Origin of the sequence: Frondihabitans peucedani (genome assembly GCF_039537585.1) — a bacterium.
Classification (GTDB): domain Bacteria; phylum Actinomycetota; class Actinomycetes; order Actinomycetales; family Microbacteriaceae; genus Frondihabitans; species Frondihabitans peucedani.
In genome coordinates, this window is the sequence record NZ_BAABAU010000004.1 from 225,594 (window position 1) to 338,765 (window position 113,172).

The 113,172-nt window shown below is 69.0% G+C and carries 111 protein-coding genes and 1 tRNA gene (2 of these 112 running past the window's edge); 50 read left to right on the forward strand and 62 right to left on the reverse strand.

Annotated elements, in window-relative coordinates; all coding sequences use genetic code 11:
• Positions 1-1,427: the 3' portion of an aldehyde dehydrogenase family protein gene (locus ABD733_RS14455; protein WP_344797440.1), read on the forward strand. It extends 16 nt beyond the left edge of the window; only the last 1,427 of its 1,443 coding nucleotides appear in the window; the start codon falls outside the window, past its left edge; the stop codon is at positions 1,425-1,427.
• Between the two features lie 22 nt (positions 1,428-1,449).
• Here ABD733_RS14455 and ABD733_RS14460 read toward each other — a convergent pair whose 3' ends face one another.
• Positions 1,450-3,819: an alpha/beta fold hydrolase gene (locus ABD733_RS14460; RefSeq protein WP_344797442.1), complete on the reverse strand. Its 2,370-nt coding sequence runs from the start codon at positions 3,817-3,819 to the stop codon at positions 1,450-1,452.
• Between the two features lie 70 nt (positions 3,820-3,889).
• Between ABD733_RS14460 and ABD733_RS14465 the strand changes: the two genes are divergently transcribed.
• From ABD733_RS14465 to ABD733_RS14485, 5 genes are all read left to right on the forward strand, one after another.
• A complete protein-coding gene (locus tag ABD733_RS14465; RefSeq protein WP_344797444.1) occupies positions 3,890-4,522 on the forward strand; it encodes a TetR/AcrR family transcriptional regulator in 633 nt (210 codons plus the stop codon).
• A 32-nt stretch (positions 4,523-4,554) separates the two neighbouring features.
• Positions 4,555-5,412 carry a 3-hydroxyacyl-CoA dehydrogenase gene (locus ABD733_RS14470; RefSeq protein WP_344797446.1) on the forward strand — a complete coding sequence of 286 codons (858 nt, stop codon included), beginning with the start codon at positions 4,555-4,557 and terminating at the stop codon, positions 5,410-5,412.
• A gap of 107 nt (positions 5,413-5,519) precedes the next feature.
• Positions 5,520-5,825, forward strand: coding sequence for an EthD family reductase (locus ABD733_RS14475; RefSeq protein WP_344797448.1), 306 nt, complete (start codon positions 5,520-5,522; stop codon positions 5,823-5,825).
• 101 nt (positions 5,826-5,926) lie between these two features.
• A complete protein-coding gene (locus ABD733_RS14480; protein ID WP_344797450.1) occupies positions 5,927-6,703 on the forward strand; it encodes a phosphatase PAP2 family protein in 777 nt (258 codons plus the stop codon).
• Positions 6,700-7,857: an MFS transporter gene (locus tag ABD733_RS14485; RefSeq protein WP_344797452.1), complete on the forward strand. Its 1,158-nt coding sequence runs from the start codon at positions 6,700-6,702 to the stop codon at positions 7,855-7,857. The genes ABD733_RS14480 and ABD733_RS14485 overlap by 4 nt, the downstream gene beginning before the upstream one ends.
• Positions 7,858-7,880: 23 nt before the next feature.
• Here ABD733_RS14485 and ABD733_RS14490 read toward each other — a convergent pair whose 3' ends face one another.
• On the reverse strand, positions 7,881-8,498 hold the full coding sequence (locus ABD733_RS14490) for a DinB family protein (protein ID WP_344797454.1): 618 nt from the start codon (positions 8,496-8,498) through the stop codon (positions 7,881-7,883).
• A gap of 36 nt (positions 8,499-8,534) precedes the next feature.
• On the opposite strand from ABD733_RS14490, the gene ABD733_RS14495 reads away from it, so the two are divergent.
• The 10 genes from ABD733_RS14495 to ABD733_RS14540 all read left to right on the forward strand — a co-directional run bounded on the left by ABD733_RS14495 (position 8,535) and on the right by ABD733_RS14540 (position 19,012).
• Positions 8,535-9,134, forward strand: a complete 600-nt coding sequence (locus ABD733_RS14495) for a hypothetical protein (protein ID WP_344797456.1) — start codon at positions 8,535-8,537, stop codon at positions 9,132-9,134.
• 173 nt (positions 9,135-9,307) lie between these two features.
• Positions 9,308-10,060, forward strand: coding sequence for a hypothetical protein (locus ABD733_RS14500; RefSeq protein WP_344797458.1), 753 nt, complete (start codon positions 9,308-9,310; stop codon positions 10,058-10,060).
• A 219-nt stretch (positions 10,061-10,279) separates the two neighbouring features.
• Positions 10,280-10,642: an ArsR/SmtB family transcription factor gene (locus tag ABD733_RS14505; RefSeq protein WP_344797460.1), complete on the forward strand. Its 363-nt coding sequence runs from the start codon at positions 10,280-10,282 to the stop codon at positions 10,640-10,642.
• A complete protein-coding gene (locus tag ABD733_RS14510) occupies positions 10,639-11,664 on the forward strand; it encodes a cation diffusion facilitator family transporter (RefSeq protein ID WP_344797462.1) in 1,026 nt (341 codons plus the stop codon). The genes ABD733_RS14505 and ABD733_RS14510 overlap by 4 nt, the downstream gene beginning before the upstream one ends.
• Positions 11,665-11,754: 90 nt before the next feature.
• A complete protein-coding gene (locus ABD733_RS14515; RefSeq protein WP_344797464.1) occupies positions 11,755-12,429 on the forward strand; it encodes a TetR/AcrR family transcriptional regulator in 675 nt (224 codons plus the stop codon).
• Positions 12,426-13,145: a P-loop NTPase family protein gene (locus ABD733_RS14520; RefSeq protein WP_344797466.1), complete on the forward strand. Its 720-nt coding sequence runs from the start codon at positions 12,426-12,428 to the stop codon at positions 13,143-13,145. Before ABD733_RS14515 ends, ABD733_RS14520 begins: the two co-directional genes overlap by 4 nt.
• Positions 13,142-15,256, forward strand: a complete 2,115-nt coding sequence (locus ABD733_RS14525; protein ID WP_344797468.1) for a YhgE/Pip domain-containing protein — start codon at positions 13,142-13,144, stop codon at positions 15,254-15,256. The genes ABD733_RS14520 and ABD733_RS14525 overlap by 4 nt, the downstream gene beginning before the upstream one ends.
• A gap of 59 nt (positions 15,257-15,315) precedes the next feature.
• Positions 15,316-16,854 (forward strand): hypothetical protein, encoded by a 1,539-nt coding sequence (locus tag ABD733_RS14530; protein WP_344797470.1) that lies wholly within the window; start codon positions 15,316-15,318, stop codon positions 16,852-16,854.
• A 47-nt stretch (positions 16,855-16,901) separates the two neighbouring features.
• Positions 16,902-18,356, forward strand: coding sequence for a tyrosine-protein kinase domain-containing protein (locus ABD733_RS14535; protein ID WP_344797472.1), 1,455 nt, complete (start codon positions 16,902-16,904; stop codon positions 18,354-18,356).
• Positions 18,353-19,012, forward strand: a complete 660-nt coding sequence (locus ABD733_RS14540; protein ID WP_344797474.1) for an arsenate reductase/protein-tyrosine-phosphatase family protein — start codon at positions 18,353-18,355, stop codon at positions 19,010-19,012. Before ABD733_RS14535 ends, ABD733_RS14540 begins: the two co-directional genes overlap by 4 nt.
• Before the next feature lie 374 nt (positions 19,013-19,386).
• Here ABD733_RS14540 and ABD733_RS14545 read toward each other — a convergent pair whose 3' ends face one another.
• Both ABD733_RS14545 and ABD733_RS14550 read right to left on the reverse strand, forming a co-directional pair.
• Positions 19,387-20,736: an oligosaccharide flippase family protein gene (locus tag ABD733_RS14545; RefSeq protein WP_344797476.1), complete on the reverse strand. Its 1,350-nt coding sequence runs from the start codon at positions 20,734-20,736 to the stop codon at positions 19,387-19,389.
• Complete coding sequence (locus ABD733_RS14550) at positions 20,733-22,865, reverse strand: glycosyltransferase (protein WP_344797478.1); 2,133 nt, start codon at positions 22,863-22,865, stop codon at positions 20,733-20,735. The genes ABD733_RS14545 and ABD733_RS14550 overlap by 4 nt, the downstream gene beginning before the upstream one ends.
• Before the next feature lie 104 nt (positions 22,866-22,969).
• On the opposite strand from ABD733_RS14550, the gene ABD733_RS14555 reads away from it, so the two are divergent.
• The gene (locus ABD733_RS14555) at positions 22,970-25,156 is read left to right on the forward strand and encodes an acyltransferase family protein (RefSeq protein WP_344797480.1); all 2,187 of its coding nucleotides are present in this window, start codon (positions 22,970-22,972) and stop codon (positions 25,154-25,156) included.
• Here the strand turns inward: ABD733_RS14555 and ABD733_RS14560 are convergent.
• The 4 genes from ABD733_RS14560 to ABD733_RS14575 all read right to left on the reverse strand — a co-directional run bounded on the left by ABD733_RS14560 (position 25,153) and on the right by ABD733_RS14575 (position 28,441).
• Positions 25,153-26,292 carry a glycosyltransferase gene (locus tag ABD733_RS14560; protein ID WP_344797482.1) on the reverse strand — a complete coding sequence of 380 codons (1,140 nt, stop codon included), beginning with the start codon at positions 26,290-26,292 and terminating at the stop codon, positions 25,153-25,155. The two genes, ABD733_RS14555 and ABD733_RS14560, sit on opposite strands and share 4 nt — an antisense overlap.
• 41 nt (positions 26,293-26,333) lie before the next feature.
• Positions 26,334-26,750 carry a DUF3151 domain-containing protein gene (locus ABD733_RS14565; RefSeq protein ID WP_344797484.1) on the reverse strand — a complete coding sequence of 139 codons (417 nt, stop codon included), beginning with the start codon at positions 26,748-26,750 and terminating at the stop codon, positions 26,334-26,336.
• 51 nt (positions 26,751-26,801) lie between these two features.
• Positions 26,802-27,467, reverse strand: a complete 666-nt coding sequence (locus tag ABD733_RS14570; RefSeq protein ID WP_344797486.1) for a TrmH family RNA methyltransferase — start codon at positions 27,465-27,467, stop codon at positions 26,802-26,804.
• A 65-nt stretch (positions 27,468-27,532) separates the two neighbouring features.
• Positions 27,533-28,441, reverse strand: coding sequence for a hypothetical protein (locus tag ABD733_RS14575; protein WP_344797488.1), 909 nt, complete (start codon positions 28,439-28,441; stop codon positions 27,533-27,535).
• Between the two features lie 110 nt (positions 28,442-28,551).
• Between ABD733_RS14575 and ABD733_RS14580 the strand changes: the two genes are divergently transcribed.
• Positions 28,552-29,370, forward strand: a complete 819-nt coding sequence (locus ABD733_RS14580; RefSeq protein WP_344797490.1) for an HAD-IIA family hydrolase — start codon at positions 28,552-28,554, stop codon at positions 29,368-29,370.
• Between the two features lie 10 nt (positions 29,371-29,380).
• Here the strand turns inward: ABD733_RS14580 and ABD733_RS14585 are convergent, their stop codons facing one another.
• Both ABD733_RS14585 and pyrE read right to left on the reverse strand, forming a co-directional pair.
• Positions 29,381-31,462, reverse strand: a complete 2,082-nt coding sequence (locus ABD733_RS14585; protein WP_344797492.1) for a septum formation family protein — start codon at positions 31,460-31,462, stop codon at positions 29,381-29,383.
• On the reverse strand, positions 31,459-32,019 hold the full coding sequence (pyrE, locus tag ABD733_RS14590) for an orotate phosphoribosyltransferase (protein WP_344797494.1): 561 nt from the start codon (positions 32,017-32,019) through the stop codon (positions 31,459-31,461). Before pyrE ends, ABD733_RS14585 begins: the two co-directional genes overlap by 4 nt.
• Positions 32,020-32,096: 77 nt before the next feature.
• Here pyrE and ABD733_RS14595 point away from each other — a divergent pair, with 77 nt between their 5' ends.
• Complete coding sequence (locus ABD733_RS14595; RefSeq protein WP_344797496.1) at positions 32,097-32,936, forward strand: exodeoxyribonuclease III; 840 nt, start codon at positions 32,097-32,099, stop codon at positions 32,934-32,936.
• Positions 32,937-32,963: 27 nt separating this feature from the next.
• Here the strand turns inward: ABD733_RS14595 and ABD733_RS14600 are convergent, their stop codons facing one another.
• Positions 32,964-33,890, reverse strand: a complete 927-nt coding sequence (locus ABD733_RS14600) for an AEC family transporter (RefSeq protein WP_344797498.1) — start codon at positions 33,888-33,890, stop codon at positions 32,964-32,966.
• Between the two features lie 64 nt (positions 33,891-33,954).
• Between ABD733_RS14600 and ABD733_RS14605 the strand changes: the two genes are divergently transcribed.
• The 5 genes from ABD733_RS14605 (at position 33,955) to ABD733_RS14625 (ending at position 38,276) form a co-directional block, all read left to right on the forward strand.
• Positions 33,955-34,770, forward strand: a complete 816-nt coding sequence (locus ABD733_RS14605) for an alpha/beta fold hydrolase (protein WP_344797500.1) — start codon at positions 33,955-33,957, stop codon at positions 34,768-34,770.
• Positions 34,771-34,784: 14 nt separating this feature from the next.
• Positions 34,785-35,840 (forward strand): threonine aldolase family protein, encoded by a 1,056-nt coding sequence (locus tag ABD733_RS14610; RefSeq protein ID WP_344797502.1) that lies wholly within the window; start codon positions 34,785-34,787, stop codon positions 35,838-35,840.
• Positions 35,837-36,271 (forward strand): hypothetical protein, encoded by a 435-nt coding sequence (locus tag ABD733_RS14615; protein WP_344797504.1) that lies wholly within the window; start codon positions 35,837-35,839, stop codon positions 36,269-36,271. Before ABD733_RS14610 ends, ABD733_RS14615 begins: the two co-directional genes overlap by 4 nt.
• Positions 36,272-36,406: 135 nt before the next feature.
• Positions 36,407-37,000 (forward strand): nitroreductase family protein, encoded by a 594-nt coding sequence (locus ABD733_RS14620; RefSeq protein ID WP_344797506.1) that lies wholly within the window; start codon positions 36,407-36,409, stop codon positions 36,998-37,000.
• Positions 37,001-37,145: 145 nt separating this feature from the next.
• Complete coding sequence (locus tag ABD733_RS14625) at positions 37,146-38,276, forward strand: hypothetical protein (protein WP_344797508.1); 1,131 nt, start codon at positions 37,146-37,148, stop codon at positions 38,274-38,276.
• Between the two features lie 18 nt (positions 38,277-38,294).
• Here the strand turns inward: ABD733_RS14625 and ABD733_RS14630 are convergent, their stop codons facing one another.
• Positions 38,295-38,933, reverse strand: a complete 639-nt coding sequence (locus tag ABD733_RS14630) for a phosphoribosylanthranilate isomerase (protein ID WP_344797510.1) — start codon at positions 38,931-38,933, stop codon at positions 38,295-38,297.
• Positions 38,934-38,946: 13 nt separating this feature from the next.
• Positions 38,947-41,139 carry an ATP-dependent Clp protease ATP-binding subunit gene (locus ABD733_RS14635; protein ID WP_344797512.1) on the reverse strand — a complete coding sequence of 731 codons (2,193 nt, stop codon included), beginning with the start codon at positions 41,137-41,139 and terminating at the stop codon, positions 38,947-38,949.
• Positions 41,140-41,331: 192 nt separating this feature from the next.
• Here ABD733_RS14635 and ABD733_RS14640 point away from each other — a divergent pair, with 192 nt between their 5' ends.
• The 4 genes from ABD733_RS14640 (at position 41,332) to ABD733_RS14655 (ending at position 45,216) form a co-directional block, all read left to right on the forward strand.
• Entirely contained in the window at positions 41,332-43,755 is a 2,424-nt protein-coding gene (locus tag ABD733_RS14640; RefSeq protein ID WP_344797514.1) for an Ig-like domain-containing protein, read from the forward strand.
• Positions 43,756-43,905: 150 nt separating this feature from the next.
• A complete protein-coding gene (locus ABD733_RS14645) occupies positions 43,906-44,328 on the forward strand; it encodes a DUF3060 domain-containing protein (protein ID WP_344797516.1) in 423 nt (140 codons plus the stop codon).
• Positions 44,329-44,442: 114 nt separating this feature from the next.
• Positions 44,443-44,886, forward strand: coding sequence for a pilus assembly protein CpaE (locus ABD733_RS14650; RefSeq protein ID WP_344797518.1), 444 nt, complete (start codon positions 44,443-44,445; stop codon positions 44,884-44,886).
• A gap of 165 nt (positions 44,887-45,051) precedes the next feature.
• Positions 45,052-45,216: a hypothetical protein gene (locus ABD733_RS14655; protein ID WP_344797520.1), complete on the forward strand. Its 165-nt coding sequence runs from the start codon at positions 45,052-45,054 to the stop codon at positions 45,214-45,216.
• A gap of 48 nt (positions 45,217-45,264) precedes the next feature.
• Here the strand turns inward: ABD733_RS14655 and ABD733_RS14660 are convergent, their stop codons facing one another.
• From ABD733_RS14660 to dnaK, 8 genes are all read right to left on the reverse strand, one after another.
• Entirely contained in the window at positions 45,265-46,389 is a 1,125-nt protein-coding gene (locus tag ABD733_RS14660) for a methyltransferase (protein ID WP_344797522.1), read from the reverse strand.
• 60 nt (positions 46,390-46,449) lie between these two features.
• Positions 46,450-46,863: a hypothetical protein gene (locus tag ABD733_RS14665; protein ID WP_344797524.1), complete on the reverse strand. Its 414-nt coding sequence runs from the start codon at positions 46,861-46,863 to the stop codon at positions 46,450-46,452.
• 85 nt (positions 46,864-46,948) lie between these two features.
• A complete protein-coding gene (locus tag ABD733_RS14670; protein WP_344797526.1) occupies positions 46,949-47,770 on the reverse strand; it encodes a DUF1206 domain-containing protein in 822 nt (273 codons plus the stop codon).
• Positions 47,771-47,815: 45 nt separating this feature from the next.
• Positions 47,816-48,568 carry a phosphotransferase gene (locus ABD733_RS14675; RefSeq protein ID WP_344797528.1) on the reverse strand — a complete coding sequence of 251 codons (753 nt, stop codon included), beginning with the start codon at positions 48,566-48,568 and terminating at the stop codon, positions 47,816-47,818.
• A gap of 92 nt (positions 48,569-48,660) precedes the next feature.
• A complete protein-coding gene (locus tag ABD733_RS14680; RefSeq protein ID WP_344797530.1) occupies positions 48,661-49,071 on the reverse strand; it encodes a heat shock protein transcriptional repressor HspR in 411 nt (136 codons plus the stop codon).
• Positions 49,072-49,117: 46 nt separating this feature from the next.
• Positions 49,118-50,116 (reverse strand): DnaJ C-terminal domain-containing protein, encoded by a 999-nt coding sequence (locus ABD733_RS14685; protein ID WP_344797532.1) that lies wholly within the window; start codon positions 50,114-50,116, stop codon positions 49,118-49,120.
• A 126-nt stretch (positions 50,117-50,242) separates the two neighbouring features.
• A complete protein-coding gene (locus tag ABD733_RS14690; RefSeq protein ID WP_344797534.1) occupies positions 50,243-50,833 on the reverse strand; it encodes a nucleotide exchange factor GrpE in 591 nt (196 codons plus the stop codon).
• A gap of 3 nt (positions 50,834-50,836) precedes the next feature.
• Positions 50,837-52,696, reverse strand: coding sequence for a molecular chaperone DnaK (gene dnaK, locus ABD733_RS14695; RefSeq protein WP_344797536.1), 1,860 nt, complete (start codon positions 52,694-52,696; stop codon positions 50,837-50,839).
• Between the two features lie 476 nt (positions 52,697-53,172).
• Here dnaK and ABD733_RS14700 point away from each other — a divergent pair, with 476 nt between their 5' ends.
• The 7 genes from ABD733_RS14700 to ABD733_RS14730 all read left to right on the forward strand — a co-directional run bounded on the left by ABD733_RS14700 (position 53,173) and on the right by ABD733_RS14730 (position 60,665).
• Entirely contained in the window at positions 53,173-53,838 is a 666-nt protein-coding gene (locus ABD733_RS14700; RefSeq protein ID WP_344797538.1) for a response regulator transcription factor, read from the forward strand.
• Positions 53,835-55,022 (forward strand): sensor histidine kinase, encoded by a 1,188-nt coding sequence (locus ABD733_RS14705; RefSeq protein WP_344797540.1) that lies wholly within the window; start codon positions 53,835-53,837, stop codon positions 55,020-55,022. The genes ABD733_RS14700 and ABD733_RS14705 overlap by 4 nt, the downstream gene beginning before the upstream one ends.
• On the forward strand, positions 55,019-56,095 hold the full coding sequence (locus tag ABD733_RS14710) for a hypothetical protein (RefSeq protein WP_344797542.1): 1,077 nt from the start codon (positions 55,019-55,021) through the stop codon (positions 56,093-56,095). The genes ABD733_RS14705 and ABD733_RS14710 overlap by 4 nt, the downstream gene beginning before the upstream one ends.
• The gene (locus ABD733_RS14715) at positions 56,092-57,474 is read left to right on the forward strand and encodes an MFS transporter (RefSeq protein WP_344797544.1); all 1,383 of its coding nucleotides are present in this window, start codon (positions 56,092-56,094) and stop codon (positions 57,472-57,474) included. Before ABD733_RS14710 ends, ABD733_RS14715 begins: the two co-directional genes overlap by 4 nt.
• A gap of 81 nt (positions 57,475-57,555) precedes the next feature.
• Positions 57,556-58,848, forward strand: a complete 1,293-nt coding sequence (locus ABD733_RS14720) for a GNAT family N-acetyltransferase (RefSeq protein WP_344797546.1) — start codon at positions 57,556-57,558, stop codon at positions 58,846-58,848.
• Between the two features lie 178 nt (positions 58,849-59,026).
• Positions 59,027-59,824, forward strand: coding sequence for an isocitrate lyase/PEP mutase family protein (locus ABD733_RS14725; RefSeq protein WP_344797548.1), 798 nt, complete (start codon positions 59,027-59,029; stop codon positions 59,822-59,824).
• Between the two features lie 79 nt (positions 59,825-59,903).
• A complete protein-coding gene (locus tag ABD733_RS14730; protein WP_344797550.1) occupies positions 59,904-60,665 on the forward strand; it encodes a VOC family protein in 762 nt (253 codons plus the stop codon).
• A gap of 45 nt (positions 60,666-60,710) precedes the next feature.
• Here the strand turns inward: ABD733_RS14730 and ABD733_RS14735 are convergent, their stop codons facing one another.
• The 10 genes from ABD733_RS14735 to ABD733_RS14780 all read right to left on the reverse strand — a co-directional run bounded on the left by ABD733_RS14735 (position 60,711) and on the right by ABD733_RS14780 (position 68,491).
• The gene (locus ABD733_RS14735; protein WP_344797552.1) at positions 60,711-61,868 is read right to left on the reverse strand and encodes a YihY/virulence factor BrkB family protein; all 1,158 of its coding nucleotides are present in this window, start codon (positions 61,866-61,868) and stop codon (positions 60,711-60,713) included.
• 106 nt (positions 61,869-61,974) lie between these two features.
• Positions 61,975-62,274, reverse strand: a complete 300-nt coding sequence (locus ABD733_RS14740) for a DUF3618 domain-containing protein (RefSeq protein WP_344797554.1) — start codon at positions 62,272-62,274, stop codon at positions 61,975-61,977.
• Positions 62,249-62,686, reverse strand: coding sequence for a phage holin family protein (locus tag ABD733_RS14745; RefSeq protein ID WP_344797556.1), 438 nt, complete (start codon positions 62,684-62,686; stop codon positions 62,249-62,251). The genes ABD733_RS14740 and ABD733_RS14745 overlap by 26 nt, the downstream gene beginning before the upstream one ends.
• Before the next feature lie 19 nt (positions 62,687-62,705).
• The gene (locus ABD733_RS14750) at positions 62,706-62,981 is read right to left on the reverse strand and encodes a hypothetical protein (RefSeq protein WP_344797558.1); all 276 of its coding nucleotides are present in this window, start codon (positions 62,979-62,981) and stop codon (positions 62,706-62,708) included.
• A 126-nt stretch (positions 62,982-63,107) separates the two neighbouring features.
• Entirely contained in the window at positions 63,108-64,094 is a 987-nt protein-coding gene (locus ABD733_RS14755; RefSeq protein WP_344797560.1) for a prenyltransferase, read from the reverse strand.
• On the reverse strand, positions 64,091-64,486 hold the full coding sequence (locus ABD733_RS14760) for a lycopene cyclase domain-containing protein (RefSeq protein WP_344797562.1): 396 nt from the start codon (positions 64,484-64,486) through the stop codon (positions 64,091-64,093). Before ABD733_RS14760 ends, ABD733_RS14755 begins: the two co-directional genes overlap by 4 nt.
• Positions 64,483-64,848 (reverse strand): lycopene cyclase domain-containing protein, encoded by a 366-nt coding sequence (locus ABD733_RS14765; RefSeq protein ID WP_344797564.1) that lies wholly within the window; start codon positions 64,846-64,848, stop codon positions 64,483-64,485. The genes ABD733_RS14760 and ABD733_RS14765 overlap by 4 nt, the downstream gene beginning before the upstream one ends.
• Before the next feature lie 9 nt (positions 64,849-64,857).
• Positions 64,858-66,516, reverse strand: a complete 1,659-nt coding sequence (gene crtI, locus ABD733_RS14770; protein WP_344797566.1) for a phytoene desaturase family protein — start codon at positions 66,514-66,516, stop codon at positions 64,858-64,860.
• Positions 66,513-67,391, reverse strand: a complete 879-nt coding sequence (locus tag ABD733_RS14775; protein ID WP_344797568.1) for a phytoene/squalene synthase family protein — start codon at positions 67,389-67,391, stop codon at positions 66,513-66,515. Before ABD733_RS14775 ends, crtI begins: the two co-directional genes overlap by 4 nt.
• A complete protein-coding gene (locus ABD733_RS14780) occupies positions 67,388-68,491 on the reverse strand; it encodes a polyprenyl synthetase family protein (protein WP_344797570.1) in 1,104 nt (367 codons plus the stop codon). Before ABD733_RS14780 ends, ABD733_RS14775 begins: the two co-directional genes overlap by 4 nt.
• A 19-nt stretch (positions 68,492-68,510) precedes the next feature.
• Here ABD733_RS14780 and idi point away from each other — a divergent pair, with 19 nt between their 5' ends.
• A complete protein-coding gene (gene idi / locus ABD733_RS14785) occupies positions 68,511-69,086 on the forward strand; it encodes an isopentenyl-diphosphate Delta-isomerase (RefSeq protein ID WP_344797572.1) in 576 nt (191 codons plus the stop codon).
• Between the two features lie 37 nt (positions 69,087-69,123).
• Here idi and dcd read toward each other — a convergent pair whose 3' ends face one another.
• Positions 69,124-69,726: a dCTP deaminase gene (dcd, locus tag ABD733_RS14790; RefSeq protein ID WP_344797574.1), complete on the reverse strand. Its 603-nt coding sequence runs from the start codon at positions 69,724-69,726 to the stop codon at positions 69,124-69,126.
• 144 nt (positions 69,727-69,870) lie between these two features.
• On the opposite strand from dcd, the gene ABD733_RS14795 reads away from it, so the two are divergent.
• Entirely contained in the window at positions 69,871-70,845 is a 975-nt protein-coding gene (locus ABD733_RS14795; protein WP_344797576.1) for an NAD(P)H-quinone oxidoreductase, read from the forward strand.
• Between the two features lie 27 nt (positions 70,846-70,872).
• On the opposite strand, the gene ABD733_RS14800 is transcribed toward ABD733_RS14795, so the two are convergent.
• The 5 genes from ABD733_RS14800 to ABD733_RS14820 are packed head-to-tail and all read right to left on the reverse strand — an operon-like array spanning position 70,873 to position 73,343.
• The gene (locus tag ABD733_RS14800) at positions 70,873-71,487 is read right to left on the reverse strand and encodes a hypothetical protein (RefSeq protein ID WP_344797578.1); all 615 of its coding nucleotides are present in this window, start codon (positions 71,485-71,487) and stop codon (positions 70,873-70,875) included.
• Positions 71,484-72,113, reverse strand: a complete 630-nt coding sequence (locus ABD733_RS14805) for a hypothetical protein (RefSeq protein ID WP_344797580.1) — start codon at positions 72,111-72,113, stop codon at positions 71,484-71,486. Before ABD733_RS14805 ends, ABD733_RS14800 begins: the two co-directional genes overlap by 4 nt.
• On the reverse strand, positions 72,110-72,658 hold the full coding sequence (locus ABD733_RS14810) for an Asp23/Gls24 family envelope stress response protein (protein ID WP_344797582.1): 549 nt from the start codon (positions 72,656-72,658) through the stop codon (positions 72,110-72,112). The genes ABD733_RS14805 and ABD733_RS14810 overlap by 4 nt, the downstream gene beginning before the upstream one ends.
• The gene (locus ABD733_RS14815; protein ID WP_344797584.1) at positions 72,655-72,846 is read right to left on the reverse strand and encodes a DUF2273 domain-containing protein; all 192 of its coding nucleotides are present in this window, start codon (positions 72,844-72,846) and stop codon (positions 72,655-72,657) included. Before ABD733_RS14815 ends, ABD733_RS14810 begins: the two co-directional genes overlap by 4 nt.
• A complete protein-coding gene (locus ABD733_RS14820; protein ID WP_344797586.1) occupies positions 72,843-73,343 on the reverse strand; it encodes an Asp23/Gls24 family envelope stress response protein in 501 nt (166 codons plus the stop codon). Before ABD733_RS14820 ends, ABD733_RS14815 begins: the two co-directional genes overlap by 4 nt.
• Positions 73,344-73,523: 180 nt before the next feature.
• On the opposite strand from ABD733_RS14820, the gene ABD733_RS14825 reads away from it, so the two are divergent.
• The 4 genes from ABD733_RS14825 to ABD733_RS14840 all read left to right on the forward strand — a co-directional run bounded on the left by ABD733_RS14825 (position 73,524) and on the right by ABD733_RS14840 (position 75,478).
• Positions 73,524-74,126 (forward strand): RNA polymerase sigma factor, encoded by a 603-nt coding sequence (locus ABD733_RS14825; RefSeq protein ID WP_344797588.1) that lies wholly within the window; start codon positions 73,524-73,526, stop codon positions 74,124-74,126.
• Positions 74,123-74,686 (forward strand): Asp23/Gls24 family envelope stress response protein, encoded by a 564-nt coding sequence (locus ABD733_RS14830; RefSeq protein WP_344797590.1) that lies wholly within the window; start codon positions 74,123-74,125, stop codon positions 74,684-74,686. Before ABD733_RS14825 ends, ABD733_RS14830 begins: the two co-directional genes overlap by 4 nt.
• Positions 74,683-75,066 (forward strand): hypothetical protein, encoded by a 384-nt coding sequence (locus tag ABD733_RS14835; protein ID WP_344797592.1) that lies wholly within the window; start codon positions 74,683-74,685, stop codon positions 75,064-75,066. Before ABD733_RS14830 ends, ABD733_RS14835 begins: the two co-directional genes overlap by 4 nt.
• 341 nt (positions 75,067-75,407) lie before the next feature.
• Positions 75,408-75,478: transfer RNA gene (locus tag ABD733_RS14840), tRNA-Gly, on the forward strand.
• A gap of 435 nt (positions 75,479-75,913) precedes the next feature.
• Here the strand turns inward: ABD733_RS14840 and ABD733_RS14845 are convergent.
• From ABD733_RS14845 to ABD733_RS14860, 4 genes are all read right to left on the reverse strand, one after another.
• On the reverse strand, positions 75,914-76,495 hold the full coding sequence (locus ABD733_RS14845; protein ID WP_344797594.1) for a 3'-5' exonuclease: 582 nt from the start codon (positions 76,493-76,495) through the stop codon (positions 75,914-75,916).
• Between the two features lie 146 nt (positions 76,496-76,641).
• Positions 76,642-76,767, reverse strand: a complete 126-nt coding sequence (locus ABD733_RS14850) for a hypothetical protein (RefSeq protein WP_344797596.1) — start codon at positions 76,765-76,767, stop codon at positions 76,642-76,644.
• 640 nt (positions 76,768-77,407) lie between these two features.
• On the reverse strand, positions 77,408-78,223 hold the full coding sequence (locus tag ABD733_RS14855; protein WP_344797598.1) for an NAD(P)H-binding protein: 816 nt from the start codon (positions 78,221-78,223) through the stop codon (positions 77,408-77,410).
• A 41-nt stretch (positions 78,224-78,264) separates the two neighbouring features.
• Positions 78,265-78,480 (reverse strand): hypothetical protein, encoded by a 216-nt coding sequence (locus tag ABD733_RS14860; protein WP_344797600.1) that lies wholly within the window; start codon positions 78,478-78,480, stop codon positions 78,265-78,267.
• Between the two features lie 193 nt (positions 78,481-78,673).
• Here ABD733_RS14860 and atpB point away from each other — a divergent pair, with 193 nt between their 5' ends.
• Complete coding sequence (atpB, locus tag ABD733_RS14865; protein ID WP_344797602.1) at positions 78,674-79,486, forward strand: F0F1 ATP synthase subunit A; 813 nt, start codon at positions 78,674-78,676, stop codon at positions 79,484-79,486.
• A 354-nt stretch (positions 79,487-79,840) separates the two neighbouring features.
• On the opposite strand, the gene ABD733_RS14870 is transcribed toward atpB, so the two are convergent.
• The 3 genes from ABD733_RS14870 to ABD733_RS14880 form a co-directional block, all read right to left on the reverse strand.
• Positions 79,841-80,608 (reverse strand): glucose 1-dehydrogenase, encoded by a 768-nt coding sequence (locus ABD733_RS14870; protein ID WP_344797604.1) that lies wholly within the window; start codon positions 80,606-80,608, stop codon positions 79,841-79,843.
• A 32-nt stretch (positions 80,609-80,640) separates the two neighbouring features.
• Entirely contained in the window at positions 80,641-82,398 is a 1,758-nt protein-coding gene (gene ctaD / locus ABD733_RS14875) for an aa3-type cytochrome oxidase subunit I (protein WP_344797606.1), read from the reverse strand.
• Between the two features lie 94 nt (positions 82,399-82,492).
• Positions 82,493-82,942, reverse strand: coding sequence for a MarR family winged helix-turn-helix transcriptional regulator (locus tag ABD733_RS14880; RefSeq protein ID WP_344797608.1), 450 nt, complete (start codon positions 82,940-82,942; stop codon positions 82,493-82,495).
• Positions 82,943-83,528: 586 nt separating this feature from the next.
• Here ABD733_RS14880 and ABD733_RS14885 point away from each other — a divergent pair.
• Positions 83,529-85,355, forward strand: coding sequence for a glycoside hydrolase family 15 protein (locus ABD733_RS14885; protein WP_344798018.1), 1,827 nt, complete (start codon positions 83,529-83,531; stop codon positions 85,353-85,355).
• A 6-nt stretch (positions 85,356-85,361) separates the two neighbouring features.
• Positions 85,362-86,024 (forward strand): carbonic anhydrase, encoded by a 663-nt coding sequence (locus tag ABD733_RS14890; protein ID WP_344797610.1) that lies wholly within the window; start codon positions 85,362-85,364, stop codon positions 86,022-86,024.
• Positions 86,025-86,062: 38 nt separating this feature from the next.
• On the opposite strand, the gene ABD733_RS14895 is transcribed toward ABD733_RS14890, so the two are convergent.
• From ABD733_RS14895 to ABD733_RS14925, 7 genes are all read right to left on the reverse strand, one after another.
• Positions 86,063-87,103: a sodium:calcium antiporter gene (locus ABD733_RS14895; RefSeq protein WP_344797612.1), complete on the reverse strand. Its 1,041-nt coding sequence runs from the start codon at positions 87,101-87,103 to the stop codon at positions 86,063-86,065.
• A gap of 722 nt (positions 87,104-87,825) precedes the next feature.
• Entirely contained in the window at positions 87,826-88,614 is a 789-nt protein-coding gene (locus tag ABD733_RS14900; RefSeq protein WP_344797614.1) for a COG4705 family protein, read from the reverse strand.
• Positions 88,615-88,712: 98 nt separating this feature from the next.
• Complete coding sequence (locus ABD733_RS14905) at positions 88,713-89,288, reverse strand: sensor histidine kinase family protein (RefSeq protein WP_344797616.1); 576 nt, start codon at positions 89,286-89,288, stop codon at positions 88,713-88,715.
• A gap of 65 nt (positions 89,289-89,353) precedes the next feature.
• A complete protein-coding gene (locus ABD733_RS14910; protein WP_344797618.1) occupies positions 89,354-89,977 on the reverse strand; it encodes a DedA family protein in 624 nt (207 codons plus the stop codon).
• The gene (locus ABD733_RS14915; protein WP_344797620.1) at positions 89,974-90,702 is read right to left on the reverse strand and encodes a phosphatase PAP2 family protein; all 729 of its coding nucleotides are present in this window, start codon (positions 90,700-90,702) and stop codon (positions 89,974-89,976) included. The genes ABD733_RS14910 and ABD733_RS14915 overlap by 4 nt, the downstream gene beginning before the upstream one ends.
• Positions 90,703-90,748: 46 nt before the next feature.
• The gene (locus ABD733_RS14920; RefSeq protein ID WP_344797622.1) at positions 90,749-92,209 is read right to left on the reverse strand and encodes a glycosyltransferase family 39 protein; all 1,461 of its coding nucleotides are present in this window, start codon (positions 92,207-92,209) and stop codon (positions 90,749-90,751) included.
• A 127-nt stretch (positions 92,210-92,336) separates the two neighbouring features.
• On the reverse strand, positions 92,337-94,847 hold the full coding sequence (locus ABD733_RS14925) for a CDP-glycerol glycerophosphotransferase family protein (RefSeq protein WP_344797624.1): 2,511 nt from the start codon (positions 94,845-94,847) through the stop codon (positions 92,337-92,339).
• A 163-nt stretch (positions 94,848-95,010) separates the two neighbouring features.
• Here ABD733_RS14925 and ABD733_RS14930 point away from each other — a divergent pair, with 163 nt between their 5' ends.
• The 5 genes from ABD733_RS14930 (at position 95,011) to ABD733_RS14950 (ending at position 99,464) form a co-directional block, all read left to right on the forward strand.
• On the forward strand, positions 95,011-95,838 hold the full coding sequence (locus ABD733_RS14930; protein ID WP_344797626.1) for a ZIP family metal transporter: 828 nt from the start codon (positions 95,011-95,013) through the stop codon (positions 95,836-95,838).
• A gap of 64 nt (positions 95,839-95,902) precedes the next feature.
• Positions 95,903-96,349: a DUF3566 domain-containing protein gene (locus ABD733_RS14935; protein WP_344797628.1), complete on the forward strand. Its 447-nt coding sequence runs from the start codon at positions 95,903-95,905 to the stop codon at positions 96,347-96,349.
• Positions 96,333-96,905 carry a DUF2127 domain-containing protein gene (locus ABD733_RS14940; protein WP_344797630.1) on the forward strand — a complete coding sequence of 191 codons (573 nt, stop codon included), beginning with the start codon at positions 96,333-96,335 and terminating at the stop codon, positions 96,903-96,905. Before ABD733_RS14935 ends, ABD733_RS14940 begins: the two co-directional genes overlap by 17 nt.
• Before the next feature lie 63 nt (positions 96,906-96,968).
• Positions 96,969-97,790, forward strand: coding sequence for a COG4705 family protein (locus ABD733_RS14945; RefSeq protein ID WP_344797632.1), 822 nt, complete (start codon positions 96,969-96,971; stop codon positions 97,788-97,790).
• Positions 97,791-98,093: 303 nt separating this feature from the next.
• Positions 98,094-99,464, forward strand: a complete 1,371-nt coding sequence (locus ABD733_RS14950) for a hypothetical protein (RefSeq protein ID WP_344797634.1) — start codon at positions 98,094-98,096, stop codon at positions 99,462-99,464.
• Positions 99,465-99,479: 15 nt separating this feature from the next.
• Here ABD733_RS14950 and ABD733_RS14955 read toward each other — a convergent pair whose 3' ends face one another.
• The gene (locus ABD733_RS14955; RefSeq protein ID WP_344797636.1) at positions 99,480-101,135 is read right to left on the reverse strand and encodes an alkaline phosphatase family protein; all 1,656 of its coding nucleotides are present in this window, start codon (positions 101,133-101,135) and stop codon (positions 99,480-99,482) included.
• Between the two features lie 297 nt (positions 101,136-101,432).
• Between ABD733_RS14955 and ABD733_RS14960 the strand changes: the two genes are divergently transcribed.
• Positions 101,433-103,061, forward strand: coding sequence for a CDP-glycerol glycerophosphotransferase family protein (locus ABD733_RS14960; RefSeq protein ID WP_344797638.1), 1,629 nt, complete (start codon positions 101,433-101,435; stop codon positions 103,059-103,061).
• Between the two features lie 487 nt (positions 103,062-103,548).
• Here ABD733_RS14960 and glpX read toward each other — a convergent pair whose 3' ends face one another.
• From glpX to ABD733_RS15010, 10 genes are all read right to left on the reverse strand, one after another.
• Positions 103,549-104,547 carry a class II fructose-bisphosphatase gene (gene glpX, locus ABD733_RS14965; RefSeq protein WP_344797640.1) on the reverse strand — a complete coding sequence of 333 codons (999 nt, stop codon included), beginning with the start codon at positions 104,545-104,547 and terminating at the stop codon, positions 103,549-103,551.
• Between the two features lie 330 nt (positions 104,548-104,877).
• Complete coding sequence (locus tag ABD733_RS14970; protein ID WP_344797642.1) at positions 104,878-105,552, reverse strand: SDR family NAD(P)-dependent oxidoreductase; 675 nt, start codon at positions 105,550-105,552, stop codon at positions 104,878-104,880.
• 225 nt (positions 105,553-105,777) lie between these two features.
• On the reverse strand, positions 105,778-106,182 hold the full coding sequence (gene rbsD, locus ABD733_RS14975; RefSeq protein WP_344797644.1) for a D-ribose pyranase: 405 nt from the start codon (positions 106,180-106,182) through the stop codon (positions 105,778-105,780).
• On the reverse strand, positions 106,179-107,057 hold the full coding sequence (locus tag ABD733_RS14980) for an NAD-dependent epimerase/dehydratase family protein (RefSeq protein WP_344797646.1): 879 nt from the start codon (positions 107,055-107,057) through the stop codon (positions 106,179-106,181). Before ABD733_RS14980 ends, rbsD begins: the two co-directional genes overlap by 4 nt.
• Positions 107,058-107,143: 86 nt before the next feature.
• On the reverse strand, positions 107,144-108,187 hold the full coding sequence (locus tag ABD733_RS14985) for an ABC transporter permease (RefSeq protein WP_344797648.1): 1,044 nt from the start codon (positions 108,185-108,187) through the stop codon (positions 107,144-107,146).
• Entirely contained in the window at positions 108,184-109,698 is a 1,515-nt protein-coding gene (locus ABD733_RS14990) for a sugar ABC transporter ATP-binding protein (protein WP_344797650.1), read from the reverse strand. The genes ABD733_RS14985 and ABD733_RS14990 overlap by 4 nt, the downstream gene beginning before the upstream one ends.
• A 65-nt stretch (positions 109,699-109,763) precedes the next feature.
• Entirely contained in the window at positions 109,764-110,729 is a 966-nt protein-coding gene (locus ABD733_RS14995) for a sugar-binding protein (protein WP_344797652.1), read from the reverse strand.
• 79 nt (positions 110,730-110,808) lie between these two features.
• Entirely contained in the window at positions 110,809-112,272 is a 1,464-nt protein-coding gene (locus tag ABD733_RS15000; protein WP_344797654.1) for a four-carbon acid sugar kinase family protein, read from the reverse strand.
• Between the two features lie 7 nt (positions 112,273-112,279).
• On the reverse strand, positions 112,280-113,014 hold the full coding sequence (locus ABD733_RS15005) for an aspartate/glutamate racemase family protein (protein ID WP_344797656.1): 735 nt from the start codon (positions 113,012-113,014) through the stop codon (positions 112,280-112,282).
• Between the two features lie 45 nt (positions 113,015-113,059).
• Positions 113,060-113,172: the 3' portion of an NAD(P)-dependent oxidoreductase gene (locus ABD733_RS15010; protein WP_344797658.1), read on the reverse strand. Its footprint extends 799 nt past the window's final position; 113 of the gene's 912 nt are visible here — the last part of the coding sequence; the start codon falls outside the window, past its right edge — the gene reads right to left on this strand; it ends in the stop codon at positions 113,060-113,062.

The following is a 113,172-nucleotide window of genomic DNA, read 5'->3' on the forward strand; positions in this document are numbered from 1 at the left end:
CTCTCCTCGCCCGATCCCGCGCAGCCGCAGCCGTGGCTGCCGCGACCCCCGACGCCGACCGGGCCCGGTGGCTCGATGCCGCAGCCGACGCCCTCGACGATCACGCCGCCGAGCTGGTCCCGCTCGCCGACGACGAGACCCGGCTCGGCACCGCCCGGCTCACCGGCGAGCTGGCTCGCACCACCGCGCAGCTCCGGCTCTTCGGTGGCGCGCTCCGCGAAGGGTCCCTCCTCGAGGCGACCGTCGACCACGCCGATCCCGCGGCGATCCCGCCGCACGGCGATCTCCGCCGCCTGCTGGTGCCCCTCGGGGTCGTCGCCGTGTTCGCCGCGTCGAACTTCCCGTTCGCGTTCTCCGTCGCCGGCGGCGACACGGCATCCGCTCTGGCGGTCGGCTGCTCGGTCGTCGTGAAGGTGCACGAGGGTCACCCGATCCTGTCGCGCCGGGTGGCCGCCCTCCTCCGCGAGGCGCTCGACGCGGCAGGCGCCCCGGCCGACCTCGTCACGACGGTCGAGACGCAGGACGACGGGATCGCTCTCGTCGAGCACCCCGTCACCGCCGCGGTCGGGTTCACCGGGTCGGTCCGCGGCGGCCGTGCGCTCTTCGACCGCGCCGTCCGGCGGCCTGTGCCGATCCCGTTCTACGGCGAGCTCGGCAGCCTGAACCCGGTCGTCGTCACCGAGGCCGCCGCCGGAGCTCGCGGGGCCGAGCTGGCCCAGGGCCTCGCCGCGTCGTTCACCCTCGGCGCCGGCCAGTTCTGCACGAAGCCGGGCGTCGTGTTCATCCCGGCCGGCGCATTCGACGGATTCACGGCGGCGGTGAGCGCGGCGATCCCGGGCACCGCGGCGACGCTCCTCACGGACTCGATCCGGGCGGGCTTCCCGCGCGGGGTGGCCGAGCTCGCCGGTGCCCGGGGTGTCGACGTGGTGTCCGGTGATCCTGCGCAGGATCCCGCCTCGGGCGGCGCGACCCCCGTGCTCCTCGCGACCGACGTCGCAGCCGTCCTCGCCCGGCCGGAGCTCCTCCTCGAGGAGTGCTTCGGCCCGGTCACGCTGCTCGTGCGGTACCGGGGTCACAGCGATCTCCTGGCGGGGATCGCGGCCGTTCCCGGGAGCCTCACGGCGACGCTCCACTCGGAGGCCGGCGACGACGTCGGCGAGGTCGTCGCAGTGCTGCGCGAGAGGGCGGGGCGGCTGCTCTTCGCCGGCTGGCCGACCGGAGTCGCCGTCACCTGGTCACAGCAGCACGGCGGCCCCTACCCCGCGACGACGTCGATCCACACGTCGGTCGGCGTCACGGCCGCGCGGCGGTTCCAGCGTCCGCTCGCGTTCCAGGACGCCCCGGCTGCGATCCTGCCCGAGGCCCTGCGCGACGGGAACCCCCTCGGAATTGTGCGTCGCGTCGACGGGGTGCTCGGCCGGGCCTGAAGCGGGCCGCGGCGGCCGTCGGTCAGGCCGCCCGGCCCAGGAACCCCTCGACGACCTCGGCGAACTCGTCCGCCCGCTCGATCTGCGGCATGTGCCCGGTCTTCGCGAACACGTGCGTCTCGGCGGCGGGCAGCTCCTCGGCGGCGGCCGCCAGGTGCGAGAACGGCAGGACGTGGTCGTGGTCGCCCCAGACGACCATGGTCGGGATGCCCGCTCGCGCGATGCGGTCGAGAAGCGCTCGGCGCCACGGCTCACGGACCCCGCGGATGGTCCCGAGATCACGCGCGACCTCGAGGAGGGTCCGGCCGTGCGCGGGCCGCTGCGCGAGCGCGAACGAGTGGGCGACGCGCTCGTCCGTGGCGAACGCCTTGTCGTAGAAGACCGACTCGACCGTGCGTCTCGAGTTCTTCGGGTCGGGGCGCATCAGGAGGCGGCCGAGCGGCCGGATCGCGAGGAGCCGCAGCACCAGGGCGACCTCCGAGCCGAACCCGGCGCTGTCGGCCAGCACGAGCGCCGACACCCGCTCGGGCGACTGCGCCGCGAACGTCATGGCCACGGCCCCGCCGAGGGAGTTGCCGACGACCGGGATCGCACCGCTCACGCCGACCGCGTCGAGGAAGGCCGGCAGGATCCCCGCCAGCTTCGCGAGCGTCGCCGCTCCCGGCCGGCGCTCCGAGTACCCGAACCCGGGCAGGTCGACGCTGTACACGGTGTGCCGCGCGGAGAGCCGCTCGTGCTGCTCCGTCCAGTCGTCGAGGCTCTGGCCGATCCCGTGCAGGAGCAGAATCGGCGCGCCGCTGCCCGTGACCCGGTACCGGACGCTCCTCCCGGCGACCGTCACGAACGAGACGCCCCCGTGGGCCAGCGGGTCCTCGCGCCGCTCGACCGCTCGCCCGACCCGCTCGCCGCGGCGGCCGAAGCGGACATCGTCGGTGATCCGGCCGGCCCGCAGCAGCGCGAAGTCGCGGAGGTAGTTCTGGTGCAGCCGCCACGGCGACGACTCGCCCTGCTTCGGCAGCCGGTCGACGTCGCGCAGCACGTAGCCCGCCTGCAGGTCGATGAGGGAGCCCAGCTCTCCGCTCGCCACCTCGGCCGGTGCACGCGGGGCGACCCACTGCCGGCCGGTGCGGTCGAGGTGCTTGAGGAGCCGGACGACGTACTCGGCGACCAGGTCGGCCTTGAGCGTCCAGGAGGCGTTGGTGTAGCCGATCGTGAGCGAGAAGTTCGGCACGCCGGCGATCATCATGCCCTTGTAGGTGAGGCGCTCCGAGACGTCGACGGGCTCGCCGTCGACCGAGAGCTCCATGCCGCCCAGGACCAGGAGGTTGAGGCCGGTCGCGGTCACGATGATGTCGGCGTCGAGGGTGTCGCCGGACGCGAGCGCGATGCCGGTGGGCGTGATCCTGTCGATGCGGTCGGTGACGATCCCGGCGTTCCCCTTCGAGATCGCGCGGTAGAGGTCGCCGTCGGGGATCGCGCAGAGCCGCTGGTCCCAGGGCTCGTACGTGGGTGCGAGGTGCGTGTCGACCGGGAACCCCGCGGGCAGCTTCGCGATCGCCGAGTCGCGCAGGATCGCCTTCATCCGCTCCGGACGCCGTCGGCTCAGCTGGTACGTGAACATCGAGAAGCCGATGTTCTTCAGGCGGACCGCGTCGTAGGCGAGCTTCTCGGGCAGCTTCCCGCGGAGCCGGTCGGCGAGGTGGTCGCGGGCCGGGACCGGCGCGATGTACGTCGGCGAGCGCTGCAGCATCGTGACCTGCTCGGCGGTCTTCGCCAGGCTCGGGACCAGCGTGACCGCGGTGGCGCCGCTTCCGATGATGACGACGCGCTTGCCGGTGTGGTCGAGGTCTTCCGGCCAGTGCTGCGGGTGCACGAGGCGGCCCTCGAAGTCCTCCGCGCCGGGGATCGCGGGCGAGTACCCCTCGTCGTAGCGGTAGTAGCCGGAGCAGACCGACAGGAAGGAGCAGGTGAAGGTGACCGTCTCCGATCCTGCGTCGTCGCCCGAGCGGTACTCGGCGTCGCCGGTCTTCACGGCAGTGACGGTCCAGGTGGCCGTGTCGCTCGACCAGTCGGCCCGGACGACGCGGTGGTTCAGCCGGATGCTCGACTCGAGGCCCTCGTCGCGCACGGTGTCGCGGATGTACTGCCGGATGGAGTCGCCGTCGGCGATCGCCTTGGGCGCGGTCCACGGCCGGAACGAGTAGCCGAGCGTGTACATGTCGGAGTCGGAGCGCACCCCCGGGTAGCGGAAGAGGTCCCAGGTGCCGCCGATCGCGGAGCGCGACTCGAGGACGACGAGGGTCTTGCCGGGGAGTTCGCGCTTGAGGCGGCTGGCCGCGCCGATGCCGCTGAGGCCGCCGCCCACGATCAACACGTCGATGTGCTCTGTCATGGACGCCACCGTATCAACACCGTGTCGAGTCAATCAACACGGTGTCGACGAATGTGGCTAGGGTGGCGTCATGCCTCAACGCGGACGCCGCACGACCCGGGTCTCGGGCGACACGCGCCGGGAGTCGATCCTGGTCACGATGGAGGGCCTCCTCGCCGAGCGGCCCTTCGACGAGATCTCGATCGAAGAGTTGGCGGCCGGCGCCGGCATCTCGCGGCCGACGTTCTACTTCTACTTCTCGTCCAAAGACGACGTGCTCCTCGCCCTGCTCGACCGGGTCATCAGCGAGGTCGAGCACCGGGTCGCGGCGCTCCCGCGCGACTTCGAGACGGATCCCGCGGGCTCCTGGCGCCGTTCCATCGGCGTGTTCGTCGACGTGTTCTCCGCGCACCGCGACGTGTCGGCCGCCACGACTGGAGCCCGTCAGCGGAACCCCGAGATGCAGGCCCTCTGGTCGCGCTCGCTCGCGTCGTGGGCCGACTACTCCACCGAGGTCATCCTCGCCGAGCGGGCCCGCGGCGCCGCTCCCGGCGGCATCGGTGCGCAGGATCTCTCCGTGGCGCTGAACCTCATGAACGAGCGTGTCCTCACGGCCGCGTTCACCGCCGACTCCCCCTCCATCTCGCAGGCGCGGGCCGTCGACACCCTCTCGACCATCTGGCTCCGGAGCATCTACGGCACCGACTCGCCGCCCTCCTCCTGACCCCTCTCTCCACCCCGCACGAAAGGACCCCCATGCCCACGATCGACAAGGTCACCGTTCTCGGAACCGGCGTGCTCGGATCGCAGATCGCGTTCCAGGCCGCCTTCCACGGCTTCCCCGTCACCGCCTACGACGTCAGCGACGACGCCCTGGCGGCCGCCCGCGAGCGCTTCGAGAAGCTCGCCTCCCGCTATCAGGCCGATCCGGCGGTCGCCGCAAGTGCCGAGCAGACCGATGCCGCCATCAGCCGTCTGCGCCTGACCACCGATCTCGCCGACGCCGCGTCCGAGGCCGACCTCGTGATCGAGGCCGTGCCCGAGGTGCTCGAGCTCAAGCGCGATGTCTACTCGCGCCTCGCCGAGGTGGCGCCCGAGAGCACCATCTTCGCCACGAACTCGTCGACCCTGCTGCCGAGCGACATCAAGGGCTTCACGGGTCGCCCCGACCGCTTCCTCGCCCTGCACTACGCCAACGAGGTGTGGCGCTTCAACACCGCGGAGATCATGGGCACGACCGACACCGATCCCGCCGCGTTCGCAGCCGTCGTCGACTTCGCCAAGCGCAGCGGCATGGTCCCGATCGAGCTGAAGAAGGAGAAGGCGGGCTACGTGCTCAACTCGCTCCTCGTGCCGTTCCTCAATGCCGCCGCGGGCCTCCTCGTCGGCGGGTACGCGGAGCCCGAGACCATCGACGCCACCTGGCGGATCGCGACGGGTGCGCCGTCGGGGCCGTTCCAGATCTACGACGTCATCGGCCTGACCACGCCCTACAACATCGCCCGCGCGAACCCCGACGCCGGATCGCAGGCCTTCGCCGACTACCTGCAGCACAACTACATCGACAAGGGCAAGCTCGGCGTCGCGACCGGCGAGGGCTTCTACCGCTACTGAGCTCTGCGCTCTGCGCTCTGGCCCTCCTCGCGTCGGAGGGCCAGAATGCGGTAGGTGCCGGGCATACCGGCGCATCCCGCTGAAGACGACCGACCGGAGGACGCACCATGCCCACGAAGATCACCCTCATCATCGACAACCCCTCCGACGTCGACGCGTTCGAGGCTGAGGTGCCGCAGCTCGTCGAGCTCGCGCGCGCCCTGCCCGCGGTCCGTCGCCTCGAGTCGGCGAAGGTCTGGCCGAAGGAGGACGGCACCCCGACGCCGGCCCACCGTACCCTCGACCTCTACTTCGACTCCTACGACGACGCCTCCGCGGCCGTCGCCGGTACAGAGGCCGGTGCGTTCTTCGGAGCTCTCGGGGCCACCGGCGCGACCTTCACCGGGCTCTTCTCCGACATCGAGAGCGCGTGAGCGTCGTCGTCGAGTGACGCAAGGCGGCGCACTGGCCGCGAAGCGCTGTCGGGACATTCTCTGGGACCCTTCTGAGACGAGGGAGGCTCTAGTGTGCTCCCGTGTCCTTGACAACCAGCAGTCGATCCCGCGCCACCCGTTTCCGAGACAAGTTCGTCGTCGAGGAGCGCTCCATGACGGTCGGCGCTCGTCGCGGCCTCTACCGGGCCTCGGCGATCCTGATCACCGTCGGGCTCGCCGCCTTCGTCGTCCTGCTGGTCGGGGTCCTGACGCACACCGGCTTCCAGCGTCTCGACACGCCCGTCGAGCACTGGTTCGACGACCTCCGCAGCCGCGACGTCACGTCGTTCATGATCGTCATCGCCCTGGTGTTCGGCCCGGTCGGCATGCCGATCATCGTCGTGATCGTCACCGTGGTCTGGCTGCTCGCCGCCACGCACGCCTGGAGGCCGCTGGTGCTCGCCGTCGGCATGGCGACCGGCGTGATCCTGGCGCAGGTCATCGCACCGCTCGTGAAGCACCCGCGGCCGCCGATCGGCCTGATGCTCGCCGGCCCCGATCACAGCTACTCGTTCCCGTCCGGGCACGTCCTCGGGGCGTCCGACTTCTTCGTGATCCTGGCGTTCCTGCTCGCCAGCCGGAAGCAGAACCGGGGCTTCACGATCGGAGCGTTCACCGTCGCCGTCCTGATGATCCTGCTGCAGGTCTTCAGCCGGCTCTACCTCGGCTACCACTACATCAGCGACACGACCGCGTCGATGTCGCTCTCCGCGGTGATCCTGGGAGTGGTCGTCGCCATCGACACCAGGAGGACGGCGCGCATCTCCGGGGAGTCGGTCCGGGGGGCCGACTCGCAGCTGCAGCGCGACGGCACGTGACGACCCCGCCCCTCGGGGCCCTCTACGCGGCGGGGTTCGTCACAGCATTCGGGGCGCACAGCATCGCGGCGGGTGCGGGCGCCGACACGGAGAGCCTCGGTCTGACGGTCCTGGGGCTCGGCCTGCTGCTCGCCGTGTACGACCTCGCGGAGGTCGTCCTCAAGCCGGTGTTCGGCGTCCTGAGCGACCGGGTCGGTCAGAAGCCGGTGATCCTCGGCGGTCTGATCGGGTTCGCGGTCGTGTCGGTCGCAGGAGTCTGGGCGGTCGGCCCGATCGCGCTGGCCCTCGTCCGCTTCGGCCAGGGCGCGTGCGCCTCCGCCTTCTCCCCCTCCTCGTCCGCCGCCGTCTCGCGACTCGTGTCGAAGGACCGCGCCGGCCGCTACTTCGGGAGGTACGGCTCCTGGAAGGGCCTCGGCTATGCGGCCGGGCCGGTGCTCGGCGCGGTCCTGCTGACCACGAGCGGATCGCGCGCCCTCTTCCTCGTCCTGGCCGGCCTCGCCGCCGTGACGGCGGTCTGGGTCGCCGTCTCGATCCCGACCCTCGAACCGCTGCCCAAGAGGCGCTTCACCGTCGTCGATCTCGGCCGGCAGCTGACGGATCCCGGCTTCCTGGTGCCCACGCTGGCGCTGGCCACGGCGACCGGAGCGCTCGGAGCGGCCGTCGGGTTCCTCCCCGCCCTCGGTAGGACCGTCGGCCTGGGTGTGATCGGCGCGACTGCCGCGGTCACGGTCCTGGCCGTCGTGTCGTCGGTGACGCAGCCCGTCGTGGGCCGCCTGCTCGACTCGGGCCGGGTGCATGTGGCGGTCGGCGTCCCCGTCGGGATCGTCGTTCTCAGCGCGGGCCTCGCCGTCGCGGCGCTGATCCCGTCACCGGCGGTGATCTTCGCCTCGGCCGTCGTGCTCGGCGTCGGGATCGGGGCGGTCACCCCGCTCGGCTTCGCCCATCTCGCCGCGACGACTCCGGACGACCGCATCGGCCGGGTGATGGGCTCGGCGGAGCTCGGCCGCGAGACGGGCGATGCGGCGGGTCCGCTCGTCGTGGGTGCCGTCGCCGCAGCCTCGTCGATCCCGGCCGGCCTCGGCGTCCTGGCCCTGCTCGGCCTCGTCGCTGCCGCTCTCAGCACCCGACTCGGAGCCGCGCGCGTTCGCGAGTGACCCGCCTGGCCGTCCTCCGCCACTCACCGCCCGAGACGGACATAGAGGTCGCGGAGAAGGCCGATCTCCCCGCCGTGATGCAGGATCTCCTGGTTCTGCCACCACACGTTGCTGAGGAACACCTCGTCGGCGTCGCTCCCGTAGGGGTATGTGCTCAGCCCCAGCCGGTCGTAGTCGGCCTCGTCCACCCCGAGGAGTGCTGTGCGCCACACCGCTGCTGCCTCCCGGAACCTCTCGACCGCTCCGGCAGCGTCCGGGCTCGACTCGTATGCGGCCCGGTCGAAACTTCGATCTCCTCCGAGATGGCTCGCCCGCCCCAGCAGTGTCTCGGTGAGGTGGTCGAGACGCCAGGCGATCGTCGTCACGGGCGGCGGCCACGGACTCCGAGGGGCGGCGTCGCGACCCCACTCCCCTGCGCCGATGAGCTTGGCCGCGCCCGACCCTGGCCCGTCGCTCCGCCGGCGCACCGACCAGCACCCCTCGACGGGCTCCCAGAGGTATTCGTCATCGCTCATGGGTGGCACTTCGATGGGCGTCCCGTCACCGGAGTCGCTGGCTGGGCCTGCGAGGCGCGACAGGAGCCGTTCCGTCGCCCAGTCGTACTGCTGGAGGAGCGGTGCGAGGCGCTGGTTCGTCGTCATGCGCTGGAGCCTACGCACCGGCACTAGCCTGAGGCGATGAACACGGGGCGGATCGTACTGGGGGTGTCGACGACCCTGGCCGTCGTTGCAGCGGCGGGGCTGATCGTGGAGCTGTCGCTCTCCGGCCCGGGCGGCGTCGAGGCCCCGCGAACGGCGCCGGTCCAGGGGCCGACCATCGCCGTGTGCGGCTCACCGTCCGATCCTGCCGCCGAGCCGTTCCGGTCGATGGCGGCGAGCTTCGTCATCAAGAACACCTCCGATTCGTCGGTCATCCTCGAGAGTCTCCGGGCGACGACTCTGGACGGCCTCGCCTCGGCCCGCGCCACGGTCTCCCTCGGCGCTGCTCGCGATGAGACGCGTGGATACAAGACCGGCGCGGCCGTCGGCGTACCGGCCGCGGACGTGGCCAGGAGCTCGCCCGTCTCCCGCGCGCACCCGATCACGCTCGTCCCGCACTCCTACGCCACCGTCATCACGAGCATGACGCTGGCCGCCCGCGTGAACGGGGGCCGCGCGTCCGACTTCGAGCTCGACACGAAGCAGGACGGCGGGGAGGTCTCCGCGCAGATCATCAGGGCGACGGTGAGCCTCGGCGTCAGCGGCGATGCGTGCCGCGTCCTCGCGGCTCAACGCTGACGAGGCCTGGCGCGCCTGCGCGATCGGCCTCGGCGAAGGTCATCCTCACGGCACGAACGAAGACACCTCTCGGCGGATCGCCCCGGAACACACGGTCGAATACTGTCACCCTCATCACCACGAGCAAGCGCGGATCCCCCGCTCGCCGACCGTCCGTTCCAGGGGGAAGGATCATGAAGAGCATCACCAAGCGCGGCATCGCAGCCGCCCTCACCGTCGCCGCGCTGGCCGTCGGCAGCGCCGTCGTGGCGTCGCCCGCGTCGGCGTACATGACGGTCGGGCAGACGCTCGGGCCGACTCAGGCGATGAACGCCACGAACTCGCAGTACTACCTCATGATGCGAGCCGACGGGGACCTCGTCGTCATCGGCAACGGCAGCGAGCGCCCCCTGTGGTCCTCCGGCACCGCCGGGAACCCCGGAGCCGTTCTTCACCTCCAGGTCGACGACAATGCCGTCATCCGCTCGAAGGCGGGCAAGGTGATCTGGGCCAGCGGTACCTCGCGCCCGTCCGAGAACCACGGCCTCATCACCACCGGCAACGACGGCCGGTTCAACGTCCTCGACAACCACCACAAGCTCCGCTGGCAGAGCGACACGACCGGCACCGACTACATCACCCCGGGGTCCAGCCTCACCGCGAAGGGCTACCTGTACCCGGGATCGGCGAGGTTCAGCTTCCAGACCGACGGCAACCTCGTCGCCTCGACGGGAGGCAAGGTCACCTGGTCGGCGCACACACAGAACACGTCCCCCGACATCCTGCGCTTCCAGAGCGACGGGAACCTCGTCCTCTACACGGCCCACCAGGCGAAGGCGGTCTGGTCGTCGAAGACCGCAGGATCGAAGGCCGACAAGCTCCGAATTACGCCTGCCGGCAAGCTCGTTCTGCTCCGCGGCACGACCGTCGTCTGGACGGCGCCCTGACCTGACGGTCCTGGCAAGAGAAGGAACGCGCGGCCCGGGTCTCGGGTCGCGCTCTTCCTTCTCAGCTTCTGCGTCGGGGTGCCTTCATGAGGAGATCAGCTCTCCGCGGCGCCAGAGTCCTCCACTGCCGACTTCGTGCCCCTGCCCCTCCGGAGCGGTGAGGCGTCTCGCCGCGTCGATCCGGTGGAGTATTCGCAGGATGTAGTGGAGAATCTGCGTATGCACTTGGATACGGATATACCAGAGCTCGGTCCCGACTCGGAGTTCGCCGAACTGGCAGCCGAGGTGTTCGCGATGCTGGCGGACGCCACCCGGGTGCGCATCATCCTGGCCCTCCGCACCGTCGAAGAGCTGTCCGTGAACACCCTGGCCGATCTCGTCGACAAGAGCCCCGCCGCGGTCTCTCAGCACCTCGCGAAGCTCCGCCTCTCGAAGATGGTCCACACGCGCCGCGAGGGCACGACCGTCTTCTACCGGCTGGTGGACGAGCACGCGTCTGCGCTGGTCATCGACGCCGTGAAGCAGGCGGAGCACGTCGTAGGGAGCCCTTCTCACCACGAACGCTCGGAGAGGCGAGCATGAGTCGCCCGACCGGCCCGCAGTCGCACGACCACTCACACCCCCATGACCACGACCACCCGCATGACCACGACCACGACCACGCGCACGGAGGCGTGAAGGGGTTCCTCTACGACCTCTTCGTGCCTCACACACACGATTCCGCCGAGTCCATCGACGACGCGATGGAGGCCAGCAGCGCGGGCGTCCGCGCCCTCAAGATAAGCATGTTCGTCCTGCTCGCCACGACGGTCCTGCAGTTCGTGATCGTCCTCCTCACCGGGAGCGTCGCCCTCCTGGCGGACACTATCCACAACTTCGCCGACGCTCTCACCGCCGTGCCTCTCTGGATCGCCTTCGTCCTCGGCCGCCGCATTGCGACGCGTCGGTACACCTACGGATATGGTCGCGCCGAAGACCTCGCGGGGATGTTCATCGTCTTCGTCGTCGCCCTCTCCGCCGTCATCGCAGGATGGGAGGCTGTCAACCGGTTCATCCACCCGCGTCCGATCGAGAACCCGTGGCTCCTCATCGCCGCCGGCCTGATCGGCTTCGCCGGCAATGAGCTCGTCGCGATCTACCGCATCCGCGTCGGACGCAGGATCGGCTCCGCAGCTCTCGAGGCCGACGGCGTCCACGCCCGCCTCGACGGGTTCACGTCTCTCTCGGTCGTCCTCGGCGCGATCGGCATCCTCGTCGGATTCCCCCTCGCCGACCCCGTCATCGGCCTCCTCATCGCCGTCTCGATCCTGCTGCTCCTCTGGGGCACGGTGAAGTCCATCGGCGCGCGACTCATGGACGCCATCGATCCCGCCCTGATCGAGAAGACCGAGCATGCCCTCGAGCGCTCGGAGGGCGTCACCGCCGTCCAGGATCTCCGCCTCCGCTGGGTGGGCCACCGACTCACCGGCTCCGCCTCCATCGTCGTCGCGGCGGAATCCCTCCGGGAGGCGGGCCACGTCGCAGAGCACGCCCGCGGCCACGTGCAGGAGGCACTGCCGAACCTCGACACCTTCACGGTCACCCCGGTCGCGGGCCGCCACTGAGAGGCACCACGAGGAGGAGCACCGGCGGCGACTCAGTGCTGCCGGCGGTAAAGTGCACACACCAGTGCAACTTAGGCGTACACTGGAGTCATGACCCAGCAGCCGACCACCGTGCGCCGGGCGGCACCCCGCACGCGCGCACCGCGCCGAGACGCCGCCGAGAACCGCGAGGCGCTGATCCTGGCGGCCGCGACCCTGCTCAACCGCGATCCGAGCGCCTCCCTCGAGGCCATCGCCGCCGAGGCCGGTCTCTCACGCCGCGCCATCTACGGCCACTTCGCCACCCGCGACGCCCTGCTCCGCGAGCTCGCCGTCCACGGAGCAGCCCGCATCAACGCGGCCATGCTCGGCGAGTCGAGCAGGAGCGACGCGCAGGATCCCGCCCTCCAGCTCGCCCAGACCGGCGCGCGGATCTGGCGCGAGGTCGACCACATCCGCGTCCTGGCCCTCCTCACCGTGCGAGGCCCCCAGGTGCAGCTCGTCGGAGACGCGCTGAAACCGTTTCGCGACCACGTGCACGACATCGTCGCGCGCGGCGTCGCCACGGGCGCGTTCCGCTCCGACATCCCCGTCCCCACCCTCTCGCGCCTCGTGGAGAGCGCCGCGATCTCGGTGCTCGACGAGGCCGTCCGCCACGATCTCCCCTCTGCGGAGGGCCGACGCCTGGCGGTCCTGTCCGTGCTGTCCATCGCAGGATTCTCGGCAGCCGACGCCGACGCGATCCTGCGCTCCCTCGACGACCCCGCTCAGGAGGCCACCCGATGAGACTCACCCTCGACGCCGTCGGGATCGGCGACGGTCCCGGCGCCGCACTCCCCGCGACCTCGGCGGTCGCGACGACCGAGACCCCCGGCATCGCCGCGGTCGAGACAGAGGGCGCCCCCACGCTCGCGTCGCTGATCGCCGGCGGCAGGATGACGCCCGAGACCGGCCGCGTGCTCCTCGACGGGCGCGACGATCCTGCCCGCATCCGCGAGCTCTTCGCCCTCGTCGACACCCCCACGGTCGCCGAGCCCTTCCCCGACCTGACCGTCCTCACCGTCGTGCAGGAGGACCTCGTGCTCGCCGACCAGCGCGGCAACCGCGAGAACGCACGCCTCTTCCTCGAGGCGATCGGACTGCCGGAGCACGAAGACACCCGGTTGAACGCCCTGCCGACCGAGGCGCGCGTGCGGCTGCTCAGCGAGCTCGCCGTCCTGCGACCGGGCGTGCAGGGTCTCGTGATCACGTCGCCCGAGCGCCACGGCGGCGATACCGAGGCCTGGTTCCGCGTCGTGCAAGACCTCTCGGCCCGCGGCTTCACGGTGCTCGTCGTGACCGGCGTCGCGGCCTCGCTCCACCTCCAGCGCCTGCTCCCCGCCGACGCAGCCCTCCCCGCCGACGCAGCACCCGCTGCCGACGCGCCCCTCCCGGTCGACGACGGCGTCGACGCGACCCCCGCCTCCCCCGCCGTCTCGCCCGAAAGCCCTCTCGAACAATGAAGATCCTCGCCCTCATCCGCACCGAGCTGAAGCGCCTCACGGCCACCCCGCTCGCCCGCCTGGCCCTCGTCGCCCTCATGACCGTGCCGCTCCTCTACGGCGGCATGTACCTGTGGGCGAACCAGAACCCGTACGCCAAGCTCGACCACATCCCGGCCGCGATCGTGAACACCGACGCGGGCGCGAGAGACGCAGACGGCAACGCCGTGAACTACGGCGACAAGGTGACGAAGCAGCTGGTCGACGGCAAGGACTTCGACTGGCACGTCGTGTCGCAGAGCCAGGCCGACAAGGGCCTGAGGGACGAGACCTACAACTTCGTCTTCTCGATCCCCACGAGGTTCTCGAGCGACCTGACGTCGGCCTCGACCACCGACCCGACCCCCGCGAAGATCGGCCTGACCACCAACGACACGACGAGCTACCTCTCGTCGACGATCGCCGACCAGGCCGGCAAGACGATCCGGGCGACGGTCACCGCCGAGGTGGGCAAGACCGCCGCGAAGACGCTTCTCGTCGGGCTGAACGACGTCCGCGACAACCTGAAGACGGCAGCCTCGGGGGCCGGAGACCTCGCGTCCGGCGCCGCCACCCTGAAGTCGGGCCTCGGGTCGGCGCAGGTCGGCGCAAAGTCCCTCGCCTCGGGCACCGCGCAGCTCTCCTCGGGCGCCGCCACCCTCGACGACGGCCTCCAGACCCTGAAGTCCTCGACAGCCGCGCTGCCGCAGGCGACCAGCCAGCTCGCCTCGGGCCTCGACACCCTGAAGGCGCAGACCGCGTCGCTGCCGTCCGACGCCGCGACCCTCGCTTCCGGCGCCCAGCAGGTCGCTGCTGGCAACAAGGCGCTCGACACGGCCGTCTCCGGCGGCGTGAGCACCGCAGACCAGGCCGTCAGCGCCCTCCCCGCGCAGCTGGCCGCCGCCCAGAAGGCGCAGCAGCAGGCCTTCGACGCGGTCTCGGCGCAGGCGGGTCTGACGGCCGACCAGAAGGCCGCCGTCCAGCAGGTGCTCGATGCGGCGAGCACGAGCACCGCCACGACGCTCACCACGACCGCGAAGACGACGCAGGCGCAACTGACGGCCCTGCAGCAGCAGACTGAGAGGCTCCAGGACGGCAGCGCCCAGGTCAGTGCCGGGGCCTCCCGGCTCTCCGCCAGCGCTCCCGCCCTGGTGAACGGCATCGCGCAGCTCGACGCCGGAGCCGACCAGCTGAACTCGAAGACGCCGGCTCTGACGAACGGGATCGCGAGCGCCGCCGCAGGATCCGCCTCCCTCGCCTCGGGCGCCCGGTCTGCGGCCGCCGGAGCCTCCTCCCTCTCCTCCGGGCTGTCCAAGCTCGACGCGGGCGCCTCCTCGCTCGCCTCCGGCGCCACGAAGCTCAGCACGGGCCTCGACGACGGCGTGAAGCAGATCCCCGCGACGACCGCCACCAGCCGCGACCGCCAGGCCGCCGCCATCGCCGACCCCGTGAGCGTCAAGGACTCCTCGATCGCCAGCGCCGGCAACTACGGCGCGGGCCTCGCCCCGTTCTTCATCAGCCTCGCCGCCTGGATCGGCATGTACGCGCTGTTCCTCATCATCAAGCCGATCTCGAAGCGGGCCGTCACCGCCGTCAAGGCACCGGGCAGGATCACGCTCGCGGGCTGGCTCACGCCTGCCGTCCTCGGTCTCGTCCAGATGCTGGCCCTGTTCGCCATCGTGCGCTTCGCCCTCGGCTTCGACGTGGTCAATCCGGTGCCGATGATCGGGCTCATGGTCCTCGCCTCGGTCACCTTCGCCGCGATCATCATGACCCTCAACGTCTGGCTCGGGAGCGTCGGGCAGTTCCTCGGCCTCGTGCTGATGCTTATCCAGCTGGTCACGGCGGGCGGCACGTTCCCGTGGCAGACGCTTCCCGGTCCGCTGGCCGCGCTGCACTTCGCCCTGCCGATGAGCTACGCCGTCGACGCGATCCGCCAGCTGATGTACGGCGGCAACATCGCGGGCGCCTGGAGCGACGCCGGAGTCCTCGCGCTCTGGCTGCTGGGAGCCCTGCTCCTCTCGCTCGTCGCCGTGCGGCGCATGACCCGCAACCGCACGATGCGCGACCTGCGTCCCTCCCTGATCGGCTGACCCTTGCCCTATTCAAATACAATATGTTAGATTAGGCGGACCTACTTCGAGGAGCCGCCGTGTCGACCGAGCAGATCTCAGCCACCGTCCCCCGGAGGCGAGCGCCCGGGGTCGCCACGGCGGCGGGCAGGTCGGCCGCCGCAGACGCCGTGCCGATCCTGCTGTTCGGGGTCTTCGCAGCCAGCATCCTCACGTCCTATCAGCTCGGCGACGGCCTCCAGACCGCCTTCCTGGTGGGGATGCTCGTGATCACGCTGATCATCCCGCTGCTCCGGTGGCTGCTCGCCGACGCCGACCTGTCGGCGTTCCTCGTGATCCCGACGGTCCTGTCGGCCACGCAGAACGTCTTCCTCCTCCCGATCGCGGCCGACATCAGCCAGTCGCAGCTGCAGTTCGTGATCATCCTCAACTTCGCGTACGCGATGGTCCTGGCCCTCGCCCTGTCCCTCTTCACCCGCCGAGACGACGCCACCGACAAGGCAGCGCACGGCCGCAAACGCCTCCTGTTCTCGGTACTGCTGTGCGCCGCGATCCTGACGGCCTACGCAGCAGCGACGGTCGTGCTGTTCAGGCCGAATCTCACCAGCGCCCTCGCCTCCTACCGCAACCTCGTGACGCCGTTCCTGTTCCTCCTGATCGGCCTCTGGGCGAGCCGCACGACGGCGGCCGACCGCTTCCTCCGTCTCCTCGTCCTCCTCGGCGTCCTGACGGTCGCGTTCGGCTTCTTCGAGTGGGCCACACCGGGCTTCTGGCAGGCCACGCACCTCGAGACCCTGTGGGCGAAGAAGGGCATCACGGTCGCCCAGTCGACTGGGCTGCCCTCCAACTTCTTCTCCTCCGAGCAGTTCGACGGCGAGCTGATGAGGCGCATGGCGTCGTCCTTCGCCGATCCGGTGAACTTTGGCACCTTCCTCTTCATCGCCTTCCTCGGAGCGTGGTTCCTGAAGCACCGCCTCCTCGCCGTGCTCTTCATCGTCGCCAGTGTCATCGCGGTCAGCAAGGGCGCCATGCTCGGCTTCCTGGTCTTCTTCGCCTTCTGGACGAGGCACGCGCTCCCCCGGCCGATCCACTACCTCGCCCTCGCCGTCGCCGGCGGCGCCGGCATCGCGTTCCTCGTCTTCAGCTCCGACAACTCGACCGGCAGCACCGAGGCTCATATCGGCGGCTTCACGGCCGCGTTCACGGAGCTGCCTCAGCACCCGCTCGGCAGAGGCCTCGGCAACGTCGGCGTGCTCGCCAGCCTCTTCGGCGACGGGGAGGTCAGCGAGATCCGCGAGAGCGGTCTCGGAGTGGTCATCGGCCAGCTCGGCGTCGTCGGCCTGGGCGGGTACGTCGCCTTCTTCGTCCTGCTGCTCCGGGCCGGCAGCAAGCTCACCGACCCCCGCCAGAGGCTCCTCGTCCTGGGCGCCGTGGTCGGCTTCGCCCTCAACATGATGTTCAACGAGGTCGCTCTCAGCCCGAACTCGGCAGCGCCGTACTTCCTCGCGATCGGCCTCGTCCTCGGCAGGGCCGGCGCCCGAGAGGAGGCATCGGAAGCGAGAGCGACAGCCCGCGTCCGCAACCGCTCTTCCCTTTCGCGTTCTACATTGATATATTAATGTATCGGGTCAACCCGCCCGAGATCACCACGACCAGGGAGTCGACCATGGAACTCAGCGACATCGCCCACCTGCTCCGCAAGGGCAAGTGGTTCATCTTCTCGCTCGCCATCATCGGGCTCGCCCTCGCGACGGCCTACACGGTCGCCGCCCCGAAGACCTACCAGTCGTCGACGTCCGTGTACGTCTCCGTCCGAGCCGAAGGCAGCACCACGGCGTACGAGGTAGGTCAGGGCAGCGGCGCTGCCGCCCAGAAGGTGAAGGGCTACCTCAACGTGGTCCGCAGCAGCATCATCCTCGACCCCGTCATCAAGAACCTCGGGCTGGCCACGTCCTCCACTGCCCTCGCTGGTCAGCTCGTCGTCACGGCACCCAACGACGCCAACCTCATCCGGATCAGCGTGACCGACGACTCGCCCGAACGGGCGGCCAACATCGCCGACGCCGTGGCCGCATCGCTCAAGACCGTCGCCACTGAGCAGCTCGACCCCGGCACCGACGGGAACGAGAGTCCCGTGGCCCTGTCGGTCACCGAGCCGGCCGTCGCGCCCGAGCACCCTGCCTCCCCGAACCTCCGCCTCAACCTCGGGCTCGGGCTGGTCTCCGGGCTGGGTCTCGGCCTGGGAGCAGCGTTCCTCCGGAGCGCTCTCGACAACCGGATCCGCAGCGCTCGCGATGTCGAGACACTGACCGACACCCCGATCCTCGGGGCACTGGGGCTCCTGCCCGACGCCGACAAGGCGCCCCTCATCGTCCGCGACGCTCCTCGCAGCCCGCGCACCGAGTCCTTCCGCGCCCTCCGGACCAACCTCCAGTTCGTCGGTCCCCGGGCCGAGTCGCGGAGCTTCGTCATCACCTCCGCGATGCCCAGCGAAGGCAAGACGACCGCGACGACCAACCTGGCGATAGCCCTGGCCGAGGCGGGCTCGCGGGTCCTGCTCGTCGACGCCGACCTCCGCCGCCCCCGAGTCGCCGACATCATGGGCCTCGAGGGCGGAGCCGGGCTGAGCGACATCCTGATCGGGCGCGCCGAGATCGACGACGTCATCCAGCCGTGGGGACGCGGCGGGCTCACGGTCCTCCCCGCGGGCAGCGTGCCCCCGAACCCCAGCGAGCTGCTCGGTTCCGAGGCCATGCGCGCGCTCCTCGAGACGCTCGCCGCCGACTACGACGTCGTGCTCCTCGACGCGCCGCCGCTCCTGCCTGTCACCGACGCCGCGGTCATGAGCACCCTCACGACCGGAGTCCTGGTCGTCGCAGCAGCCAACCGCACGCGGACGCACCAGCTCTCGTCCGCCCTCGACGACCTCGAGCGGATCGGCAGCCGAGCCCTCGGTGTCATCCTGACCATGATGCCGACGAAGGAGGCCGACGCCTACGGGTACGGCGCCTACTACGGGGGCGACCCGATGAAGACCTCCGCGTCGTCGCCGACCACCGCCCCGCTCTCCCTCGAGAGCCCTCGCCGCGTTGCCGCCGCGCGTCGCATCGCACACCAGTGAGGCCAGAGCGAGAGGGCGCCGTCCGCGCTGCGGGCGGCGCTCAGCGTCCGTTCTCCGTGCTCCTGGTCTGCACCGGCAACATCTGCCGGTCCCCCCTCGCCGAGGCCGCGCTCCAGCGCGGCCTCGCTGACTACGGTCGCGAGCAGGAGCCGCCTCTCGGCCCCGCGTCGATCACTGTCACGAGCGCAGGCACGCGGGCCGAACCAGGAGCACAGTCGCCGGATGACGCAAAGACGACCGCTCGCCGTTCCGGGCTCGACCTCGACGCCCATCGCGCGCGGAAGCTGACCGCCGGGCTCCTGGCCGAGAGCGACCTCGTCCTCGGTCTCGATCGCTCGCATCGGCGAGCCGTCGTCAGCCTCGCCCCACGCGCCTCCCGAAACACCTTCACCCTCCTCGAATTCGCGCGAGTATGCGACTCGCTCGCCCCTTCCGAGGTGAGCGAGCTTCGCGAGGCCGCGCCCGACGGACCAGCGCGACTCCGAGCCGCGGTCGCGACGGTGGCGGCTCTCCGGGGCACACTCCCGGCTGCGGCCGACGAGCTCGACGTCCCCGACCCCTACCGGCGTGGTCTCACCGCCTACGAAGTGTCCAGCGCCGCGGTCCTGTCCGCCTGCGAGGTCATCACCCGCTTCTTCACGCGGCTCAACGACTGACACCGCGTCGGCCTCCCCCAGCGCCACCCGCCGGTTCGCACCGGCGGGTGGCGTTGTCTCGTTCCCGCCCCACTGACGTCGCGCCACCGCCGGCGTCGCGCGTGCGCAGCCCGGGGCCACGTCGAAAGGCAGCCGCGAGTCGTGCACACCCGCCGCTCGGTGACGACCGGCATGAGGCAGAGCCCGACAGGACGTCGCACTCGGCAGGACGCCGCGCTCTGCAGGAGGCGGGCGGCGGACTGATGCCCCGTGCCCATCGGGCCGGGGCACAGCGACATCGAGCAGCCACCCCGGCGGACGACTCGAACCCGCGACGATGCGGCCCGCCGTGGCGCGACCATCTCTGACGCGGCCCGCTCTCGGCTACGCGCCAGTCAGGCGAGCCGCAGACGGGACGGCAGACGCGCGCCCAGCCTGACCAGCACCGACATGTCGGCACTGTGGATCCCGAAGAAGTCGCGTGCCCGAGCCCCCGAGACCCGCGACAGGAGTGCGACGTTGAGCCACCCGGCGACGATGCCACCCACGGCCGTCGCGAGGGCCGCCCCCAGCGCTCCGAAGGACGGCGTGAGCAGGATCACGAGCGCGACGTTCACGAGACATGCCGCCGAGAGAGCGAGCGACCGGAGGCCGGGTCGGCCGACAGCGCTGAGCCCGACACCGGCGATCGAGCCGGGGTTGGACAGGATCAGGCCCGCGAGCAGCACCCAGCACACCGGGACAGCCGCAGTGAAGTCGGCGCCGAACAGGACGGGGAGAGCCCACGGCAGGATCGCGGCGAGGCCGACGCAGACGGCCGTCACGAAGAGCGTGGAGAGCCTCGCCGCCCGAGCCAGCGACCCGTCGTCCGCTTTGGCGGACTGCGCGGAGAACAGGACGTCGCGGACGGCGCTGTTGATGACGAGGGGGAGGTCGGCCACCGTCGCGGCGACCGCGTAGAGGCCGAGCACCTCGACTCCGGCCAGTGGCCCGATGAGGGCCTGGTCGAGGCGCAGCAGGAGGACGCCGGCGACGCTGCCGATCCAGATCCGCACGCCGTAGCCGAGGAGGTCGCGCGCACCGAGCGACGGGATCCGGTCGGCGTCCACCACTGCGGCGGAGATGCCGCCCCGGACGAGCATCGGCAGGTAGACGAGGGCCCCCAGGACGGGCGAGGCCGCGAGGATGACGACCGACCAGGTGACGTCGAGCCGGCCCGCCGTCCCGAGGAGGACGAATGCGGCGAGTCGAGCTGCCGCGGTGACGAATCGCTCGGCGGCGACGAGGTTCCAGCGCTGCTCCCCTGCCGCGATGGCCTGCAGGAGCATGCCGAGGAGCGACGGCACGAGGGCCAGGCTGGCTATCAGCACGAGCCGCTGCACCGAGGCGTCGCCGCCCGAGAGGGATCCCGACAGCGAGGCGACGACCACGAGGACCGCGAGCCCTGCTCCGACGAGGGCGAGCGCCGCTCGACCGGCCAGCCTCTGACGCAGGACCGGGTGCTTGGCCAGGAAGTGCGTGATCGCCGACGGGATCCCGAATGCGGCGAGCGACGTGGCGAGGAGGAGGGGCGCTGTAGCCGCCGCGACCTCTCCTCGGCCGGAGGCGCCGAGCGCGTGGGCCATGACCGGGGCGGTCGCCAGGGCGGCCAGCGGAGCGAAGACGTTGCCGAGCAGCGTGACGAGCAGGTGCCGCGCCGTCGTCGCGCCCTGCGCGGGCCGGGTGCCCGGACGACGGATGCTCACGCGGCGACCTCGAGTCCGGTCAGCCAGTCGCTCCAGCAGGCCGCATTCTCCGCCGCCACGTGGGAGACCTGCTCCTGGAAGTCGACGGGCCCGCGAGCGAACGCACTCTCGATGGCGGTGATCCACTCGGACGCTCGATCGGCCGTGGAGAGTCCCTCGGTGGTGACGAGGAGCTCCGAAGCCGGAGGGAGGAGTTCGGACAGGCTGCTCTCGGCCGGGCCGATGAAGGGGGTCCCGATCTCGATGCAGCGGACGGCGATGTCGCTCTGGAAGAAGCGGCGGTAGGGGATCAGGACGACGTCGCTCGTGGCCATGAGGTTCTCGAGCTCCGCCTCTGGCACGAACTCGTCGGTCACCGACCAGCCCTCGACGGCAGGCCACCGTCGGCCGTGGATCTCGAGGACCGCCTTCGACTCCAGCGAGCGCCCGATCTCGCGGAGGACGTCGAGGTCACGGTCGCCCTTGTACTGTCCGACGACTCGGACGACCGGGGTGGAACCCTCCGGCGTCGTGGTCGCCGGGCGCGGGGTCACGGGCAGCGGCACGATCTCGGCCGGACGCTGGTAGCCGGTGGACCGCAGAGCATCTCGAGCGGCGGTCGAGTGGACGACGATGCGGTGGCGACGGGAGAACAGCCGCCCGAGCAGCTGACTGACTCGCGAGTAGCCGACGGCTTGCACGAGGGGCACCGGGTTGTGCAGCATCAGGCGGCTCTCCGCCTTCCGGCCCAGGATCACGCGCAGGATCACGAGGTCGAGGAACCCGAGGACGGGCCACGTCACGATCGCCGTGGTCGGCGCCGACCCCCGGAGTGAGCGCCGGACGGACAGCAGGACGCCGACGTAGCGGACGAGCCAGCGGAGCTTGGACCCATCGCACCTCGACGGCTCGTCGAAGGCACGGACGTCGACGTCGGCGCCCGCTGCCTCCAGCGTCGAGGCGAGGGAGCCGGTGTAGTGGCCGAGGGCGCCGCCCAGCGGGTTGATCAGCACGGTGCGGCGAGAGAGGGACTCCGATTCGTGGAGCCAGCGGTCGGCCTCGAGCCGACCGTCGATGTCGGGGAGATCCGCGGCGATGTCAGAGGGTGCCACGGGGGCTCGCAGGGCGCCGATGATCTGCTCGGTGAGCCGCTCGACGAACTCGGCCCTCTCGATATCGACGGGGACGACGCGGTGGCCGTGCGCACGGAGCCAGGGAGCGAGCCCCGTCTGATCGGTCGTGACGACGGTGGCACCGGCGGCTAGTGCCTCTTTGACCGGCAGGCCGATCTGCTCCCTCCAGCGGCCCTCCGGCTGCGACGGAGCGACGACGACGGAGGCCGACGCGACCGACTCGAGCAGCGCGGGGCGCTGGAGGTGGCCGAGGAAGCGGCGGCTCTGCGGTCGCTCCTCCACCCAGGTGGACACCTCGTCGGCGAAGGGCCCCGGGCCGGCGATCGTCAGGCGAGCACCCGGAACGACCTCCTCGACACGAGGCCAGGCCTGGAGGAGGAGGTCGATCCCCTTCCTCGCTTCGAGAACCCCTGAGAACACGACCTCGGGAGACCGAGCCTCCCGGGTGGTTTCCGTTGTCCGGGGTGCCGCGGGAAGCTCGAGGAATGTCTTCGCCTCTTGAGGACGGAACCCCGGGAGCGAGCGGTAGGTCGCCTCGGAGGAGGGGCTGGCGAACGCGATCCTGTCGATGACGAGGCTGCTGTAGGCGCCGACCGCGTGACCGACGAGCCGTGCGAGCCAGGCCGGGCAGTGCCGCCGGCCGGCGACGAGCGCCGAGAGCCGGTTGTTCTCCATCGCATACGTGACGAGGCTTCGGGGGCGACGCAGGAGACGCCCTGCGGTCTTCCAGGTCAGGCCGAGGAGCACGTTGGCCAGGAGGAAGCGCATCCAGAGGGGTTCGGGGAGCTCGAGCGTCCGCGCCCGCGAGGTGACGAGTGTGACGAGCGCGCGGACGAGGGAGACGCGGCGGATGCCGACAGGCAGCGGCGACGAGCCGAGGTCGAAGTTCTCGCGCAGGTAGAGCAGCTCGGAGTGCGGCTGCTCGGCGAATCGGGCGAGGTGCACAGCCCTCAGCTCGGGAACCAGTCGGAGGGACGTCGCCGGGGTGTCGGCCAGTGCTCGAGTCGCCTGCGTCATGGTCGCTCCTGTCGTGGGGTTCGGATTACCCACAGACTAGTAAATATTTTGCATACTGTCTACAGATGTAGAACTCCACCGCGTTTTCCGTGTATAAAAACCCCATGCCTCCAAGCGCTGCCTCCCACGACGATCCGTCGCGCCCTGCTTTCCGAGAGGACATCGAGGGGCTCCGAGGCTGGCTCGCTGCCGTGATCGTCCTCTACCACCTGGTCGGCATCCCGCTCGGAGGCGTCATCGGTGTCGACGTGTTCTTCGTCATCTCCGGCTTCCTCATCACCGGCCTCCTCCTGCGGGAGCTCGACGAGACCGGCCGCGTCTCGCTGGCCGCCTTCTACGCCCGACGTGCGCGCCGCATCCTGCCGGTCGCCGGCGTGGTCCTCGTCGTCACGGTCGCCGCCGCACCGCTCGTCTGGTTCGCACCCCGCGCTGTCCGGACAGCCCTCGACGCCGTCGCTGCCGCCTCCTTCGTCGAGAACTGGCACCTGATCGCCTCGCAGAGGTCGTACCTCCAGCACGACGCGGGGGTGAGCCCCCTGCAGCACTTCTGGTCGCTGGCAGTGGAGGAGCAGTTCTACATCGCATGGCCCCTCGTGGTCATCGCGGGTGCTCTCGTCGCCGCCCGCTTCGGGAGCGTCGCCCGCCGGAGGAGCAGGACGAGGGCCGTGCTCTCCGTCGCCGCGATCGCCTTCCTCGTGCCGAGCGTCGCCCACGCCTCGATCCAGACCGCGTCGGACATCGATGCCGCGTACTTCGACACCTTCTCCCGCGCGTGGGAGTTCGTCCCCGGGATCCTGGCTGCGACCGGGCGACCCCTGCTCGCTCGCGTACCGCGGCACTGGCGACGCGTGCTGCTCTGGACCGGCGCCGCCTCGATCGCGTTCGCCTGCGTCTTCGTCGACCCGCACGTCGCCTTCCCCTGGCCGCGAGCCGTCTTCGCCACGCTCGGGACGGCGCTGATCGTCGGATTCGGCACTGACGACGAGGGGCTCATCACCCGGCTCCTGGCGCTGCCGCCGGCACGCTGGCTCGGCAAGCGCTCGTACTCGCTCTATCTGTGGCACTTCCCGGCGGCGGTGATGATCCCCGCGGTGCTGGGGCGCTCGTGGTGGGCGCTCCTGGCGGCACTCGCCCTCACCGGACTCCTGACGACGCTCTCCTACCGGCTCGTCGAGCGCCCGGCCCTCCGGTCGGGCTGGCTCCGCCGCCTCGAGAGTCCGCCCGACCGGCGCAGGAGGCACCACCGGCGGCGCCTGGAGCTCGCAGGAGTCGCGGGGCTCGCGCTGGTCGTCGTCGGGTCCGGATCCCTTCAGCTCGCCGCGCCGGAGAAGCTGGGCGATCCTCTGAGCCTCGCCCTCCCGCTCGGAGGCTCCGCGACCGGCTCCGCGACGGGCTCCACGCCGGCATCAGCGCAGCCGTTCTCCTCCTCGTCGATCGGGGCGGGCGTCCGAGAGGGTGCCGACCGCGACTCCTGGCCGTCCTCTCTCAGCCCGGCTCTCGACAGGGCCTTCGGCGACAGTCTCCCGGCGGCATTCGATATGGCGAGCGGGTGTCGCAACGATCCTCGGCAGGCGGGTGCTCCCCGATCCTGCCTGTGGAATCCCGACGGGAAGCGCACGGTGACCCTCATCGGCGACTCGACCGCGGCCGCCTGGAGCAGCGCCGTGACGACCGCTCTCGTGCCGCGGGGCTGGCGGGTCGAGGCGCTCTCCTACAACGGGTGCTCGCCGTTCGACGTCCCGACGCCCCGAGCGGTCGGCTCGCAGGCGGACTGCCGGCGCAGCCGGTCGAGGCTGATCGAGCAGGTGGCGGAATCCCACCCCGACCTCGTGCTCGTCTCGAGCGGCATCGCGTCGTACAGCGATCTCGCGACCGAACACGGCCGCCGCGCGGCGGACTCGCTGTGGGCGGCGGGAACGCGTCGGACGGTCTCCCGGCTGGCGGAGCTCAGTCCGAGGGTCGTCGTCGTCGAGAATCCGCCGCCGGGGCAGTCGGTCGTGGACTGCGCGACCCGCGCGGGATCCCCCCGGGAGTGCGCCTCGCACGTCGGGCGAGATCACGTCGATGCGGGAAGAGCCGAACTGCAGGGGATCCAAGACGCCGACACCTCGCGCCCGACGCCGGACAGTGGGATCGCCAGCTACCTCCCGACCCGTCAGTGGTTCTGCACGAGCGCGGGGGTCTGCCCCGTGGTCGTCGGCGGCCGACTCGTCCGCCCCGACCGCTCGCACCTCACGGACGCGATGTCGAGGGCATTGGGAGGGCTCCTACGCGAGGCACTCGGCGATTAGGGCTCGCGCACCCACGACCGACGGGAGTCGACGAGAGACGCGAGCTCCTCCTCGTAGCGACGGCACACGCCCTCCCAGGTGTAGTGCTGCCGAGCCCGATCCCGAGCCGAGGTGCTCAGCGACTCCTGGCGCGCCGGATCGGACAGGAGATCGCTGAGTGCCTGGGCGATGGCGCCGGGCTCCGGCTGGACGAACTCGCCCGACGCCTCCAGGACCTCGCGGTTGTACACCGTGTCGCGAGCGACGATCGGGGCGCCGCAGAGCATGGCCTGGACGAGCGCGGGGTTCGTGCCGCCGACGCTGTGCCCGTGGAAGTAGGCGCCCGCGTGCTGCCAGAGGGCGAGGAGCCGCTTGTCGTCGCTGACGTGCCCGAGCCAGGTCACGCGGTCGGACTCGGCAGCGAGCCGTTCGACCCGCTCGTCGAACTCGCCGCCGTAGCCGCTCGAACCCACGATGACGACGTCGTGCTCCTCGGCGACGAGACGGGCCGCGTCGATGAACTCCGAGATCGTGTTCTCCGGGACGAAGCGCGCTACTGCGAGCACGTAGCGCCGGTGCTGCAGGCCCTCCTCGACGGGCAGGTCCCCCGGCTCCTCCCCGCCGTAGGGGATGAAGACGGCGTCGCGCCCGAACTCCGAGTTCCACCGGCGGACGATCTCGCGGGCGTCACCGACGAGCCTGGTGCCGAAGCGCGCGGTGAACCTCGCACCGCTCTTGAAGACGAACTTCGCCAGAGCCCCCCACTTCGCCCGCTCCCACTCGATCCCGTCGACGTTCACGAGGCTGGGAATGCCCCGCAGCGACAGGAGGGGCAGCCAGAACCCGTTGGCGACGTTCATCACGAGGACCGCGTCGGGCCGCCGACGGACCGCGTCGAGGACGGCGGTGAACCCGTACGAGAGCGTGCTGACCGACTTCGTCTCGACCCCGCCCGTGATCCTGGTCCGGACCCGGGGATCGCGGTCCGGATCGTCATCGCGGGTCGACCCGTCTCGTCCATAGACGGTGACGTCCCACCCGGCGTCGGCCAGAGCCGGGGCGATCTTCCGCACCGCGGTCTCGAACCCGCCGTAGTAGCTCGGGTAGCCGCGCGTGCCGATGATGGCGACGGTGCGGGTCGGGGCTGATTTCGGCATGGCGGTCTCCTCGGATTGCCGGGCGGGATGCAGGATCGGGGTCAGGCGCGCTCGGCCTCGATGGCCGCGATCGCCGTCGGGTCGGCGTCGTCGAGGAACGTCGTCAGACGCTCCACCTCGGCGTCCTCGCCGATGGCGGCGGCGCCGCGCCTCAGTGCGTAGAGCGCGCGGAGGACGCCTCGATTGGGCTCGTGCCGCCACGGGACGGGCCCCTGACCGCGCCAGCCCGCCTTCCGAAGGCTGTCGAGACCCCGGTGGTAGCCGACCCGGGCGTACGCGTAGGCCTCGAGGCGCCTGCCCGACTCCGCCGTCTCGTCCGACAGGAGCGCCCACAGGAGAGGCGCCTCAGGATGAGCGATGACGGCCTCTTCCAGCGGCAGGCTCTCGAGAGCCGCAGCGACGGCCGGATCGTGAGGAAGGAGGGTCTCGGGCACACCGAGGAGATTCTGCGAGGTCATGCAGTCACGGTAGCGGGCAGGAGCCGGCTCGCGCCCGCTCGGTGAGTCGACTCACGCGATCCGCGCGTGGCGCACGATCCAGGAGTGCATGACGACGGCGGCTGCTGCGGAGGCATTGATGCTGCGCGTGGAGCCGAACTGCGAGATCTCGAGGGTCGCATCGGCCGCGGCGAGCGCTTCGGCGGAGAGCCCGGGGCCCTCCTGGCCGAAGAGGAAGACGCAGCGGGCCGGGAGCTCGAAGCGCTCGATCGGGACGGAGCCCTCGACGTTGTCGATGGCCAGGAGAGGCAGGTGCTCGCGGGACGACCACTCCAGGAAGGACTCGACGTCGGGATGATGCGTGACGTGCTGGTAGCGGTCGGTGACCATCGCCCCGCGCTTGTTCCACCGCCTCCGACCGATGATGTGGACAGCCTCCGCGCCGAAGGCGTTGGCGCTCCGGACGATGGAGCCGATGTTGAGGTCGTGCTGCCAGTTCTCGATCGCGACGTGGAAGGGGTGCCTCGTGGAGTCGAGGTCGGCGACGATGGCCTCCATCGACCAGTACCGGAACCGGTCGACGACGTTGCGGGTGTCGCCCTCTCGGAGGAGCACCGGATCGAGACGGGGGTCGTCCGGCCAGGCGTCAGGGCCGCCGGGCCACGGCCCCACTCCGTGAGTGGTCCACTCCGGATGCACTGCGGGGACAGGCGACCGGCCGGACTCGGATTCAGGCATCCGATCAGCGTACCCGGCGACGTCCCGGCCCTCGTCGGCCCAGTCCTCGCCCCGCGACCCGTCAGTCAGAGGGACAGGACGGGAGGGGCGGCCAGGATCGCAGCGAGCTCGCTCGACGTGCAGGCGGCCGCGATCTGCCGGTCGTTGCGACCGCCGGCCACGTTCTCCTCGAAGAGTCCGGCGCCTCCGAATCTGCCTGCTCCTCGGATGGGAGCGAAGTCGTCGTCGAGGAGGAGCCCGACGGGGCGGACGCCCGACCCCGCCGACACGGCGAGACGGTGGATCCAGACGTCGTCGGCGTGCGGTGCGAAGGTCTGGAAGCGGACTCCCTCGTCTCGCAGGGCGTCGAGGACGGCGGGTGGCAGGAGCTGCCCCATGCACCCGGTGCCGAAGTGCCGGAACGACACGGTCGGCGAGTCGGCTCTGGTCCAGGTGGCGTAGGGCGCGATCCTGCCCTCCTCGACCCGGATCTCGTGGGCCCGGTGAGCCAGCACGGTGTCGGGGTGGCGCGTTGCCGTGTCGACGAGGGTCTCGAGCCAGCCCGCCGGCACCAGCCAGTCGTCGTCGGCGGTGACGAGCGGCGCGACATGGTGCGTACTCGTCAGGGCGAAGGGGAACGACTTCTTGTAGGGCCCGAAGTCGTCGCAGAGCAGGATCTCGAGGCCTCGCCGCTGCAGGCGCCGGAGCGACCGCGGAGGCCTCCGCACGACGTCTCGGTCGTCCAGCCAGAGCAGGAGGCGCGACGGCCTCAGCGACCCGCGGCCGATGCTCTCGATGGCGAGATGAACGAAGCGGATTCTCGCTCCGTAGCTCGTCAGGCTGACGACCGGGCCCTCCGGATCGACGAGCGGACGGCGGCCGAACCAGCCGAGGAGAGCGAAGCGGAGCATCAGCGCGAGGGAGCGGAGGCCTGCGAAGCGATCGCGCGGAGCGTCGAGGGTCTGCAGGATCGTGGTCTTCTCGGGGAGGGGCACGGGGTTCCTTTGCTTGGTGTCGTGGACCTCACTCTACATTTCACATTTCACGAGGTCAATGCTCTCGAGATACCGAGGTCTCCGAGAACCGGCGCCACTACGCTGACGGCATGGGAACCCGCGAAGAGGTCGAATGCTGGCTCACCGACATGGACGGCGTCCTGGTGCACGAGAACCAGGCGCTTCCGGGCGCTGCGGAGCTCATCCAGCAGTGGGAGGACGAGAGCACGCCCTACCTGGTGCTGACGAACAACTCGATCTTCACGCCGCGCGACCTCTCGGCGAGGCTCCGCGCCTCGGGGCTCGAGGTGCCCGAGGAGCGCATCTGGACCTCCGCCCTCGCGACCGCCGACTTCTGCCGGTCGCAGATGCCCGGCGGCTCGGCCTTCGTCATCGGCGAGGCCGGCATGACGACCGCCCTGCACGAGGCCGGCTTCATCATGACCGAGACCGCCCCCGACTACGTCGTCGTCGGTGAGACCCGGAACTACTCCTTCGAGGCGATCACGAAGGCGGCCCGGCTGATCATGGGCGGCGCGCGCTTCATCGTGACGAACCCCGACGCGACCGGCCCGAGCGCCGAGGGGATCCTGCCCGCCACCGGCGCGATCGCGGCGATGATCGCCAAGGTCACCGGCAAGGAGCCGTACGTGGTCGGGAAGCCGAACCCGATGATGTTCCGGTCGGCGATGAACAGGATCGGCGCGCACTCCGAGAACACCGCGATGATCGGCGACCGGATGGACACCGACATCATCGCCGGCATCGAGGCCGGACTCCACACGATCCTGGTGCTGACCGGCATCAGCGACCAGGCCGAGATCGACCGCTACCCGTTCCGGCCGACCGAGATCCTGTCGGGTGTGCACGAGCTCGTCCGGACCGAGCCCGTCGCGAGCGACCTCGGCGACGCCGAGGGCCGGCTCTGACGGGTCGGCGTCAGCCGGCCTTGAGGCTCGACGTCAACGTCTGGCCCCCGGTGCGGCTGACGAAGCAGTAGTACGTACGCGATCCTGCGGCCCACTGCTCGGTCGTCGCGGGATAGCTGGCCGAGACCTGCACGCCCGTGTAGGCCTGGGCGGCGCTCATGTTGATGACGTCGCTCGACTGGCACTTCGGTGCGACCTGGGCCTCGAGGGCCGCCAGCCCCGGGTAGGCCGATCCTGCTGCGCCCGCGACGGCGCCCGTCGCCACGAGCTGGGCCGCGTGGGACCCGCTGCAGTCGACGACCGTGTAGGTCTGCTGCCAGGCGTCGGTGAAGGACGACAGGCACTCGCCGCCGCGGAGATCGCTCCACTGGTGGACTCCCGCCGAGGCCGGGCCGGCAGCCGCGGTCGACGACGGAGACGGAGTCGGCGTGGCACTCGCCTTCGGAGTCGCCTTCGGAGACGCGGGCGCCGACGCGGAGGGCGCGGTGGCGGCGACCGGCGCTTCGGCGGCGGCCGCGTTCGAGACGATGAAGCGCGCCGTGAAGTAGAGGGCCCCGAGCACGATCAGGAAGGCGAGGGCGATGCCGACGAAGAGCAGGGTCTTGCGCTGCCGGGGCCAGGAGGCGAAGCCGCCTCCGGTGCCGGGCGGCCCCTCGGTTCCGCCGTCGGTGGGCACGGGCGCAGGCGCGAACGGCGCGGCCGCCGACCACGACTCGGGGACCCTCGTCGGGTCGATGGGCGTGATCGCGCGGCGACTCGCACCGACGCCGCTCGGGGCGAGGGTGTCGGAGCCCCGGTCGTCCTTCTCGGAGAGCACGGGCGGCACGACGAAGGCGCGCGTCGCCGCGTCGGCGGCGTCGGCCTGGGGCACGACTGGGGACGACGGCAGGAAGGGAGCGGTGAGCGCCTCGGTCGGCGGCAGGTCGTCGGAGCGCCTCGGCTCCGGAGCGGGGGGCGGATCGGCAGGGCTGGCCGGGTCGATCGGGCTGGCCGGCTCGACCGTGTCGAGGTTCCAGACGGGTGTGGAGGCCGCGGCCGGTGCGAGCGGCGGAGCCGGCGGAGGATCGCGAGGCACATCGGCCCAGGCGCTGTCGGGCTCGACCGCGGGCTGCTCGGGGCGCGCCTCGCTGCGGGCAGAATCCTGCGCGTCGGTCTTCGACTCCGAGGGCGAAGGGGCCGGCTCGGGCTCGGGCTCGACGATGTCACCGAAGAGAGCGCGGACAGGATCGGTCTCGGGGCCGGACTCCGACGAGGGTGCGTGGGCGTCCGGCTCAGCGGGCAGCTCGGCAGGAGCCTCGGCGGAGGGAGCCGGAGCGGGAGGCAGCCACGTGACCGGGGGTGCCTGATCGGTGACGGGAGATCGGCGGTCGGCGAGGACGTCGAACGCCTGCGTGCGGTCGTCCGGCTCGGCGGCGGAATCGGCCTGGGTATCAGCCTCTGACTGGACCGCTTCCGCGGCGGGTGAAGCCGGCTCGACGGGGGCAGCGGGCGCTGCGAGGTCGGCCCAGTTGAAGCTCGCGGGCTCCGAGGTGGGCGGCGGGGTGTCGGCGGGAACCGAGAGCAGCTCGGTGAACGAGGCCTCGGGAGCAGGACGCGGCGGTTCAGGCGAATCCCGCGGCCCCGAAGACACCGGCGGGTGGGGCGCGTCGCCGAAGACGGCGCCGAACGCGGCCGTCGGAGTCTCGCCGACTCCGTCGTGCGGAGGGAGCGCGTCGACGTCGAGCGCGGGCTGCTCGCCCGTCAGGCTCCACGGGACCGGCTCCACGATCGGCTTCTCGGAAGCGTCGGAGTCGTCGCGCTGCCCCCGGAGTGCCGAGAGGTCGAGGGCCATCGGGTGCGGTGCCGTGGACTCCGGCTCGGCCTCGGGCGCAGGATCGGGCTCCGGTGAAGGGTCAGGCTCCGGCGTCGAGGCGGGCTCCGCGCGGGCCGAGTGCCTGCCCGTCCGCGGCTCGCCGAAGAACGCGGCCGCGGGCGGCAGCTGGCGCGGCACGATCGGGACGGTCGCACCCTGCTCCGGGACAGCACCGCTCTTCGGCTGGGCACCCTCTTCGTCGGGGATGCTCGGCTCGTCGGGGCGGCGCTCGTCGGTCACGGTTCGAGTCCGAGGTCTTCCAGGCTGATCGCAGCGAAGTAGGGGTAGCCGGCCTGCTCGATGACCTCGCGGGCCCCGGTCGACCGGTCGACGACGACAGCGACGCCGACGACCTCGGCGCCGACCCTCTTCAAGGCCTCGATCGCCTTGAGCGGCGAGCCGCCGGTCGTCGAGGTGTCTTCGAGCACGATCACGCGCTTGCCCTCGAGCTCCGGACCCTCGACCTGGCGTCCGCGGCCGTGGTCTTTGGGCTCCTTGCGCACGACGAACGCGTCGTAGTCCTTGCCCAGGGCTGCCCCCTGGTGCAGGACGGCGGCCGCGATGGGATCGGCGCCCATGGTCAGCCCGCCGACGGCGAAGACGGCGGGCACGCCCGCGATGAGGTCGACCATGACCCGGCCGATGAGCGGGGCCACGCGGTGGTCGAGGCTGACCTTCCGGAGGTCGACGTAGTACGACGCCTTCTTGCCGCTGGTCAGCGTGAAGTCGCCGTGGAAGACGGCGAGCTCGCTGATGTAGTCGATGAGCCTCTGGCGTTCGTCGGTCACGTCCGACATGTTACTAGCACCGATCAGATCGCCCCCTCCGAGATCGCCCGGACACCCGTGACGGTGCCTCGCGCTACCGTGGAGCCATGCGTGTCGCCACCTGGAACGTCAACTCCATCCGTGCCCGCGCGGGCCGCGTCGTCGACTGGCTCGTGCGCGAAGACGTCGACGTGCTCGGCATGCAGGAGATCAAGTGCAAGCCCGAGCAGTTCCCCTACGACCTCTTCCACGAGGCCGGCTACGACATCGAGCTGCACGGCCTCAGCCAGTGGAACGGCGTCGCGTTCGCCAGCCGCCTCCCGATGACCGACGTCGAGATCACGTTCCCCAGCCAGCCCGGCTTCGCCAAGGGCGTCGAGTCGCAGGATGCCCCGAAGGAGGCCCGCGCGATCGGCGTCACGGTCGACGGGGTGCGGCTCTGGAGCCTCTACGTCCCGAACGGCCGCGAGCTCGACGACCCGCACTACGTCTACAAGCTCGACTGGCTGGCGAAGCTGCAGGCCGAGACACGCACCTGGCTGAAGGACGACCCGAAGCTGCCGCTGGCGCTGATGGGCGACTGGAACGTGGCTCCCCTCGACACCGATGTGTGGGATCCTGCGGTCTTCGAGGGCCACACCCACACGAGCGTGCCCGAGCGCGAGGCGTTCGCCGCGTTCCAGGAGCCGGGGCTGCTCACCGACGTCGTGCGCCCGCGCCTTCCCGACGGCTACACCTACTGGGACTACAAGCAGCTCCGCTTCCCGCGCAACGAGGGCATGCGGATCGACTTCATCCTGGGCAGCGAAGCGTTTGCCGAGCTCGTCACGAGCGCCCGGATCGACCGCAACGAGCGCAAGGGCGACGCCCCGAGCGACCACGTGCCCGTCGTGGTCGACCTCGACGTCGACGGGGGCGACGACGACGACCGCCCGATGATCTTCTAGGGGTCGCAGCCTTTCGTCCCGTCCCCTCTACTTGAGCAGGGCCGCCACCGCGACGAGCGCCGGCACAGCGGCCACCGTCGTGATCAGCACGGTGTCACGCGCGACGGCGACACCCACCTGGTACCTCTGCGCGTAGTTGAACGCGTTCTGCGCGCTCGGGAGCCCGGCGAGCACCACCACGACGAAGAGCTGCTCGTGCGAGAAGTCGAACACGAACGCCCCGAGCAGCCACGCGACGACGGGCATCACGACCACCTTGAGGGCGCTCTCCACGAGCACGTCGACCCGCGCCGTCCCGGGCTGGAGCGGCTTCTGCCCGTGGAGCGACATGCCGAACGAGATGAGCACGACGGGCACGGCGGCTGCGCCGATCAGCGCGAAGGGCTCTCGCACATCGTCCGGGATCGTGACTCCGAAGACCGAGCAGAGCACGCCGACGAGCGAGGCGATGAGCAGCGGGTTCGTGAACGGGCGCGTCACCGTCCGCCAGCGCGACGCTCCCGACCCCCGGTTGGTCGTGACGTCCATGATCGTGAGCACCACCGGCGTCAGCACCAGCAGCTGGAAGAGCAGCACCGGGGCGACGAAGGTCGCGCTCCCGAGCACGTACACCGCGACGGGCAGCCCGATGTTGTTGGCGTTGACGTAGGCGCCCGCCATCGTGCCCATCGTCGTCTCGGCCGCCGAGCGGTGGAGCACGAGGCGCAGGATCACGACCGAGATCAGAGCTGCGACGAGGGCTGCGGCGGTCGATACCACCAGGATCGGCGAGAACAGCACGGCGACGTCGGCCTTCGAGATCGTGACGAAGAGAAGGCACGGTGTGAGCACGAAGAACACCAGCTGGCTGAGCGCGCGGTGCCCCTGCGGGCCGAGGAGGTCGATCCGGCCGACGACGTACCCGACCAGGATCACGACGCCGATGATGCCGAACCCGATCAGAACACCGCCCATGCCCCCAGTCTGGCCGCTCCCGAGCAGCGCCGGTTCCGCCGGCCGCATGCCCTAGCCTCGGATCATGTCTGAGATGGAATTCAACGGCGGCTCCTTCCACTACGAGATCGACGGCGATCCCGGCCACCCGGCGCTCGTGCTGATCCACGCGGGCGTCGCGAACCTCCGGATGTGGGACGCCGTCGTGCCTGCGCTGGCAGGCGACCACCGGATCCTGCGCTACGACACCCGCGGATTCGGCCTGACGACCACGACCGACGTGCGCTTCTCGGAGATCGACGACCTCCTCGCCCTGATGGACCACGCGGGCATCGAGCGGGCGACGCTGATCGGGGCGTCGAGGGGCGGCAGGATCGCCATCGACGCCGCCGTCGAGAAGCCCGAGCGGGTCACGGGCCTCGTCACCATCGGCTCGAACCCCAGCGGATTCCCGGAGGTCGAGCTGACCGAGCGTGAGAACGACCTGTTCGACGAGCTCGACGAGCTCCTCGCCGCGGGCGAGCACGAGCGCCTGAACCGCCGCGAGACCGAGCTCTGGGCCGCAGGGCCGACGCGCGACGTGATCGAGCTCGATCCTGCGTTCCTGTCGCTGGCGTACGAGCTGAACGCGGTCAACCTGCCCCACCTGCGGGACAAGGCCACCCCGGTGCCGCTCGAGTCGCCTGCCTACTACCGCACCGTCGACATCGAGGTCCCGTCGCTCTTCGCGGTCGGCGAGCACGACCTCTCCGGAGAGCTGGCGGCGACCGAGTACCTCCTGTCGACGGTGCCCGACTCGGACGGCGCGAGGTTCTTCGACTCGGCTCATCTGCCGAGCGTCGAGCGGCCCGACGAGTTCGTCCGAGTGCTCACAGGCTGGCTCGACACCCACTCGCTCTGAGCGACAATTGAGGGGTGACCGCTCTGCACGACCCCTCCTCCCACTCCTTCGCGTCCGACAACTACTCGGGCGTCCACCCCCAAGTCATGCGCGCCGTCGCGGAGGCCAACGGCGGGCACGTCGGCTCGTACGGGGCCGACCCGTACACCGCCCGGTTCCAGGAGCTCGTCACCGAGCACTTCGGCGAGGGCTCGACCGTGCACCCCGTGCTGACGGGCACCGGCGCGAACGTGGCGTCGCTGCAGGCCCTCGTGCCGCGGTGGGGCGCCGTCATCTGCGCTGCCACCGCGCACATCAACACCGACGAGGGCGGAGCGCCCGAGCGCCTCGGCGGCCTGAAGCTGCTCACGGTCTCGACACCCGACGGCAAGCTGACGCCCGAGCTCATCGACCGCCAGGCGCACGGCTTCGGCGACCAGCAGCGGTCGCAGCCGCTCGCGGTGTCGATCACGCAGAGCACCGAGCTCGGCACTGCGTACTCGGTCGCCGAGATCCGAGCGATCACCCGCCACGCTCACTCGCTCGGCATGAAGGTGCACCTCGACGGCGCCCGACTCGCCAACGCAGCCGCCTCGACCGGCGCCTCGCTCCGGGAGCTGACTCGTGATGCAGGAGTCGACGTGGTCTCGTTCGGCGGCACGAAGAACGGCCTCCTCCTGGGCGAGTCGATCGTGGTCCTGACCGACGACGAGCTCGAGGGCATCCCCTACATCCGCAAGATGGACGCCCAGCTGGCCTCGAAGATGAGGTTCATCTCGGCGCAGTTCGTACCGCTCCTCGAGGGCGACCTCTGGCTGCGGTCCGCTCGTCACGCCAACGCGATGGCCGCCCGCCTCGCCGCCGCCCTGATCGAGCTCCCCGGGGTCACGATCACGCGGGAGGTGCAGGCGAACGCGGTCTTCGCGATCCTGCCGTCCCATCTGATCGAGACGGTGCGGGCCGAGCACCGGTTCTACGACTGGGACCGCGAGACCGGCGAGGTCCGGCTGATGTGCTCCTTCGACACGCAGCCCGAGCACGTCGACGCGCTCGTCGCGTCGATCCGTCTCGGCGTCGAGAGGGCCGCGTGACCGACTCCGGCGACGACGCACCCGTCCCGACCCCGGAGAACCCGCACGCCACGCTGCCCGCCGGAGTCTTCTCGAGGGCGAGGCCGGTCGGCCGCTACCCGGGGCGGAAGCACCCGCGCACCGGGGATCTCGTCATCACGATCGTGCTCTCGGTGATCCTGATCGTGCTCGCGGTGGTCTACGTGCACGCCGCTCTCGCCCGGGCCGATGCAGACGCGCGGCTCGTCGACGGGACCCAGCTGGCGAACATCCTCGCGGTCCTGGCACCGATCGTCCTGACGGTGTTCTCGCTGATCTTCTCGACGCTGTTCGTGCTCCGCCGCGTCTACGCGCTGTGGCTGCCGGTCGTCGCCGGCGTGCTGATCGTCGCGCTCTACTCGGTGACCGAGGACATGCTCGCGCGGGCGGTCGTGTCGAACTTCGTGCACTGAGGTCATTTGACGACGACAAGCCCTGGTCTATGCGTTTGCATCGGGAATGACGGGCGGGCGTAGCCTGTTCTCGTATTCGGCTCCTCAGTGACGCGGAGATCCGCCCCCTTTTTCTTCCCACTGAAAGGCAGGACCATGACCATCACGGATCAGTCCACCGTCCGCACGTCAGAGACCGCCGTCCCGATCGTCGGTCTCCTCTCCGAGCGCTGGAGCCCCCGCTCCTACGACCCCTCGGCGACCATCTCCGACGAGCAGCTGACCGCGCTCCTCGAGGCCGCCCGCTGGGCCCCCTCGGCCGCCAACCTGCAGCCCCGCCGCTTCGTCGTCGGTCGCCGCGGAACCGCGACGTTCGAGACGATCCTGAAGAACCTCGTCGGCTTCAACTCCGCCTGGGCGGGCAACGCGGCCGCCCTCGTCGTCGCCATCGCCGAGACCTCGACCGAGGAGGGCGACGAGCGCCGCTGGGCCGAGTACGACCTCGGTGCCGCGCTCTCCGCCCTGTCCGTGCAGGCGCACGCCGAGGGTCTGCACACGCACCAGATGGGCGGGTTCGAGGTCGACGGCATCCGCGCGGCGTTCGAGCTCCCCGAGCGCCTCGTGCCCGTCACCGTGACGGCCGTCGGCGTCGTCGACTCCGCCGACAAGCTGCCCGAGCAGCTGGCCGAGCGCGAGACCCTGCCGCGCACCCGCCTCTCGCTCGACGAGCTGGTGCTGGTCCGCGACTGACGGTCGCACGACGCGTCGTCCCCCGAAAGCCCCGCCTCCGCGCGGGGCTTTCTCGTTCTCCACAGGCGCCTCTCGGCACCTTGGAATGTCACATCCTTAATGGGAGGGTTCTCGAGTCGGCGCCCGCCGACGCGAAAGGACACCTGTGACCACCTCCCGACGAGCCGTGCCGTACACGCTGCTCGCGATCGCGACGCTCGCGATCCTCTCCCTCCCGCTCGGCCTCCGCGCCGTCGCCAGCCCTGCTGATCCTGCCGCCTCGGGGCCCGCCTCTCCTCGCGCGCTCACCCCCTCGGCGGCACCCCTCGACGCGGTGCGACTCGCCGGCCCCGTGGTCCTCTGGACCGGCGCGACCGCCACCTACGCCACCTTCGGCCCAGCCGTCTCGGGCAAGGCCGTCAGCGGCCGGGCCTACTCCGCGCTCTCCTCGGCGGCCTCCGCGGCCGCGACCTGGTCGTTCCCGCCTCCCGGGCAGACCGGTCAGATCTCGCAGGGCCCGCTCTGCCTGACCATCCCGGCCGGCGCGCCCGGCACTCCGGTCACGGCCACCACCTGCGGAGCCTCCCCCGCGCAGCAGATCAGCCTCGTCGCCTCGGCGAACGGCGCAGCGCTCCGGTCGGCGGCGAGCGCCACGAACTTCGTCGACTTCTCGCCGTCGGCCTCCGCCTTCCAGACGCACGTGCAGGATCGCGGCGACGGCGTCCAGACGTCTCTCCTGAAGCCCGCCGGACAAGCCGTCCTCTCCGTCGCCACCGTGACCAAGGGCGCGGTGGGCACCGCCACCGTCTCCGGCCGCGGGACTCCCGGTGCCGCCGTGCTGAACGGCACGCAGTCGGCCCGGGTGGGCACCGACGGCCGCTGGTCGATGACCGTGGTCGGCGCCGATCCTGCCGGGGCGACCGTCCGCTTCGCGCAGTCGATCAACGGCCAGCTCTATACGCACGCCGACGCCGTGATCACCGCCTGGCCCGTCAGACCGGCGGCGCCCGTCGCCGAGACGTTCTTCCCCGACGACATCACACAGGACGCGATCGTCCGCGGAAAAGGTCAGACGGGCGCGACCGTCGAGGTCCGGTCGGGTGACAGCGTCATCGGCAGTGCCACGGTCGTGGCCGGGACCTGGTCGACCTCGATCGCGTCCCTCGGATCGGGTGAGCACCCGCTGTCGGTGACGCAGACCGCTACCGGGCTGCAGTCCCCGCCCCGCGAACTGAGCATCGACTACGGCGCCGCGGTCAGCATCACCGAGCCCGCGGACGGGACGACAACCTCCTGATCCAGCCGGACGCCTGCATCAGACCGAGCGGTCGGCGCCAGCGTCCCGGGCAGCCCGAGCAGCCCGGATGAACTCCCGGATCAACGCCGGGCTCTTCACACCGCGAGACGACTCCACCCCGCTCGAGACGTCGACGCCCGCGGGTTCGAGCGTCGCGACGAGCCGCGCCACGTTGGCCGGAGTGAGTCCGCCCGCGAGGATCCAGCCGGCCGGCGGCGTCGATCCCCCGAGGACGGCCTCGTCGAAGGTCGACCCGGCCCCGGGATCGGGGGCGTCGAGAAGCAGGCGCGTCTCGCCGAATGCCGAGGCGTGATCCTGCGGCTCTGAACTCCACCGCGCAGCCCCGAGCGCGCGGATGACCGAGAAGCCGGCCGCCCGCACCTCGTCGAAGACCTCGGGCGTCTCGTCGCCGTGGAGTTGGACGACACCGACGCCACCGTCTCGGGCGAGGCGCACGACCTCGTCCGCCGACTGGTTCCGGAAGACGCCGACCGTCTCGACTCCGGCCGGCACCCTCGCGACGAGTGCGGCGGCAGTCTCGGCCGTGACTGCGCGAGGGCTGCCCGGAGCGAAGACGAAGCCGACGGCGTCCGTCCCGGCCTCGACGGCGACGTCGACCGTCTCGGGTGTCGAGAGGCCGCAGATCTTGATCCACACGCGCGAGCCCCTGTCAGGCGGGCAGGTCGTCGAGGTCGGCGGGTGACGGCTCCGGCATCTGGGTCTGCGAGACGACGAGCGACTCGCCGTCGGGCGCCACCTCCACGAGGACGGTGTCGCCGTCGTTGATGGTGCCGCCGAGGAGAGCGCGGGCGAGGTTGTCGTCGATCTGGCGCTGCATGAGGCGTCGCAGCGGGCGCGCCCCGTAGATCGGGTCGTATCCGCGGTCGGCAAGCCAGGCCCGAGCATCCGGAGTGACGGCCAGTTCGAGTCGGCGGTCGGACAGCCGGCGCGCGAGCCGGTCGACGTACAGCGAGACGATCTGGCCGAGGTCGCCCTGCGTGAGAGACGAGAACAGCACGATGTCGTCGAGCCGGTTGATGAACTCGGGCTTGAAGGCCTGACGCACCATGGCGTCGACGGCCTCCTCCTTCTGCGCCTGGGTCAGCGAGGCGTCGGTCAAGAACTGCGAGCCGAGGTTCGAGGTCAGGATCAGGATCGTGTTCCGGAAGTCGACCGTCCGCCCCTGTCCGTCGGTCAGCCGCCCGTCGTCGAGCACCTGCAGCAGGATGTCGAACACCTCGGGGTGCGCCTTCTCGACCTCGTCCATGAGCACGACGCTGTAGGGGCGCCGCCGCACGGCCTCGGTGAGCTGGCCGCCGGCCTCGTAGCCAACATACCCGGGAGGCGCTCCGACGAGGCGCGAGACGGAGTGCTTCTCGCCGTACTCCGACATGTCGATCCGGATCATGGCCTTCTCGTCGTCGAAGAGGAACGACGCGAGCGCCTTGGCGAGCTCGGTCTTGCCGACGCCGGTGGGGCCCAGGAAGAGGAACGAACCGGTGGGCCGATCAGGATCGCTGATGCCCGCCCGGGTGCGCCGCACAGCCTCGCTCACGGCCTTGACCGCGTCGCGCTGCCCGATGATGCGGTGCCCGAGCTCCGACTCCAGGTGCAGAAGCTTCTCGGTCTCGCCCGCCATGAGGCGCCCGACGGGGATGCCGGTCCAGGCCGCGACGACCTCGGCGATGTCGGAGTCGGTGACCTGGTCGTTGACGAGCCGCTCGCCCGACTCCTCGAACCGCTCGGCGTCGGCCAGCTGCTTCTCGATGCCGGGGATCGTCTCGTAGTTGATCTTCGACGCATCCTGGTAGCGACCCTCGCGCATGGCGCGGTCGAGGTCGATCCGGGCGTCGTTGAGCTTGCCCTTGAGGTCGCCGACGCCCTGGAGCGCCGCCTTCTCGGCCTGCCACCGGGCGTTCAATTCGTCGTACTGCGCCTGCCGCTGGGTGATCTCGGTGCGGAGCGCCTCGAGCCGCTGCTTCGACGCGTCGTCCTTCTCCTTCTGCAGGGCGAGCTCCTCGACCTGCAGCCGGACCAGCCCGCGGTAGAGCTGGTCGAGCTCGACGGGCGACGAGTCGATCTCCATCTTGAGCCGCGAGCCGGCCTCGTCGACGAGGTCGATCGCCTTGTCGGGCAGCTGGCGGCCCGAGATGTAGCGGTTGCTCAGGCTCGCCGCGGCGACCAGAGCGCTGTCGGCGATCGTGATGCCGTGGTGCGCCTCGTAGCGCTCCTTCAGCCCGCGCAGGATCGCGACGGTGTCCTCCACAGACGGCTCACCCACGTAGACCTGCTGGAACCGCCGCTCGAGGGCTGCGTCCTTCTCGATGAACTGGCGGTACTCGTCGAGCGTCGTCGCTCCGATGAGTCGCAGCTCGCCGCGCGCGAGCATCGGCTTCAGCATGTTGGCGGCCGCGACAGACCCCTCGCCGCCGCCCGCGCCCATCAGCGTGTGGAGCTCGTCGATGAACGTGATGACCTGACCGTCGGAGGCGGTGATCTCCTTCAGGACGTCCTTCAGTCGCTCCTCGAACTGCCCGCGGTACATGGCCCCGGCGACGAGCGCCGAGATGTCGAGCGAGATCAGCCGCTTGCCCTTCAGGGAGTCGGCGACGTCGCCCGCGACGATGCGCTGCGCGAGCCCCTCGACCACGGCGGTCTTGCCGACGCCCGGCTCCCCGATGAGGACGGGGTTGTTCTTGGTGCGGCGCGTCAGCACCTGGCTGACCCGTCGGATCTCGGTGTCGCGGCCGATGACCGGGTCGAGCTTGCCGCTCGCCGCGATCGCCGTCAGATCGACGCCGTACTGCTCGAGGGCGCTCTTCTGCTTCTGGTCGGTGGCCGGTGCGCCCTGCATGTTCGCCATGGATGTTGCCCTTCGTAAAACTTGAGTTGGCCTGACTCAAGTTTAGCGGCCCCCGAGGCGGCACGCCAGGTGCCAGCACTTTCCCAGCTTGTATTTCACATTACTCTGCTAACATTTCAGTACGAAAGCTTGCCCGTACGCGGGCCTTCCTCTACAGAAAGAACCAACCCCCTCATGACTAAGAAACGCACGATGAGCACGCTCGGCGCCGCTCTCCTCGCCGGTGTCACGCTGGCCACCATGGTCGCTCCTGCGGCGAATGCTGCCTCAGCCCCGGCCGCACCATCCGCATCCGAGAAAAGCGACTCTGCCTTTAAAGCAGTACTTCCGGCCGGGAATGGTTACGTTGCCATCGACGCCGCCTCAGGGAGATGGATTGAATACTCGACGGAGGCTTCCGCTCGAGCCGCCGCAGTTACATTCCGAGCCCTGCCCTTGGACGGAGACAATATTCAACTGCAAGTCACTGAAGGGAATCTCCAGGGATCGTGCCTGGTCGCCTCGGACTACTTCACCTCGGGCGGAGCGTCCTACTTCATCGCGCCACTCGGTCAGTGCAGCAGTTCGACCTCGCACTTCAAGCTGGATGCTTCAGGACGCCTGTCGAGCTTCACTGGGCGATACCTGACAACGAAGATCGATAAATTGAGGCATGCTCTCTTCTTGGACTGGTCTGGGAATGCTGCGAAATTCGAGGGACTGAATGCATTTACAGGTTCGGTCTCGAGCACGAGTATCGCCGGTAAAAGCGCCGACCTCACGGGCTTCGCCCGCCCCAACAGCGACGTGATCATCAACGGAACAGCTTTGGCCAGAGCCGACTCAACCGGCACCTGGAGCTTCTCCGTCAACGGTCTCAGCATCGGCGACAATTCGATTCAGATCGAGAACTGGCTTGACGGGGCCAAAGTCGGCGAGATCAGCGTGATCGCATCGCTTAAGGTCACCGCCCTCACCGCCACCGCCAGCTCGACCCCCGTAAACGACGACCGCGTGACGATTTCGGGCACGGGCGAGCACGGGGCAGTCATCGTGATCAAGAACGCCGAGGGCGTAGTCGTTGGTACGAGCGCGGCGGATGCGGCCACAGGTCGCTTCCAGACGACCGTGAACGCTCCGAACGAGGGCGGCAGCCACACCTTCATCGCCGAGCAGAGCATTGGCGGCACGGCGGCTGGCTCAGTCCAGGTTTCCTTCGACTACGGCACGGCCCTGTCCGTAACTTCTCCTGCCGACGAGCTCGTCGTCCCGGCCGGCCCCGTCACCTTCTCGGGTCGCGGTACGGCGGCCGGTTCGATCACCATCCGCGAAGAGGGCAAGCCCGGCGTACTCGCCGCGGCAACCGTCCTCGCGAACGGGAACTGGGTGGCGCCGAGCTTCTCCGTCGACGGGTCCGAGCACACCTTCACCGTGACGCAGCTCTCCAAGGGCAACAACACCACGACCGCGAAGGTCACGCTGAACCCCGGCGCCTCCAACGTCCGCGACCTCGTCGTGGCGACCCCCGTCGACGGCGGCACGGTCCCCTCGACCGGCGGTCGGATCACCGTGACGGGCACCGGCCAGCCCGGCTCCGACGTCAGCATCACCGCGTCGAACGGACGCCTCGCCGGAACCGGCAAGGTCGCAGCCGACGGAACGTTCTCGTTCCCCGCCGTGTTCAACAGCGTCTTCTACAACGCAACCGTCAAGCAGGTCGCCCCGACCGGCCAGACGCAGTCGAAGTCGATCGGCTTCACGGTCGTCGCCAGCGACGGCGTGAACCTGCCGTTCTCGGTCACGAGCCCGACCACCAACGGCACGGTCCGCTCGACGAACAAGATGATCACCGTCACCGGCAACGGCAAGGCCGGTGCCGCAGTCAAGATCACGGCAGCCAACGGCCGCATCGCAGGCCAGGGCGTCGTCGGCGCCGATGGTCGCTACTCGTTCCCGGCCGAGTTCCAGGCCCTCCCTTACACGGCCACGGTCACCATGACCCCGGCCATGGGTGCGGCCGAGAACATCACGATCACCAACTTCACCGTCGTGGCGAACGAGGGCGTCAACCTCCCGTTCCGCGTCACCGCACCGGTCACCAACGGCACGGCGTCGTCGACGAACAAGATGGTCACGTTCACCGGTGAGGGCAAGGCCGGCGCGACCATCCGCATCATCGCCGCGTCCAACGGCCGCATGGCCGGCCAGGGCGTCGTGGGCGCCGACGGCAGGTTCTCGGTCCAGGCCGAGTTCGCAGCTCTGAAGTACTCCGCCTACGTCGACATGGTTCCCACCGCGGGCGCCAAGGAGACCATCACCGTGAGCGACTTCACCGTGGTCTCGACGGATGGCGTCAACAAGCCCTTCCGCGTCACCGCTCCAGTCAGCAACGGCACCGCGCCGTCCGTCGACAAGATGGTCACGTTCCGCGGTGAAGGCACCGCCGGCGACACCGTCAAGATCATCGCCGCATCGAACGGCCGCCTCGCCGGCCAGGGCGTCGTCGACCAGAACGGTGACTTCAGCGTCCAGGCCGAGTTCGCAGCGCTCAAGTACACCGCGCACGTCGACATGGTCACGCCGAGCGGCATGAAGGAGACCATCACGGTCACCGACTTCCAGGTCACCGCTCAGTAATCCAGCGCAACTGACCGCGACACCCCACAGAAACGCTAGACGCGACATGAGAAGGCGGCGGACCCCACACGGGCCCGCCGCCTTCCTCTTGACTCCCGCTACTTCACATATTAGTATTTCAGTATCAGTCAACCTCGAACGAAGGCAATCATGAAGAAGACCCCGATCCTGACCCTGATCCTCGGCGCCGCGATGATCTCCGCGCTCGCCGGCTGCACGACCGCCGCGACCACCGACGCGAAAGCGCCCACTGCGTCCCCGACCGCGTCCGCCACGGCCAGCCCCAAGCTCCTCGACCACCGCAACACGTGCGTCGACGGCGTCGCCACGATCACCGAAGACACCACGCTCGAGAAGGGCTGCGACCAGGTGGCGATCCTCGCCGACGACCTCAAGGTCACCCTCGGCGGCACCACGAAGATCCTCTACATCGAGGGCAACGGCAACACGATCAAGGCCGACACGATCGTCGCCCTCAACGCGGCCGGGACCAAGAACAACACCATCACCTACACCGGCGCTCAGACCGACGTCAAAGACGCCGGCGAGTCCAACACGATCACCAAGAAGTAGCACCGCACACGGAACGACCACCCAGAGGCGCCTCCAGACGGAGGCGCCTTCGTCGTTCCCGGGCACAGGCCAGCCGTGATGAACGCTCACAGCCCGGCGCGCGATACTGGACCGATGATCGATGTCGCTCTCGCCCGAAGCCTCCACGAAGCCGGCCTGCGCTGGCATCCTGCGACCGGAGACCGGTTCCTCATCGACAGCGCAGCCTTCGAAGACGAAGACGGCGAAGCCCAGGTCTTCACGATCAGCGAGATGACCATCGAGGCGCACACCTACCCGACGGGCACCGAGCTCGGCTTCAACGGCACCACCGAGTGGGCGCTCGACTCCGTGTCGACCGAGGACTCCCTGTGGCTCCCCCGCGAAGACCAGCTCCGCGGCCTCCTGGGCCCCACGTTCCACGCGCTGACGAGGAGCGAAGCCGGCGACTACGAGGTCAGCACGACGATCGGCGGGGAGATCCAGCTGTTCACCGCGCCCGACGCCGAGAACGCCTACGGCAGCGCGCTCCTGGCGTACATCGACGAGTCGCTGCGCCTCGAACAGCGACTCGATTGACGGCGCGGGGCGCGGATCCTGCGCCCGTCTGCGCGTTTCGACCATGAGAAGACCTGATGAACATGGCCGCAAAGGCTTGCCCGCATCCGTCCGCGGGTGAACACTTGCGAGACCCGGGGTCACGAGTCCCGGAGCGACAAAGACGTCCGCGAGCGGGAGGCGACCATGTCCGAATCACCGAGAGACGAGCTGTCGCGCCACGAGCGCGAGGAGCAGGAAGTCCGCGACGCCCTGCTCGGCGACGCGAGCGAACGCAACACGGCCTGGCTCTTCGAGCAGCTCGGCGACGCGGGTGCCGGCCTCATGACCGAGCGCGACGCCCGCGACTGACAGCATTCGGCATCGGCAGCTCCCGGCAGGAGCAACGGCCGACGATGCTCAGCGCTTCGTCGACACCGTCACGGTGAACTTCGGGTTGCGCGTGACCTGCCGCGTCTCGCCGACGACCCGCTCGAGCGCGTCGCGGTGCTTGAGGTGCGAGTTGTAGACGGTCCAGAGCTCGCCGCCCGGTCGCAGCACGCGGGCCGCCGCCTCGAACAGCTTGAGGGCGATACCGGGCTCGACGGCCGCGTCGACATGGAAGGGCGGGTTGAGCAGGACGAGATCGCAGGATCCGTCGGCCTGCGACGCCAGCGCATCGTCGCGGACCACGGACACCCGGTCGCCGACATCGTTGAGGTCAGCGGTCGCTCGGGTCGACTCCACCGCCGACGCCGACTGGTCGGAGGCGATAACGCGGGCGTCGGGTCGCGCCAGCGCTGCGCTGACGGCGAGCACGCCGGAGCCGCAGCCGAGGTCGACGATCGTCGCCGCGGACGGCAGCGCGTCCGGCAACACGTCCAGCAGGGCGCGGGTGCCGATGTCGATCTTGGAGCCGGCGAAGGTCGCGCCGTAGGCGGCGACCGTCAGGCCGAGGTCGTCGTGCCGCTGGGTGCGCGGCCACGGTGACGCGACCGGCGGGTCGACGGGCTCCGATGCGGTGAGGACCCGCGACTTCTGCCGGGCGAGGCCGGCGTAGACGAAGGAGAAGTGCTCGCGCAGGACGTCGTTCATCGCGATGGTCATGTGCTTCAGGCGACCGCCCGCATAGACGACGACCTCGGGGTGGGCGTGCGCCGCTACGAGACCGACGATCTCGTCGAGGGCCGCGAGCGAGCGCGGGAGCTGCAGGAGGATCACGCGGGCGCCGGCGACGAGGTCGGGGCCGAGCGGGAGAGACTCGTAGGCGTCGGAGAGTCCTGCCTCTGCCGCGTTCGCGGCGAGGGCGAGTTCGCCGACGAGCGGATCCTGGAAGACGCGGATGCCGGTCAGCCCGTGCAGGTGCGCTGCACCCAGGGTCAGCGCCCCGTAGTGATCGCCGACGACGACGAGTTGCCTGGGCTCGAGGGCTGCCAGGGAGGTGGCCGCCTCGTCGAGGAGCAGGCGGTCGGTCGCATCGACGGCGACGAGATTGGGCGCCTCGAGGTCGGGCCGGCGGCGGAGGTCGGCGAAGTCGAAGGGCATGCGTCAACCCTACGGCGAAGCCGGAGGCAGGCAGCAGCCGGCAGCAGCCGGCAGCAGCCGTCAGCTGACGACGTCGAGCAGGTCGCCGGTGCCGGTGAGGCGGAAGCGCGGGGAGTCGATGACGACGGCGTGCTCCGGATCCGGCGGGATGAAGAAACCACCCGAGCTGAGCGCCCTGCCGTGGATCGTCGATCCTGTCATCGCCCAGATCTCACCGTCGTTGCGGACCACCCGACCCTCCAGAGTGCCGGCGATCTCGAGCAGGCCGCCCTCGTGGATCGTGATGGCACCGGGGCAGGAGCCGCTCAGCAGCACGTAGCCGCCCGGCTCGATGGTGAGCCGCTCGGCGACGCTCCCCCGCAGATCGAGGGAGCCTCCCTCGCAGACGACCGCGCCGCGGAGGGCGGTTCCGGTGAGGACGACGGGCTCTTCGACGACCAGCGCGTGAGAGAGGACCCCGGTCAGCTTCTTCATGGCATGACCTTAGGCCCGCAGCTGCCGCCTGTCGATGCCGCGGCCGACGACGCGGCGCACGGCGCAGCCCTGAACCCGCCGCCCGCTACAGGCGGGCGTACCGCGCCCGCACGCCCTGGTAGACGCCGTAGGCGATGAACCCGACGGCGACGGCCGTGAGGAGCGCGACGCCGAACGGGAGGGTCGCGAGCGTGTGGAGGGCACCGTCGAGCCCGGTCGCCTCCGACGGGTCGGACGTAGCGGCGGCGACCCCGAACAGGACGCCGACGATGGCGAGCGCGATGCCCTTGGCGATGTAGCCGACGACGCCGAGGACGACCGTCACTCGGCCCGCGGTGCCGGACGGGACGACGAGGTCCTCGCGGAACTTCTGCTTGGCCCCCTTCACGACGAAGTACGCGCCGATGCCGACGACCGCCAGAGCGACGACGATCAGGAGGAACACGCCGCCGGGGTGGGCGAGCAGCTGCGCGGTGAAGCCGCGGCTCGACGAAGCGCTGCTCGAGGAGGAGCCGCGCGCGAAGGTGAACGCGGTGCCGCCGACGGCGAGGTACGCGATGCCCTTGCCGATGAGGCTCGCGCGCTCTTTCCAGGCGTCGCCGTCGCCGCCGCGGATGAGCGCGGCGGTCAGCAGGTTGAAGAGACCGAGGGCCCACAGTCCGACGACGATCACCCAGAGGAGGAACACGCCCCCGGGGCTCTTCGCGATGGCCGACAGCGCGCCCGACTGGTCGGTGCTGCCCCCGCCGCCGAAGGCGACGCGCAGAGCGATGACGCCGATCAGGACGTGGAGGAGTCCGTTGACCGCGAAGCCCACCCGCGCGGCGGTTCGGAACGGCGTGCTTCGCCGGAGGCGCTCGGCGGAGGCGCGGCCCTCACGGGCGGCGGAGCGGGCAGTGTCGGTCACGCCCGAGAGGCTACACGGCAGCGGGTGGTGCTGCGGGATCCTGTGTCAGGTGGCGTTCCAGAGAGCCCGGTAGTACGCGATCCGGCCAGGATCGGGGTCGATGCCGTAGGCATCGAAGTACTCGCCCTCCCACCCGTCGCCGTAGTTCCAGCCGAGGCTCATCGTGCCGATGGCCAGGTCGGCCCAGCGGTCGGCCGTGCCGAGGGCGTCGAGATCGACGTGCCCGGACCAGGTGCCGTCGTCGAGGAGGAGCGTGTTGGGCACGCACGGGTCGCCGTGGCAGACGACGAGCCGGTCGACGGTCGGGGCGTCGCCGAGCGCAGGATCCGGGGAGGCAGCCCACTTCTCGGAGCGGGCCAGCCGCGACTCGACCGACCAGTCGAACGGGCAGTCGTCGACGGGCAGCGTGTCGTGGAGACGGCGGAGCCCGACGCCGGACGCGCGGACGGCGAGCAGCGGGTCTTCACGCCACCGCCTCGCGACCGCGCTCCCGCCCGGGAGGCCCGCCGTGACCAGCCACCGGCCGTCGGAGTCTGCTCCCTCGGCCAGCACGCGCGGCACGCGGGCGTAGGCGCCGGCCCAGCGGAGCCGGGCGACCTCGCCGGCGAGGTCGAGGTCGGGTGCGCTGGCAGGCGCCCACTTGGCGAACCGCCTCGAGGGGCCCGCTCCGAGCTCGAAGGTCACTCCGCCGCGCTCGTTGATCCAGACGGGCCGGACCATGTCGTCGCCCGCGATCGCGACGATCGGCCCGGGAACCGGGATGGCGTCGTCGTCGTCCGGGATCTGGATGGTCTCCACGCCGGGAGCCTAGCCGCGCGCCCCGACGCTCGCCACGGACACGAGGACGGGCCCAGCCACGGGCCCACGCACGGGCGCGAGGAGCACGCAGGTCAGCGCGACGGCCGCCAGAGCACGACCGAGGTCTCGCGCCGGGGCCTGGTGCCGTGCCGGAGCGGCACGATGCCGCCGGAGGGGCCGGCAGCGAAGACGCGCGAGCCGGGCCGGTTGAGGAGCTCGTCGGCGAGCGCCGACTCGAGCTCGCGGACGCGGGACTGCAGGGCGGAGACATGGTTCTCGAGCTCGAGGATCCGCTTGATGCCCTCGAGGCTCACGCCCTCGCCCGAGAGCCGGCCGATCTCCCGCAGCTGGTTGACGTCGCGCATCGAGTAGCGGCGCGACTTGCCGGCGGTGCGGGTCGGCACCACGAGGCCGAGCCGGTCGTACTGCCGGAGGGTCTGCGGGTGCATGTCGGCGAGCTCGGACGCCACCGCGATCGCGAAGATCGGTGAGAACTCGTCCATGGTCGGCCTCCTCCGGAAGGATCACGCGGCTCGCGTGACGGTCGTCTCAGTTGCGGCGCGCCCGGTCGATCAGATCGGCGCGGGGGTTCTCGTCGGGCAGCGCCTCGGCGAGGGCCTCGACGGCAGCCCGCGCCTTGTCGCTCAGGTGCGAGGGCACGGCGACCTGGACGGTCGCGAGCAGGTCGCCCTTGCCGTCCTTCGTCTCGACGCCTCGGCCCTTGACGCGGAGGACCCGGCCGGACGGCGTCCCGGGAGCGACTCGGAGCCGCACCGGATCGCCGTCGAGCGTCGGCACCTCGATGGTCGCGCCGAGGGCGGCCTCCGCGAAGGTGACCGGCACGTCGAGGCGCAGGTTGAGGTTGTCGCGCTCGAACACCGGGTGCGGGCGGACGGCGATGGTGAGGACGATGTCGCCGGCCTCGCCGCCGTCGAGACTCGGTTCGCCGCGGCCGCGGAGTCGGATCTTCTGCCCGTCGTGGACGCCCTGCGGGATCCTGACCTTGATCGGCTTGCCCTCGGACTGCGTGAGGCTGATGGTGTCGCCGACGATGGCGGTGTGGAAGTCGAGCGTGGTGGAGGCGATGACGTCGCGGCCCTTCGTCGGGCCGCCGTTGCCGCGGAAGCCGCCGGAGGTCTGACCGAAGCCGCCGCCGCCGAACATGCCGCTGAAGATGTCCTCGAAGCCGCCGCCGGACGAGAAGCCGCCGCTGCGGCGACCGCGGGGCTGCTGCCCGAACATGCCGCCGAAGACGTCCTCGAAGCCGCCTCCGCCGCCCTGCCCGCCGGCACCGGCGGTGAAGCGGGCGCCGGAGCCCATGGCGCGGATCTGGTCGTACTCGCGACGCTGCTCCGGATCGGAGAGCACCGAGTTGGCCTCGCTGATCTCCTTGAACTTGGCCTCGGCTGCGGCGTCGCCCGGGTTCGAGTCGGGGTGGTACTTCCGCGCGAGCTTGCGGTAGACCTTCTTGAGCTCGGCCGGCGTGACGTCTTTCGAGACGCCGAGGATGGCGTAGAAGTCTTTGTCGAACCAGTCTTGGCTTGCCAAGTGGCGCCGCCTTCCCTGCGCCTGATCAGCGCAGTCGTGTGTTTCTGAAGTCTAGATGTGCGGTGCGATGGAGAATCCCGACGGCGGGCCCCGCACAGGGACCCGCCGTCGGTGGTGCTGGTGGTGCTAGGCCGGGACCGAGACCGCGACCTTGGCTGCGCGGAGGACCCGCTCGCCGAGGACGTAGCCGGGCTCGATCACGTCGGCCACCGTGTTGACGGTGACGTCGGCCGTGGGGAGCTGCACGATCGCCTCGTGGAACTTCGGGTCGAACACGTCGCCCTTCGCTCCGATCTGCGTCAGCCCGAAGCGGTCGAACCCGCTGCGGAGCTTCTGCGCGATGACGACCATCGGGCCCTCCTGGAGGTCGCCATGCTGCTCGGCACGGCTGAGGTCGTCGAGGGCCGGCAGGATCGCGCGGACCACCTCGGCGATGACAGCGTCGCGGTTCGCATCGCGGTCGCGCTCGACGCGCTTCCGGAAGTTGACCAGCTCGGCCTGCGCCCGGAGCATGTCCTGGCGCATCTCGGCCACGAGGTCGACCTCGGCCTGGTCGAGGATGGCCTCGTCGTCGGCACTGAGCTCGACGTCGGGGCCCTCGGCCTCGATCAGGTCGTCCACCCCGTCGACGTCGGCGGTGCCGCCGTCTTCGGAGGGGGACTCGGTCGACGGCGTCTCGATCGGCTCCTCGTCGGGAGTGTTCTTGTCGTCAGCCATCGGCTACTTCTTGTCGTCTTCGTCGTCGACGACCTCGGCGTCGACGATGTCCTCGTCGTCGGCCGGGGCGGCACCCTCAGGCGCCTCGTCGGTCGGAGCGGAGGCAGAGGCCTGGTCGGACGCGTAGAGCGCCTGGCCGATCTTCTGCTGGCTCTCGGACAGCTTGTCGACGGCGGGCTTGATCGCGGACTCGTCGTCCCCGGCGAGCGCCGACTTCAGCGCGTCGACGTCGGCCTGGACCTCGCTCTTGACGTCGGCGGGGAGCTTCTCGTCGTTCTCCTTGAGGAGCTTCTCGATCGAGTAGACGAGCTGCTCGCCGGAGTTGCGGGTCTCGTTCGCCTCGCGACGCGCCTTGTCTTCGGCGGCGTGCTCCTCGGCCTCGCGGACCATGCGCTCGATGTCGTCCTTCGACAGCGACGAGCCGCCGGAGATGACCATCGACTGCTCCTTGCCGGTGCCCTTGTCTTTGGCGGACACGTGCACGATGCCGTTGGCGTCGATGTCGAAGGTGACCTCGATCTGCGGGATGCCGCGCGGGGCCGGCGCGATGCCGGTGAGCTCGAAGGTGCCGAGGTTCTTGTTGTCGCGGGTGAACTCGCGCTCGCCCTGGAAGACCTGGATCGCGACCGACGGCTGGTTGTCGTCGGCGGTGGTGAAGGTCTCGCTGCGCTTGGTCGGGATGGCCGTGTTGCGCTCGATGAGCTTGGTCATCGCGCCGCCCTTGGTCTCGATGCCGAGGGAGAGCGGGGTGACGTCGATGAGCAGGACGTCCTTGCGCTCGCCCTTCAGGACGCCGGCCTGGAGGGCGGCGCCCACGGCGACGACCTCGTCGGGGTTGACGCCCTTGTTGGGCTCCTGACCACCGGTGAGGGACTTGACGACCTCGGAGACGGCGGGCATGCGGGTCGAGCCGCCGACCAGGACGACGTGGGAGATGTCGCCGACCTTGACGCCGGCCTCCTTGATGACGTCGTTGAACGGCTTCTTGGTGCGGTCGAGCAGGTCGGAGGTCCACTGCTCGAACTGCGCGCGGGTGATGGTCTCGTCGAGGTTGAGCGGGCCCTCCGCGGTCAGCGTGAGGTAGGGCAGCTGGATCGACGTGGAGGTCGAGGAGCTGAGCTCCTTCTTCGCCTGCTCGGCGGCCTCCTTGAGGCGCTGCTTGGCGATCTTGTCGTTCGACAGGTCGACGCCGTTGTTGTCTTTGAACTTCTTGATGAGGTGCTCGACGATGCGGTTGTCCCAGTCGTCGCCGCCGAGGCGGTTGTCGCCGGAGGTGGAGCGGACCTGGATGGTCGAGAAGTCGTCGTCCTTGCCCACCTCGAGGAGCGAGACGTCGAACGTGCCGCCACCGAGGTCGAAGACCAGGATGAGCTCGTCCTCCTTGCCCTTGTCGAGGCCGTACGCGAGGGCGGCGGCGGTCGGCTCGTTGATGATGCGCAGGACGTTCAGGCCCGCGATCTCGCCGGCCTCCTTGGTGGCCTGGCGCTCGGCGTCGTTGAAGTAGGCCGGGACCGTGATGACGGCGTCGGTCACGTCCTCGCCGAGGTACTGCTCGGCGTCGCGCTTGAGCTTGCCCAGGATGCGGGCCGAGATCTCCTGCGGGGTGTACTTCTTGTCGTCGACGGAGACGGTCCAGTCGGTGCCGACGTGACGCTTCACGGACGCGATGGTGCGGTCGACGTTCGTGACGGCCTGGCGCTTCGCGGTCTCGCCGACGAGCACCTCGCCGTCCTTCGTGAACGCGACGACCGACGGGGTGGTGCGAAGACCCTCGGCGTTGGCGATGACGGTGGGCTCGCCGCCCTCCAGGACGCTGACCACCGAGTTGGTGGTCCCGAGGTCGATTCCTACTGCACGTGCCATGTGGCTGTTCTCCTTTGTCGTGCTCGGTACTGCTAAGTCTGTCGTCGGGGGTTGAGTCCGACAGGCTCAAGTTTAGTCGCGCACGGAGTCGAGTCAAGTTCTGAAGCTGGAAGTTGAGCCAGAACGACTCAAGTTCTTCTCTTTCGCGACCCCGAGCATCCTGCGCACGAAAAAAGCCGCCCGGAGGCGGCGTGATGAAAGAGGCGGGCCCGAGGGGAGGGCTGCCACGACCGGGGCGACACGACCGTGGCCCCCCACCGGTCGTGTCGTCCCCGCAGATGTCGCGGCAGCCCCTCTGGCGCTCTCGATGATTCGGGCATCGAGGTCGGCGTCTCTTCCGACGCCATCAGAATCTCACCAACCGAAACAGTTCGACAGAATCACAAATGATGGCACCCGAACGGGGGGTACGGAGCCGGGAGGGACGGTACCGTAGCCGAAACAGAGGAACCCTAGACTGCAGCCAGGAGGCTCCGATGAGCGAGGACACGCCCCTTCCGGTGCTGAGAGTGGCCCTGGTCGAGGACCACGAGATCGTCGCGGTCGGATTCGCCGAGCTCCTCCGCGACTACCCCGACATCCGCGTGGTCGCGGTGACCCCCACCGTCCGCGGCCTCGACCTCGTCGAGACCCCCGTCGACCTCGTCGTGCTCGACCTCCGCCTCGGCGACGGATCGAGTGCCACCGACAACATCCGGCAGCTGCTCGACGCCGGCGCCGACGTGCTGATCCTGACCGCGGCGGAGGACCCGCACGCGATCCGGGCCGCCGCCAAGGCCGGCGCGCTGGGGATCGTCCGCAAGTCGCAGCCGCTCGAGGAGCTGGTCGAGGCGATCCGCGACGCGGCCAGCGGAGCGACCGTGGCCGGGCTCGACTGGGCCGCCGCCATCGACGGCGACGCCGGGCTCGCCGACGCCGGGCTCAGCGCCCGCGAGCGCGAGATCCTGGCCCTCTACGCCTCGGGCGAGAAGGCGCAGTCGGTCGCCTACCTGACCAACCTCTCGAAGTCGACGGTCGCCAACTACGTCTCCAGGATCCGCGCCAAGTACGCCAACGCCGGCCGGCCCGCGCACACCAAGGTCGATCTGCACCGGCGCGCAGCAGAGGACGGGCTGATCGGCGAGGACGGGCACCGCGCGTGATCCTGCCGGCCCGGCGCGACCTGGGAGACGCCGAACTCGGCCTCACCCGGATCCTCTACCTCTCGGTGGGCATCGGCGGGCTCGTCTACGCGATCGTCGGCTACGGCAAGGCGGCCACCGAGTTCCCGTCGCTGCAGCCGTGGTGGGCGGTGTCGACCTACGCGATCGCGGCCGTCGGGCCGGTGCTGCTCGGAGCGCTCGCCCTGTGGGCTCCCCTCCGACTCCTCGACGCGCTGGCGAGCATCTACGGCCTCCTGTTCGCGGCGATCATGATCAGCTGGCGGCCGGCGATGCTGGCGCCGGGCCTGCCCGACAGCAACTCACCGTGGACGAACGACCTCATGGCCGTGGCAGCCGTCGCCGTCGCCATCTGCTGGCGGACCAGGTCGATCTGGGTCTACGTGCTCCTCACGGCCGTCCTGTCGGGTGCGATCCGCTACCTCGCCGACCCCGAGGTCGGCTGGAAGATCGCGGTGCTCGACCTCTCGTACAACCTCCTCTTCGACTCCGTCTTCGTCTCACTCACCCTCGTGACCCGGCTCAGCGCCAGGCGGCTCGACCTCGCCGCGGAGGCTGCCCGGCAGAAGACCTCGGGGGAGGCCGAGGCGTCGGCCCGCGTGCAGCAGCGGGTGCGGATCGACGCGCTGGTCCACGACCACGTGCTCTCCGCCCTCCTGATCGCGTCGCGCGCCGACGGCGAGCCCACGCCCGCCCTCCGGGAGCTCGCCTCGTCGACGCTGTCGATGCTCCGCGACGACGCGGTGCTCCCTCAGGTCCCGCTGAGCCTCGACGACTTCGTCAACCGCCTGCGGTCGTCCGTGACCAGTCAGAGCGACGGCATCGGCTTCGTGGCCACCGCCGACGGCGCCGGCGACATCCCCTCCGACATCGCGCAGGCGCTCCTCGAGGCCACCGCCGAAGCCGTCAAGAACTCCCTCCGGCACGCCGACCGCGGCGACCGGCCCACCTGGCGGCAGGTGTCCGTGTCGGCCTCCGGCGAGGGCGTCGAGATCCGCGTGAGCGACAACGGACGCGGATTCAACAGCCGCAGGATCCCGCCCGAGCGGCTCGGGGTCCGGGTGTCCATCCGCGGCCGCATGGCGACGGTCCCCGGCGGCAGCGCCGAGGTCGAGAGCGCGCGCGGCGTCGGAACCCGGGTCGCGCTCGGCTGGTCGGCCAGATGAGCGGGAAGAGCGGGTCGACCTTCCTGCAGCTGACGGGGCGCGGCACCACCGCGCTGTTCGCGCTCTTCGCGGTCGTCCACACCGCGCTCTGCATCTACGGGCTGCGCTCCGACAAGGTCCCTGCCTTCGCCCTGCTCGCGCTGGTCGCGATCCTGGTGGCGGGCTGGGTCATGACCCGGCCGAGCGACGACCCGATCCCGCTGCGGTCGACGCTCCTCGTCGTGGCTCTCACGACCGTCACGTCGCTGAACGTCTGGAACCTGCCCGACCGCGGCTGGCCCGGCTGGGCCACCTGGCACTGGGGCGCCGTGACCTTCGTGCTGTTCCTCCTCACCCTGCGGGGGCGGCCGGGCTGGTCGTGGATCGGCTTCGGGTCGATGACCGTCCTGGCGATCGCGTGGAGCGTCGACGTCGGCCGCGGGGCCGCCGCCGGCTTCGGCTTCGTCGTGCGGTCGGCGGCGCTGATGCTCGTGGTCTGGCTGTTCTCGATCCTGCTGTCGCGGACCAGGGCGTCGATCCGCCGCCTGCAGGACGCCGAGCTCGGCCGCGTGCGCGACGAGACGACGTCGGCGGCCGCGCTGGAGGAGCAGAACTCCCGCCTCGACCAGCTGCGCGCGGCGGCGACACCGGCACTCGAGCGCCTCCTCCGCGCCGAGACCCTCACCGACGACGACCGTCGCGCCTTCACCCTCGCCGAGGCCGCGCTCCGCGACCAGCTGCGCGCCAGCAACCTCGCCACGGCCCAGGTCGCCGAGGCCGCCACCCGGGCCCGGTCGCGCGGCGTCGACGTCTCGCTGCTCGACGACCGAGCAGGCGCCGACGTGCCGCCCGCCGTGCAGGACCGGATCGAGGCCGCCCTCGTCGAGCACCTCGACGCCGCCACCAGCGGGCGGATCGTGGCCCGACTCCTGCCCGACGGACGCGAGACCATCGCGACCGTCCTGGCGTCCGACGGCGAGGCGACGACGCGCGTGACGATCACCGAGGAGGGCGACGGGTCCGCCCCCGCTGACGCGACGCGGCTCGACACCGCTACCGGTCGTTCACCGGTTCGCGGTAGCGTCGCGCCATGACCGAGGCGACGCTTGCCGACACCACCCCGATCCCCCGTCGCCGCATCGTCTCGTGGGCCCTCTGGGACTGGGGCTCCGCCGCCTTCAACGCCGTCGTCACGACCTTCGTCTTCAGCACGTACCTCGCATCGGCGTCGTTCGTCTCGCCCGCCATCGTGGCCGCGGCAGGCGACGACGCGACCAATCCGGCGCTCGTGGCCGCCAAGTCGCACAACGCGACCGTCATCTCGACCGCGCTGACGATCGCGGGCATCCTGGTCGCCCTGCTGGCGCCGATCCTCGGCCAGAGGTCGGACGGCTCCGGTCGGCGGAAGCGCTGGCTCGGGATCAACTCCGGCGTGCTGGTACTGGTCATGGCGGCGATGGTCTTCGTCGTGCCGGCACCGCCCTACCTCCTCCTCGGCGCGACGCTGCTCGCCGTCGGCAACCTCGTCTTCGAGTTCGCGAGCGTCAACTACAACGCGATGCTCGTGCAGGTGTCGACGCCGAAGACCATCGGCCGCGTGTCGAGCTGGGGCTGGGGCGCCGGGTACCTCGGCGGCATCGTCCTGCTCGTGCTGCTGCTGGTGCTGTTCCTGCAGAGCTTCGGCGTCGAGGGGCAGACGGGCCTGCTCGGGCTGGCGTCCACTCCGGCGGGCGGCGTCTGGAGCGTGCGGATCGCGATCCTGGTCTCCGCGGTCTGGTTCGGCGCCTTCGCCATCCCCCTGCTGCTGAACGTCCCCGAGATTCCCGCCCACGACACACGCGAGCGCAGGATCGGCATCGTCGCCTCGTACCGGAGACTCGGGCACACGATCGCGCAGCTCTACCGCCGGAACCCGCAGGTGCTCCTCTTCTTGGCGGCGTCGGCTGTGTTCCGCGACGGCATCGCGGCCGTCTTCACCTTCGGGGCCATCATCGCCTCGCAGGTCTTCGGCTTCACCACGAGCGAGGTCATCTACTTCGCCGTGGCCGCGAACGTCATGGCCGGGATCGGCGCGTTCGCCGCGGGCAGCCTCGACGACCGGCTCGGCGCCAAGGCGATCATCATCGCGTCGCTGACGGGGCTCGTCCTGGCCGCGACGGCCATCCTGTTCGTCGGCGACGGCAAGACCGGCTTCTGGATCTGCGGCCTGTTCCTGTCGATCTTCGTCGGGCCCGCGCAGTCGGCGTCGCGGTCGTTCCTGGCGCGCGTCACGCCGAGCGGCCGCGAGGGCGAAGTCTTCGGGCTCTACGCCACGACCGGGCGCGCGGTCAGCTTCCTGGCGCCTGCCCTGTTCACCCTGTTCGTCGCGCTGACCGGCGACACCCGGTTCGGCGCCGTCGGGATCGCCATCGTGCTGCTCGCCGGGCTCGCGCTGATGACCCGGGTGCGGTCGGTGCAGCGGGAGATCGACTAGCGCCGTGTCGCTCGGGGTCGGCGGCGGCGGGCTGATCCTGCGCTCCGGACGTGCGGTCGGCGGGCCCTCTACGCTGGAGGAATGGCCACCTTCGATGACGACTACGTCGTGCGCACCTTCTCTCCGAGCCTTGTCGACGGCAAGCCCGACCAGGCCACCGAGGCGTGGCTCGCAGCGACGCGCATCGGTTTCCACGAGGACAGCGACCCCGACTCCGTCCGCGAGTCGGCCATCGGGGCGATCGACGACGGGCGCGTGTTCACCGGCGTCTACGCCAGGAACCCGGTTGCAGGATCACTCGGCGACGACTGGCCCGTCGGCACCTACGCGGGCTACACGAAGTCGATCAACGTCGGCGGCGGGGCGCTCGTCGACTCCTACCTCGTCTCGGACGTCACCGTCCGCGCCACGCACCGCCGCCGCGGGATGCTCCGGCACCTGATGACCGACCGGCTCGCGGCAGCCGCGGCCTCGGGCCACGCGCTGGCCGCGCTCACCGCGAGCGAGTCGACGATCTACCGGCGCTTCGGCTTCGGCCCGGCGACGCGCAAGCGCAGCATCGTGATCGACCGACGATCGCCCTTCGCGCTGCTCGCGCAGCCCGGCGGCCGCGTCGAGATGGCCTCGCCTACCGAGCTGGCGACCGTGGCGCCGCGCGTCTTCGCCCAGTTCCACGCGACGACCCCCGGATCCGTCGACCGGCAGGGTCAGTACGCGAACGCCTACAACGGGCTCGACTACGGCACCGCCAAGCCCGACAAGAACGTCCGCGCCGCGATCCACGTGCCGTCGCCCGGGGCTCCGGCCGACGGCTACGTCCTGTACTCGATGGTGTCCGACGGCCCGCTCTCCGTGCTCAAGGTCGGCGACCTGGTGGCGCCGACGCGCGACGCGTTCCTCGGGCTCTGGGACTTCCTCGGCGCGATCGACCTCGTCGACGAGATCCGCTGGAGCCGGGCCCCCGTCGAGAACCCGCTGCTGCACGCCCTCGCCGGCAGTCGCGACCTGAAGACCGTCGGCGAGTCCGACCACGTGTGGCTGCGCGTGCTCGATGCTCCGGCCGCCCTGTCGGCGCGCCCGTACGGTCACGACGGGTCGCTCACGCTGCGGGTGCACGACAAGCTGGGCCACGCCGACGGCACCTTCCGTCTCGACGTCACCGACGGCGCGGGCCACGCGACCCGCGTCGGCGAGAACGCTCCGGCCGCCCTCGAGCTCGACGCGGCCACCCTCGCCACGCTGTACCTCGGCGGGGTGTCGGCCAGCCTCCTCGGCTCGGCCGGGCTCGTCGCCGAGCACCGCCAGGGCGCGCTCGGCGAGGCCACGCGGATGTTCGCGCAGGATCGGCCGGTCTACGGGGTGACCGACTTCTAGGCGTTCTCGCCCGGCCGCGCCATCCTGCCCGGTCCTGCCGGCTCGTCGCGTCGAGCGGGCCGGATCGCACGCTTCTGCGGCCGAGACCGTGCGATTCGGCCCTCTCGCCGCGCGGAGACGAGAGAGAGGCGGGCGGCGGGCGCTGGCGGCGAGGAGCGCGGACTGGTTGGCTGGGGGCATGTCGATCCAGTCCACGGCCGAGAAGGCCGAACTCCTCCGCTCCCTCCACGTGCCCGGCGACCCGCTGATCGTGACCAACGTCTGGGACAGCATCACCGCCCGCATCGTCGCGGGCACGCCCGGCGTCAAGGCGCTGGCGACCGCGAGCCACTCCATCTCCGAGGCGCACGGCGTCGAGGACGGCGAGGGGCTCGACATCGACGAGGCCCTCGCCGCGGCTCAGCTCATCGTGCGCTCGGTCGACCTGCCCGTGTCGGTCGACTTCGAGAAGGCCTACGCGCAGGATGCCGCGGGCACCCGGGACAACGTCCTGCGCCTCATCGAGGCGGGCGCCGCCGGCCTGAACCTCGAAGACTCGCGCGGGCGGGACAAGGCCGACCTGTACGACCTCGACACGCAGGTGTCGAAGGTGGCCGCCGCGCGGGCCGCGGGCGACCGCGCCGGCGTCCCGCTCGTGATCAACGCGCGCGTCGACGCGCTCGCGGGCGACCCCGAGGCGTGGGACGACGCGATCCTGCGGGCCAACGCGTACCTCGACGCCGGGGCCGACGTCGCCTTCGTGCTCGGGCTGAAGACGGAGCAGCAGGTCGCCGACGCGGTCGAGCAGATCCACGGCCGGGTGTCGGTGATCTCGGGCCCGGGCTCGGTGCCGCTCGCACGGCTCGCGGAGCTCGGCGTGTCGCGCGTCAGCTTCGGCCCCGGGACCATGGGGATCACCCTGGCGCACCTGCGCGCGGCAGCCGAGACGCTCACCGCTCGCGGCGAGTACCCGGGCGAGCTGGGGTTCGCCTTCTAGAGCCTGTGGAGAACTTCCCCGCGCGCTCTCGGGATGCTCTAGTGTCAGCGGCATCGACCCGCTGACGACAGGAGACACCGTGCCCACGCCCTCGTTCTACCCCACCGGTGCGCCGATCTGGATCGACCTCACCAGCCACGACACCGCTGCCTCCACGGCGTTCTACGAGGGCCTCTTCGGCTGGACCTCCTCCGACGGCGGATCGGAGTTCGGCGGCTACGTCACGTTCTCCCTCGACGACCGCCGGGTGGCGGGGATGATCGGCGGGGCCTCCGAGGGCGTGCCCGACTCCTGGACGGTCTACCTCCAGACCGACGACGCCGAGACCACGGGGCAGGCGGTCACGGGCGCCGGCGGGCTCGTGTTCATGGGCCCGCAGCAGGTCGGTCCGATGGGGACGATGCTCCTGGCGCAGGATGCCGACCGCGCCGTCGTCGGCGCGTGGAACCCCGCGCAGATGACCGGCTTCCAGGCACTGGCCGAACCGGGCGCGCCCGCGTGGTTCGAGCTCCACACGACCAGCTTCGACGACGAGGTGCAGTTCTACCAGCAGGCCTTCGGCTGGACGACCGTGTCGATGCCGGGCGGGGCCGACTTCCGGTACTCGCAGCTGACGCACGAGGGCGAGATGTACGCGGGCGTGATGGACGCCAGCGGGTACTGGACGCCCGGCGATCCTGCGGCGTGGCTGGTCTACTTCAACGTCGCCGATGCCGACGCCGCTGCCGCGCGGGCCGTCGAGCTCGGCGGCGCGATCGTCGACGAGCCCGTCGACACTCCGTTCGGGCGGATGAGCACCCTCAGAGACACGACCGGGGCGCTGCTCAAGATCATCGCCTGAGCGATTCGGCGCGCGTCGCTCGTGCTCGGCGCCGCTGAGCAGCGCTCAGACGAAGTCGGCCGGGTTGTCGACGGGATTCTTCTCCTTGTCGCCGCGCTTGGAGCGGCGACCCTTCTTGCCGTCCCTGTCGCCGTCGCCGTCGTTCTCGCGATCGGCCTCCGACGCTTCGCGGAGCCGGATGCCGTCCTGGACGTCCTCCTCGTGCTTGGCGGCCTTCTTGTCGCTCTGGCGGGTGTCGCGCGGGGGCAGCTGGATGTCCTCCTCCGCGTGGATGCCGGACTGCAGCTCGCGGCCGCGCTCCGTCTCGGCGTCGAACTCGGCGCCGAAGAGGAGCGCGTTGTTCGTGATCCAGAGCCAGAGGAGGAAGGCGATGACCCCGCCGAGAGCGCCGTAGGTCTTGTTGTAGTGCGAGAAGTTGGCGACGTAGAAGGCGAAGCCGACCGAGGCGATCACCCACACGAGGATCGCCAGGAGGGCGCCCATGCTCATCCAGCGGAACTTGGGCTGCTTCACGTTCGGCGAGAAGTAGTAGAGGACGGCGACCACCAGCACGATGATGACGGCCAGCACCGGCCACTTGACGATGAGCCACACGTCGACGGCGGCCGTTCCGAGCCCGACGAAGTCGCCGATGGTCCGGGCGATGTCACCGCTCAGCACCAGGATCAGCCCGGCCAGGACGACGAGCACGACCGCGATGACGGTCACCAGCAGGTTGGTCGGACGGAGCTTCCAGATCGGACGACCCTCGGTGCGGTCGTAGATCCGGTTGAGAGCGCGCCCGAAGGCGCCGACGTAGCCCGACGCCGACCAGATGGCTCCGACGACACCGACGACGAAGGTGACGCCCGCTGCCGGGGAGGAGGTCAGCGACATGACGGGGCCGCGGAGCGAGTCGGCGATGTCTTTGCCGCCCAGCTGTTGAACGAGGTCGAGCACCTGCTTCGTCGTGTTGCCCGCCTGCCCGAAGAGGCCGAGCAGCGACACGACGGCGAGGAGACCGGGGAACAGCGCCTGCACGGAGAAGTAAGTGAGAGCGGCGGCCAAGTCGGTGCAGCCGTCGGTGGAGAACTCCCGCAGGGTCTTCTTGAAGGTGTAGCCCCAGGTGCGCTTGGTGAGGTCCGTCGGGCTGTCGGGCTTGCTCGGGTCTTCGGGGTCGCGGGTGGGGTCGTCCGCGATGTCGGCGTGGGCGGTCCGGGCCATGGGGTCCTCCGGGTGGATCGGTGTCTGAAGGGCGCCCTGGTGAGGGGCGCTGCGGTGAGCCAGGTCGGCGGCTCCGCGAAGAGAGGGGGTCAGCGAAGAGAGGGGCTCAGCGACGCCCGGCGCGCGAGGCGAGCTTCGCGATGCCGGTGACGGCCGCTGCGAGGCCGGCTGCTCCGGCCGCGGCGACGGCGAGCACCTTCGGGTCGTCGGAGACGCGCTTCGTCACGGCCGCGCGAGCACGGCGGTACTGGATCTTGGGGTTCAGGCGCTCCTCGAGCTCGTCCAGGGTGGCGGCGAACTCGGCGCGGGTCTCGGAGACATCGCGCTGCGTCTCGGGGAGGGACGGCTTCGAGGCCTTCTCGTCGCTCGATCCTGCGCGGTCAGAGTCGTTCTTCGGCGGGGTCATTCGACTCCCCTTTCATCGCGCGGACGTCGCTCTTGACGTTCTTGATGGTCTCTTCAGGAACGGGAGGCACTCCGCGCTTCAACGCCCGGACGCCCACGAGGGCGAGGACCGCGACGATGACGAGGAGTGCGGCTGCGACCAGCAGCGCGGCGAGCCACGCCGGCAGGGCCGTCGCCACGCCGAGGACGGCGGCGGCGATCAGGACCTCGAGGAGGATGAAGCCGAGGATGCCGGCAGCCGCGAGGATCCCCAGCCCGACCCCCGCCGCCTTGAGCTTCGCGGTGAGCTCCGCCCTCGCGAGAGCGATCTCACCTCGGATCAGGCGTCGGATGAGGTCGGGGAGCGAGCTGAGCAGCGAGCCGATGGAGGCGCGCTGCGGCTGCTCGGGATTGTCTGTGCGGCTGCCGAACATCGTCAGGGGCGGTCGTGCTTCAGGAGCTGGACGAGTCGGACTTGGACGTCGCCGACTTGACCTTCTCGGTGGCTGCGTGAGCCGCGTCGGTCACGCCCTCCTGGACCTTCTTGCCGACGATCGGCGCCTTCTCGGCGACGAAGTCCTCGGCCTTGGTGACGCCGCGCTGCACGTTGGGGTCGTGCCAGACCTTGTCGGCACGGTGCTTGATCTTCTCGTAGGACTGACGACCAGCGCGGGCCCCGACGACGTAACCGGCCGCGAGACCGGCGACGAACAGGATCTTGCCTTTCATGGGTTCTCCTTGGGGGGTGAGGTGGTGCGTTGTCACTCTACGGTGGCACCGACCGCGGCGGAGCGGCCAGATCCGTGGCGGTCGCTCATGATCCGGGGTACGCCGGGAGGCCGCCCGGTGCTCTCGTCAGCGACCGATCGCGACCCACCAGATCAGCAGCATCGTGGTCAGGAATCCGCTCACGAAGTTGAGCGCGAGGAATCTCCGCCAGCCCCGGTTCGCTCCCTCCGCATCGGCGTCGGCCACGTTCCACCAGGGCGCGACGGTCACCGCGTACGGGATCACCAGGATCGCGCCGAGCGGCCCAGGCCACTCGGTGAAGAGCATCAGCACGCCGCCCAGGACATAGGCCGCGAAGGCGAAGCGGACGGTGGCGCGCGCGCCGAACACCGTGGCGATCGACGCGATGCCGCCCTCGCGGTCGGCGACGACGTCTTGGACGGCTCCGAACGCGTGGCTCGCCATCCCCCAGAGGAAGAAGGCCCCGAGGAGGGCGTACAGCTGCGGGGTGAACGTCGCGCCGGCCAGGACCAGACCGTAGACGGCCGGGCTCGTGAAGTGGGTGCTCGAGGTGAGCGAGTCGAGCAGCGGGCGCTCCTTGAAGCGGAGGCCCTTCAGCGAGTAGGCGACCACGGCGAAGACGCTCACGGCGAGCACGAGCCAGCTGAGCGGTGATCCTGCGAGCACGAAGAAGATCAGGAACGGGACGTTCGTGATGACGACCGCCCGCAGGATCGGCGCGTGGAACCGCCGATCGAGCATCGCTCCCTCGACGCCGCCCTTCCGCGGATTGCGGAGGTCGCTCTCGTAGTCGAAGACGTCGTTGATGCCGTACATCGCGAGGTTGTAGGGGATCAGGAAGTAGAGGATGCCGATGATCGCGACGACCCAGTTCACCTGCGAGAAGTCGAACGAGTCGTACGAGAGGTGCAGCGACGACGACATGGCCGACGACGGGTCGACGCTGTTCAGGGGGACGTACTCGGCGAAGCGGCGGGGCATTCCGGGAGTACCGGCAGTCGCCAGGATGTACGCCGCCGCGAACGGGAACGCCGTGTTCACCCAGCTGAGCGGCCTCGACACGGCGAAGAGCGCCTTGAGCGTCTCTCTCATGCCCGCTCCCCCGCACTGTCGCGCCCCACGGCATCGTGCCCAGCGCGGTCGCGCCCCGCGCCGTTCCGCCTGCCACCCAGCAGGACCCAGAGCGACGGCAGCAGGATCAGCGCCGCGACCGCGTACGAGAAGTCCTCCAGCGGCGCGATTCCGACGAACACGCCGCTGATCTTCGACGCGTCGTAGCCCACGAGGCCGATGCCGATCATGACGTTGTCGAACACGGCCGTCATGCCGAGCAGGATCGCGGCGACCAGGACGGTCGCGAGACGGGCGCGCCGGCGCCGGTCGGGCGATGATCCTGCGCTCCGCCGACCGTGGACGACGACCGCGGCGATCCCGACGACGGCGACGACCGCGAGGAACACGGCGTTGAGCCCCCAGTAGGTCACGGTCGACCCTCCGCCCGGTCGGCCGGTGCCCGCAGGCCGGCTCGGCCAGCCGCCGCGTCGACGAGCAGCGGCACCCCGGCCGCCAGGTTCATCGTGAGATAGCAGAGCAGTGCGAGGAAGAACGGCTCCTCGAGGGGCAGCTCGCGGGCGACCTGGAAGCCGGTCATGAACGACGTCTCGCCCCGGAAGAAGATCCCGAGTCGGATGCCGGCGAGATCCCAGGCCAGGAAGAACGCGACGCCGACGATCAGGATCACGGCCGCACGCACCCGGTCGCGCCAGAAGAACAGCCGGAACCGCCGGTCGAGCACCACCATGCCGGTGAGAGCGATGAGCAGACCGAGGAGGTAGAGGACTCCCACCGGCGAGCCTCAGCCCTGTGCCACGGGGTCGCGCCGCGCGGGAGCGGGGGCCGGGACGGGTTCGGGCAGCGGCTCGGTGCTGGTGTCTCCGCGGAGGTTCTTGAGCAGCACCTCGGCGCTGATCAGGCACATGGGCAGGCCGATGCCGGGACGGACCGACCCGCCGACGTAGAAGAGGCCGCGCACCTTCTTCGAGACGTTGCCGGCACGGAACATCGCGCTCTGCGCGAGCGTGTGCGCGGGGCCGAGCATGCTGCCCGACCACGAGTTGTAGTCGTCGACGAAGTCGCCGGGGCCTCGCGTGCGGCGGAGGACGACTCGGGAGGCCAGGTCGGGGACCCCGGTCCAGTCGGCGATCTGCTGGATCACGGCGTCGCCGATCTCCTCGAGACGCGCAGAGCCCGGCTCGCCCGCACCGGACCCGTCGCCGAGATAACCCGCGGGCAGCGAGCCGGAGCCGATGGCGGGGTCGGCGGGGAGCGGGACCAGGACGAAGAGGTTCGTGCGCCCCTCCGGCGCGGTCGACGGGTCGACGACCGAGGGCTTGCAGACGTACAGCGACGGCGGCTCGGGGATGCTCTTCGGCTCGTGGAAGATCCGCGAGAAGTTGTCGTTCCAGTCGCGCGAGAACAGGAGGGTGTGGTGCTCGAGCTCGGGGAGCTCGCCCTCGACCCCCAGATACATCAGGAGCGCGCTCGGCCCCGGGTTCTTGGAGGCCCAGTACGACTCGCCGTACGACTGCAGCTCGGTCGGCAGCAGCGCCGTCTCGGTGTGGTGCAGGTCGGCTGCCGAGACGACGAGGTCGGCGAACTCGGCCCGGACCGCCCCGGAGGCGTCGGACCAGTCGACACCGGTCGCGCGAGGCCGGAGCCCGCCCGAGGTGCGGATGCGCGTCACCGTCGCGTCGGTGACGATCCTGACTCCGGCCTCCTCGGCGAGGGCGGCGATCCGCTGGATCACGGTCGTCAGGCCGCCCTGCGGGTACAGGACGCCGTCGTCGAGGTCGAGCGTCGACATCAGGTGGTACATGCTCGGCGTCTCGAAGGGCGAGGAGCCGAGGAACACCGCCGGGTAGCCCAGGATCTGGCGGAGACGCGGATCGCGGACCGTCTTCGACACGAGCGAGTCGAGGCTCTCGAGGAGCAGGCGGCCGAGCGTGGGGAGGCGCGTCACGACGTCGCGGCGGAGGAGGGGCGCCCAGCTCCGGAACGACGTGTAGAGGAACCGCTTCTTGGCGATGTCGTAGGTGTCGCGCGACGAGGCGAGGTAGCGCCGCATCTTCTCGCCGGACCCGGGCTCGATGCTCTCGAACAGCGCGAGGTTCTCGTCGAGGCCCTGCGGGATGTCGACCGGCTCGGTCTCGCCCTCGAAGTAGACGCGGTAGCCGGGGTCGAGCGCAACCAGGTCGAGCTGCTCCGCGGCCGAGGTGCCCATGAGCTTGAAGAAGTGGTCGAAGACCTCGGGCATGAGGTACCAGCTCGGGCCGAGGTCGAAGCGGAACCCGTCGGCCTCCCACGACGACGCGCGGCCGCCGACCGTCGGGCCCTTCTCGAGCAGGGTGACCTCGTGGCCCTCCTTCGCGAGCAGCGCAGCCGAGGCGAGGCCCGAGATGCCCCCGCCGATGACGATGACGCGGGAACCGTTTCGCGTGACGGACGGACTGGTCATGAGTGTGCTCCGACGGGGGTGATGCGGCCCGCCGCGGACGCCGCGGCGATGCGCAGCTTGACCGGGTTGGGCACGCGGATGCGGGTGTGCATGAGCTCTGTCGCGGGGGTGACCGCCAGGCGGCGGTTGAGCTCGGCGAAGAGGCCGTGCGCGAGCGCGACGGCGCGGCGGGACGACGCGGGGAGGTCGGAGATGACGTCGCCCGAGACCCGGAGGTCGTCGTCGATGTCGGCGACGAGGCGGTCGCGCTCCGCGTCGGAGAACGACGACGGGTCGACGCCCGGGAAGTAGCTGCGCCCCAGGGTCTCGAAGTCGTCGTGGAGGTCGCGCAGGAAGTTGACCTTCTGAAACGCGGCCCCGAGGGCGCAGGCGCCCTGCTCGAGCCGGGCGACGAAGGCCGGGTCGTACGAGCGGCCCTCGAAGAACGCGCGGAGGCACATGAGCCCGACGACCTCGGCCGACCCGTACACGTAGCGGTCGAACGACTCGGCGTCGTGCTCGGTCTGGTCGAGGTCGCTCCGCATCGAGGCGAAGAACGGGGCGGTGAGCTTGACACCGAAGCCCGCGCGGCGGGCGGTGATGGCGAACGCGTGGACGACGAGGTTCGTGCTGAAGCCGTCGCGCATCGCCCGCTCGGTCTCGCGCTCGAAGTCGTCGAGGATCCTGCCGCACTCGGCCTTGTCGGCGCCCGACTCGCCGGCCGGACCGTCGACGATCTCGTCGGCCACGCGCACCAGGGCGTAGATGTTCTCGACGTCCTGGCGGACGCCGGTGCCGAGGAGGCGCGAGGCGAGGCCGAACGACGTCGAGTAGCGCCGGATCACGCCGCTCGAGGTCTCTTGGGCGACGCGGTCGTACAGGGCGAGCCTGGTCATCGGTCTCGCTCGAGGACCGTGTCGACGACGGGCCGCAGGACCACGCGGAGATCGGCCGGCACGACGTCGCGGTCGAGGACGGCCAGAGCCCGCTCGGTGTGCTCGTCGACGAGGCGCTCGGCCTGGGCGCGGGCGCCGCAGACCTCGAGCTTGGCGCGCACGTGGTCGGCCTCGTCGGGGGTGAGATCGGCCTTGCCGATGAACGGCTGGATCGCGAACCAGTCGTCGGTCGTGGCCGCGGCCGCGATCAGCACTGTGCGCTTGCCCTCGCGGAGGTCGCCGAGAGTGGTCTTGCCGGTCGCGCTCTCGGTGCCGAAGACGCCGAGGAGGTCGTCGACGATCTGGTAGGCGATGCCGACCTCGCGGCCGAACTCCTCGAGGGCGTCGATGAGCGCAGGATCGGCGCCGGCCAGCATCGCCCCCGCCATCAGGGGCGCCTCGAAGGAGTACACGGCCGTCTTGGCGCGCTCCATGTCGAGGACCTCCTGCACGGTCGGGACCTCGGGCGCGAGGGCCAGCTCGACATCGAGGAGCTCGCCGCCGGCGCTGGCGAAGATGGCCTCGTCGAGCAGCTCGAGCAGGCCCGAGCGGACCTCGTGCGTACACGACACGTCGAGGAGGAGGCGGCTGGCGCCGGTCAGAGCGAGGTCGCCGGCGATGAGGGCGGCCGACATGCCGCGGTGCTCGGCGGCGGGCGAGGCGATCCCGGCGGTGGTCGCGGTGTCGCGGTAGCTGCCGGAGACGTTCGGGATGCCCCGGCGGGAGAAGTCGCGGTCGATGACGTCGTCGTGCACGATCAGCGCGGTGTGGAGGAGCTCGAACGCGGCCCCGACGAGAGCGCACGCCTCTTCGTCTCGGCCTCCGAGAGCCTCGTACGCGGCGACGACCATCCGCGGCCGGAACCGCTTGCCGCCGACCGAGTTGCGCTCGAGGACCGTCCACAGGTCGACGTAGCGGGGGCCGAGGGCGGTCGCGCGTCGCTTGGCGGCGGCGAAGAACGAGGCGAGGACGCGGTCGACCCGCACAGTAGTGTCGAGCGTGTCACCCGCGGACTTCGCGGCTCCGGCTCGCCGTTCTGCGAGCAGGTGATCACCGTCCATCCTGCGAGACTACAGCGTAATGAACACTGAACCCGAGGCCTTTCCCCAGGGCGACGACGCCGCCCTCGCCACGGTGCACGACGAGCTCGTGGTATTGGTCGACGAGGCCGGAAATCCGGTCGGAACGTACCCCAAAGCGAGCGTCCACACGAGCGATACACCGCTTCACCTGGCCTTTTCGTGCCACGTCGCGCACCCCGAGACGGGGGACATCCTGGTGACCAGGCGGGCCCTCTCGAAGGCCACCTGGCCCGGTGTCTGGACCAATTCGTTCTGCGGGCACCCCGGCCCCGGCGAGACTCCCCAGGAAGCTCTCACCCGGCGGGCGTTCCAGGAGCTCGGCCTCGAGGTCGAGCGGGTGGAGCCGATCCTGCCCGACTTCCGCTACCGCGCCGTCGACGCCTCGGGCGTCGTCGAGAACGAGATCTGCCCCGTCTTCACCGCGGTCGCGGTCGGCGACCCGTCGCCCTCCGCCTCGGAGGTCGCCGAATGGGCGTGGATCGCGCCCGACGACCTGCGGGCAGCCGTCGCAGCGTCACCGTTCGCGTGGAGCCCGTGGCTCGGCTGGCAGCTGGAGGCGTGGCCGCGCTCGTAGTCGGCGGCGTCGGCGTCGGCTGTGGCGGCGGGGTCGCTCAGTCGCGGGCGGACGACGGCGCGGACCGCGTGTCAGTCCGCGAGAAGTTCTGGAACGACCGGCTCGCCGTCGGGCCGCGCTGGCCCTGGTAGCGGGAGCCGTAGACCGAGGAGCCGTAGGGGTTCTCGGCCGGGCTCGAGAGGCGGAAGTAGCAGATCTGCCCGATCTTCATGCCCGGCCACAGCTTGATCGGCAGGGTCGCGACGTTCGACAGCTCGAGGGTCACATGGCCCGAGAAGCCCGGGTCGACGAAGCCCGCGGTGGAGTGCGTGAGGAGCCCCAGGCGGCCGAGCGACGACTTGCCCTCGAGGCGGGCCGCGATGTCGTCGGGAAGGGTTACGAGCTCGTACGTCGAGCCCAGGACGAACTCGCCCGGGTGCAGGATGAACGGCTCGTCGGGATCGACCTCGACGAGGTGCGTCAACTCGGGCTGGTCTTCGGCCGGGTCGATGAAGGGGTACTTGTGGTTGTCGAAGAGCCGGAAGAACCGGTCGAGACGGACGTCGATGCTCGAGGGCTGGATGAGAGCCGGGTCGAACGGGTCGAGCCCGATCCGCCCGAGGTCGAGCTCGGCCTTGATGTCGCGGTCGGAGAGCAGCACGCGGCCAGCCTAGTGACCGGCGGGCGGGGCCGGTCGCGCCGGGTTGGCCGGGCCGGGTCCCGCTGCGTCGCGTCGACAATTCAGGATGCAGGCCGCGCGGCCGGCGCGACTCCCCCGCAGGCACGGGGGTGCAGGATCGAGGTCATGCGCATCATCCTGATTTCCCGACCGGGCGGCCCCGAGGTGCTGGTCCCGGGCAAAGCCGCCGACCCCACAGCGGGGCCCGGCGAGGTCGTCATCGACGTGGCGGCCGCCGGCCTCAACCGCGCCGACATCGGCCAGCGGCAGGGCACGTACCCGCCGCCGCCCGGTTCCGTCGAGTGGCCGGGCATGGAGGTGTCGGGCACGATCTCGGACGTCGGCGACGGCAATTCAGGATGGAGGCTCGGCGACCGCGTCTGCGCGCTTCTCCCGGGCGGCGGCTACGCCGAGCGCGTGGCCGTCGATGCGGGCCTCGTGCTGCCGGTCCCGGACGGCGTCGACCTGGTCGAGGCCGCGGGACTCCCCGAGGTCGCGGCCACCGTCTGGTCGAACGTCTACCTCAACGCCCGCCTGCAGGAGGGCGAGACCCTGCTCGTCCACGGCGGAACGAGCGGCATCGGCACCATGGCGATCCAGCTCGGCACCGCGCTCGGCGCCCGCGTGATCGCGACCGCGGGCTCCGCCGACAAGGTCGCGTTCTGCGAGAGCCTCGGTGCTTCCAGCCTGAATTACCGACAGGAGGACTTCGTCGAGGTCGTCGCACGCGAGACCGGCGGGCGCGGCGCCGACGTGATCCTCGACCTGGTCGGCGGCGACTACCTCGCCCGCAACATCCAGGCCCTCGCCGTCGACGGGCGCATCATGGTCATCGCCAACCAGTCGGGTGAGGCGTCGAGCTTCCAGCTCGGCGCCCTGATGCAGAAGCGGGGCCGCATCTGGGGCACGACGCTGCGGGCGCGGCCTCTTGTCGAGAAGCGGGAGATCATCGCAGGAGTGCGGCAGAACGTCTGGCCGCTCGTCGAGTCGGGCCGGGTGCGACCGATCGTCGACCGGGTCTACCCGCTCGACGACGCCGCCGACGCGCACCGCCGCATGGAGGACGGCGGGCACATCGGGAAGCTGCTGCTGCGGGTCTGATCCGCCACGACGGAACGACTATCGGCCCTAGCGGACGCGCGAGTCGGCTCCCGGCCGCGCGGGCGACGCTCCGGTGACCTCGACGAGCACGGGCAGCGGCCTGCCGGTGCCGAGCACGAGGTCGAGCCCGCGCACGGCGACGGAGGCGGCCTCGACGGCGTCGGTCGGCGAGGATCCTGCCGTGATGCGCAGCTTGACCTTCAGCGCCGGTTCGCCCTTCAGCTCGTAGGCGGCGACGCTCACGTGCGCCACGTCGCGGCGCGACCCCAGCACGTCGACGAGGGCGGTCTCCGCGAATCGCGACGAGACGACGATGCTGCCGGTCGCGTCGTCCGACTCGATGACGCGGTCGATGCGGCCGCGGCCGCGGGTCGCGGCGGCGACGAGCGTCACGACGACGAGCACGAGACAGATGATCGCGAGGAGCCAAGGCAGGTAGCTCCGCGAGCCGTCGACGCCTGCCGCCGAGAAGGGCGTGTGCGCGAGGGCGTCGGCCTGCGCGTCGCGGGCAGTGCGCAGCGCGTCGCGCGCGAAGCCTCCGCCGGGGACGGCCACGAGCACGAGGCCGGCTCCGACGGCGAGGGCGACGAGCCCGACGACGATGAGGAACAGGCGGTTCGCAATGCGGTTCGAGATGGTCATGCGCCGAGCCTCCCGGAGCTGGTCAGGCGGACGTCCGGGGTGACGGCGGGCTGGTAGCCCCCCGCCTCGAGCTCGTCGCGGGCGGCGGCGAGGACGGACTCCACGTCGACGCGGACCCCCGACGCCGGAGTGATGGTCACGCGGGCGTCGCGGCGCGACACCCAGGTGCTGACCTGGCCGGGCGCGAGGCCGGCGGCCATGCGGGCGCTCCGGGACAGGGCCGCGGCGATCACCTGGTCGTCGACCACGACGGCGACCCGCGGGTCGTCGATCGTGTGGCGGCCTCGGCGGGCCGACGTGATGCCGAGGACGACGAGGAGCAGCCCCGCGAGAGCCGTCACGATGCCGACCGCGATGACGAGGCCGGCCTGGCCGGTGGCCGCCGACAGGAGGGAGGCCAGGACGTCGACTGGCGAGAAGAGCAGCGCCGGGAGGCCGAGGGCGGCGTAGACGGCCTCGACACCCACGTACCCGGCGACTAGGGCCAGGAGGACGAGGACCACGATGGCTGCGCCAGAGCGGGAGGAATGGGTCTCGCGCCGCAGGATCCTGCGGTACAGGCTCGAGGGGACGCTCGGCATCTCGGGCGCGCCGGACGGGGTCGGTCGTGCTTCTGTGGCGGTCATCGGAGGGCTCCGGTCTTCTCGAGGCGGCTCCCGGTCACGGTCACGTCGACGCGCGAGACGGCGCGACCGGTGATCTCGAGGAGGCGGTGCGTGACGGTGTCTTGAAGGGAGCGGATCGTCCCGAGCACGCCGCCCGGGGGCACCACGAGATCGCGGGTGAGGGCGGGGATGGTCATCGGCGTGCTCACGCTGAGAGCGAGGCTGCCCTCCTCGTCGTGCGCGTCGACGCGCACGTCGTGCCGCGGCACCGCGAGGGTCTCAGCGACGACAGCCCCGCCGACCTTCGAGAGGACGCGGGGCGCGATGCTGATGTGGCCGGGGATCACCGGCTCGCGACCGGGGACGTCGCGAGGGGTGATCGAGTGGTCGAGGACGGCCGTCGGAGAATCAGGATCCGACGACCGTCCGTCAGGGGCCGGACCGACGCCGTCGTCGGGCCCGGCGGTCTGGAGGCCGGCGCGGGGCTCCGGCGCGGCGCTCGGGCCTGGCGTGCTGCCGGGGCCTGGCGTGCTGCGAGGGCCTGGCGCGGCGCGATGGTCGGTCATGACGAGGAGCGCCGTCCGCGGATGACGTCGACGAGGCTCGACACGTCGAGCCTGCCCGACGCGATCCTGCCGACGAGGGCGCCCACGGCGATGAACACGGCGACCAGGACGAACGCCCAGAAGCCGAACGCGACCGCGACGACGCCGAGCACGGCGCCGACCGCGATGCCGGTGGTGGTGGCGCTCACAGGACGCGGCTCTCGGCGGGAGCCTGCTGCTGGTCGTCGTCCTCGCCGGGGATGTGGACGTCGTTGATCGCGACGTTGATCTCGGCGACCTCCATGCCGACGAGGTCGACGATCGCCTGGGCCACGGCCGCGCGGACCTGTTCGGCCACGGCGTTCATCGGGGCGGGGTACTCGACGACGATGGTGACGTCGGCGGCGACCTGGGTCTCGCCGACCTCGACTCGGACGCCCTGCGAGAGGTCGGTCGAGCCGATGACGTCGCGGATGGCGCCGAACGCGCGGGCGGCGCCGCCACCGAGAGCGAAGACGCCCGGGACCTCGCGCGCGGCGATGCCGGCGACCTTCGAGATCACGCCGTCCGCGATGACGGTCTTGCCCGAGGCGACTCCGAGCGACGCCGTCTGGGTCGTGGTGACGGGTGTCGCGACGCGGTCGACGCGGCTCGCGGTGGTCGTGGTCGTGGTCTTCGGGGTAGCGGGGGTGGTCTTGTCGGCCATGGTGGTGCTCCTTCGTCTCGACTGTCTCGCCAGAGGTGATCGGGGGGATCCTGCGGCTCGATGAAATGCAGCCTGGGGATGAGACGGATTCTGCTCCCCAAACGTCACGCGATTCGTCGAAAAAACTTTTTCAGCCGGTTCGCGGGTGTGTTCGCAGCGGGAATCCGGTTGACTGCACTCGTGACCACCGCCGCCCGCCCGCTGCTGACGCCCGCCCAGACGGCGGCTCAGCTCGACGCGGCGAGCGACGGGCTCCTCGCGCGGCGCGCGGCCGACGGAGACGAGCGGGCCTTCGAGACGCTGCTGCGGCGGCACCTCTCGCTGATGACGGCGTACGCCACGAGACTGACCAGCTCGCGGGCCGACGCGTCCGACGCCGTGCAGGAGGCGTCGATCGCCATCTGGCGGGAGCTGCCGACCCTCACCACGCCGGACGCGGTCCGCGGCTGGATGATGCGGATCGTCTCCCGGAAGGCGTTCGACCTGATGCGCTCGCGGAAGCCGGTGTCCGACGTCGACGACGAGGCGGTGGTGGCTCAGCTGCCGGTGACGGATGCGCAGGATCCTGCGCGCCTCGCCGCCTCCGCCGACGCCATGACCAACCTTCGGCGAGCGCTCGACGCCCTCCCCTCCCTGCAGCGCCAGGCGTGGCTGCTGCGCGAGGTCGGCGGCGAGTCGTACGGCGAGATCGCCGAGCACCTCGGAATCACCCAGACAGCAGCGCGCGGCCAGCTGGCCCGAGCGCGCGAGAACCTGACGAGAGAGATGGAGGCATGGCGATGAGCGACCCGACGGTCACGCTCGAACGGCTGGCGGACTACCTCGACTCGGGCCGGGTGCCCTACGACCCGACGATCGAGGACGACCCCGAGAACGCCAGCCAGCTCGCGTCCCTGCAGCGGCTCCGGAGCCTGTCGAGCAGGATCGTCGCCGAGGACGCCGCCGAGGCGCCCGAGCCCGACCCGGGCTGGATCGGCTCCGTGATGGAGCGGGTGCGGCAGGAGGCGCGGTCGGGGCGCGACATCCCCCTCGAGTCGGTCGGGACCGTGACCCTCCACATGACCGAGGGGGCGGTGCGCGGGCTGATCCGCGAGGCCGGCGACTCGGTGCCCGGCGCCGTCGTCATCTCGTGCTCGCTCGACGGAGACGTGCAGGCGGTCGGGACGCCCGTGCGCGTCGAGGTGACCATCAGCGCCCTCCGCGGCGAGTACGTGCCGGTGATGGCGGACGAGGTGCGGGAGGCCGTGTCGCTCGCGCTGCTCCGCCAGACCGAGCTCGAGGTCGAGGCGGTCGACATCGTCGTGGGCGACGTGCACCTGCTCGAGGCGGGAGCGGAGTCGTGAGCCCCCGGGTCGACCCAGCGGCCACGCGCGCACTTGCCGAGGAGCTCGACGCCGTCGTGGCCGCCGTGCCGGGCGTGCTGCGGGTGCAGCCGAGGCTCGGGATCGGGCGGTTCGCGCGGCGCGTGGTCGAGGGGCTGGCGGCGATGCGTCCCGGGGGGTCGGAGGCGTCGGCGGGGGCTTCGGGGCCGTCGGGGCCGGAGCCTCGCGTCTCTCTCACCATCAGCGACGCGGAGACGCTCGTCGAGCTCGACGTGGTCGTCGCTCACGACCACAGCGGGCCGGTCGTCGTGCGCGCCGTGGCCGCCGCGATCCTGGAGCGGCTCGCGCTCACCGTGCTGCCGGCACCGCGGGTCGACGTGAGGATCGTCTCCGTCGGTTGAGGCTGGGGCTGCTCGGGCAGCTCGCTTGCTGTCGCGTCGGTAATTCAGGATGCAGGCCGCGTGTCGGTCGTTCTGCTGTGCCCTGCGCGGCTTCCATCCTGAGTTGTCGACGCGACGGGTGCGCGCTGGTCGTCAGGGCGTCACGCGTCAGGTCGTCCGGTTGTCGGGCTCGGCGGAAGCGGATCGTCGGCGCGTCGGCAATTCAGGATGCAGGCACACGGCAGCCGGGGCACTAGGGCGTAGCGACGGCCCGGGTCCTGAATTGTCGACGGCAGCGGTACGGATCGCGCACTCTGCGACCTTCGGTATGATTGACGCACCGACGCCCCCGGGTGCGGTTCGCGAATGTAGTTCAATGGTAGAACTCCAGCTTCCCAAGCTGGTAGCGCGGGTTCGATTCCCGTCATTCGCTCTCTTTCATCCGTCTCAGGCTGTCGTTTCTCAAGGCAGGTGAGACTTGTCTCAACTTAGTTGAGACTCTGGCGACCGCATGGAAACGACGCGAGGCTTGGATTGGCGTGCGAAGCAACCGGAACTGTTTTCGCTTGTCGAATCCTGAGCGTCGGGGTTGATGCTCATTTAGTGCCACCTCTCGCGGGAGCGATGGTTTCTGAGCGAGACCTGCTGAAGCCGCGCCGTCCACCGTTGCTCTGACCACGGCAGGCACTTACGACGCTTTTAGTTGGTGCGCCTCGTTCGCTTTGCACTCGGCCCGGGGACCACCGCAGTGGCGTTTGGCAATTGGATGTCGCGAGAGAGGTGAACGCCCCACCTAGGAGTATCTAAGTCCAGTGTGTCCCGATCGCTTCTCTTCACCGCGGACAGTGACCCCGGGGCTCCTACCCGCTCAAGACAGCAACGGCACCAACGGCGATCGAGGCCCGCTCCAGGTGCACGCAAGCTGGTCGCGTGCGCGCGTCGCGGCTACGTAGAGCAGGGAACGCTCGCGTAGTAGCGCGTCGTCGCGCTCAATGTCCGAGAGCCCGCTCAGGACGGCTTGGCTCGGCAGCGCGGACGCGCTCACACCGAAGAGGAGCACGTTCAGGAATTCGGTGCCCTTCGCGCGGTGCATGGTCATCACGACGGGTAGCCCGGTCCCCAGCTCCCCGCTGTCCACCTCGAGCATCCGGACGCCTCGGTCCCGCAACCCGCGGGACACGATGTCCCGGACTCGGGCGTCCCGGACGAGCACGGCCATGGTCTCCGGCGCGGCACCGGTGCCCAGCCACTCGGAGACGAGCCGGGCGGCCATATCGAGTTCTGCGCGGAGGTCCGGAACACCATGCAGGATCGGGGCCGGCCCACGCCGGGCCGACCGGTAGCCAGTGCTGACCGCGTCGGCGTCTTCCATGTCGACGAACTCCGCACCTGAGAGGATGCCGACCGCAAAAGCTAGGTTCTCGGCGGTGGTTCGGTAGTTGAGGGTCAATCTTCTGGAGCGTCCTACGATTTGGATCCCGTATCGACCGAGCACGACCTGGCGCCCGTAGATTCTCTGCTGGGAGTCCTGCGCGATGAACAGGTCGTCCGGGCCTGGCGCGACCGAGGCGCGCAGGAACTGCCAGCGGGTAGGCGTCAGTCCTGGAGGTCGGAGTAGAACCGCTCGCGGTTCTCTTCGTCGGTCATCGACGAGGCGAGCCAAAAGAGTTGAAGTTCGCCGTGAACCTCGACGGCAAGCATCTCTTCGTCGGTGCCGATCACTGCATCGGGCGGAAGTTCGGCTGCGTCATTTGGCCACGTGTCGGAGCCGGAATCTCGAATGGAGAGCTTCAGGGTCTCGAGCTCGTCCTTCGTCGGAGCTCGCGCAGGACGGGCAAGTACACGCGAGGGATCACCTCGCGCATGTAGTCGGCGACCGTTAGCACCAGATCATCATGTCCAATACTCGAGTGAAAGGAAAGATGGGGCTCCCGTTCTTTCGGCTGACGGCGACCAGCCGGAGGTGGAACTTTCTGCGTGACAGCTCATTCAATAGCGCGAGGAGGTACACGCGTTGGGCGACTTGCCCGGTGCAGCTCTTCCCGACGAATGGCCTGACTAAAGCGATGCTGGGTTGAGGAGCTCTGCCGTCCCTCCGGGTTGCGAGGCCGAGCTCTCAGTGTTTCGTGCCGCGCTCCGACGGCGCTCAGCCGCTATCCCGGAAGGCTCTATCGCCCGCCGCCGGCCTTGCAGCGACAAGCCAAGGACGAGGACGGAGATCACGACAAACAGCGGGAGAGCGATGGGTCCTGTGCCCATGTCGAGTCCGCTGCGGGCGGCCGTCAAGGCTTCGAAGGCGCCACTTCACTCAACTGCGGCAGACGGCGTTGGGTTCACGTGATCGTGGGTGAGATCGAAGGCTTCAGGGCAAAGCTCGTACAGGTGAAATAGGTGCAAACTGTTGCGCCGTCAGCGCTTCGTAGAGGGTTACAACGGCGGCGGCCTTCCAGGGCGGCACCGCATAGTCCACGAGGCGAATGAATGCCGTTTCCGCATCTTCAGGGTGGTAGTGGATGGGGTGTCCCTCCTGGCCGGAGAGTTGTGCTGCGATTTGTTTCGGCGTGAAGGCCTCAGGCCCCGTAATCGGATGGGTCTGTCCGGCGTAGGCGTCCAGGTCTGCCAGAACGCGGACCGTCTTTTGAGCGAGCTGCTGCCGCGGCAGGAGTGTGGCGGTCCCGTTCCCGCCGGGTCCGTACATGTGTCCGGTGGGGGCGAGCAGGTTGGCTGCGCGTTCAAGGAGCAGCGTGGGGCGGAGGATCGTGAATTGGGCCCCAGTTTGCCTAATGCGTTGCTCGACCCGGAAGTGGTCGCGGGCACCGGTGTAAAGAGCGTCGTCCGTCGCGTTGAGGATAGAGACGTAGACAAAGTGGCGAACACCTGCGGCGGCTGCGGCGTCGACGATTTCAAGTTGCCTTGTGAAACCGTCCGGGGCCGGAGCGGCCGGAGCGAGCACCAAGACGTCGAGGTTCGCCAAGGGGCTAGAGGCGGGTAGGTGTTCATCGAGGCGCATCGGGGCTGTGGAAGCGCGCGGGAGCCCCCGAGGGATCGAGCCGTCGTCTTCGACGAGGACTGTGTGGTGGACGCCTTGACTGCCGAGGAGTCGGGAGATGCTGGCGCACAAGGGGCGTTCTGCTCCTGCGATGCCGATCCGAAGAGAGGTCGGAACCGTGAGCTTCATGGCGTCTGAGGGAGACGTGTGATGATTTTTCACGAGCTGGCTTATCCGTTCGCCTGGAGATCAATTTTCCGGAAGATTTCTTCGGCCTCCTGGTTGGTAATTTCCTGGATGTTGACTTGATGCACCACGTGGAGGACCTGCAGGCGGAGCAACGCGGCCTCTCGGAGCATCTCTCGATGCATGCCCCCGATGCTTCGCTCCGCACTGAGCCTTGCGCCGAGCATCCGCTCCACTCGAAGGTCCTTGCCTGATGTCATCCCATCCTTCTCACCGAGGGTGTCTTCCTTTCACCGTAGACCTTATTATTTGCGTTCACGCACAGGCTTTTCTCGGATGGGGCAAGAGGCTGCTCCAGTGCAGTAATTGCGAACGTGCACACATTCTGGTTGGCTAGATCCGCTGGCCCTTGCCCGCTGATCCCTGCCCATCCGAATAGTCCGGAGCTCCGCTGTGCTCACTGCCCTGACCCATCCGGTCCAAACGACACTGGTAGCCGCCACGGCATTTCAGGGCCCCTCGATTGACGAGTTCTTTCCACCGGCCCTCCTGCTCAAAGGCACTCCGTTCGAAGTGAACCGGGTCACGTTGATCCGCCTCGCTGCGACCCTTGCCCTCTGCCTCATCTTCGGCCTCGGCACCCGCCGCCTGAAACTCATCCCCACCCGGTTCCAAAGTTTGATCGAGATGGGATTAGACCTCGTCCGCGTCAATATCGCCCAGGAGATCCTCGGGAAGAAAGATGGCAGCCGGTTCTTGGCGCTCCTGACGACCATTTTCTTCGTGGTGCTCTTCTTCAACCTGACCAGCGTCATCCCCGGATTCCAGCTCGCCGGAACGAGCGTCATCGGCGTGCCCCTGATTCTGGCCGCGGTGTCCTACCTGGCCTTCATCTACGCCGGCCTGCGAAACAACGCCATCGGCTTCACCCGCAACAGCCTCTTCCCGCCCGGAGTGCCGTGGCCGCTTTACATCATCGTGACCCCGATCGAGATCGTCTCGACATTCATCCTGCGACCTGTCACTTTGGTCTTGCGGCTTCTGATGAACATGATCGTCGGCCACCTCCTGCTCGTCCTGTTCTTCAGCGGAACGACCTTCCTGTTCCTCGAGGGGCCGGGGCTGCTAAAAATTCTGGGCGTCGGCACTTTCGTGTTCGGGTTCGCCTTCACCTTGATGGAGATCCTGGTAGGTGTCCTCCAGGCATACATTTTCTGCCTGCTCACAGCGGTGTACATCCAGCTCGCCGTCGCCGACGATCACTGAGACCCTTGCCCCCCTTCCGCGGAGAAGCGATACTTGCGTAGACGCAACCGTCCGGGTTGTCGACATGAGTGGAGGCAAGGCCGATGAGTGGAAGACATCGCAAAATCGCAGGTGCACCCGCGGCGAGCAGTGCCGTCGAAGAGGTCGGCCGTTACACGGAAACGGACCCGGAGACAGCTCGGCCTCGAACTGTTAGAGGCCGCTACACGAGGCGGGCAGGCGCAGTGAACACGGACCCGAACTACGAAGGCACCTACACGGACGCGGACTCGGATCCTCGAGGAGTGCGACCGGACGGGGTCCGGGGGCACTACACGGAATCCGATACCGAGCCCGCGTGAGTCGGGCCTCGTTCTAGAGCCCGACGGAACCTTGCATGATGCCGCCGTCGATGAACACCGTGGTCGCCGTCATGTACGACGCCTTGCCGGAGGCCAGGAAGACGACCATGTCGGCGATATCCTCAGGCTCCGCTAGACGTCGCACGGGGATGGCGTCCTCGAGCTGCTTCAGCTTCTCGGGGTCGGAGGTGGTCGAGGTGTTGATCGGGGTGTCGACGGCGCCGGGAGCGACGTTGACCACGCGGATGCCGTGCGGGCCGAGCTCGACGCCGGCGGTGCGGGTCAGCATGCGGGTGCCGCCCTTCGAGACGCAGTAGGCGATGTTGCCGGGCATCGGCCAGTCCTCGTGGACCGACGAGATGTTGATGACGAGGCCGGGCGTCTTCTGCGCGATGAACTGCTTCGCGGCGAACTGGGTGCCGAAGAAGGCGCTCTTGAGGTTGATCGCCATGACCTTCTCGAACTCGTCTTCGGTGGTGTCGAGGACGCCGGTGCGGGTCTCGATGCCGGCGTTGTTGACGATGACGTCGAGGCGGCCGAAGGTGTCGACGGCGGTCTGGACCATTTTGTGCAGATCCTCCGCCTTGCTGACGTCGGCGTCGACGCCGACGGCCTTGCCGCCGGCCTTCTCGATACGGGCGATGAGGTCTTTCGTCGCTTCGGGGTGCGCGACATAGTCGATGACGATGTTGGCGCCCTCGGCCGCGGCGGCGAGGACGATCGCCTCGCCGATGCCGGAGTTGCCGCCGGTGACGATCATGGTCTTTCCGTCGAGAAGCACGGGTGTTCCTTTCGTTGGTGGTACGGGGATGGTCATCGGGTGGAGCCGTCACTGAGGTCGATGTGAGGTGCGTCCGGACCATCTTTGAGGGGTCCGATACCCACCGGTGGGCCCGCCTCCGGGTGGTTGAGATCGAACGCGGGAGACTCTGAACGGATGCGGGGGATGGAGGTGAAGTTGTGCCGGGGCGGGGGACACGACGTTGCCCACTCGAGCGAACGCCCATAGCCCCAGGGGTCGTTGACCGCGACTCGGGGTGCACTCCGGGCGGTGAGGTAGACGTTGAAGAGGAAGGGGAGCATCGAGACGCCAAGGAGCATCGACCCGACGGAGGACAGCTGGTTCAGCCACGTGAATCCATCGGCCGGCTGGTAGGTGGCATAGCGGCGCGGCATGCCCATGACTCCCAGCCAGTGCTGGATCAGGAACGTCATGTGGAACCCGACGAACAGCAACCAGAAGTGGATTTTGCCGAGCCGCTCGTTGAGCATCTTGCCGGTCCATTTAGGCCACCACAGGTAGAACCCGGCGAACATGGCGAACACCACGGTTCCGAAGACGACGTAGTGGAAATGGGCGACGACGAAGTACGAATCCGAGACGTGGAAATCCAGCGGAGGCGACGACAAGATCACACCGGTGAGACCACCGAAGGTGAAGGTGATGAGGAACCCGACGGCCCAGAGCATCGGCGTCTCGAACGTCACCGATCCCTGCCACATGGTGCCCACCCAGTTGAAGATTTTCACCCCGGTTGGAACTGCAATAAGCATGGTCATCAAAGAGAAGAACGGCAAGAGGACGGAGCCGGTGACGTACATGTGGTGTGCCCACACCGTGACCGAGAGTGCGGCGATGGCGATGGTGGCGTAGACGAGAGTTTTGTACCCGAAGATCGGCTTTCGGCTGAAGATCGGGAGGGTCTCGCTGATGATGCCGAAGAAAGGCAGGGCGATGATGTAGACCTCGGGGTGGCCGAAGAACCAGAACAGGTGCTGCCACAAGATCGCGCCCCCGTTGGCGGGGTTGAACACGTTGGCATTGAACACGCGGTCGAATCCGAGCCCGAAGAGCGCAGCAGCCAGCACCGGGAACGCCATGATGACCAGGATCGAAGTGATCAGGGTCGTCCAGGTGAATTGCGACATCCGGAACATCGTCATCCCCGGCGCACGCAAGGTGATGATGGTGGTGATGAAATTCACAGCGCCGAGGATCGTGGAGAATCCGGTCAAAGTGAGCCCAAATACCCACAGGTTCCCGCCGACGCCCGGGGTAAAGGTGACGTCGGACAGTGGTGCGTAGGCGAACCAGCCGAAAGATGCCGGACCTCGAGGAGTGAAAAATCCGAACACGGTGACGATCGCTCCGAAGAAGTACAGCCAGAACGCGAACGCGTTCAGGCGCGGGAAGGCGACGTCCGGTGCACCGATCTGCAGTGGCATCAGTGCGTTCGCGAAGCCGGAGAACAACGGAGTCGCGAACAGCAGCAGCATGATCGTTCCGTGCATCGTGAACAGCTGGTTGTACTGCTCCTTCGTGGACACGACCGAGAGCCCGGGCTCGAACAATTGCGCTCGCATGACGAGGGCGAGGATTCCCCCGATGAGGAAGTAGAGGAACGACGTCATCAGGTACATGTTGCCGATGACCTTGTGATCCGTGGAGGTCACCCACGAGACGAGGACGTTGCCCTTCCGGCCCACGCGCGAGGTGAGGAAGGATTGCTCGCCAGCTCTCGCCGTCAAGGAAGGGCGGGAGCGGAGGAATGCGGTCTTGGGAGCGGACATGGTCACCTCGATCGACGGGAGACCGGCTCTTCTCCGGTCGACTCCAGTCAACCCCCTACAGTTGCGGTAACGCAACCAATGCGAGAGGCGAGTGTCAGCTCGTGGAGAGGTGAAGGAGGAAGCGCCCGTCTGCATGGCTGGCTCCGGCGGCATCCGCGAAAGTCGAGAACCCCTCTAGGACGACCGCCCTGGCGTCGTCGGGAATCCGGTCCAGCACCTCGGAGAGCGCTTTGCGGCGGCTCGCCAAGACGCTCTCGACGAGCTCTCGGCCAGCGGGTGCCAAATCGAGTTGCACAAAGCGCCGATCGGCCGGATCCTCGGAGCGAGTGATCAAATCCGCCTTGAGTAGTTTGTCGCAGGTGCGGGTCGCGTTGGAGGGGTGAACCCGCAGTTCCTCGGCGATGGCACCCAGGTTCTGGGTCCCTTCTGCGGCAAGGAAGACGAGCACTCTCAGCTGTGGGCTCGTGACGCGGTCCTCGACCTGGATGACGGACCGCGCCGCGATTCCCATCAGCGCATTGGCACTCTTGAGCAGGGCGTCCACGTCTGTTGATCCGGGCTGTCGTTTTCGCGGAGTCATCGAGATCAGTCTCCCAGAAGCATGGCAGGAATGCATGCTCGAGCCGGTGGCCAGAGTGAGCGCACTGAACGAGGTGCGCCTGGTACCGACAATGCCCTCTTACACCTGTTGCTTCGAGGATTTCGAGGTCACCGTGGTGGTCAACCACTCGCTCGGGGGCGAATACCGACGCGATCATTCCGAGGAGAGCAGGACTGCGTCTTTTCAGGCCAGGGGGCGCCAGGAGGAACATTGACGCTGCATGGACGACGTCGACCCCACAGGCGCTCGGATGGTGCGGGAGCTCCTGCGCGACAGCAGGGCAAGCCCCGAAGGAGCTGACGTAGTCCGGGGTTTCGAATCGGGAGAGTCAGACGTCCATCCGCCGGCGCCGCGCCTTTTCTCGCTTCGGACTAGGTGATCGAGGCGTCTCGGTCGCTCCGGCGACGAAAGGGGGGCGATTTCCTGAACCCTCACGGCACTCCCCATATCATTGCGTGACCGCAATTACTCTAGGGTTGATATCTCGAGGGGTTTCGATCACTTCGTCGAGTGAAAGGTCGTGTCGCGCGTGACGTTGGCAATCGAGGACTACGCACTGCTCAGCAATTGCCGCTCCGGGGCGCTCGTCGGCGTGGACGGAAGCATCGATTGGTTGTGTCTACCCCGCTACGACTCGGCATCCATTTTCGGAGCGCTCCTGGGTGATGAAGATCACGGGCGGTGGTTGCTCCGGCCCGTGTCCGACAAGGCCACGTCCTCGCGGCGGTACCTCGCCGACACGTTCACGCTGGTTACGACATGGTCGACGCCTGAAGGGGTGGTCGAGGTGACGGAGTTCATGCCGCATCCCAGCGAGAACTCCCACATCATCCGCCGGGTTCGCGGGTTCGTCGGCACCGTCCCCATGTGCCACGAGGTGCGAGTGCGATTGGGCTACGCGTCCGCGACTCCCTGGGTGCAGCAAGAGCGCCGGGACGACCGCGCCGTGCTCACAGCAACTGCCGGACCCGACTCGGTCGTCCTTCGAAGCCCGCAGCTTCGCGCCGACGGCCTCCGTCACCACGGAGAGTTCGTCGTCTCTTCTGGGGAAGTCGTCGACCTCACCCTGACTTGGGGGCCGTCCTATGAGGAATCGCCCCCAGCACCAGATGTCGACGCGGAGCTCGAAGCAACGACTGCATGGTGGCGCGAATGGGCGTCCCGCGACATGCAGGAGGGACCCGACCGCGCTGCCGTTCAGCGTTCTCTGCTCGTCCTTCGTGCCCTGACTCACGCCAAGACGGGCGGGATCATCGCCGCTGCCACGACGTCCCTGCCGGAGCAGATCGGTGGGCAGCGGAACTGGGACTACCGGTATGTCTGGCTTCGCGATGCCTCCCTCACGATCTCGGTTCTCGTGGCACACGGCTACGAACATGCGGTAGAGCACTGGCGGTCCTGGCTGCTTCGGGCAATCGCCGGAGACCCGCGGGACCTCCAGATCATGTACGGCATCGCCGGTGCGCGCCGTCTTGATGAGTGGACCGTCCCGACCCTGCCTGGTTACCAGGGTTCATCGCCGGTCCGGGTCGGCAACGGCGCCTACACCCAGTACCAGGCCGACGTCATCGGTGAAGTCATGGTGGCGCTGCATGAGGCCCGGAAAGCGGGCCTTCCAGACACCGACAACGGGTGGAGTTTGCAGCGAGCCCTGATGCAGTACCTGGTCGAGAACATCGACCGAGAGGACCAGGGCATTTGGGAGGCCAGGGGGCCAGCGGAGCTCTACACGGTCGGGCGGGTCATGATCTGGGCTGCCCTGGACAGCGCGATCTCAGCCGTCCGAGATTTCGGCCGGGAAGGACCCGTCGAGGACTGGGAACGACTCCGCGACGTCACGAGGACCGCTATTGAAGAGCACGGCTTCGACGTCGAGCGAGGGACCTACACGCAGTACTTTGGGTCGAAAGAGGTCGACGCATCCCTGCTGCTGCTTCCCCAAGTCGGGTACTGCGACCCGGATGATCCGAGAATGCTCGGCACCGTCGCCGCGATCGAACACGACCTCGTCCGCTCCGGCCTGCCCCTCCGGTACAGAACCGACCACTCCCACGACGGACTCCCGCCGGGGGAGAACCCGTTTCTCGCCTGCGGGTTTTGGTTGGTCGAGCAGTACGCTCGCTCATCCCGAGAAGACGACGCGCGCGCCCTCATGGATCAGATCCTCGGCTACGCCAACGACGTGGGATTGCTCAGCGAGGAATACGACCTCGACGAGGGCCGACAAGCGGGAAACACCCCGCAGGCACTGACGCACCTGGCGCTCATCCGCGCCGCCGACGCTCTGACCAAAAACCCTCCGGGACGCGTCACCGCACCGACGCGCTCCCAACAAGAAGAACAGGACGAATTTTAGGAAACCATGGCCCTCTCAGACGACATGCATGCACCCGTCTTCATCCGAAACGAACTCTCCGACGCCGCGGCAGCGATCTGGGACCAGCTCACCGACGGCAATGTCCGCTTTGCCTCCGATCACCCCGCCAACCCGAGGCGAACAGTCAATGACCGACTCAAGTGGTTGAACACTCAGGCGCCGGTCGCCGCCGTGTTCAGCTGTTCGGACTCGCGCGTATCTGCGGAGATCGTTTTCGACGCCGGTATCGGTGATCTGTTCGTGATCCGCAACGCCGGACTCGTACCCAGCACAGAAGCGATTGGGTCCGTGGAATTCGCAGTCGCACAACTCGCCGTCCCCTTGATCGTGCTCATGACCCACGACGGATGCGGCGCCGTCCAAGCAGCCCTCGCCTCCAGTGAAGCCGCACCGAGGTCAAACCAGTCTCCGTTGGATCGGCTCGTCCAAGGCCTCCAGCCCGCCGTCACAGCAGCTCGTCTCGGTGGCACCGTGTCGCCAGACGAAGTCCGAGCACACCATCGCGAAGGCACCATTCAGACTCTGATCCGACGCTCGTCGATCATCAGGTCAGCAGTCGAGGCCGGCGCCCTGACGTTGCTCGGCGCTAACTATTCGCCCTCGACAGGTCGCGTCACAGCAGACGTCCTTCCAAGACCCGGACAGTAGCCCGTCCCGCACCGCGACCATACGGTTAAGCAGCCTTCCTAAGAACCTCGAGAGACGGCGAAGAGACCGGCGACTCCGGCCAAATAGAGGCCGAGGACGACGAGGGAGTCGACCCCCATTCCCAACACGCGGCGCTTGGGGCGGAAGATGAGCCCGACGATGTAGACGAGAGTCAACAGAGCTGCGATCGCTGTCAGGTAGATGTCGCTGGGATTCGCTTGCGGTAAGACAGCCTTTCCAGAGATGACCGTGGCCAGAAGGAACAGCACCGGGAGGAACGCGTTTCCGCCGAAGATGTCACTGACAGCAAGGTTGTCGTCGCTTTGCTTCACTGCCTGCAGCCCGGTGGAGATTTCCGGCAACGAGGTCGCCAGTGCGAGGACGGTCGCTCCGAAAAGGACACCGGACAAGCCGATCTTGGTAGCGGCAGCTTCCCCGGCCCGCTCGAGGACAACGCCGGCGACAAGAGTCGCGACCGCCGACACCGCGAACACGACTGCGGCCTTCCTGGCACTCATGGTCTTGTCCGGCTTGTGGCGACGGTGACCCGAGGGATGCTTGGACGCCTGAGGAGCGTTCCCGCTTTCGTGCCACGGCAGGCCCTTACCCGCCCGCTTGACCAAGAACAACCCGACGATCCAGAGAGCGGCGATCAGCAGCACATCGGGTGTCAGCCGGGCGAAGACCAGAGTGGGCGGGAGCTGGCTTCCAGCGACAACGACAGCCAGCACCGCCACGACAACCACGGCCTCGAGAACCAGAGTCAACGATGCCGCTCGATAGGTTAGTGGCCGCACTCCCGAACCTCGTCTCCCGAAGAAATCGAGCACCACAAGGACAACAGTCTGCAGGGCTATGCCGCCCAGAATGTTGCCGGCCGCAATGCTGACATCGCCGGAGAGAGCGGCGCTGACCGTAATGGCTATCTCCGGAAGATTCGTCGCCACGGCGAGAACGATCAGACCGCCGAGAGCGCTCCCCAGGTGAAGGCGGGCGTCCAAAACATCAGTGGATTTCGACAACTGGATTCCGGCGACCCAAATCACCGCTGCCCCGGCGAGGAAGATCAGCACAAGCACCCACAGTGGCAAGGAGGACATGTTCTCAACTAATCAGCCGCTTGGAACCTCTGCTCTTCCTCGAAAAATCACTTGCGTACAAGCAACTAATGTGCTTTCGTCATAGGAGGTTTGCGCCGTCCCCATTTCTCGGCAGCGAGGGCTGCTCAGGAGGATGTGGTCTGAACCGCGGAACGGGCAGTCGATCACGGTGACGTCTCTGGCCGGGTCGATTCTCGTCACCAAGAGCCGAGGTAATCAGCACCTCCGTCAGGCAAGGTTCGAGCCGTGCCGGGTTCTGCCGCGGACGACCGGCCGAGGGCGAGGAACGGTCAAGTGTTGACCTTCGAGGAGGGCACGGGTCCCCCATTGACGTGTTCCTTTTCGGAGGGAAGGTGACCCTGCGGTCTGGACAGGAAGAACTGGCTGGCGCCGTAACGCATCCGGATCAGGAAGAGCGCGGCGCCAGCCATGCCAAGGGACCACCCCGACAATCGAAATATAGCTTGTCGCGCAGCTATTGCGAAGGGCACACTACTTCGGCTGATCCGACTAGGACCACCACGCCGCTGTTTCTGCGCGTAATGTCGCGTACCCACGTCTGACGGCCATCAAGGGCGGTCGCTACCACCGAGTTCGTGGAGCGGACGAGGGTGCGGAAATTGTCGGGGCGATGAAGCTCACCTCACGATTACGGCGACGACCTCTCGGATCGTGAAGCTGATCCATCGGGCTCACACCCCTCAGTTCGATGGAACGGCAGGTACTGACTGAGACGCGTGAGGATCACGTCCAGCTTGGACCGACAGGACGAGCACGAGGACACCGATCACGACAAGCAGCGCGAGAGTGACGGGTCCTGTGCCCAAGTCGAGTCCGCTGCGGGCGCGGGAGACGCCCATCCAGTCCGCGAAGGATGCGCCGATGGGCCGGGTCACCACATAGGCAAACCAGAAGGCGAGGATCGGACCGAAGCGTCGAGCAGCGTATCCGATGGCCGGGATACAGATCACGATCGTGAAGACGATTCCGGAGGTGAGGTAGCCGAGGTGGAAGGTCGTGGCGGTGAGGTCGCCGGTCGCAGTGCCGAGGGCGAATGTCGCCAGCACTGTCGCCCAGTAGAACGTCTCTCTGCGAGACGTCGTGATGCTGTGAATGGAGAGGGTACCCTCGCTCCCGCGCCAGAAGAAGAACACTGCGGCGAGGATGACGGCGAATGCCGGCGCCGAGACGGCGTAGGGAACGTCCAGTCCGACGTGGAGCACGTCCGCACACATGGTTCCGAAGACGCTGACCATCACGACGGCGAACCAGTAGATGGCTGGAATGTACCGTCGTGCCCGGAATTGGAGCGTCATGGCGACGGCGAAGAGGACGAAGCCGGTGGCCACGCCGAGAACCGGGTTCACGTGAGTGACCAAGAAATCAGAACCGGTCTCTCCTGCTCCTGTTGTCAGGATTTTGACGATCCAAAACAGCGCGGTCACCTCGGGGACTTTGCTCGCCATCGGAGAGCTGTCTGTCTTAGCCATCACGTGGCGATTGTCGTGTCGGGCATCTGAGATAGCTCCAAGGATCGCAGCGTCACACGAACCAGTTACTCCGCGGCAGGCTAGACAGCGGACCGCAATTAGCGGCGAGGTGCAGAGCGCCTGGCTGGCATGGGTCGTAGCCCTTCGTGGGTGGCAGCGCCACTAGCGCTGAGAAGAAGGTCATCGACGATGCTGATGAGGGCGCGGGACTCCATGCGGAGCTCGGCCATTTGGAACGCGCTCTCTGCTGCTATGGGTGGCGTGGGTTGGCTGACGTCGCGCTGGAGCAGTCCGATGTGTTCATCGAGGTGAGCCAGCGGGGTCTGGAGCGCACGGCTGGCATCCCGGACGAATTCTCTTTGCAGCGCGAGGGCTTCGCCGAGTGGATGGACGGCGCGTCTGGCGATGAACCAGCTGACGGCGCCCGCGTAGATGACCGCCCCGATGCCGATGACGATCAACGTCTGAAGGAGATCCATCTGCTCGACGAAGACGTCCTGGGTGCGGCTGTCTCCGCTGTAGATCTCGCTCGTCGTGTGGGACTGGTGAAGGACGAAGAGGAGGGCTACCGCCACGATCCCGAAGACCAGGAACCCTGTGGCGAGCATGATCTGCCAGCCGATGGATGTCACGGCCCGCCGGACCGCGTCGGTGTCGGCTGTGCGCCGCTTCATACGGGCTCCTTCTCACTTGGCGCTGCCCTGAGCCGCAGGGTCTGATCCAGGACCACGTCGGCCCCCTACTCCTCGATGCTCGATCTCTGACGGCTTTTCCGGTAGCGCAGGAGACCGCTGATGACGATGGGGAGCACGGAGACGATCACGATCAGGATCGCGAGGATGTCGATATGGGTCCGCACGAACGCGATCTGCCCGAGCACCACACCGAGGACGCTGACGATGATCGTCCAGAGGGCTGCGCCGGTGAGGTTCCACAGCAAGAACTTCCGGTAGTGGTAGTTGCTCGTCCCGGCGGCGAGGGGCACATAGGTGCGGACAACGGGAACAAAGCGGCCGAGGATCAGCGCCGGGCCGCCGTATTTGGCGAAGAAGGCTTCAGCCTCGTCGAGACGTCGGGTCTTCAGGAGGCGCGCGTCGGGTTTGAAAAGTCGCCGTCCGAAGCGATGGCCGAGCAGGTATCCGACCTGGTCTCCGAGCGCCGCAGCGACGAACGCGACGACGATGACCGACCACACAGGAATGTGCAACACCCCGCTGGATGCGAGCAGGCCAGCGGTGAAAAGGAGCGAGTCGCCCGGCAGGAACGGGAAGAGCAGCCCCGACTCGATGAACACCATGATCCCGAGACCGATGAGAGCCGCGGGACCAAGGCCGGTGAGAAAAGACTGCGGGTCAAAGATCATACGAGGGTCTCCACGGAGCTGGGCAGGAGGTACGTGCGGGGAAGAAGGTGCCGGTTGGACAGCCCGAGGACAAGGGGCGTGACGGCTGCAGCCCACACAGCGGAAGCGATCACGTCGGTCGGATAGTGCACGCCATCCGCTATCAGGCAGGCGCCGACGATCACCGTGACGACAGCGCCTGCGACTGCGACGAGGATGTGCGACCGTGTTCCGCGGGCGAGGAAGAACAGGGTGAGTGCGAGCGTGGAGACGAACACCATGTGCCCGCTGGGGTAGGACGGGTCAACGACTCGCTGGGCGAGGTGGTGGGGGAACGCGGTCGCATCCGGGCGGGAGCGGTGCACGAGCAGCTTGACCACATCGCTTGACACCCATGTCACGGCCACCGTAAAAGCGAAGGTCGCCGCAAGCCGCACGTTCTTCGACACTACCCAGATGATGACAACGATCAGGACGGTGAGCGCGACGGCCTCGACCGGGCTGAACAGTCTGTAGACGACGCTGCCGAGGGCCCCGAGAACGCCCGTGTGGAGAGCGTTGAGGGCTTTCACGCCCTGAAGGTCGAGGTGGGTCATGACGTGCGTCTTCGCGATCAGGAAACCGAAAGCGACAACGACCACGATGCCGGCCACGCTGAACGCGGTTCCGTCGGCACGGGAAGGCCGTGTCCGAAACAGCCAGGGCAGGTCGCCCTGAACGGCGTCAGCTCGTTGTCGTCTTTCCATGCCTATAACTTTCTTTAGGGTGTCCAAGAAACAGCCAAGAGACGCGTCACCGCTTCAAGGGCGCCCCGTGGACGAGCCGGTAGATCACGCTCCGGTGCGTCCGGTACGAGGCGACGATCGAGTAGCCGTCCGATTCGAGGGCGGAGCGGCCGTAGACGTCGACGTGCGACGGCGTCGCGTACTCGATCAGCCAGACGGTCGAGTGGCCGACGAGCCGTCGTCTCGAGACGGCCTGTGAGACAGTCAGCGTCTCGTCGTGCCAGGTCGGAGCCTGGTCGTACGGGACGGCGAGAGCGACGTCGTCGAGCCCCCGGAAACCCGCGGGATAGGTCCGGTAGGCGAGCCGCGGCCTCTTGGAGGGCTTGATCGTCTCGTCGAAGACGACGGCCTGGCCGGGCTCGGAGTGCTCGCTGATCGTCGCGCTGATCTCCGCCCAGTCGCTCTGGTTCTTGGCATACGGGGTGCGCTGCGCGGCGTAGACGGGAACGCACGACGCCAGGACGACGACTGCAGCCGTGATGCCGAGTGCCACGCGCCGCGAGGCCAGCCGTTCGAGCCCGATTCCGACCGCGAGGGCCGCCGCCGGGGCGCACATGGACAGATACCGGCCGGAGAAGTCGGCCACGATCAGGGTCGAGAGCAGCAGGAGGCCGCCGGGGATCAGGAGCCACGCGAACGTCACGGCTTCGATCGAGGGGCTGGAGAGGTGCTCGCGACGGTCGGCGGCGGGGAGCAGCAGCCGCCGGGCCCAGGCCACCACAGCGACTGCGATGAGCGCCCAGGCGACCAGGGCCACCCACCAGGTGGAGAACCAGAGCCCCACCGCCAGCGACGTGAACCCCGTGGTGTTCCGGTTCGCGAGAAACGCCACCTGGGCTCGCTCCGAGATCGACACGGCGATCACGGGTGAAGCGGCTGCCATGGCGGCGACCGTGGCGATCAGCCAGCGTCGCCAGACTGTCCTCGGGACACGGGCGGCGAGTAGGACGACGCCGTGCACGACGACGAACAGGGCCAGGTAGAGGAACAGGTACACGCCAAGCGCGAGGAGGACCGCGTAGACGACCCAGGCGCGACGAGAGGTGCGTCGCCGCTGGACCAGGTCGACCAGGAGGACGAGCAGCCAGGCGGCGAGGGCCGCGTCGAGAGCGTAGGCCCTCGCCTCCTCGCCCATGTAGGTGACTCGGGGGAGCAGGCAGTAGACCAGCCCCGCGAACAGGGCGGTCCTGCGCCCGGAGAGCCGCGCTGCGAGGTGGACGACCGCGACGGCGCCCAGTCCGACCGCGATCGCGGAGGGGACGCGGACCGAGAAGGGGCTCGGGCCGAAGACAGCGACCCACCAGTGCAGCGCGAGGTAGTAGGTGCCGTGGACGGCGTCGACGTGCCGGAGCATTCCCAGCAGGGATGGGACGGAGCGTTGCGCGGACAGGACGCTGGCAGCCTCGTCGCCCCAGAGCGAGGGGATCCACGACCCGAGAAGCGACAGCAGGGTCGCTATCGCTCCCATGGTCCAGGCGACGCTCCTCGGCAGGGGCTGCCCGCCGGAGGCGTCGCGATCGCGATTCGGCTCCCGGTCCCTGAGGTCTGCGCGACCGACGTCTGCTGACGATGCCCGCATGCTCGCCCCGGCCACGTCAGAGGACCGCGTCTTCTTCGTGAGCGGCCGGGAGGCCCACCGCGGCGGCGAACTGATCACGTGCCTTCGCGTTGTACGCATCGACGTCGAACGCCTGCGGCTGGATCGCGCCTCCGAGGAATTCGCGTAAGCCCCCCGCGAGCCCGGACTCCGATGCCTCCACGACGCGGATGATGCCGTCTGGCAGGGCGTCCTCGATCGATCCGAACTCGGTCGACACGATCGGCATCCCGAGGACAGCGGCCTCCAGCAACACCATCGGCTGGCCCTCGTAGTCGCTCGACAGCACGAAGCAGTCCGAGGCGTGGAGGACAGCGAACGGATTCCGGAGGGCACCGGTGATGAACGCGATCCCCGCAAGGCCCAGACGGTCGACCTGGGCCCGGAGCTCGTCCTCGAGGGGGCCGTGTCCGACGACGAGGAGCCGTGCCCGCGGTTCGTCCGCGTGCACGTCTCGGAATGCCATGAGCAGGCGCTCGTGGTTCTTCTCGCGCGTGTAGCGGCCGACGGTCACGAACCAGATCGCGTCGTCGTCGTCACGAAGCGCCGCCGCCCAGGGGGGTTCGGCTCCGTCGACGGTGGGCCGCTCACCCTCGAAGACCGGAGCGGCAGCCAGCCGCAGGATCTTCTCGGCGTCGACGACGTTGACCGCCGACCCGATCGTCCGGCCGGAGAGGAGCTCGGCCGACAGCTTCGCCTGATTGATCTCGGCCAGGGAGGGCGACACGGCGACGAGCGCGTCGTACTCGCGGTACAGACCGAAGATCGACGGCAGGCTCACCCCGAGGGGGCGGCGTCCTCCGACCTCGCGACCGACCTCGGCGACCATGTCGTTGTGCATCCAGACGGACCGGTGGCCGCCCGGCGAGTGGAGGAGGAGCGTCGACCAGAAGGGGCTGTAGCCGCTGAAGTCGATGACGACGTCGAAGCGGGACGCCCCGAAACACCTCTGCCATTCGTCGTCCCAGAGACGGCGCTGCTGAGGGTCCTCGCGGTGCGCCGCTGCGACACCGCGCCGGTAGAGGAGTCGACGGCGCAGGTGCTGGAGTTTGGAGCCGTTCATGCCGCCGTCGCGAGCGAACTGGCGGACGCTCTCGACGACCGCCGAGGAGTTGTCGACCTGCTGTGACGAGGTGGTCTGGGTGAATGCGATGCTGACGTCATACCGGTCTGTCGGGAGCGAGGCGAGCAGGTTCAGGGCGGCGGAGGTGATGCCGTTCGAGGAGAGGTTGCCGACGTGGATCAGCACCGACGAGCGCTCGCTCGAGGAGAGGTCGACGAGCCTCAGACCCGCTGTGCGACCGCGGAAGACAGCGTCGACCACGCGCGCCGCGCTCCCTGCGGGCCCCGGGACGAAGCGCTCCTGCCACTCGTCGCGCGTCACCGATCGGAGGGACGCGTGCGCCGGATCCTGCTGCAGTATCGCCTCGGCCACGGCCGACTCGTCGGTGCACACCGGTCCTGGGAGCTCGTCCGCGTCGAAGTACATGCCCCGGCTCGACCCGTACTCGGCGCCGTCGGGGGCGAAGAAGACGATCCGTCTGCCCGTGGCGAGGAAGTCGAAGAAGATCGACGAGTAGTCGGTGACGAGCGTGTCGACGACCCCGAGCAGGGTGTTCGTCGGGATACTCCCCGGGACGAGGACGGCCCCGAGGGCCGGGGAGGAGCCGACGAACCGCTCGAGGATCTGGTGGGTCTTGAGCAGCACCACGAAGTCGTCGCCGACTCGCGACTGGAGATCGGCCACTCGCGCCAGCAGGAGCGCGACGTCGTCGGAGGGGGCTCCGAAGGAGGCTCCCCGCCAGGTCGGGGCGTAGAGGACGATCCGTCGCCCACCGATAGGGACTCCCGCCGTGGAGAGGCGGTCGAGCACGTCCGTGACTGCGTCGGAGTCCAGGCTCTGTCGATCCACGCGGGGGTAGCCCTCCTCGATGACGCGCCCCTGGAAGTGACCGGCCAGCTTGTAGGCCGACGCGTACATCGTCTCGGTCATGAAGGAGTTCTGCGCGAGCAGGTAGTCGGCGGCGACGAAGTTCCGGAGCGTGTTCGCGGACTCGCGAGCACCGTCCGGCATGTCGTAGCCCATGGCCTTCAGCGGCGTCCCGTGCCAGGTGTTCAGGTAGATCTGGCCGGGACGCTTCGAGAACCAGACCGGGAACGTCGCGTTGTTGATCAGGTACCCGCTCGTCGAGACGGCCCGGAAGTACGCCAGCGATCCGCGGAGGACGAACGAGACGCGGGGGTGCCGTCGGAATTCGCTGATCGTCGCAGGATCGTCCAGATGCGCCCGGTCGAGGACCCAGACGTGCCGGAGGTGCCCGAGATCGGGTGCGCTCAGGATCTCGCGGAAGATCGCCTCGGGGTTGCAGAGCACTCCCGTGCCGGCGAACGCCTCGTAGAGGACGGTGTCGTCGCGGATCGACTGCTCGCGGAACCGGGCGAGAGCCTCGAAGCGCGCAGCCCTGACGGACTTGCGGGCCGATCTGGTCAACACGGTCGTCACGTTCATGGACTCTCCTCGCGGGGATCAGAGCCCCTCGAGGATGTGACCACGCGTTCTCGCAGAAACATCCAAGAATGACGCCCCCGGCGGCACCGTAGCAGTGTCCTTCTGACCAGAGTCGACCACTAAGGTGAGCCTGCCCTAACGTTCACCTCGAATTCGGACTCTCATGACACCTGGCGCCATCGCTGCCCTCGGAGCCCTGGCCGGCCTGACGATCTTCCTCGGTCTGCCCATCGGCCGTATCAGACGCCGCTCCCTCGGGCTGAGCGCTTTGTTGAACGCGGTCACCATCGGCGTGCTCCTGTTCCTGCTGTGGGACGTGATCACGCACGCGATAGAACCCATCGACGCTGCGGTGGCCTCATCGACACACGACGCGGTGTCGCTCTGGAAGGCCGTAGGCTTCACGGCGGTGTTCTTCGTCGCCATCGCGATCGGCCTCCTGTCGCTGGTGGCCTACGACCGTTCCATGAAGAAACGGGCCGCGCTGGAACCTCACGCCTCCGGAACGCCCCGGAGCCCTCTTCGACTCCACGAACAGGCCTCGAGGACGGCGTTCCTCATCGCGGTCGGGATCGGCCTCCACAACTTCTCCGAGGGACTCGCCATCGGTCAATCGGCGGTCTCGGGACAGATCAGCCTCGCCGTCGTCCTCGTCGTGGGTTTCGGACTCCACAACGCGACGGAGGGTTTCGGCATCACCGCCCCTCTTGCTGGCGACCAGGTCCGTCCCAGCTGGACGCAACTGGCCATCCTCGGCGTCATCGGAGGCGGGCCGACGGTGGTGGGCACCCTGTTGGGGTCCGTCTTCGTCAGCGACATCGTGTCCCTGGCGTTCCTCGCGTTGGCGGCCGGGTCGATCATCTACGTGATCATCCAGTTGATCGGGGTCGCGATGAAGCTGGCCCGAGGAACGGCCTTGCACGTCGGACTCCTGGCCGGGCTCTTCGCCGGCTTCGTCACCGACTTCATCGTCACCGCGGCGGGCGTCTGAGGCTGTAGCCGGGGACATCCTCGAGGTGGGTCCTTTCTGAGTCGCCACCTCCGATCATGTCCGCATGGACTCCGGAGACCCGTCGCGTCTGCGAGGCATCGCCGAGCGGCTCGCTGAGAAAGTGACGCCCGCGCGCGAAGCGCGCCAGGTACGGCTGCTCGTGACCTCGTTCGGCGTGTGGACGACGGCGAAGAACGCGCTCGTCGTCGGCATCATCATCGGAGTCCTGATGATCACGGCCGTCTTCATCGCGTGGACATCGTTCCAGAGTGCGGGTGGCCTGAACGCCGCGGCCGCGGCTCTCGTCGGGACCTCGTCTCCGACGCTGTCGTCGTCCCTGACCGCGTTTTTGACCACGAAGACGGTGATGGCGGCTGCGATCCTCCTCGCCGTCCTTCAGGTCGTCGCCACCACGGTGACAGCTGTCGTCGGTGCTCTCGCCTACAACGCGTCGGTACGGTTGACCGGTGGGATCCTGCTCGGATTCGAGGGCCATGCCGGCCGACCGTGAGACAGGCCGCCAGGGGGAGAGGACGACGACGAGGACGGCCGCCGATCGGCTCTTCCGCTGGGGCGTGGTCGGGAAGGGCGTCTACGGCGGTGCCGAACTCGTGCTCGGGATCCTGCTGACGCTGGTCAGTACGTCCACACTCCAATCCTGGGCGGCCGCGCTCACTCAGCGGGAGCTCACGCGCGACCCCGACGACGCGCTCGCGCGACTGCTCGTGTCCAGGATCGACAGTCTCACCACCTTCGCCGTCGTCTTCGTGGCCGTCTACCTCATCGCGCACGGGGTCGTGAAGCTCGGGCTGCTGGCGGCAGTGCTCTCCGGCGCGTATCGGACCTACCCCTGGGCGATCGCCGTCCTCGTGGCGTTCATCGGCTACCAGATCTTCGACCTGTTCGTCGGATTCACCGTGGGGCTCCTGCTTCTGACGGTCTTCGACGCGGTGATCGTCGTGCTGACCTGGCGGGACTACCGATCGCACAGCCGTCCGGTTGCGGCTGCCGCCGGCGCCGCCGCTCATGAAGCCGACGATCTCTCGGGCGCGGACCGGACGCATTAGAGGCATCTGGGAGCACGGCTGGTGCAGTGCACCATCCTGTCCCCGACCCTGGAGATGACCATCATGGCCACCACCGACTCCACCCGCACAGACGCCCGATCCGTGATGCTGAACAAGGTGCCCGAGGTCACCGCGATCTTCTGGATCATCAAGGTCCTCGCCACGACCGTCGGTGAGACCTTCGCCGACTACCTGAACGACACCCTCGGCTTCGGGCTGACGTTGACGTCGCTCTTCATGGGCGCCCTCTTGGTCGTCGCGCTCGTCGTCCAGTTCCGGGTCCGCCGCTACATCCCCGCCGTCTACTGGCTCGCGGTGGTGCTCATCAGCGTCGTCGGCACCCTCATCACCGACAACCTGACCGACAATCTCGGTGTGCCGCTGTGGATCACGGCGACGGTCTTCGCTGTCCTGCTCGCCGCGACGTTCGCAGCCTGGTTCGCCTCCGAGAAGACCCTGTCGATCCACTCCATCCGCACGAGCCGCCGCGAGGGCTTCTACTGGCTGACCGTCCTGTTCACGTTCGCCCTGGGCACCGCCGCAGGCGACCTCCTCGCCGAACGACTGAACCTCGGCTACGTCCTCTCGCTCGTCGTCTTCGCCGCCGCGATCGCCGTCGTCGCATTCCTGTACGTCGTCGTGAAGATCAATCCGATCGCCGCCTTCTGGATCGCCTACATCCTCACCCGGCCCCTCGGCGCCTCCACTGGCGACCTCCTCTCGCAGGCCACGAAGGACGGCGGCCTGGGCCTCGGCACGACCGGCACGAGCGTGCTGTTCCTGGCCGTGATCCTGGTGCTGGTCGTCGTCCTGTCCCTTCGCGAGGCGTCTCAGAAGCGCGCTGTGCGCGGGGGTGTGGCGACCGGGCGGATCAGTCTCGACTGACAGCGAGGTCGTCGCGGCCGCGAAGACCTCTCCGGCCGCGGCGATCGCCGACCTGCACGGTCACGCCGAGGGGGACCGCGCGGTCCTGGGCCCTCGACCCGCCGTGTTCGGTTATCTTCTTCGGGTCTTCGACGTTCTGGGCCGTTTCTGTGCCGGTGGCGGTTGTACTCGGGGAATGGACGAGGGATCGGCGTGCGGGTGGTCGGTGGACTCGTGCCGACGCTGAGGGCGCAGCTGCCTCAGGACCGCCGGCAGGCCGCGGGAGCGAGAACGCTCCCCGCCGCACGGGCAGACATTCAGTTCGTGGTAGTTCCCCTCATCGTCGTGATCGGCGCGTTCGTGTCCTGGCTGCGTCTCCCGGCGACGACGAGTGCGACTCTCTGGGCCGAGGACAGTCGGAACTTCCTCGGCGACGTCGTCCGGCACGGGCCATTCGCTCCCGCCTGGCAGATCTATGCGGGATACCTGCACACGGTTCCTCGGATCCTCGCGGCGCTCACAGTGACGTTCGTTCCCATCCCGCAGTGGGCGCACGCCATCTCGGCCGCCTCCTGCGTCGTCGTGGGGATCGTGGCCGCGGCGGTCTTCGTCTGCTCTCGGGTCGTGACGGAGTCGTGGCTCGTCCGAGCGGGCCTCGCAGCGGTCACCGTCCTCGCCCCGCTGGCGCCTCGTGAGGTCCTCGGCAATGCCGCGAACCTGCACTGGTACTTCCTCTGGCTCGCCCCCTGGCTGATCCTCTACCGCTCGCGGTCGGGACGCGGCACGGCTCTGCTGACGATCATCGCGTTCCTCGGGGCGCTGACGGAGGTGCAGATGCTCGCATTCGTTCCGCTGATGGTGCTCCGCTGGCGGACCGGAGCCCGTCTCCCTGTCCGTGTCGCAATTCTCGTGGGCGGCGTCTTTCAGATTGCTGCGTCTCTCACTGCTCCCCGCGGTCATAGCGGCGCCGTCGCGAACAGGCCAGCCTCGACCGTGTACGGCTACGCCATCAACAGTGCCATGACGATCTGGAGCGGCAACAGCCATGTCATCGGCTGGGCGCTCGTCCGATTCGGCCCTGCTGCGCCGGTCGCTGCGCTCCTCCCCGTCGTACTTGCCGCGGTCTGGGTCTTTCGATTCGGGACGCGCGATCAGCGCTGGATGGTGACGACGCTCCTGGTTTCCTCTCTGGTCTTGTGGGTCGTGGCCGTGAAGACCAACCCGGGACCGTACTACGAGTACGCGTCGATGACGAGGGCGCGGCTGGCGACTCCCTGGCTGAGCAGATACGGCGTCGTACCGTCGATGGAGCTGCTCGCGATCCTGGTGATCGCCCTCGGGGTCCACCGGAGGTCGCCGGGCCCTGCCCGCTCCGACGATGCGCGAGTACGGCGCACGTTGGCGCCCCGCGCCGTCGTCGGACTCGTCCTTCTCGTGTGTGCGCTCGTGTCCTTCGTCCCCTCTGCCACCAGGCGCTCGAGCGGGCCGGAGTTCGCGCCGCAGGTCATGGCCGCCGAGAGGTCCTGCAGCGGGCGGGCTGTGACGACTCCGGTGGTCCTGCTGTCGCCGCCGCACCCGAATTGGAAGATCACGATCGACTGCGGGCGGCTGACTTCCCGCTTGGCTCCGGGGCCCGTCCGGAAAGCCGACCCGAGTACTCGTGCGTCGATGCCGGTACCTGTAGCGCCTCGATGACGGTGGAGGGCTGCCTCAGAGCCGCTCGAGGTCTCGGGTCCCGAAGAGCCCCGTTCCGCGATCGATCAACGTGTCGAACGCCGCCGACGTGGACGTCGGAAGCGGCTCGCCCGGCTCGAACCGGGCGAGCACGAGGCCGAGGATCCCGAGGCTGGTCGCCGTCTGCGGATGCCTGGCCGGTGCCCGGGACGGAACAGGCGCGCGAGGCACCCGCGGTACAGGCAGCACCGGCCAGTCAGAAGCAGGCCGCGGAGAGCTCAGGGTGATCGCCGTGGCGAGGGTCGAGGCCGCGGCGTCACGATCAGTCAACGGGGCGAGCCCATGCCTCGCTGACACGGTCGCGATGATCGCCGTGTGATCGAGCGTCTCGTTCATGACCGACCCGGCGTCAGTCCAGGCAGAGACGATGATCGCCGGCACTCTGGCGCCGAGGCGGTCGAAGAGGAATCCCCACTCGCCCGGTTCCGACCCATCGCCGGGGGGTGGGGCTGCAGGAGGAGGAACGTGATCGAACAGTCCGCCGCTCTCGTCGAACGTGATGATGAGGGCCGTGTTGCCGGCATTGGAACCGTTCGGAGAAGCGCTCGTCCGGATCGCCTCATACACCTCGGCGACGAGGGCCTCGCCCGCGAGCATGTCGGTGACGGCCCTGCCGGACGGGTCCGGAATGCCGCTTCTCGTCGGCGACGAGGCCCTGGCAGGATGCATGCTGTTGCGGTTGAAGATCATCCTGGGCTCAATGAACGAGTAAGACGGCAGACAGCCGGCCTCCGCGTCTGCGGAGAACTGGGCCATGTTCCGGAAATTGCTCTGCCAGTAGGCCTCCAGCGACGGAGCGGTGAGGATGCCCGTCAAAGACACCGCCTGCGTCTCGTCGTAATACACCCGCCACGGGAGCCCCCGATCCTCGAGGCGGTTGAAAAGGGTCGGGACGGCCGGAGCGTCCAGCCACTTTCGGTATCCGCCGTGCCCGGCGTTCGTGACGTAACCATGCGACGTGGCGGCGTGGACGAATGATCGGTTGCAGAACGTATCGGAAGGCACGGACCCGAACCAGTGATCGAACACCCCGAAGGACCGCGCAAGCGTCGACAACACCGGGAGCGTGTCGGAAGGAAAGCCGCCCATGACCTGCCGGTACGCCTCAGGGGAAGGATCCCGCCCGTGAATGCTGCGGTAGTTGTCGATGTAGTCGGCGACGAAGCCGCTCATCGGGGGGAGCCCCCGCGCAGGACCGCTGCCGAACAGTTGACGATCGGCGTGACGCAGGTCCTCGCCGGCATTCGTGGTGGGCCGGACCAGTCTCTCGCTGCGTGTCCCCCCGTAACGGTAGGCCTCGACCACGGTTCCATCGGGCGCGGTGTTGGACGAAGGACTCTGGAACAGACCGGCCACGTGTTGTCCTGGCCGGAGATCTTCGTCGCGATAGAGCCAGCCGAGCAGATGGTCATACGACCTGTTCTCAAGCATCAGGACGACCACGTGGTCGAAAGCCGTGGTCGCACCGGGACGATGGTCGTCACGTCGTCCAGCGCCTTCTGCCATGTCGTGGGCGGCCGCTGACGGGCCCCCGGGAGATGCGGCAAGGGCGAGCAGGGCGGCCGATCCGACCGCGGTGCCCGCCAGGAATGCTCGTCGGCTGAGCCTCGACGGTGAGCGCCGCGAACTCACGTCATCCGCATTTCTAAAAGCCGTCGGATTCGTCGAGAGACTCCAGAGACTCTCGCTGCGTCTCGGCGAGGACCAGCAGGGTCCCGGACGCAGTCAAGGAACAGAGCACCAGGGCTGCGGCGCCGATCACGATCCAGGACATCTGCGTGCCTCCTTCGCGGTCTTCGCCGCCGAGACAGAGTCTCGGAGCCGAAGACACAGACGCCGCTAAGAAATCGGAGGATCTGCCGAGCGGTGCCCATCCTGCTCGGTGCGGGAGCGGACGATCCTGCGGCGACAGCCGGGTAGGGTCGGGGTGTGAAGGCCGCCACCGCTCTCCGACGGGCCGCTCCCGGCCTCGAGCGGTCGATCGCGCGGGCTCTGCACTCCGAGCTCCGGGCGTTCTGGCGTCGCCGGCCGGTCGATCCGGGTCTCGTCCTCTTCGAGTCGTTCGACGGCAACGGAGCCCTGTGCAATCCGGAAGCGCTGTTCAGGGCGCTCATCGCCGATCCTGCGTTCTCGGCTCTCACATTCGTCTGGTCGCTCCGCGCCGGCCACGACGGCGACATCGTCCTCCGAGACTTCCGGGGCGACCCGCGGGTCCGGTTCGTTCGGCCGGGTTCGTCCGGGTACGAGAGAGCCGTGGCGACGGCCGGGCACCTCGTCACCAACGCGACGTTCCCCCGCTGGTTCAGCCGCCGGCCTGGTCAGGTCGTGGTGAACACGTGGCACGGAACGCCCCTCAAGAAGATGGGCTTCGACATCGGCGACCAGCCCGCGCGGGTCGCCAACGTGCTCCGGAACTTCCTGCACGCCGACTATCTCCTCTCGACGGGTCCCTACATGACGTCGACGATGTACCTCGGAGCCCACGCGCTCGACGGCCTCTACGACGGACGGATCCTGGAGGTCGGCTCGCCCCGGGTCGACGCGCAGTTCGCGGGCCAGGACTCGACGGGACGCACTCTCGAGGCCCTGCATGCCGCCGGCATCGACCCCGAGCACCGGCAGCTGGTGCTCTTCGCCCCGACCTGGAAGGGCACGAACTTCTCGCGCCCCCTCGATGACGCTCGGCTCGTGCTGTCGCAGACGCGCGAGCTCCAGACGCGCCTCGGCGATGCCTACCGGGTCGTGCTGAAAGCGCATCAGGCGGTCCACGAGTCGGTGCGCGGGCGAGTCGAGTCGGGCCTGCTCGTTCCCAACGACATCCCGACGAACGCGGTACTCGCCGTGACCGATCAGCTCGTCACCGACTACTCGAGCATCTTCTTCGACTTCCTGACCACCGGGCGACCGATCCACTTCCTCGTGCCCGACATCGGCGACTACGACGGGTACCGGGGTCTCTACCTCCAGCCCGACACGTGGCCGGGACGCGTGACGACCACGGTCGAGGAGCTCGCCGCGTCGATCCTGTCGGCGCCCGATCCGGTCGCTGACGAGAGAGCACAGGAAGCCCGCGCGACATTCGCGCCCCTCGAGGACGGCCACGCCACCGAGCGCGTCCTCGACGAGGTGTTCCGCAACCCGCGCCCCGTGTCTCCCGTCAGCCCCCGAGACCCGTCGGCCAAGCCCAGAGTCGTGGTCCTGGCAGGGGGGCCGCCGACCAGCTGGGCCCCGGCGCAGACGGATGCCGCCGTGGCTTCGATCGACCTCGGTGCCGTCGATGTGACGGTGGTCGTCTCCGACTCCCGCCGGGCGCCCTTCGTGGCGTGGCAGAAGAGCCTCGATCCCAGGATCCGCGTCCTGGTGCGTCAGGGCGAGATCGGCGGCTCGAAATCGTGGGCGCTCCTTGAACGCCTGGGTGCACGTCGCCCCGCCGCCCACTGGAGTGCCGAGTGGACGCGGCTGTTCGGCCTCTCCCGCATCGACGAGGTCCGCTGCGCCAGCGACGACCCCTTCTGGCGTCGGCTGGCCAGGGCAGGATCCTCGCCGGCGAGGACGTGAGCTCTATCCACCGCTAGACGACGACCGGGGGAAGCGCAACCGTTGGCGCCGCGTTTCGTCGCCATCGCGACCATAGACACCCTCGGCGCTGAGGAGGTACGGACGGGTACGACTTACGCTCAAGAAACCAGGGGCATTCGAGCCAAGAGCGGAAGCGGAACGAAATCTGGGGAGAAACCCTGAAGTTTGAAACGTCTCTGAGAGCGGTATCAACCGCTGATAATATATATTAAGTCAAATATGGGACCTCCGACGCAATTTGGGAGGGTCGTGCCCCCCGACGATGTCAAAAAACCGCTGCGACTGCCGATCGGTCTCGTACACGGCTCCGTGAGTCACGGGCTCTGGGGGAAGCGGGGAGAAGTCCTCCTTAGGACACGACTCCGCCGCTCAGGGGTACGTCCGAAGTCATCCCGAGACCCTAGCGCGCGTCCAACGGCCACTCCGAACGGCTCCGGTCTGTGATGCCGCCCCGGGAATCACACCTTCACGAACCATCCCCGTCGTCACCATCGAGCCACTTCGATTCGAGGTGGTCGGCGATGACGCGGCGCCGAGTGCCGGAGTGCGAACGGAGCACCAGCGACTCGGTGCGGATCATGCCCTTGCTGCGGGAGACGCCCGCCACGAGAGCGCCGTCGGTCACGCCGGTCGCGACGAAGTAGGTGTTGTCGCCGGTGACGAGGTCGTCCTGGTCGAGGATCCGGTCGAGGTCGTGGCCCGCGTCGAGGGCCTTCTGGCGCTCGGCGTCGTCTTTCGGCTTGAGACGGCCCTGGATGACGCCGCCCAGCGCCTTGACGGCGCACGCCGTGATGATGCCCTCGGGGGTGCCGCCCACGCCGACGCACATGTCGATGCGCGACTCGGGACGCGCGGCGTTGATGCCGCCGGCGACGTCGCCGTCGAGGAGGAGCCGGGTGCCGGCACCCGCCGCGCGGATGTCGGCGATGAGCTGCTTGTGGCGGGGCCGGTCGAGCACGGCGATCTGCATCTCGGCCACCGGGATGCCCTTGGCCTCGGCCAGCGCGCGGATGTTGTCGCCGATGGGGCGGCTGAGGTCGATGACGCCCTTGCCCTCGGGGCCGGTGACGATCTTGTCCATGTAGAACACGGCGCTGGGGTCGTACATCGTGCCGCGGTCGGACACGGCGATGACCGACACGGCGTTCATGCGGCCGGTGGCGGTCAGCGAGGTGCCGTCGATCGGGTCGACGGCGATGTCGAACGAGGCGCCGTTGCCGGTCCCGACGTGCTCGCCGTTGTAGAGCATCGGGGCGGCGTCCTTCTCGCCCTCGCCGATCACGACGACGCCGTCGAAGTCGACGGTGCCGAGGAACTTGCGCATCGCGTCGACCGCGGCGCCGTCGGCGAGGTTCTTCTCGCCGCGCCCGATCCACGGTGCCGCGCGGATCGCGGCGGCCTCCGTGGCCCGCACCAGCTCCATCCCGAGGTTCCGGTCGGGGTGCGTGAACAGGGTTCCGCTCATAGTGTCTGCTTTCTTTCGAGACGAACGATTGACGATGACGAAGGACCAGGATTTCGTAGGCCAAGTGCCATGAGTGGGTGGTGGGCGTCCACACCACACTCCGCGAGCGACTGCTAAGTAGTTGACATGCAAAGCCGTTTAGGAGCGCAGAGATCCGGCGTCTGGCGTGATGATGCGTTTACTTTGCCCGCGCTCTCGCCGCCATCCGTTTAATCGGTGCCAGGGATTTGCTGTCCGTTGAAGCGCCGAGCCTCTCTAGCGTGCAGGCACCCGTGCCTGTTCTCGAAAGCGTTTCCAGAACAACCGGCGACTCGGCTCGCCAGCCGAGCTTTATTCTCGACCGTCCTCGAGTGGGATCAGCATGGTGCGGAAAGGGCCAGCGGCGGCGTGTAGGGCCCAAATACGTTCGGCGACATCGTCGATACCATTGTCAAGGCGCAGCTTAGGAATGCCTCCGGGAATGACCAGCTGCGCGACATGAATGCCCTCGTCTCTCAGCGCGTCATGGAGCATGAGTCCGTAAGCGCTTTCAGCCGGGAAGGCGACCGAAGTGCCAGCGAAGTCGGGGCGCGCTTTCACCGATGTTCCTCCGTTAATCAAGATGATGCTGCCTTGCCCGGCTTCGCGCATTGCTGGCAGGACAGTCCGCGCTGCCAGTACAAAGCCGAGAAGGGAAAACTGGAGAGCTTCTGATGCCAATTCCACTGTCAGGTCCAGGACCGGCTTCAGATACTCACGTGCCGGGAGTGGGCTGTACTGCAAAACGGTTATGCTTCCGAGTTCGTTGGCAACGAGGGTGAGTGCGGCTTCCAGTTCGTGGGGACCAAGAACGTCGGCCACATAGCCACGAGCAGTTATGCCCATGGCTTCAAGTTCTTCGACCATGCTGTCGAGCTTGGATCGAGTTCTCGAGAGCAGGGCTACGGTGAAACCTTGGAGACCAAATCGTCGGGCAACTGCTGCACCCAGTCCCGGTCCGGCTCCGATGATGGCGATAACCGGCACAATTTTCTCCTTCAGCTGGTGGTCACGTGTTCAGTTCGTGCAGATTGGGTTCGGAAGGTGACTCACTTCGCGACTGACGCAATGTAGGAGAGTCCCAACAGTTGCGGCGGTCTAAGCCAACCAAGACGCGGGAGTGCGCTGTAATCACGTTTCAGGAGAACGGGTCGGACTCTGCACGGGCGTAATTACCGCGGAGAAGTCCGACCCGTCCTGCGTCTCCGTCCCTTAGAACGGTGCTGCCGAATACAGGAGAACGTTCGAGTAGGGCGAGTACTCGCCGGTCCGCACGATCGCGCGGGCGTCGTGCGTGTTCCGCTTGAACTCCGCGTGCGGCACGAGCACAAGCTCGACGCCGACGACCCGGAGTCGCTCACGCAGTCCGGCGAGCATGGCCGGGTTCTCGTCGGCCATCTCCGCCGAGCCGATGGCCCGCTCGACGACGAACTCGGCCAGGATGCGGTCGAGCACGTCGAAGAAGGCCGGCGTGCCGGGCACGAAGGCGAGGTCGACCCGCTCGACCGCGGTCGGGATGGGCAGCCCGGCATCGGCGATCACGAGACCGTCGGTGTGGCCGAACTCCCCGAGCACCCGCGTCAGCTGCGGGTGGATGATGCCGGTGGTCGTCCTCACAGGGCGTGACCCTCGGAGTCGAGGTAGTCGCGCCATGAGCGCTTCGGGGTCCAGCCGAGCACGCGCTGCGCCTTGGCCGACGAGATGCCGGAGGCGTCGACGCGGTCGAGGGGGCGCAGCTCGATCTTGTCGCCGTAGTACTTCTCGAGGACGGCTGCGAAGTCGTGTCCGCCGACGTTGTCGGGCGAAGCGATATAGAACACCTCGTGGCCGGGGAGGTCCGACTCGGCCGCGAGAACGATCGCGTCGGCGAGGTCGTACACGTCGATGTAGCTCCAGAGATTCGGGCTCAGGACACTGGCGTCGCGCACCTGCGGTCCGAGGTTCTGCTCGTAGTTGCCCTCGTTCTGCACCCAGCTCGGGCGCAGCGAGATCACGCTGATGTCGGAGCGCTCGACGGCCGCGTTCATGAGCTGCTCGCCGAACGTCTTCGAGAGCGCGTAGGGATCCTGCGGGTGCACGGGGTGCTCCTCGTCGACCGGCGCGTAGTCGGGCAGGAACGGGCGCTCAGGGAAGAAGAAACCGGGGACGGTCTCGCTCGAGATGTTGACGAAACGCTTGACCCCGAAGCGGACGGCCGCCTCGAGCACGTTGAAGGTCGACATCAGGTTGGTCTGGAAGACGACGTGCGGCGGGTTGCCGGTCGGCTCGGGGATCGCGGCCACGTGGACGACGACGTCGGCTCCGCGCACGACGGCGTAGGCCTGCCCCGCGTCGGTGAGGTCGGCCATCTGGTAGGCCGCGGATCCTTCGGGCTTGCGCTCGAAGCCCGGGCGCGTGAGGTCGACGGCGAGCACCTCGTGTCCGGCGTCGAGCAGGGCCTGGGTGGCGGCGCGGCCGACCTTGCCGTGGGCTCCGGTGATGACGATCTTCATGGTTGTTCCTTCGGTAGGTGTCGCCCGATGAAGGACGACGCGGGATGGATCGAGGGTCGATGGATCGAGGGTCGATGACTCGAAGGTCAGCGGCGCTTGCGCCACATGTTGAGGGCGACGGCGGCCACGATGATGACACCGCTGAAGACCTGCTGCCAGTAGGCCGAGATGCCGAGCAGGATGAGGGCGTTCTGAATGAGCAGGAGCAGCGTCGTTCCGAGCGCGGTTCCGAGGATTCCGCCCACGCCGCCGAAGAGGCTGGCACCGCCGATGACGGCCGCGCCGATGGCCAGGAGTTCGTACCCCGAGCCTGCGGCGGGTTGCCCGACGCTGAGCCGCGCGGTCTCGAGAATACCCGAGAGCGACGCGAGGGTCGCCGAGATCATGAAGACGGCGATCTTGACGCGGCGCACGCGGATGCCGGAGAGCTTCGCGGCCTCCTCGTTCGAGCCGACGAAGAAGACGTGCCGACCGAAGGTGGTCCGGCTCAGCACGATGTGCGCGACGATCGCCACGACGGCGGCCACCCAGACCGGGATCGGGATTGCGACGAGGTTACCCTGGCCGAGGTTCAAAAATCCTGCGGGGAACCCGGAGATCGTCGACCCGCTCGTGATTCCGAGGGCGAGACCGCGCGCCACCGCGAGCATTCCCAGCGTCACGACGAACGAGGGGATGCCGACGTACGCGTTGATGATGCCGTTGACCAGACCGACCACCGCGCCCGCCACGAGGGCGAGCACGACCGCGAGAGCCGGCGGGAATCCGAGGGTCACCATGAACTCGCCCGAGAGCACGCTCACCAGCGCCACGATCGACCCGACCGAGAGGTCGATGCCTCCGATCAGGATGACGAAGGTCATGCCGGTGCTGATGATGAGGGCGAGCGCGATCTGCCGCCCGATCACGGTCAGGTTGCCCGAGGTGAGGAAGTACGGCGAGGCGAACGACAGGGCGATGATGAGCAGGATCACGACCGCGGCCAGGGTCGACTCTCGGGCCCGGACGACGCGGAGCCCGCCGGCTCGTAGCCGTTCGAGGGGGGTTTGGACAGACCTCTCGGTGCCCGCGCCCGAGGGCTTGGTGACGACGGCGGTGTCGTTGTTCACGGTGTCTCCTTCGATGGTCATGAAATCGGCTCCTCTACGCCGGTGGCGAGAGCCATGATCTGTTTCTCGGTGGCGCCCTCGGCGACGATCTCGCCCACGCCGTAGCCCTCGCGCAGGACGACGATGCGATCGGCGAGGCCGAGCACCTCCGTGAGCTCGGAGGAGATGACGAGAACGGCGACGCCCTCGGCGGCGACCTCACGGATCAGGTGGTAGATCTCGGCTTTGGCGCCGACGTCGACGCCGCGGGTCGGCTCGTCGAGGATCAAGACGCGCGGCTTCTTCGCGAGCCAGCGCGCCAGGACGACCTTCTGCTGGTTGCCACCGCTGAGGGTTCCGGCGGCGACCTCGATCGCGGACGAGCGCAGGTTGAGCTGACCGGCGTGGTGACCGGCGAGCGCGCGGTCCTTTCGGTGCGAGACGAAAGCCATTCTGCTGATCGACGTCAGCGATGCCGACGAAATGTTCTCGCGGACGGGGAGCCCGAGGAACAGGCCCTGGTTCTTCCGGTCCTCCGGGACGAAGCCGATGCCCGCGTCGATGGCCTCGGAGGGCGTCCGGAGCGCGGCCGGTTTGCCGTCGAGGAGGATCTCACCAGCCTTGCGGGCCTGGGCTCCGAAGACGGCGAGGGCGGCGTCGCTCCGGCCCGCGCCGATGAGCCCGGCCAGGACGACGATCTCGCCGGGATCGACCGAGAAGCTGACGTCGTGCAGGAGGCGCCCGGAGGCTAGGTTCTTGACCTCGAGTGCGGGTCGGGCCGAGACGGGGACGGCGGTCTCGCGGGTTCCGTAGAGGTCTTCGAGTTCGCGCCCGACCATCATCTGGACGATGTCGCTCGGGGTGGTGTCGGCGGCTTCTCGGACGCCGACGACGGCACCGTCTCGGAGGACGGTGATCCGGTCGGCGATCTCGTAGATCTCGCGCATGCGGTGCGACACGTAGACGACGCTGACGCCCGAGGAGCGGAGGCGCCGCACGAGGGTGAGGAGGGTATCGACCTCCTCCTCGGTCAGCGACGAGGTGGGTTCGTCCATGACGACCAGGCGCGCCTCTACGAGGAGCGCCTTGGCAATCTCGACCATCTGTCGGAGCGCGATGTTCAGGTCGCCGACGAGCGTCCGCGGATTCAAGTCGATGCCGAGCCCGTCGAGGAGCGCTTTCGAGCCCCGGTCCATCGCTTTGAAGTCGACCGTGCCCCAGCGGGTCTTCGGCTCGCGACCGACGTAGATGTTCTCGGCAACGCTGAGGTCGCTTGCGAGGTTGAGCTCCTGATAGATGACGGCGATGCCGGCCTCCTGGGAGTCGCGGGGAACCTGGATGTCGACCGTCCGGCCGTCGACTTCGATGGTTCCCTCGTCGGCGCGCTGAGCGCCGGCCAGGATCTTGAGGAGGGTGCTTTTGCCGGCACCGTTCTCGCCGACGAGCGCCATCACCTCGCCGGGTCGGACCGCGAGAGAGACGTCGCTGAGGGCGATGACTCCTGGGTAGCGCTTGACGATGCCGTGCATCGCCACGAGCGGTATTTCGGTCATGGAAAAGTCCTCGTCTGGAGGTGAGCCGGGCCGCGCCGCCCTCGAGCGGCGCGGCCCGAGCCGATCTAGTGGGCGGTCTTGAGGAAGTCCGCGAGGGTGTCCGGCGTGACCGTGACGACGCCGGTGTCGACGTTGAAGCCCTTCTTGAGCGACGACTTCTTGTTGTTCATGTCGTTCAGGATCTTGAGGGCCTGGCCGGTCATGCCGTAGGGCTTCTGCGAGATGAGAGCCGACACGCATCCGCCCTTCATCCCCGCGATGCCCTGGGGGACGACGTCGAACCCGACCGACTTGACCGACGAGCACTTGTCGCCCGACTTGAGAGCGCCAGCGATGCCCGGCAGGTCCGAGCCACCGATCCCGACGAAGCCGACGAGGTCGGGGTGCGCCTGCAGGATCGTCTCGGCCGACGACTGGGCCGTGGCGATCGACTCGTTCGAGACCTCCGTGGCGACGATCTTCATGTCGGGGTGCTTGGCGATGGCCTTCTTGACGCCCTCGAGCCGCTGGTTGAGGTTGACCGCGCTGAGGCTGCCGATGACGATCGCGACGGAACCCTTGTTACCGACCGACTTTGCCAAGGCCTCGCCGGCCTGCTCACCTGCGGCGACGTTGTCCGTGCCGATGTAGCCGAGGACCTCGCTTTTCGGCACCGGGCCGTCCCAGGCGATCACCGGTATGCCGGCGGCGCGGGCGGCTGCGATGTCGCTCGTGACGCTGGCGGGATCGTTGGGAGAGATCGCGATCCCCGCGGGGTGCGTCGCCAGGACCGAGTCGAAGATGGCGACCTGGGCGGCCGCGTCGTCGTTCTCGGGGCCGAGGAACTTGGCGGTCACGCCGAGTTTCTTGGCTTCCGCCTCCATGCCCTTGCGGGCATCAACCCAGTAGGGGTTGTTGAGCGACTTCGGAAGGAAGACGTAGACGGGCTTGGCGCCCGACCCGCCTGCCTGCGGACCTCCGCCGGCGCTGCAGCCGGTCAACGCGATCAGGGCGACGGACACCGTGACGGCGGCCAGAGTGATCTTGCGCATTGTTACTCCTTTGTAAGCGTGCTGATTTCAGGGGTGGACCCGCGGGCGGGTCCGGTGGTGGTGGGGATGGTGCTGTGCGTTAGGCGCCCGGCGTCGCAGGACGCCGAAGCACCGTGACGGCCTCCGAGAGAGAGGCCTCGTCGCCGACGTTTCCGGCGAAGACGATGTAGGGAAGACCGACCAGAAAGTCCTGGTCGTCGCTGCGGTTGAGCCAGACGGAGACGATCCCGTCGAACAGCTGGCCGGCGACGAGCGCCCGGCGGATGCCGAGACCCTCGGTCGCCGTGTCGCTCGAGGTGATTCCTCCCTTGGCGAGGACCCAGCGAACGGGCGAGGTGGCGACGGCGGCTCGGGTCAGGCTCACGAGGGCACTCGAAACGGTCTGCGCGATCACGAGGCTGTCGTGGCCGCTCGCCGCGACGATCTGCTCCCGGCTGGTGACGAGGAGCACTTCGCCGTCGCGGAGCCCGTCGGCGATGCGACTCTCGCACGAGGCGAGCTCGTCCTCGGCCGTGACGGGGTCCAGCAGGCGCGGCACGGAGGCCTCGACGACGGCGAGGTCGGGGGCGTCGGCGCGGAGCCGAGCGACCTGGCGCGTCGTGAGTTCGACGTGCGATCCGACCACGACGAGGCCGTGACCGGGGCGGTCGCCCTGAGGGAAGATCTCGTCGACACCCAGCGGCCGGCGCGGTTCGATCCCGAGGCGAGAGGCCACGAACGACGGGCCGGTCCGGCAGAGCACACGCGCGCCCGCCTCCTGAGCGCTGAGGAGACCCAGAGCGACGATGTCGAGGTCGCTGGCGTCGAGGGCGTTGACGACGACGGGCACGGCGCCGGAGCATCCGAGCAGGATGTCGCGGACGCGCTCCGGACCGCCTTCCCGGATGTCCTCGAGGCCGATGCTCACCACGCTCGACGCCGGGATCCCCCCGCGAGTCCGCTCCTCGACGTAGTCGCGGATGTCGGAGCTCTCGAAGCCGAACGTGGCGTCGCGGGCGTAGCTCGTCTCCGCTACCGGCACGAGGGCGTCGCCCTCCTGCACGTAGTGGACGTCGCCCGCGGTCACGCGGCCGGCGGCGATGTAGGCGGGGGCCAGCAGCAGGGCGTCGTAGGGACGACCGGCCGCGGCGGCCCGCTCGATGAGGACGTCGGTCTCGAGGGGATAGTGGCCACGCAGCGTCGAGTCGCTCCGCGCGATCAGGGAGTAGTCCTGTCCCGTCTGCGCGGCGACCTCCGAGAGAGCAGACTCGACGGCCAGCACGGTGTCTCGTGCCTCGTCGTCGTTCAGACCCCGGGTATTCGTGAGGATGAAGAAGCCGTCGGCCGGCTGGGCGAAGGCCCACTCGAGATCGGCGCGCGACCAGCGGGTCAGGACGGGAACCCCGTGCACGGACTGGCTGCCGGTCGGATCGTCGTCGAGGACCACGACTCGGGAGTGCGACGACGCGTTGGCGGAGCGGATCCGCGAGCGCGCGTCGGGGAGGACGAGCTGCTCGGGCCAGACGGCACGGAGCTCGCTCGGCGAGGTCGGAAGGACTGTCACGGGAGGTCTACTTCGCGAGTTCGGAGACGCGCTCGGCCAGGAACTCGACGCCCATTCGCGGGCTCGACAGGACGACGAGGCCTGTGCGCTCCGAGAGAACGTCGGCGAGCCGGTTCATGGACGCCTGCGCGAGGACGATGATGTCGACCTCACCGGCCAGGGCGACGGCCTGCTCGATGACGAGAGCGTCGTGCTTCTCGCGGTCTCCGCCCATCAGGACATCGAAGGCACCGGCGGCGAGGCGCTGCTCGATGCTCACCTCACGCCCGAGCTCGAGGGCCTTGGCTGCGATGAGGTCGGAGGTGGGGCCGAGGGTCGTTGGCACGGTGGCGAGGACGCCGATCCTGCTGCCCTCAGTCGCTGCGCGAATGGCCATAGCCTCATCGATCTTGATCACAGGGATATCCACAGCTCGAGCCGCCGCGTCAAGGGTCGGACCAAGCGACGAGCAAGCGGAGAAGATGATGTCCGCGCCAGCGGCCTCGGCGGCCTGGGCGAGGTGAACCATGCGGTCTTCGCTTTTCTGCGAGATGCCCTGCTCTCGAACCACGGTCGCCAGTACGTCAGAATCAACGAAGTGGAGCACCTCAGCGTCGGGCATCATCTCGGCGATGAGATCGTTGATGACCGGCTCCACCGACACGAACACGAAGCTGGTGTGCAAGATGGCGACCTTTTGAGCCATGAGACTCTCCTTTGAGGTATGACGGCAAACGTAAGACAACTGATGATTGACCTTCAAGGAGGCCCTTGTCAAGTCCGTCGACGAATCAGCCCCGGGTAAAGATCAATCCGCATTGAGCTTCGGTGCGATCGCTCTGATCACGGCTGAATCGTCTTCAGCAGAGAGACCTTGGGCTTTGGCAAGCAGAAAAAGTTGTTCAGCCGCTGCAGAGACGG

Excerpts from the sequence above, each read along its gene's own strand:
- ABD733_RS14460 (WP_344797442.1), bottom strand. The coding sequence starts at position 3,819 with ATGACAGAGCACATCGACGTGTTGATCGTGGGCGGCGGCCTCAGCGGC.
- ABD733_RS14465 (WP_344797444.1), top strand. The coding sequence starts at position 3,890 with ATGCCTCAACGCGGACGCCGCACGACCCGGGTCTCGGGCGACACGCGC.
- ABD733_RS14470 (WP_344797446.1), top strand. The coding sequence starts at position 4,555 with ATGCCCACGATCGACAAGGTCACCGTTCTCGGAACCGGCGTGCTCGGA.
- ABD733_RS14475 (WP_344797448.1), top strand. The coding sequence starts at position 5,520 with ATGCCCACGAAGATCACCCTCATCATCGACAACCCCTCCGACGTCGAC.
- ABD733_RS14490 (WP_344797454.1), bottom strand. The coding sequence starts at position 8,498 with ATGACGACGAACCAGCGCCTCGCACCGCTCCTCCAGCAGTACGACTGG.
- ABD733_RS14495 (WP_344797456.1), top strand. The coding sequence starts at position 8,535 with ATGAACACGGGGCGGATCGTACTGGGGGTGTCGACGACCCTGGCCGTC.
- ABD733_RS14500 (WP_344797458.1), top strand. The coding sequence starts at position 9,308 with ATGAAGAGCATCACCAAGCGCGGCATCGCAGCCGCCCTCACCGTCGCC.
- ABD733_RS14505 (WP_344797460.1), top strand. The coding sequence starts at position 10,280 with ATGCACTTGGATACGGATATACCAGAGCTCGGTCCCGACTCGGAGTTC.
- ABD733_RS14510 (WP_344797462.1), top strand. The coding sequence starts at position 10,639 with ATGAGTCGCCCGACCGGCCCGCAGTCGCACGACCACTCACACCCCCAT.
- ABD733_RS14515 (WP_344797464.1), top strand. The coding sequence starts at position 11,755 with ATGACCCAGCAGCCGACCACCGTGCGCCGGGCGGCACCCCGCACGCGC.
- ABD733_RS14520 (WP_344797466.1), top strand. The coding sequence starts at position 12,426 with ATGAGACTCACCCTCGACGCCGTCGGGATCGGCGACGGTCCCGGCGCC.
- ABD733_RS14525 (WP_344797468.1), top strand. The coding sequence starts at position 13,142 with ATGAAGATCCTCGCCCTCATCCGCACCGAGCTGAAGCGCCTCACGGCC.
- ABD733_RS14535 (WP_344797472.1), top strand. The coding sequence starts at position 16,902 with ATGGAACTCAGCGACATCGCCCACCTGCTCCGCAAGGGCAAGTGGTTC.
- ABD733_RS14550 (WP_344797478.1), bottom strand. The coding sequence starts at position 22,865 with ATGACGCAGGCGACTCGAGCACTGGCCGACACCCCGGCGACGTCCCTC.
- ABD733_RS14555 (WP_344797480.1), top strand. The coding sequence starts at position 22,970 with ATGCCTCCAAGCGCTGCCTCCCACGACGATCCGTCGCGCCCTGCTTTC.
- ABD733_RS14560 (WP_344797482.1), bottom strand. The coding sequence starts at position 26,292 with ATGCCGAAATCAGCCCCGACCCGCACCGTCGCCATCATCGGCACGCGC.
- ABD733_RS14565 (WP_344797484.1), bottom strand. The coding sequence starts at position 26,750 with ATGACCTCGCAGAATCTCCTCGGTGTGCCCGAGACCCTCCTTCCTCAC.
- ABD733_RS14570 (WP_344797486.1), bottom strand. The coding sequence starts at position 27,467 with ATGCCTGAATCCGAGTCCGGCCGGTCGCCTGTCCCCGCAGTGCATCCG.
- ABD733_RS14580 (WP_344797490.1), top strand. The coding sequence starts at position 28,552 with ATGGGAACCCGCGAAGAGGTCGAATGCTGGCTCACCGACATGGACGGC.
- pyrE (WP_344797494.1), bottom strand. The coding sequence starts at position 32,019 with ATGTCGGACGTGACCGACGAACGCCAGAGGCTCATCGACTACATCAGC.
- ABD733_RS14595 (WP_344797496.1), top strand. The coding sequence starts at position 32,097 with ATGCGTGTCGCCACCTGGAACGTCAACTCCATCCGTGCCCGCGCGGGC.
- ABD733_RS14600 (WP_344797498.1), bottom strand. The coding sequence starts at position 33,890 with ATGGGCGGTGTTCTGATCGGGTTCGGCATCATCGGCGTCGTGATCCTG.
- ABD733_RS14605 (WP_344797500.1), top strand. The coding sequence starts at position 33,955 with ATGTCTGAGATGGAATTCAACGGCGGCTCCTTCCACTACGAGATCGAC.
- ABD733_RS14620 (WP_344797506.1), top strand. The coding sequence starts at position 36,407 with ATGACCATCACGGATCAGTCCACCGTCCGCACGTCAGAGACCGCCGTC.
- ABD733_RS14635 (WP_344797512.1), bottom strand. The coding sequence starts at position 41,139 with ATGGCGAACATGCAGGGCGCACCGGCCACCGACCAGAAGCAGAAGAGC.
- ABD733_RS14640 (WP_344797514.1), top strand. The coding sequence starts at position 41,332 with ATGAGCACGCTCGGCGCCGCTCTCCTCGCCGGTGTCACGCTGGCCACC.
- ABD733_RS14645 (WP_344797516.1), top strand. The coding sequence starts at position 43,906 with ATGAAGAAGACCCCGATCCTGACCCTGATCCTCGGCGCCGCGATGATC.
- ABD733_RS14650 (WP_344797518.1), top strand. The coding sequence starts at position 44,443 with ATGATCGATGTCGCTCTCGCCCGAAGCCTCCACGAAGCCGGCCTGCGC.
- ABD733_RS14655 (WP_344797520.1), top strand. The coding sequence starts at position 45,052 with ATGTCCGAATCACCGAGAGACGAGCTGTCGCGCCACGAGCGCGAGGAG.
- ABD733_RS14660 (WP_344797522.1), bottom strand. The coding sequence starts at position 46,389 with ATGCCCTTCGACTTCGCCGACCTCCGCCGCCGGCCCGACCTCGAGGCG.
- ABD733_RS14665 (WP_344797524.1), bottom strand. The coding sequence starts at position 46,863 with ATGAAGAAGCTGACCGGGGTCCTCTCTCACGCGCTGGTCGTCGAAGAG.
- ABD733_RS14680 (WP_344797530.1), bottom strand. The coding sequence starts at position 49,071 with ATGGACGAGTTCTCACCGATCTTCGCGATCGCGGTGGCGTCCGAGCTC.
- ABD733_RS14690 (WP_344797534.1), bottom strand. The coding sequence starts at position 50,833 with ATGGCTGACGACAAGAACACTCCCGACGAGGAGCCGATCGAGACGCCG.
- dnaK (WP_344797536.1), bottom strand. The coding sequence starts at position 52,696 with ATGGCACGTGCAGTAGGAATCGACCTCGGGACCACCAACTCGGTGGTC.
- ABD733_RS14700 (WP_344797538.1), top strand. The coding sequence starts at position 53,173 with ATGAGCGAGGACACGCCCCTTCCGGTGCTGAGAGTGGCCCTGGTCGAG.
- ABD733_RS14710 (WP_344797542.1), top strand. The coding sequence starts at position 55,019 with ATGAGCGGGAAGAGCGGGTCGACCTTCCTGCAGCTGACGGGGCGCGGC.
- ABD733_RS14715 (WP_344797544.1), top strand. The coding sequence starts at position 56,092 with ATGACCGAGGCGACGCTTGCCGACACCACCCCGATCCCCCGTCGCCGC.
- ABD733_RS14720 (WP_344797546.1), top strand. The coding sequence starts at position 57,556 with ATGGCCACCTTCGATGACGACTACGTCGTGCGCACCTTCTCTCCGAGC.
- ABD733_RS14725 (WP_344797548.1), top strand. The coding sequence starts at position 59,027 with ATGTCGATCCAGTCCACGGCCGAGAAGGCCGAACTCCTCCGCTCCCTC.
- ABD733_RS14735 (WP_344797552.1), bottom strand. The coding sequence starts at position 61,868 with ATGGCCCGGACCGCCCACGCCGACATCGCGGACGACCCCACCCGCGAC.
- ABD733_RS14740 (WP_344797554.1), bottom strand. The coding sequence starts at position 62,274 with ATGACCCCGCCGAAGAACGACTCTGACCGCGCAGGATCGAGCGACGAG.
- ABD733_RS14745 (WP_344797556.1), bottom strand. The coding sequence starts at position 62,686 with ATGTTCGGCAGCCGCACAGACAATCCCGAGCAGCCGCAGCGCGCCTCC.
- ABD733_RS14750 (WP_344797558.1), bottom strand. The coding sequence starts at position 62,981 with ATGAAAGGCAAGATCCTGTTCGTCGCCGGTCTCGCGGCCGGTTACGTC.
- ABD733_RS14755 (WP_344797560.1), bottom strand. The coding sequence starts at position 64,094 with ATGAGAGAGACGCTCAAGGCGCTCTTCGCCGTGTCGAGGCCGCTCAGC.
- crtI (WP_344797566.1), bottom strand. The coding sequence starts at position 66,516 with ATGACCAGTCCGTCCGTCACGCGAAACGGTTCCCGCGTCATCGTCATC.
- ABD733_RS14775 (WP_344797568.1), bottom strand. The coding sequence starts at position 67,391 with ATGACCAGGCTCGCCCTGTACGACCGCGTCGCCCAAGAGACCTCGAGC.
- ABD733_RS14780 (WP_344797570.1), bottom strand. The coding sequence starts at position 68,491 with ATGGACGGTGATCACCTGCTCGCAGAACGGCGAGCCGGAGCCGCGAAG.
- idi (WP_344797572.1), top strand. The coding sequence starts at position 68,511 with ATGAACACTGAACCCGAGGCCTTTCCCCAGGGCGACGACGCCGCCCTC.
- ABD733_RS14795 (WP_344797576.1), top strand. The coding sequence starts at position 69,871 with ATGCGCATCATCCTGATTTCCCGACCGGGCGGCCCCGAGGTGCTGGTC.
- ABD733_RS14800 (WP_344797578.1), bottom strand. The coding sequence starts at position 71,487 with ATGACCATCTCGAACCGCATTGCGAACCGCCTGTTCCTCATCGTCGTC.
- ABD733_RS14805 (WP_344797580.1), bottom strand. The coding sequence starts at position 72,113 with ATGACCGCCACAGAAGCACGACCGACCCCGTCCGGCGCGCCCGAGATG.
- ABD733_RS14810 (WP_344797582.1), bottom strand. The coding sequence starts at position 72,658 with ATGACCGACCATCGCGCCGCGCCAGGCCCTCGCAGCACGCCAGGCCCC.
- ABD733_RS14820 (WP_344797586.1), bottom strand. The coding sequence starts at position 73,343 with ATGGCCGACAAGACCACCCCCGCTACCCCGAAGACCACGACCACGACC.
- ABD733_RS14830 (WP_344797590.1), top strand. The coding sequence starts at position 74,123 with ATGAGCGACCCGACGGTCACGCTCGAACGGCTGGCGGACTACCTCGAC.
- ABD733_RS14855 (WP_344797598.1), bottom strand. The coding sequence starts at position 78,223 with ATGAAGCTCACGGTTCCGACCTCTCTTCGGATCGGCATCGCAGGAGCA.
- ABD733_RS14860 (WP_344797600.1), bottom strand. The coding sequence starts at position 78,480 with ATGACATCAGGCAAGGACCTTCGAGTGGAGCGGATGCTCGGCGCAAGG.
- ctaD (WP_344797606.1), bottom strand. The coding sequence starts at position 82,398 with ATGTCCGCTCCCAAGACCGCATTCCTCCGCTCCCGCCCTTCCTTGACG.
- ABD733_RS14890 (WP_344797610.1), top strand. The coding sequence starts at position 85,362 with ATGGCCCTCTCAGACGACATGCATGCACCCGTCTTCATCCGAAACGAA.
- ABD733_RS14900 (WP_344797614.1), bottom strand. The coding sequence starts at position 88,614 with ATGGCTAAGACAGACAGCTCTCCGATGGCGAGCAAAGTCCCCGAGGTG.
- ABD733_RS14905 (WP_344797616.1), bottom strand. The coding sequence starts at position 89,288 with ATGAAGCGGCGCACAGCCGACACCGACGCGGTCCGGCGGGCCGTGACA.
- ABD733_RS14910 (WP_344797618.1), bottom strand. The coding sequence starts at position 89,977 with ATGATCTTTGACCCGCAGTCTTTTCTCACCGGCCTTGGTCCCGCGGCT.
- ABD733_RS14915 (WP_344797620.1), bottom strand. The coding sequence starts at position 90,702 with ATGGAAAGACGACAACGAGCTGACGCCGTTCAGGGCGACCTGCCCTGG.
- ABD733_RS14920 (WP_344797622.1), bottom strand. The coding sequence starts at position 92,209 with ATGGGAGCGATAGCGACCCTGCTGTCGCTTCTCGGGTCGTGGATCCCC.
- ABD733_RS14925 (WP_344797624.1), bottom strand. The coding sequence starts at position 94,847 with ATGAACGTGACGACCGTGTTGACCAGATCGGCCCGCAAGTCCGTCAGG.
- ABD733_RS14930 (WP_344797626.1), top strand. The coding sequence starts at position 95,011 with ATGACACCTGGCGCCATCGCTGCCCTCGGAGCCCTGGCCGGCCTGACG.
- ABD733_RS14935 (WP_344797628.1), top strand. The coding sequence starts at position 95,903 with ATGGACTCCGGAGACCCGTCGCGTCTGCGAGGCATCGCCGAGCGGCTC.
- ABD733_RS14940 (WP_344797630.1), top strand. The coding sequence starts at position 96,333 with ATGCCGGCCGACCGTGAGACAGGCCGCCAGGGGGAGAGGACGACGACG.
- ABD733_RS14945 (WP_344797632.1), top strand. The coding sequence starts at position 96,969 with ATGGCCACCACCGACTCCACCCGCACAGACGCCCGATCCGTGATGCTG.
- glpX (WP_344797640.1), bottom strand. The coding sequence starts at position 104,547 with ATGAGCGGAACCCTGTTCACGCACCCCGACCGGAACCTCGGGATGGAG.
- ABD733_RS14980 (WP_344797646.1), bottom strand. The coding sequence starts at position 107,057 with ATGAAGATCGTCATCACCGGAGCCCACGGCAAGGTCGGCCGCGCCGCC.
- ABD733_RS14985 (WP_344797648.1), bottom strand. The coding sequence starts at position 108,187 with ATGACCATCGAAGGAGACACCGTGAACAACGACACCGCCGTCGTCACC.
- ABD733_RS14990 (WP_344797650.1), bottom strand. The coding sequence starts at position 109,698 with ATGACCGAAATACCGCTCGTGGCGATGCACGGCATCGTCAAGCGCTAC.
- ABD733_RS14995 (WP_344797652.1), bottom strand. The coding sequence starts at position 110,729 with ATGCGCAAGATCACTCTGGCCGCCGTCACGGTGTCCGTCGCCCTGATC.